The following is a 103,374-nucleotide window of genomic DNA, read 5'->3' on the forward strand; positions in this document are numbered from 1 at the left end:
AAGTACCCCACCCCCGAGGACCTGGCGGCGGCGAACCCGGAGGAGGTCGAGGAGATCCTCCGTCCCTGCGGTTTCTTCCGGGCCAAGACCAAGTCGGTCATGGGCCTGTCGAAGGCGCTCGTGGACGACCATCGCGGCGAGGTCCCGGGCCGGCTGGAAGACCTGGTCAAACTGCCCGGCGTCGGCCGCAAGACCGCCTTCGTCGTCCTCGGCAACGCCTTCGGACGCCCCGGCATCACCGTGGACACCCACTTCCAGCGGCTGGTGCGGCGCTGGCAGTGGACCGAGCAGACGGATCCGGACAAGATCGAGGCCGAGATCGCCGCGCTGTTCCCCAAGGGCGACTGGACGGACCTCTCCCACCATGTGATCTGGCACGGCCGCCGCATCTGCCACGCCCGCAAGCCGGCCTGCGGTGCCTGCCCCATAGCGCCGCTCTGTCCGGCGTACGGCGAGGGCGAGACGGACCCCGAGAAGGCGAGGAAGCTGCTCAAGTACGAGAAGGGCGGCTTCCCCGGTCAGCGGCTCAAGCCTCCGCAGTCGTACCTGGACGCGGGCGGCAGGCCGGCCCCGCCGCTGGGGGCCGGATGACGGGGCGGACCGGACGGGGCGGGGCGCCGTGGCACGCCCGTCCCGGTGAGGCGGAACGATCCAGGTCGCGTCAGGCGTTGGACTCGGCAGGACGACGGGGGTGGCGATGACGCGGGCGAGCGATACGCAGGACGGGCCGGTGGTGATCAGCAAGGAGGGACTGCCGGCCTGGCTGGACCCGATCGTGCGGGTGGTCGAGACCGTGGAGCCGGTGCAGCTGAGCCGCTTCCTGCCGCCGGAGAACGGCGCGGGACGGCAGTCGGCCGTACTGATCCTCTTCGGGGACGGGGAGCACGGACCCGAACTGCTGCTCATGGAGCGTGCCAGTTCCCTGCGCTCCCATGCCGGCCAGCCGTCCTTCCCGGGCGGCGCCCTCGACCCGGAGGACGGTGACCCCAGGGCCGACGGGCCGCTGCGGGCCGCGCTGCGCGAGGCCGAGGAGGAGACCGGGCTCGATCCGAGCGGCGTGCAGCTCTTCGGTGTGCTGCCCAAGCTGTACATCCCGGTCAGCGGCTTCGTCGTGACGCCCGTCCTGGGCTGGTGGCGCGAGCCCAGCCCGGTCGGCGTCGTCGATCCGAACGAGACGGCGCGGGTCTTCACCGTCCCCGTGGCGGATCTCACGAATCCGGACAACCGAGCCACCGCGGTGCACCCCAGCGGCCACCGAGGCCCGGCATTTACGGTCGAATCGGCCCTTGTCTGGGGCTTCACGGCCGGAATCATCGACCGTCTGCTCCATTTCTCGGGCTGGGAGCGGCCCTGGGACCGGGAGAAGCAGGTCCCGCTCGACTGGCGGTCATGACAGGGTGTCTGCCGTGCTGTGTTGTCCTGGCGTTCTCGCCCCGGCCCCGCGGCCGATGTGTGGTGACCGGAAAGTGATGAGGCGAGGCCTGAAGCAGTGAACGTCGTGGACATCCTGTTGCTGGTCGCCGCCGTGTGGTTCGCCGTCGTGGGCTATCGCCAGGGCTTCGTCGTCGGCATCCTGTCGGTGATCGGATTCCTCGGTGGCGGTCTCGTGGCCGTGTACATCCTCCCGGTCATCTGGGACGCGCTGACCGACAACGCGGAGGTGAGCACGACCGCCGCGATCGTCGCGGTCGTCATCGTCATCGTCTTCGCGTCCATCGGCCAGGCGCTGACCACCCACCTCGGCAACAAGCTGCGCCGGTACATCACCTGGTCACCCGCCCGCGCCCTGGACGCGACCGGCGGCGCCCTGGTCAACGTCGTCGCCATGCTCCTGGTGGCCTGGCTGATCGGCTCCGCCCTCGGCCAGACCACGCTGCCGGGCATGGGCAAGGAGGTCCGCAGCTCCAAGGTGCTGCTGGGCGTCTCCGAGGCGCTGCCCGACCAGGCCGACACCTGGTTCAAGGACTTCACCTCGGTCCTCGCGCAGAACGGCTTCCCCCAGGTCTTCAGCCCGTTCGCCAACGAGCCGATCAAGGAGGTCGCGCCTCCCGACCAGGCTCTCGCCAACAGCCCCGTGGCCACCCGGGCCAAGCGCTCCATCGTCAAGGTCATGGGCACGGCGCCGAGTTGCGGCAAGGTCCTGGAGGGCACCGGCTTCGTCTTCGCCGACCGCCGGGTCATGACCAACGCGCATGTCGTCGGCGGTGTTGACGAACCCACCGTCCAGATAGGCGGCGAGGGCAAGAAGTACGACGCGACGGTCGTCCTCTACGACTGGGAGCGCGACATCGCCGTGCTCGACGTGCCGGACCTGCGCGCGCCCGTGCTGCGGTTCACCTCCACCGACGCCGAGAGCGGTGACGGCGCGATCATCGCGGGCTTCCCGGAGAACGGGGCGTACGACGTGCGCGCCGCGCGCGTGCGCGGGCGCCTGCCGGCCAGCGGCCCGGACATCTACCGCCGCGGCACCGTGAGCCGTGACGTGTACTCGCTGTACGCGACCGTCCGCCAGGGCAACTCCGGCGGACCGCTGCTCACGCCCGAGGGCAAGGTGTACGGCGTGGTCTTCGCCAAGTCCCTCGACGACGCCGAGACCGGCTACGCGCTCACCGCGGACGAGATCCAGGAGGACATCGTCAAGGGCCGTACCGCCAACCAGCAGGTGGACACCGACAGCTGCGCGCTGTAGTGCGTGCCGAAGCGGTGAGACCGGTGGGGTGGGGTGGTCGAACCCCGCGGCGAAGGCCGTTGTCCCCGGCCGCGATCGGTGGCCGGGTCAGCCGCGCGGATGGCGCAGCCGCACCGAGACCCAGCGGGCCCGGCGGCGCAGGATGAGCGGAATGCCCACGCGGGGATCCGAGTCCGGCATCTGCGGGGCGCTGCCTCGCTGGTGGGAGCTCAGCGCAGTGGCCGAGCGGCGGTTGCGTGCTGCGTCACTGTAGTCGTGCGTCCAGCCCATACCCCGACGTCTGCCCCCGCCCCATGGTCGATAACCGCCTCTGGCGCCCTCAATTGGCCTATGCGCCGGGCAATTGGCTGTTCGTAGGACACCTGTTCAGTTCCGGATACCGGGCGCATCGGCGCGGTCACCGATCGGGTTCGGGATCCTTCAGCCAGTTGATCAGTTCGGTGGAGAAGGCGACCGGGTCCTCCTCGTGCGGGAAGTGGCCGAGCCCGTCGAACAGCCGCCATCGGTACGGTGCTTCGACGTACTCGCCCGAGCCGGCCGCGCTTCGCGTGCGCATCACCGGGTCGAGCGAGCCGTGCAGATGCAGTGTCGGTACCCGCACCGGCCGCTTCATGCGCCGGTTGAACTGGATGCCGTCGGGGCGGGCCAGCGAGCGCACCATCCAGCGGTAGGGCTCGATGGAGCAGTGCGCGGTGGACGGGATGCAGATCGCGCGGCGGTACATCTCCACCGCCTCGTCCTCCGGCAGCCGCGGGCCCGACCAGTCCCGGATCAGCCGGGCGACGAGCGCTCCGTCGTCGGCCGTCAGCTGCCGCTCCGGGATCCAGGGCCGCTGAAACCCCCAGATGTAGGAACTCGCACCGGTCTGCTTGACGTCCGAGAGCATCGCCGAGCGCCAGCGCCTTGGGTGCGGCATCGACGCGACCGCGAGCCGCCGTACGAGCTTGGGGCGCATCGCGGCCGCCGTCCACGCCAGATATCCGCCGAGGTCGTGGCCGACCAGCGCGGCGTCGGGCTCGCCCAGGGAGCGGATCACGCCGGTGACGTCGAGGGCGAGGTTGGCCGGGTCGTAGCCGCGCGGCGTACGGTCGCTGCCGCCGACGCCCCTGAGGTCCATCGCGACGGCCCGGAAGCCCGCGTCGGCGAGCGCGACGAGCTGGTGCCGCCAGGTCCACCAGAACTGGGGGAAGCCGTGCAGCAGCAGCACCAGCGGCCCGTCCCCCAGCTCGGCGATGTGGAAGCGCGCACCGTTGGCGGCCACGTCCCTGTGGGTCCAGGGACCGTCGAGTCGTACGACCGAGGCAGGTTGCGCCGAAGGGGTGGCGGGATCCGTCATGAGGACGAGCGTGCCACAGCCTCGATGGCCGCGGGCGCCCGGTCCTCCAGCTCCGGAACCGGGGCGGGGCGCGGGTGCGGCTTGGCCTTCTGCAGGACGCCCGCCGTCTCCTTCATCGAGGCGGCGACCTTCTGCGGGCCCTTGCTCTTCTTGGCCTTCTTCGCCGCGGCGACCCCGATGAGCGCGAGGACCAGGGCGATGAGCACGTTCGCCGCGAAGGAGAGCAGGAAGCAGATCGCGAGGTTCCAGTCGCTCCAGGTCCTAATGCCGTACGCCAGGGCGAAGTTCAGCATCGGCAGGGAGAACAGCAGCACCGCCCCTGCCACCGTGAACGCGCCGCCGCTCGTCGCGCCGCGCTTGACGTCCTGCTTGAGCTGCGCCTTCGCCAGCGCGATCTCGTCGTGCACCAGCGCGGACATCTCGGTCGTCGCCGAGGCGAACAGCTGGCCGATGCTGCGTTCGGCGCCGACCGGGCTGCCGTCGGGTGCGCTCATCGCGATCTCCCTCGTCGTTACGGTTCCGTGTTCTGACTGAGTGCGTACGGTTCCGTCTTTGTACCGTCCCGTCAGATCATGCCCGACGCTGGTCCTCCTCGCCTGCCCCGCCCGGCACTTCGGCAAGCGCGTGGCGAGCGGCGATCTTCTCCTCGGCGATACGGCGGTGCTCGGCGGCCTTGCGGTCGTAGAGGGCGGCCATCCGCAGGTGGTACTCGGGCTCGTCCTGCTCGTAGATGTCCGGGATGCCGCTGGCGTCCTCGTCACGCTCCTCGTCCTCGACCATCTTGCGGTACTTGGCGTTGCGCATCTTCAGCAGCACCGTCGCCACCGTGGCCGCGATGAGGGACCCCATGAGTACGGCGGCCTTGACCTCGTCGGTCAGTGCGGCGTCACCCTCGAACGCGAGCTCGCCGATGAGCAGCGAGACGGTGAAGCCGATGCCGGCGAGGGTCGCGACGGCGAAGACGTCGGCCCACTCCAGGTCGTCGCTCAGCGAGGCCCTGGTGAAACGTGCCGTCAGCCAGGTGCCGCCGAAGATGCCGACGGTCTTGCCGACGACCAGCCCGAGGACCACGCCGAGCGTCTCCGGCTGGGTGAACACCTCGCCGAGCGCGCCCCCGGAGACGGCCACGCCGGCACTGAACAGCGCGAACAACGGCACCGCCAGACCCGCCGACAGGGGGCGTACGACATGCTCGATGTGCTCGCCGGGGGAGTGCGCCTCCCCCTCGCGCCGGGTGCAGCGCAGCATCAGGCCCATCGCGACGCCCGCGATGGTGGCGTGGACGCCGCTGTTGTACATCAGCGCCCAGATGACGAGGGCGAGCGGGACGTACACGTACCACCCGCGCACGCCCTTCCTCAGCAGCAGCCAGAAGACGGCGAGGCTCGCCACGGCCCCGCCGAGCGCGGCGAAGTTGATGTGCGAGGTGAAGAAGACCGCGATGATCAGGATCGCGAAGAGGTCGTCGACGACGGCGAGTGTGAGCAGGAAGGCACGCAGGGCGCTCGGCAGCGAGGTACCGATCACGGCGAGCACGGCGAGCGCGAAGGCGATGTCGGTGGCGGTCGGGACGGCCCAGCCGTCCAGTGAGCCGCCGCCGGTGACGGATGTCAGCGTGTAGACGAGCGCGGGTACGGCCATCCCGCACAGCGCGGCGACGACCGGCAGGACGGCCCTGCTCGGGTCCTTGAGATCTCCGGCGACCAGCTCACGCTTGAGCTCGATCCCGGCGACGAAGAAGAAGATCGCGAGGAGGCCGTCGGCGGCCCAGTGCTCGACGGACAGGTTCAGGCCGAGTGCCTCGGGACCGAAGTGGAAATGGCCGACGCTTTCGTAACTGTCGTGCAGCGCGGGCACGTTCGCCCAGACCAGTGCCGTGATCGCGGCGACGAGCAGCAGCACACCACCGACGGTCTCGGTGCGCAGCGCCTCCGCGACGAAGTTCCGCTCCGGGAGGGACAGCCGTCCGAGGAGCTTGCGAGCGGTGTTGGGGGTGGGGGTGCGGGGCGCGGTCACGGGGGAGACCTCCGGTCGGTGGGCATGACGAAGCACATGCCGACCAGACTTCCCGGCGCACCTGAGGTTGCGATCTTTTTGGTTAGCTTACCTAAGGATGCGCCTCGGTGCATCCGTCGATGTCCACGGTACGTAGTCGAAGGGCACCCGGCGCGGGCTGCGCCGGATGCCCTTCGACGGCCGTGCTCAGTCCTCGCTGGGAGCGGCCGGGAGCTTCGCCTGGATGAGGTCCATGACGGTCGAGTCGGTGAGCGTCGTCACATCACCGAGCTGGCGGTTCTCGGCGACGTCGCGCAGCAGCCGGCGCATGATCTTGCCGGAGCGGGTCTTCGGCAGCTCGGCCACCGGCAGGATCCGCTTCGGCTTGGCGATCGGGCCGAGCGTGGCGCCGACGTGGTTCCGCAGCTCGGCGACCAGGTCCTCGGTCTCGGCCGCCGTACCGCGCAGGATCACGAAGGCGACGATGGCCTGCCCGGTGGTCTCGTCGGCGGCACCGACGACGGCCGCCTCGGCGACGGAGGGGTGGGAGACGAGGGCGGACTCGACCTCCGTGGTGGAGATGTTGTGGCCCGACACGAGCATGACGTCGTCCACGCGGCCGAGGAGCCAGATGTCCCCGTCGTCGTCCTTCTTGGCCCCGTCACCGGCGAAGTACTTGCCCTCGAACCGCGACCAGTACGTGTCGATGAACCGCTGGTCGTCGCCCCAGATGGTGCGCAGCATCGACGGCCACGGCTCGGTCAGCACCAGGTAGCCGCCCCCGCCGTTGGGCACCTCGTTGGCCTCGTCGTCGACGACGGTCGCCGAGATGCCGGGCAGCGCCCGCTGCGCCGACCCGGGCTTGGCCTCGGTGACGCCCGGCAGCGGGGAGATCATCATCGCCCCGGTCTCGGTCTGCCACCAGGTGTCGACCACCGGGGTGCGGTCGGCTCCGATGTTCTTGCGGTACCAGACCCATGCCTCGGGGTTGATCGGCTCGCCCACCGAACCCAGCACCCGCAGGCTGCCGAGGTCGAACTTCGCGGGGATGTCGTCGCCCCACTTCATGAACGTACGGATGGCGGTGGGCGCCGTGTAGAGGATGGTCACCCCGTACTTCTGCACGATCTCCCAGAAACGGCCCTGGTGCGGCGTGTCCGGGGTTCCCTCGTACATCACCTGCGTCGCGCCGTTCGCCAGCGGCCCGTACACGATGTACGAGTGGCCGGTGACCCAGCCGACGTCGGCGGTGCACCAGTAGACGTCGGTCTCCGGCTTGAGGTCGAAGACGGCGTGGTGGGTGTACGCGGCCTGGGTGAGATAGCCGCCGGAGGTGTGCAGGATGCCCTTCGGCTTACCCGTCGTACCGGACGTGTAGAGGATGAAGAGCGGCTGCTCGGCGTTGAACGCCTCGGGGGTGTGCTCGGCGGACTGCCGCTCGACGATCTCGTGCCACCAGACGTCACGGCTGTCGTCCCAGGCGACGTCCTGGCCGGTGCGCCGGACCACGAGCACGTGCTCGACGTTGTCCACCTTGCCGACAGCCTCGTCCACGGCCGGCTTGAGCGCGGACGGCTTGCCGCGCCGGTAGCCGCCGTCGGCGGTGATGACGACCTTGGCGTCCGCGTCCTGGATACGGGTGGCCAGCGCGTCCGCCGAGAAGCCGCCGAAGACGACGGAGTGGGCGGCGCCGATCCGGGCGCAGGCCAGCATCGCGACCGCCGTCTCCGGGATCATCGGCATGTAGACGGCGACCCGGTCGCCCTTCCGCACACCCAGTTCCAGCAGCGCGTTGGCCGCCTTGGAGACTTCGTCCTTGAGCTCGGCGTAGGTGACGGCGCGGCTGTCGCCGGGCTCGCCCTCGAAGTGGATGGCGACCCGGTCGCCGTGCCCGGCCTCGACATGCCGGTCGACGCAGTTGTACGCGACGTTCAGCTCGCCGTCCTGGAACCACTTGGCGAACGGCGGGTTCGACCAGTCCAGCGTCTGAGTCGGCTCCTTGGCCCAGGTCAGCCGACGGGCCTGCTCGGCCCAGAAGCCGAGCCTGTCAGCCTTGGCCTGTTCATACGCCTCCGCCGTGACGTTGGCGTTCGCGGCCAGGTCGGCGGGGGGTGCGAACCTGCGCTCTTCCTTCAGCAGGTTGGCCAGGCTTTCGTTGCTCACGACATCTCCCTTTCCCAGGGTGTCCGTTGTGTCCCAGGCCACAGCTCATCAGACCCGAGGGCCCGATGACAAGGGTCGACGGAAAATTGGTTTAGACCTGTGTGCGGGCGGGTTCCGGAGCCCCTTAGGGCACCCGGGGTCATCCGTTCCCACGGACGTGCAAGGGAGGAGGTTCACGTCTGTAATCCCTTTCACATCCGGGCTGAGGCGCAGCTGAGGCCGACGTCCCTCACCCGCGCCGTCCGAACCGCGGTGCGGCCCCGTGCCGAACGGGACCGCACCGCGCCCGCCCACCTCACGCCGACAGGTCGGCCACTCTCACGTCGTCGAACACTTCGCCACCCTGGTCCTCCATGAGCAGGTAGGCCTGAGCCTCACCCACGTGGAAGTACATGCCGTGCAGTTCCAGCTCACCGGCGCGCAGAGCCCTGGCCACCGACTCGTGGGCGCGCAGATGATCCAACTGCTGGACCACATTGGTCAGACAGAGCTGCTCGACTGCGTCGGCCGGTGCCCGACCGGCGAGTCTGGCCCACGGCCGGCTCTCGTCGGACACCCGCTCCAGGCTGGGTCGCCCGTGCCGCAGCCACCGCCTGAGCGGGGTCTGCGGATCGCCGGGCTCGGACGTGAGCAGCGCCTGCATGGCCCCGCACCCGGAGTGCCCGCACACCGTGATCGACCGCACCCGCAGCACGTCGACCGCGTACTCGATCGCGGCCGCCACCGAGTCGTCCCCGCTGTCCTCACCCGGCAGCGGAACGAGGTTGCCCACGTTGCGCACCACGAACAGGTCACCGGGACCACTGGAGGTGATCATCGAGGTGACCACCCGGGAGTCGGCACAGGTGAGGAACAGCTGGGAAGGCTGCTGGCCCTCACGCGCCAGCCGTGCCAGCTCGCCCCGCACCAGGGGGGCGGTGTTGCGCTGGAACGCGCTGATGCCACGGGCCAGTTGATGCGAGCTCGGGCGGCTGCCGTCGGATCCACCGGAGGCATCGGCTCTGCTCTCCCCCGGGCGGTCGGGGCGGCCCGGCCCGTCGTTCCCGTTCGGCCCGCCGGCCGCGCTCGCCGCACCGGTTCCGCCGAACCCGTCGGCCGTGCCGGACTCGGCCGGGGCGTCGGGAGAACCAGGGGAACCGGAGGCGCGGGAAGTCCCGGAACCGTCGAGATGACCCGCTCTCTGTCCTTGGGCCTGCCCGGAGAGACCCTCGGGCCTGTCGTGGGGCTGGATCGACTCCGGGATCTCGCACTGGTGGTTGCGCCAGGGCGTCCAGGGGTGACAACGGCAGTCCGCGGACCGGGCCACGGCCTTTGCGGGGTCGAGGTGGAGACCGATCGGAGTGGTGGGCTCACCGATCCGGACTCCGGACCTGCGGCCGACCAGCTCGACGGAGCCGCCGTGCGCGGTGTGCGTTTTCTGCCAGTCCTGCAGGGACTCGTACGCCGCGTGGTCCATGAACGACCCGTCCAACTCCACGACGGTGCGGGCGCCCTGCGGCACGAGATGCAGGGCCCGGCTGAGCCGCGGCACGGCGAGGAACGTCAACTGACCGCGTACGTGTACGTGATGGACTCCTTCCTTCTCGTCGTGCGTGATCCGGGTGCGGGTGAGGCGATGCAGGGCGACGGCCACGGCCATGGCGACCCCCAGCGCCACGCCCTCCAGGACGCCGAAGCACACCACGCCGAGGGTGGTGACCGCGTAGACCAGCACCTCACGGTGGCGGGTCACCGTGCGGATGTGGTTCAGGGACACCATCTGGATGCCGACGGCCATCACCAGGGCGGCGAGCGAGGCGAGCGGGATGAGCTCCAGGATCGGGACCATCAGCAGCGTGGCGATCACTACGAGAACGCCGTGCAGCATCGTGGAGTTCCGGCTGACGGCGCCGGATTGGACATTCGCCGAACTCCGCACGGCCACACCGGCGACGGGCAGTCCACCGAGCGTGCCGGAGACGATGTTGGCGGCGCCCTGGCCCAGCAGTTCCCGGTCCAGATCGCAGCGGCCGACGCGGGCGGGCAGCCCGGGACGCGCTGCCACCATCTTGTCCACGGCGACCGCGCCGAGCAGCGACTGCACACTGCACACCAGCGTGGTGGTCAGCACGGCGGCGATCACGCCGAGCACCGGGCCTTCCGGCATTCCGGCCAGGGCGTGACTGCGCCAGGACGGAAGGTCCACCTTGGGCAGGGTCAGGCCGGCGAGCGAGGCGGCCGAGGAAGCACCGGCGACGGCGACCAGGGCCGGTGGGATCTTGCGCAGAACGCGTCCCGCCGGCCCGGGAATCCGCGGCCAGAGCAGCAGTAGGGCCAGGGTCAGCGAGCTCACCGACACGGCGGCGGGTTGCAGCTCGGCCAACTGGGCGGGCAGCACGCGGAGGTTGTCGAGAACGGAGCTGTGGGGCGTGCCGCCGACGACGATGTGCAGCTGGGCGACGGCGATGGTGACGCCGATGCCGGCGAGCATGCCGTGCACGATCGCCGGGCTCACCGCGAGCGCGCCGCGCGCCACCCGCAGAGAGCCCAGGCCGAGCTGGGCGAGTCCGGCGAGGACGGTGATGGCGCAGGTCGTTCGCCAGCCGTACTGCTGGATGAGGTCGGCGGTGACCACGGTGAGACCGGCGGCGGGTCCGCTGACCTGGAGCGGGGCGCCACCGAGCCAGCCGGCGACCAGTCCTCCGACCGCGGCGGCGACCAGGCCGGCCTGCAGGGGGGCGCCGGTGGCGAGGGCGATGCCCAAGGACAAGGGCAGTGCGATCAGGAAGACCGCGATCGAGGCCGACACATCGGCGCCCGCGATGCCGTGGCGGCGGTGTCGGGGTGGCGGCGGGCTGGGGGGTTCGTGGGTGCGTTCCGCTCGACTCGGGTCGTCGGCGCGGGTGGGGACGCAGGCGGACATGTTTCCCGTCTCCTCCGGGGCAGCGCGGTCGCGGATCTGGTGGTCCCCCGCTCGGGGCGAGGGGTCGGGTCGCGGCCGTGTGGTCACGGCATGCAGCGGCGGGATGCATCAACAGTCAGTAAACGGATCGTAATGCAGAGTAAAGGGCTGGAATAGGTTTTCCGAGCAAATGGACTAATAAATCCCCCTGAAGAGTGAAGTGGCCGATTAGTCGGCTTGTCGTATTAATTCCTTCTCTGTCCCATGCGACCTTGGCGGCGCTGTCGCCACCCGAGAGAAGGAAGGTGGACGGAACATGGCCGCCACCCGCAGGATCACCGTCCCCAGCAGGACCACCGCGACGCACCGGACCACTGCGACGCACGGGGCCACTGCGACGCACGGGGCCACTGCGACGCGTAGGACCACCTCGACGCGCAGGATCGCCGCGGGCACCGCGATCGTCGCGGTCTGCGCCGCATCGCTCACCGGTTGCGCGACCGGCGCCGACCCTGCCGTACGGGGAGCCTCAGGACCGCAGAAGGCGAAGCCGGCGGCGCCCGCGCCCAGGAGTGCCGTCCGACTGATCGGCGACGGATCCACCGCCTACACCGGAGCGCAGCCCCACCTGCCGAGACCGGAGCGGTTGCGGCCCGGCCAGAAGCCCCCGCAGTTCGTGGTGTTCAGCTGGGACGGAGCCGGCGAGGACAGTCAGAAGCTGTTCTCTCACTTCCGTGAGGTCGCCAAGGCCAACAACGCGACCATGACGTACTTCCTCAGCGGCGTGTACATGCTGCCGGACCACAAACGTGACCTGTATCGCCCGCCGCAACACTCGCCGGGCCGCAGCGACATCGGCTTCAACGACGAGGAGGGCATCGCCGCCACCGTGAGGCAGCTGCGTCTGGCCTGGCTGGAGGGCAACGAGATCGGCACCCATTTCAACGGCCACTTCTGCGGCGGCGGTGGCGGTGTCGGGCAATGGTCGGTGGAGGAGTGGAAGGACGAGATCGTCCAGGCAAAGAAGTTCGTGAAGTCCTGGAAGACCAACACCGGCATGACCAAGGCGGCGCCGCTGCCCTTCGACTACGACAAGGAACTCATCGGGGCGCGCACGCCCTGCCTGGAAGGCCGCAAGAACTTCGTCAGGGCTGCCCGCCAGATGGGCTTTCGCTATGACTCGAGCGGCGTCAACAACCAGGTCTGGCCCGCCAAGAAGGGGGGCCTGTGGGACCTGTCGATGCAGTTGGTTCCCTTCCCCGGGCATTCCTACGAGCAACTCACCATGGACTACAACTTCATGGTCAACCAGTCGGGCACCACGAGCCAGGGCGACCCCGCCAAGCACGACTTCTGGGGTGACCAGATGCGTGACGGGCTGCTCATGGGATTCCGCCGGGCCTACCACGGCAACCGCGCACCCCTGATCATCGGCAACCACTTCGAGTCCTGGAACGGCGGCACCTACATGCGTGCCGTCGAGGAAGTCGTCGAGGCGGTCTGCAACAAGCCCGATGTGCGGTGCGTCTCTTTCCGGCAGCTCGCCGACTGGCTCGACGCACAGGACCCGCTGACCTTGCAGAAGCTGCGCACGCTGGGCGTCGGCGAGGCGCCCAAGCAGGGTTGGGCGTCCTTCCTGTCGGATCACCCGGCGCCGGCTCCGAAGGGGGTGCCGGGGGCGCCGGCGGTCAAGCAGTAGGTGTCAGAGGCGAGTTGTCCGCGGACAGTGCGGTGGCGCGCTCGCCGAGCACGAAACCGGGGTCGATCTGCTTCGCCAGGTCGGCCCCGGTCCGCTCGTTCCCCCAGGCGCGGGCGTTCTTCAGATGGAAGTGGGCCATCTGGCGCGTGTAGCGCTCCCAGTCCCGCAACTCGTACGTGGCGTCCACGGCCGTGTGCAGCCGGCGCAGCGCGAGCCGGTCGGCGTCCTCCAGGAGCTCGAACCGGGGCGGGCGGCCCTTCTCCATGGCGCGCACCCAGTCCGAGTGCCCGACGGTCACGAGCAGGTCGTCCCCCACCTCTGCGCGAAGGAAGTCCAGGTCGTCCTGCCCCTGCACCTTGTTTCCGACGACCTTCAGGACGACACCGAAGTCCTGGGCGTACTCCTTGTACTGGCGGTAGACGGAGACCCCCTTCCGGGTCGGCTCGGCGACGAGGAACGTGATGTCGAAACGGGTGAACATGCCGGAGGCGAAGGAGTCCGAACCCGCTGTCATGTCGACCACGACATACTCACCGGGGCCGTCCACCAGGTGGTTCAGGAACAGCTCCACCGCTCCCGTCTTGGAGTGGTAGCACGCGACCCCGAGGTCGGAGTCCGTGAATGAGCCGGTGACCATCAAACGGACGGTGCCGCCGTCGAGTTCCACCGGCCGTGCGCAGACGTCGTACACCGGGTTCTGCTCACACACCCGCAGCAGTCGCGAGCCCTCACCGGGCGGTGTGGTCTTGATCATTTCCTGGACGGAGGCGATCCGCGGGTTGGAGCCGCGCAGGTAATCCTTGATCGACGGCAACCGCTCGCCCATCGCGGGCAGCGCGGCGGCCTCCGCCTCGTCGAGACCGAGCGCGACCCCCAGATGCTGGTTGATGTCGGCGTCCACAGCGATTACCGGGGCGCCGGTCGCGGCGAGGTGGCGGACGAACAGCGAGGACAGCGTCGTCTTGCCGCTGCCGCCCTTCCCGACGAAAGCAATTTTCATGTTCACGAAGCGTAGTGCTTCGATCGCTGTATGTGGCAGCCGTGCGTGAAGAAGGCCACTCGATCGTGGGGTGGGAGCCCCGGGTGCGTAGTGTCGTACTCATGAGTACGACAGGTGCGACCGCGGATCCGCTCGCTGCCCTCGGTTCACTGCCCGGTGTGCCCGAGTCCGTGGAGTCCGTGCGCAAGGCCGTGGACCGGGTCTACGGGCACCGGATCATGCGGCGCCGCAGCAACGAGATCACCTCCGAGGCGGCCCTGCGCGGCGCTCGTGGCACCGCGGCGCTGTCGGGGGCCGACTGGGCGCTCGAAGAGGTCCGTCGGCGTACCGACTTCAGCGTGGACGACGAGTCACGCGTCATGGGAGCGGCCCTGCGGCTGACCGCCGAGGCGGGTCAACTGCTGTCCATCTGGCGGCAGTCACCGCTGCGGGTGCTGGCCCGGCTGCACCTGGTGGCGGCGGCCGACCAAGACGACAGGGTCGGACGCCCGCGCCAGGAGGGCGAGCCGGTCGACGAACCGCTGGTCGAGTCGGCGCCGCCGGGTGCGGCGGAGGTGCACGGGCGTCTGGAGGGCCTGGCCGAGCTGATCATCGCCGGCAGTTCGGCTCCCGCCCTGGTGACGGCCGCCGTCGTACACGGCGAGCTGCTCGCGCTGCGTCCCTTCACCTCGCACAACGGCCTGGTCGCGCGAGCGGCCGAGCGTATCGTCCTGGTCGGCAGCGGCCTCGACCCCAAGTCCGTCTGCCCGGCCGAGGTCGGCCACGCCGAACTGGGCCGCGCGGCCTATCTGGCTGCGCTCGACGGCTACGTCTCCGGCACTCCCGAGGGCATGGCCGCCTGGATCGCGCACTGCGGCAAGGCGATCGAACTGGGGGCGCGTGAGTCCACGGCGGTGTGCGAGGCGCTGCAGCGCGGGGCGGCGTGACACACGCGCGCGTGGGGCGCCGTACGGCGCGGACGCCCCGGGTGCGAAAAGAGCCCCGCGAGGGGCTCACATAAGTTGCGGCGGTACGAGGATTCGTACCGCCGCTGGCATGTTCACCGGGTTACCAAGCGTCCTCGATATGTTGCCCATCAGGTCGGGAACTTTGCCCGTCACCTGGTGCGGCTGGCCCGTAATCGACGGGTCGACGTCGCGTGGGTGCCCAATGTCCATGCTCGGTCCGTGGGGCCAAATGCGTATTAAAGGTGATCCTCTCGGATGTCCTTGGTCTCGCGGGCCGTTGAGTCATTTGTACTCCAGGAACCCAACCAAGTGGAAGGCCTGGCTGCACTTCTTTACTTTTGCTCTCAAAGACGCGTCAAACGGTCATCGATGTGTCGAACGAGACACGCGAGACCGGCGAGTACGGGCCACGGGGCCGCGCGAGTACAGGTCGTACGGCCCGCGGGAGTGCAGGTCGTACGGCCCACGGGAGTGCATGGCGTACGGCCCACGGGAGTGCATGGCGTACGGGACCGGCGAGTACGGATCAAGCGAGTGCCGCGCGGCGCCGGCTGGCGTACCAGACGAGACCCGCGGTGGCCGCCGCGGCCCCTATGGCCGCCGCCGCGACCAGGGCGGGGCGCGGCGGCACGGAGAAGGAGGGGATCCGCTGCTTGAGTCGGACCGGGCGGTGGAAGTCGAGAATCGGCCACCCGCGCGCGAGGGCCTCGCGGCGCAGCGGACGGTCGGGATTCACGGCATGCGGATGGCCGACGGACTGCAGCATCGGCAGGTCGGTGGCGGAATCGCTGTACGCGTAGCAGCGGTCGAGGTCGTAGCCCTCGGACTGGGCCAGTTCCCTGATCGCCTCGGCCTTGGTCGGACCGTAGGCGTAGTACTCCACCTCCCCTGTGAAGCAGCCGTCGTCGCCCACGACCATGCGCGTGGCCACCACGCGGTCCGCGCCGAGCAGCTCGCCGATCGGCTCGACCACCTCGGCTCCGGAGGTGGACACGATCACGACGTCACGGCCGGCGGCGTGGTGCTCCTCGATGAGGGAGGCGGCCTCGTCGTAGATGATCGGGTCGATCAGGTCGTGCAGCGTCTCGGCGACGAGCTCCTTGACCTGCTGGACGTTCCAGCCGCGGCACAGCGCGGACAAGTACTCGCGCATGCGCTCCATCTGGTCGTGGTCGGCGCCGCCGGCCAGGAAGACGAACTGGGCGTATGCGGTACGCAAGACGGCCCTGCGGTTGATCAGGCCGCCTTGGTAGAACGACTTGCTGAAGGTGAGCGTGCTCGACTTCGCAATGACCGTCTTGTCCAGGTCAAAGAAGGCGGCTGTGCGGGGCAAGGAGCGGTTTTCCACGCTGCAGAGCATAGGGGCAGCCCATTCGGCGTAAGGTGGGCGCGTGGGTTTGCCTGAGAGGGCTCTCGGGTACACCATGGAAGTCACGGATCGTTCGCGACCGTGCTAACCCGGTCCGACTCCTCCCCCCCCGAGTCGGCCGTGGAGACGACCCCCGCTCTCCCCCCCGGCGGGGGTCGTCGCATGTCCGGGTGGGTTTTCCTCTTCTGAGCGCGGCCGTAGGGCCGAGACCGGGCGACTTCGGTCGCCTCTTCGGCATGCATCCGCTTCGTGACTGTGCGTATCCGTCGCGCTGCTCTGCGGAAGTCGCACAGGGGTTGGTGTGCGGGTCACCGGTATGGGTGACGGCGATATTCACAGCGGTCGAGTTGTCCACAGTTATCGACCAAGATCCACACGATTTCCGGGATCGCTGCACCGTGATTCCAACGCGCTCCGCTCGGACCGACTTCATGGCCGGTTCTGCTTAGTCGGGCGTCTTTGGCCGGTTCCTATCGGCCGTTCATATGGAGACCGGTTGCCGGTTCTTCACATGTTTGGGAATCGCGGGGCCGCAGGGCCGCGCGAGTGATGCAGCGAAGGGGGACGGAAACCGTGACCGCAACCGTCACAGATGATCCGCCGCCCACCGCCTCCGGGCGGCCGGGCAAGCCGTTGATCGTCACGGAAGACGCCGAACTGCTCGACGACCTGCTGCGCCTGTGCGCGGCGGCCGGCGCCACACCCGAGGTCCATCACGGGGTGCCCGAGCCCAGGGGCAGGTGGGAGGCGGCGCCGCTCGTCCTGGTCGGCGACGACGCCGCACGCCGTGTGCGCGGGGCCGGACGCAGAGGCGCGGTGGTGCTGGTCGGCCGGGACCAGGACGACCCGGGGGTCTGGCGCCGCGCCGTCGAGATCGGCGCCGATCACGTCCTGATGCTGCCTGACGGGGAGCAGTGGCTGGTCGACCGCATCGCCGACGTCGCCGAGGGCGTCGGCAGGCCCGCCCTCACGGTCGGGGTGATCGGCGGGCGCGGCGGTGCGGGAGCCTCCACGCTCGCGTGTGCCCTCGCGGTCACCGCCGCGCGTGAAGGGCTGCGCACGCTGCTCGTGGACGCCGATCCACTGGGCGGAGGGCTCGATGTCCTCCTCGGCGGCGAGGCGGCAGACGGACTGCGCTGGCCCGCGTTCGCCGGCTCGCGCGGGCGGCTCGGCAGCGGCGCCCTGGAGGAGTCGCTGCCGGAACTGCATTCCCTGCGGGTGCTGAGTTGGGATCGCGGGGACTGCCTCGGCGTGCCCGCGCAGGCGATGCGGGCGGTGCTCGCCGCCGCCCGGCGCCGGGGTGGCGCGGTCGTCGTCGACCTGCCCCGCCGGATCGACGACGGCGTCGCCGAGGCACTCGTCCAACTCGACGTCGGGATCCTGGTGGTGCCCGCCGAACTGCGCGCCGTCGCCGCGGCCCGACAGATGGCCTCCGCGGTCCGGATGGTGCTGGGGGATCTGCGAGTGGCGGTACGCGGTCCGTACGCGCCGGGACTGGACGACGACGAGGTGGCCCGGTTGCTGGAACTGCCGCTCGTGGGCGAAGTGCCCGTGGAGTCGGGTCTGTTGCGGCCCCAGGAGGGCAAGGCGCCGCCGGGAGCCGCGGGGCGTGGACCGCTGGCGCGGTTCTGCCGCGAGTTCTGGGAGCGCGCTCTGCTGGAGGCGAGGACGGCATGAGCGGGGACGGCGTGAGTACGGCTGTGGGGCTCGACTGGGTGAGCGGGAGCACGGCGGGGTCGGTACGGGCAGCACCCGCGCGGTGGAGGTCGGGCGGGAAGACGGCAGGCAGGGCGCGTAGGGCCGCGCCGCGATGGGCGGTGGGCGACGACGTGGGCGGCGTGGCGAGCGAGGGCGCCGTGCGGGCGGTGCCGGCTCGGGGTGTGCCGGCTGCTGCGGGGCGCGTTTCGGAGGACCGGGGCCGTCCGTCCGCTGTTCGGTCGGGTCCGTCGGCATCGAGGTGGGCGTCGGACACGGAGACGACAAGGCCGCCACGGCCGACAGGGCCGACAGAGCAGGCCGGGGCGGGTATGGCGACCGGGTTGCTCGACGGGGTGCGGCAGTGGCTCGCCGAGAGCGGGGGAGAGCCGACGCCCTCGCGCGTGGCGCAGGCCCTGCGCGAACAGGGCAGGGTGCTCGGAGACGCCGAAATCCTGGGGGCGGCACAGCAGTTGCGATCCGAGCTGGTCGGGAGCGGCCCGCTGGAGCCGCTGCTCACCGACCCCTCGGTGACGGACGTGCTGGTCTCGGCGCCGGACCGGGTCTGGGTGGACCGAGGCGGCGGCCTGGAACTGACCTCCGTCTCCTTCCCGGACGAGGCTGCCGTACGCCGCCTCGCGCAACGTCTCGCCGCGGTCGCCGGGCGGCGGTTGGACGATGCGCGGCCCTGGGTGGACGCCCGGTTGCCCGACGGGACTCGCCTGCACGCCGTGCTGCCACCGGTCGCCGTCGGCTGTGCCTGCCTGTCGCTCAGAGTCGTGCGGCCCCGGGCGTTCAGGCTCGACGAGTTGGTCGCGGCGGGCACAGTGCCACCTGGCGGGGATCGGGTGCTGCGGGCGCTGGTCGACGCGCGGCTGTCCTTCCTGATCAGCGGCGGCACGGGGAGTGGTAAGACCACGCTGCTCAGCGCGTTGCTGGGACTGGTCGGCCCCGATGAGCGGATCGTGCTCGCCGAGGACTCGGCGGAACTCAGGCCGGACCATCCGCATGTCGTACGGCTGGAGAGCAGACCCGCCAACCAGGAAGGCGCCGGACTGGTCACGCTCCAGGACCTGGTGCGGCAGGCGCTGCGCATGCGGCCGGACCGGCTGGTCGTGGGCGAGGTGCGCGGACCCGAAGTGGTCCATCTGCTGGCGGCGCTGAACACGGGCCACGAGGGAGGCTGCGGGACCGTCCACGCGAACGCGGCCGCCGACGTACCGGCGCGCCTCGAGGCGCTCGGCACGGCGGCCGGACTGGACCGGGCCGCGCTGCACAGCCAACTGGCGGCCGCGCTGTCGGTCGTACTGCATCTCGTACGTGACCGGGATGGGCGGCGGCGGATCGCCGAGGTGCATGTGCTGGAGCGGGACCCGTCGGGACTGGTGCGAACCGTGCCGGCGCTGCGGTGGGGCGCGCAGGCTTTCGCGAGCGAGCGGGGGTGGGAGCGGCTGCGGGGATTGCTACGAGGCGTGGGCGATGAGGGGCGCCAGGGCGTGACGTGAGGGTTCGGCGATCGTGAGGGGGCCGGTGGGCCGTATGGGTGAGATGTCGTTGGGCGCGGCGGTGATGTGTCTCGGGGCGGTCGTCTGCCTGCTGGGCGGGCGGGACTCAGGGGCCCGGCGGGCGCGCTTGCTCCTGGCGGGCGGTGGGACGGTGGGCATCGGGCCGCCCGACTGGCGGCGGATGGTCCGGGATCTGGGGCAACTGCGCGGGCGGCTTGGGGCCGAGTGGTGGGCGGCGGTCGTCGGGCTGGCGCTGGGTGTGCTGGGGTCCTCGGTGCTGCCGGTCGTCGCGGGGGCGGTCGGAGTGCCGTTGCTGAGGAGAGCACGGCTGGTGAGGGAGGCGAGGCGGGCACGGGAGCGTCGAGGGGGCGCCGTGATCGACCTGTGCGGGGCGCTCGCCGGAGAGGTGCGGGCAGGGAGGCAACCGGGGGAGGCGTTGCTGCGGGCGGCGCGGGATTGCGAGGGGCTCGGGGAAGCGCAGGCCGCGGTGTTGGCGGCGGCGCGGTTCGGCGGAGATGTGCCGGGCGCGCTCGCCTGTGCGGCACGGCAACCGGGTGCCGAGGGGCTGTCGGGTCTGGCGGCGTGCTGGCGGGTCGCCGTGGACCAGGGCGCGGGACTCGCTGCCGGCCTCGACCGGCTGGAAGGGGCGTTGCGCGCCGAACGGGACCGACGCGCCGACCTGCGCACCCAGTTGGCGGGGGCGCGATCGACCGTGGCGATGCTCGCGGGACTGCCCGCCTTGGGGCTGCTTCTCGGTGCTGCCATGGGGGCCGATCCGCTGCGGGTGCTGTTCCACACCGGAGCCGGACTCGGCTGCCTCGTGGTCGGTGGGGCGCTGGAAGGGCTGGGGATGTGGTGGGCACTGCGGATCGTGCGTGGGGCGGAGGCGGCATGAGGAGTGGAGCCGCGCCGGAGTACCAGGGGGTTCGGCGGCGTGGATGCGGAAGTCGTCCACAGGTTGGGGGTGGTGGTGAACGTGGAGTTTGTCCACAGGCTGGGGGTAGCCGTATGCGTTGCCCTGGCCGTCTGGGGGTTGCTGCGGTGGCCCGTGGCCGCCCGTCATGAAAGAAGAGTCCGGCGGCGGCTGGCCGCGATGCTGACGAGCGCGGACGGGACGTCGAAACGCCGACGGCTCGACGTTCGACGGCGGGTGCGGCAGTGGCTGCCCATGGGTGCCGTCGTAAGCGCCGGCTGGGTGCTGTTCGGCGGTGCCGCCGGGCCGGCGGTGGGGCTGCTCGTCGCGGGCGGGCTGTGGCTGTGGCGGCGTCGACAGGAAGCCGCCGGAAGTGCCGAGGAGGCGCTCGACGCCGGTGAGGTGGCTCGACAACTGCCGCTCGCAGCGGATCTGTTGGGGGCCTGCATCGCGGCGGGTGCCGGGCCGGCGATCGCGGCGCAGGCCGTGGGCGAGGCCTTGGGCGGCCCTGTCGGGGACCGGTTGGCGAAGGGCGCTGCGGAGGTGCGGCTCGGCGGTGCACCGGCGGAGGCGTGGCAGCGGCTGGCTTCGCTGCCGGGGGCCGGGGCTTTGGCGCGGTTGCTGGAGCGGGCCGATGTGTCGGGGCTTCCGGCGGCCGGACCGGTCGCGCGGCTAGCCGCGGATGCTCGCGCCGACTGGGCGCGCAGTGCGACGGAACGGGCCAGGCGGGCGGCCGTGCTGGTCACGGCACCGGTCGGTCTGTGCTTCCTTCCGGCCTTCATCGCGGTCGGTGTGGCGCCGGTGGTGATCGGCCTGGCGGGCGGGGTGTTGGGAGAAGGCGGTGGATGACGAAGGGAGAGGCGGCAACGGCCGCGGATCAGGAGTGGGAGATCGGCGGCGGGCGTACAGCGACAGGTGTTCGTCGGCGTAAGGCGAACGGCAGACGTCCAGCAGCTGCTTTCAGGACAGCTGCGTTCAAGTGGAACCGGACCTCACGGGGGTTGAGATGTGCAAGGCGGTACGGGCGCGGATGCGCGCCCTGGCGTGCGGGATGCGGGCGGCGCGGAGGGACGAGGGGATGGTCACCTCCGAGTACGCGATGGGAATCGTCGCGGCCGTGGCGTTCGCCGTGGTGCTCTACAAGGTCGTGACGAGCGGGCAGGTCAGCGAGGAGTTGCAGGCCATCGTGAAGCAGGCGCTCGATGCGCGGATGTGAGCGGGACATCGAGGAGCGCAGGTCCCGAGCGGCGCCGGGTCGCGGGGTCGACGAGGGGTTCGTGACGGCCGAGTCGGCTGTTGTGCTGCCTGTGCTGGTGATGTTCGCGATGGCACTGGTGTGGGGTCTGCTCGTCGTGGCCGCGCAGATCCAGTGCGTGGACGCGGCCCGGACCGGTGCCCGCGCGGCGGCCCGGCAGGATCCGGCCGAGGCCGTCGTCGAGGTGGCGCGCGAGGCGGCACCGCGCGGTGCGACGGTCACCGTCGGCCGGGAGGGGGACGAGGTTCGGGTCACCGTCGTCGCGAGGCCGCCGTTGTTGCGCGGGCTTCCCTTCGAGGTGCGGGAGGAGGCCGTGGCGTCGGCGGAGGAGATGGTGGGGGCGGGGACGTGAGGAGAGACGTCGGTGACGGCCGCCGAGGGGCCCTCGCGGGGCGACGACCCTGGCGGGCGGTGGCACGGGGAGCGCGCCCCGACCGCGCTTCTGCCGTCGACCGGGTCGGAGACCGCAGCACGGACGGGAGTGCGGGCCTCCGCGCGGACAGTGATGCGGGCATCCGCAGGGCCGGGAGTGAGGGCAGCCGCGCGGACAGTGATGCGGGCATCCGCATGGCCGGGAGTGAGGGCAGCCGCACGGACGGGAGTGCTGGCCTCAGACTCAGCGCGGCCCCGCACCTCGATAGGGGCTCCGCCACGGTCTGGAGCGTGGGCGCCATCGCCGTCCTCTGCGTCCTCTTCGGCGTCCTGCTCGCCCTGGGCCAAGCCGTCGTGACCCGGCATCAGGCGGCCGGCGGTGCGGATCTCGCGGCCCTGGCGGCGGCCGACCACTGGGCGGAGGGACGTGCGGTGGCCTGCGCCCGGGCGGAGCGGGTGGCTCGGGCACAGGGCGTGCGGCTCGTGCGGTGCGCGGTGGTGGGCGAGGTCGCGGACGTGACTGCGGCGTCGGGTCGGGGGCCCTTCGCGGCGGAGGTCAGGGCGCGGGCGGGGCCTGCGGGCCCTGCTCTGCCGACGGAGCACTCCCGGGCGGAGCTTGCGGGGACGGGTCGGTCGCCTGGGCCTCCGTAGGCAGAGGTTGGGTCTGTGCGGACGGGTCGGTCGCCTGGGCTCCTGTAGGCCGAGGTTGGGTCTGTGCGGACGGACCGGTCGCCTGAGCCTCCGTAGACCGAGGCCGGTACTGCGCGGACCCGGACCCACCCTCGGGCGTCGGCGCCAAGGCCGGATCCTCCTTCGGCGCTCCCCGCAACAGCACCGTGAGCAGGCGCACCGCCCCCCGCTTGTGCAGCGGATCGTTCCCGTTGCCGCACTTGGGGGACTGGATGCAGGACGGGCAGCCGGCATCGCACTCACAGGAGGCGATGGCCTCGCGGGTGGCGGTGAGCCAGGCGCGGGCGGTGTGGAAGGCGCGCTCCGCGAAGCCCGCGCCGCCGGGGTGGCCGTCGTAGACGAAGACCGTGGGCAGGAGTGTGTCGGGATGCAGCGGGATCGAGACACCGCCGATGTCCCAGCGGTCGCAGGTCGCGAAGAGGGGCAGCAGGCCGATCGAGGCGTGCTCGGCGGCGTGCAGGGCACCGCCGAGGATCTCCGGGTTGATCCGGGCCTCGTCCAGCTGGTCCTCGGTGACCGTCCACCACACCGCGCGGGTGCGCAGCGTACGAGGAGGGAGGTCGAGTTTCGTCTCGCCCAGTACTTCACCCGTGATGAGACGACGACGCAGGAAGGAGACGACCTGGTTGGTGACCTCGACGGAGCCGTAGCACAGGCGGCCGTCACCCCACGGGATCTCGACGTCCGTCTCCAGGACGGAGATCGACGTCGTGTCCCGGGCGACCGTCGAATACGGCGGTGCGGCCTCCTCGACCAGGGCGACCGAGTCCTCCAGGTCGAGGGACCGGACGAGATAGGTGCGGCCCTGGTGCAGGTGGACGGCGCCCTCGTGCACCGTGCCGTGCGCGGCGCCCGCGTCGACCGTGCCGAGCAGCCGGCCCGTCCCGGTCTCCACCACCTGGACGGGGCGGCCGCCCTCACCGCGGATGTCCGTGAGGTCGGCGGCCCGTTCCCGGCGTGTCCAGTGCCAGGCCCTGGTGCGGCGGCGCAGCAGCTTCGCGGCCTCCAGCTGCGGCAGCAGCCCCTCGGTCTCCGGGCCGAACAGCTCCAGATCCTCGTCGGTCAGGGGGATCTCCGCGGCCGCCGCGCACAGGTGGGGGGCCAGGACGTACGGGTTGTCGGGGTCGAGGACCGTCGACTCCACCGGGCGGTCGAACAGGGCCTCGGGGTGGTGGACGAGATAGGTGTCCAGGGGGTCGTCCCGGGCCACCAGGACGGCCAGCGCCCCCTGGCCCGAGCGGCCTGCCCGGCCCGCCTGCTGCCACAGGGACGCGCGGGTGCCCGGGTAACCGGCGATCAGCACGGCGTCCAGGCCGGAGACGTCGATGCCGAGTTCCAGGGCGGTGGTGGCGGCCAGGCCGAGGAGTTCGCCGGAGTGCAGGGCCTGCTCGAGCGCACGGCGCTCCTCGGGGAGGTAGCCGCCGCGGTAGGCCGCGACACGCCGGGCGAGGGAGCGGTCCACCTCGGCGAGACGTTCCTGGGCGATGACCGAGATCAGCTCGGCGCCGCGCCGGGAGCGTACGAAGGCGACCGTTCGGGTGCCCTGGACGGCGAGGTCGGTCAGCAGGTCCGCCGTCTCGGCGGTGGCGGTACGGCGGACGGGGGCGCCCTTCTCGCCCTGCAGCTCGGTGAGCGGGGGTTCCCAGAGGGCGAAGACCAGTTCGCCGCGTGGCGAGGCGTCGTCGGCGACCTCGACGACCGGGAGGCCGGTGAGGCGGCGTGCGGCGACCGCGGGCTCGGCGGCGGTGGCGGAGGCCAGCAGGAAGACGGGGGAAGAGCCGTAGCGGGCGCAGAGGCGGCGCAGGCGGCGCAGGACCTGGGCGACATGGGAGCCGAACACACCGCGGTAGGTGTGGCACTCGTCGATGACGACGAACTGCAGGGCCTTCAGGAAGGAGGACCAGCGGGGGTGCGAGGGGAGTATGCCGCGATGCAGCATGTCGGGGTTGGTGAGGACGTAGTTGGCGTACTGCCGGATCCACTCTCGTTCCTCGAACGGAGTATCGCCGTCGTACACGGCGGGGCGTACGGAATTGCCCAGCGGATGTGAAAGTTCCTTCACCGAGCGGCACTGATCCGCCGCAAGTGCTTTGGTCGGGGCGAGGTACAACGCGGTCGCGCCGCGGCCGTTCGGGGCCTCCGAGCCGTCCAGAAGGGTGGACAGGACCGGCACGAGATAGGCCAGGGACTTGCCTGACGCCGTGCCCGTGGCGACCACCACGGAGTCGCCGTCCAGGGCGTGCTCGGCGGCCCGTGCCTGGTGGGCCCAGGGGTGTTCGACTCCCGCGTCCTGTACGGCCGCGACGACCTCCGCGCGGATCCGGTCGGGCCAGACGGCATGGCGACCCTCCCTTGGGGGCACATGCTCCGTATGAGTGATGCGCGAAGCCCGGCTCGGCCCCGAGGCGAGTCGGCCCAGCACCGTGCCCGGGTCCACCCGGGATACGGGCCCCGTCGGGGTTCGATCGGATCGGTGATTCTTGGCCATCGGCACCGAGTGTGTCACTGGCGTGACGGACAATGGGACCAAGGCGTCGTGCACGCCTGCCGGTAAGTGATTGAATGCCATCGCGGCTGGCGAACCGTCCTGGGGGCTGTAAGCCGAGGTGTCCCGAGGGACGACCGCTCGATAGCAAGGTGCTGGAGGATCCGTGGACCTGTCCCTGTCGACCCGTACCGTCGGCGATCGTACGGTCGTCGAGGTCGGTGGCGAAATCGACGTATATACCGCGCCCAAGCTGCGCGAGCAGTTGGTCGAGCTGGTGAACGACGGGAGTTTCCACCTCGTCGTCGACATGGAGGGCGTGGACTTCCTCGACTCCACCGGGCTCGGCGTGCTGGTCGGTGGCCTGAAGCGTGTGCGTGCCCATGAGGGCTCTCTGCGCCTGGTCTGCAACCAGGAGCGCATTCTCAAGATCTTCCGCATCACCGGCCTCACCAAGGTGTTCCCGATCCACACCTCGGTCGAGGAAGCGGTGGCGGCGACCGACTGATCACCGTATCGGGCCCGTCGTAGGGGTCCGGCACGGCAGAAGTGGAAAGTGACGGGGGACCGGGCTTTCGGCGGCCCGGTCCTCCGGACAGCACGCCCGTAGTTCGGAGGGGGATGCATGGCCACCGTTGAACTCCGCTTCAGCGCGCTGCCCGAGCACGTCAGGACCGCCCGACTGGTGGCGGCAGCGGTGGCGCGCAGGGCCGGAGTGGACGAGGCCGTACTCGACGAAGTGCGACTTGCCGTCGGCGAGGCCTGCAGCCGCGCCGTCGGACTGCATCAGAGCGTCGGCATCACGGCGCCTGTGAAGGTGGCGTTGATCGAGGAGGAGAAACAGTTCTCCATCGAGGTCGGCGACGAGGCGCCGCACGCCACTCCTGGCGACCGCGGTTCCGGTGCGGGCGGCGAGGGGGACGTGGAGACCGAGGAGGACGAGATGGGTCTCGCGGTCATCAGCGGCCTCGTCGACGACGTCGAGGTCTCCGCCGACGAGCACGGCGGGTTGATCCGCATGACCTGGCCGACCACGCCGCCGGCCGCGGTGCTCGCCTGATCCGACTCATCGCTCGACCCGTTGCTTCACGAAGGGGCCCTGCTCAGCAGGGCCCCTTCGTGTTTATCCCACCGGCCCGGCAGAATTCGTGAAGGAATTCACGATCAGCAGCCCATAATTTGATCAAGTGCAATACGGGCGTCAATGGTTTTGGGGCATTAGCACTTTCGGGTTCCGTGGCGCGACGTCGATCATTTGCTGAACGGCATGTGAAGGCCAATTCCGATTACCGCGCTCTGTTTTGATCAGGTTCCGGTACCTAGAATCCGTCCACATCTTGAGCTCAGCCCAAGCGTCAAGGAGGACGAATGGCGGGGCTTTCTACCCCTCATCAGCTTGACCACCCCACAACCCTCGCAGCCGCAGTGCTGACCGACGACAACCGGATCATCATCACGGTCATCGGGGTCGTCGCGTTGGCCGCGCTCGTGGTCGCCGGCGTCCTGGTGCGCCAGGTGCTCGCGGCCGGCGAGGGCACCGACAGCATGAAGAAGATCGCGGCAGCGGTCCAGGAAGGCGCCAACGCCTATCTGGCCCGCCAGTTGCGCACGCTCGGTGTATTCGCCGTCGTGGTGTTCTTCCTGCTCATGCTGCTACCCGCGGACGACTGGAATCAGCGCATCGGCCGATCCGTCTTCTTCTTGATCGGCGCCGCGTTCTCGGCGGCCACCGGCTATATCGGCATGTGGCTCGCCGTGCGCAGCAATGTGCGCGTCGCCGCGGCCGCACGGGAAGCGACCCCGGCGGAGGGAGAACCGGAAAAGGATCTCACTACCGTCTCGCACAAAGCCATGAAGATCGCTTTCCGTACGGGCGGCGTCGTCGGCATGTTCACGGTGGGGCTCGGCCTGCTGGGCGCCTCCTGTGTGGTGCTGGTGTACGCGGCCGACGCGCCGAAGGTGCTGGAGGGCTTCGGCCTCGGCGCCGCGCTGATCGCGATGTTCATGCGTGTCGGCGGCGGCATCTTCACCAAGGCCGCCGACGTCGGCGCCGACCTGGTCGGCAAGGTCGAGCAGGGCATTCCGGAGGACGACCCGCGCAATGCCGCGACCATCGCCGACAACGTGGGCGACAACGTCGGCGACTGCGCGGGCATGGCCGCCGACCTGTTCGAGTCGTACGCCGTGACCCTGGTCGCCGCGCTGATCCTCGGGTCGGCGGCCTTCGGCGACCTGGGACTGGCCTTCCCGCTGATCGTGCCCGCCATCGGCGTGATCACAGCGATGATCGGCATCTTCGCCGTGGCACCGCGTCGCAGCGACCGCAGCGGCATGACGGCGATCAACCGCGGGTTCTTCATCTCCGCGCTGATCTCGATCGTCCTGGTGGCGATCGCCGTGTTCGCGTACCTGCCGTCGTCGTACGCCGACCTCGACGGCGTCACCGACACCGCGATCGCCGGCAAGGAGGGCGACCCGCGGATCCTCGCGCTCGTCGCCGTGGGCATCGGCATCCTGCTGGCCGCCGTCATCCAGCAGCTGACCGGCTACTTCACCGAGACCAACCGTCGGCCGGTCCGGGACATCGGCAAGACCTCGCTCACGGGGCCCGCCACTGTCGTCCTCGCCGGTATCTCGGTCGGTCTGGAATCGGCCGTCTACACCGCCCTGCTGATCGGCCTGGGCGTGTACGGGGCGTTCCTGCTCGGCGGCACCTCGATCATGCTGGCGCTGTTCGCGGTGGCGCTGGCCGGCACCGGACTGCTCACCACGGTCGGTGTGATCGTCGCCATGGACACCTTCGGCCCGGTCTCCGACAACGCGCAGGGCATCGCCGAGATGTCCGGTGACGTCGAGGGCGCGGGCGCCCAGGTGCTCACCAACCTGGACGCGGTCGGCAACACCACCAAGGCCATCACCAAGGGCATCGCCATCGCCACGGCCGTCCTCGCGGCCGCCGCGCTCTTCGGGTCGTACCGCGACGCCATCACCACCGGCGCGCGTGACGTGGGCGAGAAGCTCAGCGGTGAGGGCGCGCCGATGAACCTGATGATGGACATCTCGCAGCCCAACAACCTCGTCGGTCTGATCGCGGGCGCGGCGGTCGTCTTCCTCTTCTCGGGACTCGCCATCAACGCCGTGTCGCGGTCGGCGGGTGCCGTGGTCTACGAGGTGCGGCGGCAGTTCCGTGAGAAGCCCGGGATCATGGACTACAGCGAGAAGCCGGAGTACGGCAAGGTCGTCGACATCTGCACGAAGGACGCGCTGCGGGAGCTGGCGACTCCCGGGCTGCTCGCCGTGATGGCGCCGATCTTCATCGGATTCACGCTCGGCGTCGGCGCCCTCGGTGCGTTCCTCGCGGGCGCGATCGGCGCCGGCACGCTGATGGCGGTGTTCCTCGCCAACTCCGGAGGCGCCTGGGACAACGCCAAGAAGCTCGTCGAGGACGGCCACCACGGGGGCAAGGGCAGCGAAGCCCACGCCGCCACGGTGATCGGCGACACGGTCGGCGACCCGTTCAAGGACACCGCCGGTCCGGCGATCAACCCGCTGCTGAAGGTGATGAACCTGGTGGCGCTGCTCATCGCGCCCGCGGTCATCCAGTTCAGCTACGGCGAGGACAAGAACGTCGGCGTTCGGGTCGTGATCGCCGTACTGTCGCTGGTCGTGATCGTCGGCTCGGTGTACGTCTCCAAGCGGCGCGGCATCGCCATGGGTGACGAAGGCAACGCCGACCGGGTGGCCAAGCCGGTCGACCCGGCGGTGGTCTCGTAGGCGGCCCGACGACGGCCCAGCTCAAGGGGCGGGCGGGCGGCGCGCGTTGACGTGCCGCCCGCCCGCCCCGTGCGTGTTCACCCCTTGCCGTGACCCTTCTCTCACATGGTGCAAAAAGTAATAAAACATGACGCAAGGGGTGCTCGGAGCCTGGTTCCTTCCGGCCCGCCGTGTAGATTCCGGTGGCCGAGAGCCATGGAAGGGACCAAACCGGTGAACAAGAAGCTCACGGCCGCACTGTCCGGCGGTGCGGCACTGGCACTGGCCTTGACGGGATGCACGGGCGACGAGGGCAACCCTGAGCTGGACGCCTGGGCCAAGAAGGTCTGCGACACGGCGCCGGCGCAGAACGCGAAGATCGCGGCCGCCGACGCCGCGATCACGAAGGCGGCCAAGGACAGCCCGCCCAAGGAGCTCCAGAAGGTCGACGCCCAGGCATTCCAGGACCTCTCCGACGGATTCAAGGCCCGTGCGACCCTGCTCCAGCAGGCCGGACCGCCTCCGGGCGTCGAGGGCGGTGCGAAGAAGCAGCGGGACGCCATCAAGAAGCTCACCGCCGTCTCCGTGAGCTACGCCGAGCTGAAGAAGCAGACGGACGAGCTGAACACCAAGGACCAGGCGAAGTTCGCGTCCGGGCTGCGCAAGGTCGGCGAAGAGATGAAGAGCATGGTGAGCCAGCGCAAGAGCGCGCTCGACGCGCTGAAGCAGCTGGAGTCGAGCGGCGACACCAAGAAGGCGCTGCTGGAGCAGGAGGGCTGCAAGCAGGTCGTCGCGTCCGAGTCCGCGGCGGCCACCGGCAGCTGAGTTTCCGACAGCTGAACCACCGACAGCTGAGCCACCGACAGGTGGACCGCCGTGGGCGGGCGGGGCCGGGCCCGGTCACAATGAGAGCGTGAGTGACTCCAGCCTGTCCGTCCTGCCCGCCTCCGACCGCCCCGAGGCCGCCGCCCGGCTGCGGGATGCCCTGCTCGGGGCCTCCTTCACCCCCGACGGACTCCTCGAACTGCTCGGTGCGCCCGCGTACGCGGCGCTCGCACGGAGCGAAATCGTGCCCGCGCTCCGCGCGACCCGCGGCGATACACCGCTGGAGGCGCTCGTACGGCTCTTCCTGCTGCAGCAGCCCGTGCCGCGGGCCCGCGTGGCGGACGTTCTTCCCGTCGACGCCTGCCTGGAGAGCGGTTGGCTGATTCGCGTCGGTGAGGGCTCGGGTGACGACCTCGCCGCGACCGTGGACGTACGGCCGTACGGCGGGCCCGGCGGCGAGGACTGGTTCATCGTGTCCGACCTGGGCTGCGCGGTCGGCGGGGCGGGCGGCATCGGCGGCACCGGCCGTCAGGCGGACGCAGCCGTCGTGCTCGGCGTCGGCGGCGCCTCCACCACCCTCGCCGGCATCACCGTGCGGGAGCCCGTCGCGTCCGCTCTCGACCTCGGCACCGGCTCCGGCATCCAGGCGCTGCACGCGGCACAGCACGCCACGCGCGTGACGGCGACCGACCTCAACCCGCGCGCGCTGCACATCACCGCCCTGACGCTCGCGCTCTCCGGTGCGCCGGTCGCGGACCTTCGGCAGGGCTCGCTGTTCGAGCCGCTCAAGAACGGTGAGACGTACGACCTGATCGTCTCGAACCCGCCCTTCGTGATCTCGCCGGGCGCCCGGCTGACGTATCGGGACGGTGGGATGGGCGGGGACGATCTGTGCCGGTCGATCGTTCAAGGGGCGGGGGAGCGACTGAACGAAGGCGGGTTCGCGCAGTTCCTCGCCAACTGGCAGCACGTGGAAGGGGAGGACTGGCAGGACCGGCTGCGGTCCTGGGTGCCGCGCGGGTGCGACGCCTGGATCGTGCAGCGCGAGGTCCAGGACGTCATGCAGTACGCCGAGCTGTGGCTCAGGGACGCCGGTGACCATCGGGGGGACGCGGCCGCGTACCAGGCGCGGTACGACGCGTGGCTCGACGAGTTCGAGGCGCGCAAGGTGAAGGGCGTGGGGTTCGGGTGGATCACCCTGCGCAGGACGTCGGCCGCCGTGCCCTCGATCACGGTCGAGGAATGGCCGCATCCGGTCGAGCAGCCGCTCGGAGACACGATCCGCGCGCACTTCGACCGCCTCGACTACCTGCGCTCCCATGACGACGCGGCCCTGCTGGAGGACCACTTCCGGCTCGTCTCCGAGGTCGTGCAGGAGCAGGTCGGGCTGCCCGGCGCCGAGGACCCGGAACACGTGGTGCTGCGCCAGAACCGCGGGATGCGCCGGGCCGCCCAGGTCGACACGGTCGGCGCGGGGTTCGCGGGCGTGTGCGACGGCTCGCTGAGCGCGGGGCGCATTCTCGACGCCATCGCCCAATTGATGGGCGAGGACCCCGTGTTGCTGCGGGACCGCACTCCCGCGCAGATCCGGCTGCTGGTGGAGCAGGGGTTCCTCGAACCGACGCGGTGACCTGGCCCGACCTGACCTGACCTGACCTGACCTGGCCTGAACCGACGCCATGTCTTGATACCGACGCGGTGCCTCCGGCCCGACGCGGTGCCTCCGGCCCGGCGCGGTGACTGGATCCGGCGCTCGCGTCAGCGCGGAGCGCGAGCATCGTTTTCCCGGGCGCCCGTCGGCGGGGTTTCCGACAACCCCGCCGAGCGGAGGGCAACAAATTCGAGTCGATCTCCGGGCGTCCCGCACGGCGTTCCCCGCGGAACCGGATCTGTTGCCGGTGAGGTTCATGAGGCCCAAGACTCGAACGAGTTCACTGGCACCAGTGAGGACAACGGGTCTTCTGAGCCTGAGGTGACCGCCGGTGCGATGGGCCCGCCGCGGTACCACGGCCGCGTCCGCCCTCCGTTCACCTGAGGTTCGCCTGTGCGCCCCACGCGCGTGACAGCCTCGCCGGGCCGAGCACGCGAAGACCGGAGAAAAGGGGCGAGCGGGACCATGGAAAGGGCATCGGCGATCTTCGCCGGGGTGGTTTTCGCCCTGTTCGGAGGGGGGCTGCTGTTGTGGACGGCGGTCCGGGTGCGACAGCACAGGCCCGTCGCCGAAGGTGTGAGCCCCGTCGCATCGGCGACGCTCGCCGGCGTTGTCTCGATGGTCGCGCTGATCTTCGGAACCTGGTGCTTCAGCCGCCTGTGAGAACGCCCTACGAGCTGGGCGGCGGATAATTGGGAGGGCCTCTTCCGGAAAGGCTCGAATAGGACTGCGGGCACTCCGGGCGGCAGGAATGGCGGAAGTCGGGTTACCGTTCGAGTGGCCGTTGCGGGCTTTTACCGTTTGACAACGGGGCGGGATGTACCGTCACACTCCGCAGCGTCACCACGACCCGACCCGGGATCTAGGCCTGGGGAGGCCCCAGCGTCGATCCGGAGAGAAGAGCGAAGTTGTCCCCGACCAGCGAGACCGCACAGGGCGGCCGCCGACTCGTCATCGTCGAGTCGCCTGCCAAGGCGAAGACGATCAAGGGCTACCTGGGCCCCGGCTACGTAGTCGAAGCGAGCGTCGGGCACATCCGCGACCTTCCCAACGGCGCTGCGGAGGTGCCGGAGAAGTACACCGGTGAGGTCCGCCGCCTCGGCGTCGACGTCGAGCACGACTTCGAGCCCATCTATGTCGTCAACGCCGACAAGAAGGCCCAGGTCAAGAAGCTCAAGGATCTGCTGAAGGAATCCGACGAGCTCTTCCTCGCCACCGATGAGGACCGCGAGGGCGAGGCCATCGCGTGGCACCTCCAGGAGGTGCTCAAGCCCAAGGTCCCGGTCAAGCGGATGGTCTTCCACGAGATCACCAAGGCCGCGATCCAGGCCGCCGTCGCCAATCCGCGCGAGCTGAACCAGAAGCTGGTCGACGCCCAGGAGACCCGCCGCATCCTCGACCGCCTCTACGGCTACGAGGTCTCGCCGGTCCTGTGGAAGAAGGTCATGCCGCGCCTGTCGGCGGGCCGTGTCCAGTCCGTCGCCACGCGTCTCGTGGTGGAGCGGGAACGCGAGCGCATCGCGTTTCGTTCTGCTGAGTACTGGGACCTGACGGGCACCTTCGCGACCGGCCGCGCGGGGGATCCGTCGGACCCGTCGTCGCTGGTCGCCCGCCTCCAGACCGTCGACGGCAGGCGGGTCGCGCAGGGCCGCGACTTCGACTCCCTGGGACAACTCAAGAGCGCGAACACCCTCCACCTCGACGAGGCGAACGCCCGCGCCCTCGCCGCCGCCCTGGAGCAGACGCGGTTCGCCGTCCGGTCCGTCGAGTCCAAGCCGTACCGCCGCTCGCCGTACGCCCCGTTCCGTACGACGACGCTGCAGCAGGAAGCGAGCCGCAAGCTCGGCTTCGGCGCGAAGGCCACGATGCAGATCGCGCAGAAGCTGTACGAGAACGGCTACATCACGTACATGCGTACGGACTCCACGACGCTGAGCGACACCGCTGTCGCGGCCGCCCGCGCTCAGGTCACGCAGCTGTACGGCGCCGACTACCTGCCGTCCGCGCCGCGGACGTACGCCGGCAAGGTCAAGAACGCCCAGGAGGCGCACGAGGCGATCCGCCCGTCCGGCGACCGCTTCCGCACCCCGGCCGAGACCGGGCTGACCGGCGACCAGTTCAAGCTCTACGAGCTGATCTGGAAGCGGACCGTCGCGTCCCAGATGAAGGACGCGACCGGCAACTCGGTCACCGTCAAGATCGGCGGCACCGCGGCCGACGGACGCGACGTCGAGTTCAGCGCCTCCGGCAAGACGATCACCTTCCACGGCTTCCTCAAGGCCTACGTCGAAGGCGCCGACGACCCGAACGCCGAGCTGGACGACCGCGAGCGCCGGCTGCCCCAGGTCTCCGAGGGCGACGCCCTGAGCGCCGAGGAGATCACGGTCGACGGACACGCCACCAAGCCCCCGGCCCGCTACACCGAGGCGTCGCTGGTCAAGGAGCTGGAGGAACGGGAGATCGGCCGCCCGTCGACGTACGCGTCGATCATCGGCACGATCCTCGACCGCGGCTATGTGTTCAAGAAGGGCACGGCCCTCGTCCCGTCCTTCCTGTCCTTCGCCGTGGTCAACCTCCTGGAGAAGCACTTCGGGCGGCTCGTCGACTACGACTTCACCGCGAAGATGGAGGACGACCTCGACCGCATCGCGCGCGGCGAGGCCCAGTCCGTGCCATGGCTGAAGCGTTTCTACTTCGGCGAGGGCACCAGCAACGGCGACGCGGCCGACGCCGGCAACGGCGACGGGGACCACCTCGGCGGCCTCAAGGAGCTGGTGACCGACCTGGGCGCCATCGACGCGCGCGAGGTGTCGTCGTTCCCCGTGGGCAACGGCATCGTGCTCCGGGTCGGGCGCTACGGCCCGTACATCGAGCGCGGGGAGAAGGACACCGAGCAGCACCAGCGCGCCGACATCCCGGACGACCTGGCGCCGGACGAGCTGTCCGTGGAGCTGGCCGAGGAACTGCTGGCCAAGCCCAGCGGCGACTTCGAGCTGGGCACCGACCCGGCCACCGGCCACGCGATCGTCGCCAAGGACGGCCGCTACGGCCCGTACGTCACCGAGGTGCTCCCCGAGGGCACGCCGAAGACCGGCAAGAACGCGGTCAAGCCGCGCACCGCCTCCCTCTTCAAGTCGATGTCGCTGGACACCGTGACGCTGGACGACGCGCTCAGGCTGATGTCGCTGCCGAGGGTCGTCGGAACCGACGCCGAGGGCCAGGAGATCACCGCGCAGAACGGCCGCTACGGCCCGTATCTGAAGAAGGGCACGGACTCGCGCTCCCTGCAGTCCGAGGAGCAGCTCTTCACGATCACCCTCGAAGAGGCGCTGCAGATCTACTCCCAGCCCAAGCAGCGTGGTCGTGCCGCCGCCAAGCCGCCGCTGAAGGAGCTGGGCACCGACCCGGTGAGCGAGAAGCCGGTCGTCGTCAAGGACGGTCGCTTCGGGCCGTACGTCACCGACGGGGAGACCAACGCGACCCTGCGCTCCGGCGACAGCGTCGAGACGATCACCCCGGAGCGCGGCTTCGAGCTGCTCGCCGAGAAGCGGGCGAAGGCGCCCGCGAAGAAGACGGCGAAGAAGGCCGCCGCGAAGAAGACCGCCAAGAAGGCCGCCCCGGCCAAGAAGACGGCCGCCAAGAAGACGGCGGCCAAGAAGACGACCACGACCGCGAAGAAGACGGCGGCGAAGAAGACGACCGCGAAGAAGGCGACGGCTTCCAAGACGGCGACGGAGGACTGAGCCGCTCGAACCTCGCGTCCAACCGGGCCCTGACCGGGCCCGGTTGGCGGTGCGGTTCTTCACTCCAGGTTCGCAAAACGAACGCCTCGGCATCAGTTTGGTGTCGGGGCGGGCGTACGTTCGGGCGGGCTCGCCAGGCTGTCAGTGCGTCCCGATAGGCTGAACGCATGACGCGAGCCGAGCAGCCAACGGCCCCCAGCACCGCCCCCGACGACGCCCTCGCGGCGGACTCCCGTGAGCGCGCCATCCGCGCGCTGCTGCGCCGACCCCAGCTCAAGCGGTTGTGGAGCGCGCAGTTGGTGGGCGGTGTCGGCGACATGCTCGCCCTCTTGGTGCTGGTCCTGCTGGCCCTTCAGACGGCGATCGCCGAGACGGCGTTCGGCGGCGGGTACCGGGGCGTGGCGTTCGCAGTGGCGACCGTCTTCGGGGTGCGCATCCTGGCGACGCTGCTCTTCGGCGCCGTGCTCCTCGGCCCGTTGACGTCCCTCACCTCCCACGACGGCCCGCTCGACCGGCGCTGGACGATGGTCGCCGCGGACGGTCTGCGGGCGGCCCTGCTGATCGTGGCGCCCCTGTGGATCGACTGGACGCCGGACAACGCGCTCGCCATGCTCCTGGTCACCGTCTTCGTGACCGGTGTCGCCGAGCGGTTCTGGACGGTGTGCCGGGAGAGCGCGGCGCCCGCCCTGCTGCCGCCCCCGCCGCCGGAGGGCGCGACCGTACGGCCCCTGCCGGACCACATGGACGCCCTGCGCCGTCTGTCGCTGCGCACCGGCTTCGTGGCGATCCCTCTGGCAGCCGCCGTACTCGTGGTCGCGGCGCTGCTCAACAACCTGCTCGGTGCCGGGATCGACTGGTTCGACCAGCACCAGGCGGCACTCGCCTCGTACGTGGCGGCCGGCCTGTTCGCCGCGTCCCTGTCCGTGCTGACCTTCCTGGAACTGCCCGGCACCCGCACCCCCCGCGCGCGGTCCCCGCTGGAGGGGCTGCGCCGGCCCAAGACCGGCACGGGCGTGGACAAGGGCCGCACCGGCGCGATCCCGCTGCTGGTGACGGCGTGCGCGGCCGTCGCCGGGGCGGTGTCCGCCGCGGTCGCCGTGGCCGTGCTGCACGCCAAGGACCTGGGCGGCGGGCCGGTCCTGTACGGCCTGCTGGTGCTCGCGCTGGCCGGGGGAGTGGTCGTCGGCATCCGTACGGCGCCCTCCGTGCTGCCCGCACTGTCGCGGCGCCGGCTGCTGGCGCTGGCGATCGCCCTCACCGGCATCGCGCTGCTGGCCGCGGGACTCGTCCCGGACGTCACCACCGTGCTGCTGATCCTGGCGCTCGCCGGGACCGGCGCGGGCATGGCCGCGAACACCGGCCACACCCTCCTCGACCAGGAGGCCGAGGAGTTCAGGCGGCCCCGGACGACGGAGCACCTGCACGCGGTCGCACGGGTGTGTGTCGCGCTCGGCGCGGTGATCGCGCCGCTGGTGGCCGCGCTCATCGGGCCGCACAGGCTGGAGAGCGGCAGGTTCACCTTCGCGCACGGCGGGGCGGCGTTCACGCTGATGCTGGTCGGCGCGCTGCTGCTGCCGGTGGCCGCGCTGGTGCTCGCCAAGGTCGACGACCGCTCCGGGGTGCCGCTGCGGCAGGACCTGCGGGACGCGCTGCTCGGGGGGGACGACCCGGAGCAGGTACCTGCGGCGTCCGGTTTCTTCATCGCGCTGGAGGGCGGTGACGGCGCCGGGAAGTCCACCCAGGCCGAGGCGCTCGCCGAGTGGATCCGGGCCAAGGGCCACGAGGTCGTCGTCACCCGCGAGCCGGGGGCGACGCCGGTCGGCAAGCGGCTGCGGTCGATCCTGCTGGACGTGTCGAGCGCGGGGCTGTCGCACCGGGCGGAGGCCCTGCTGTACGCCGCGGACCGTGCGGAGCACGTCGACACGGTGGTCCGGCCCGCGCTGGAGCGCGGCGCCGTCGTGATCTCGGACCGCTACATCGACTCCTCGGTCGCCTACCAGGGGGCCGGCCGTGACCTGTCCCCGACGGAGATCGCCCGGATCAACCGGTGGGCGACCCACGGCCTCGCACCGCATCTGACGGTTCTGCTGGACGTCGCTCCGGAAGTCGCCCGCGAGCGGTTCACCGAGGCGCCGGACCGGCTGGAGTCGGAGCCGGCCGAGTTCCATGCGCGCGTGCGGTCCGGTTTTCTGACGCTCGCCGCGGCCGACCCCGGGCGGTACCTGGTGGTGGACGCGGGGCAGGAGGCCGAGGCGGTCACGACCGTCATCCGGCACCGGCTCGACCAGATGCTTCCGCTGTCCGAGGCCGAGATCCGGGCCCAGGAGGAAGCGCGCCGCAAGGCCGAGGAGGAGGCCCGCCGCAAGGCCGAGGAAGAGGCCGCCCGCAAGGCCGAGGAGGAGCGCCTGGAGCGTGAGCGCCAGGAGCAGCTGGCCCGACTGCGTGCCGAGGAGGAGGAGCGCAAGCGGCGCGAGCTGGAGGAGGCGCAGCGGCGCGAGGCCGAACGTCAGGCGGAGGAGGCCCGGCAGCGGGCCGAGGAGGCGCGCCGCAAGGCCGAGGAGGAGCGGCAGCGGCTGCTGGCGGAGGAGAAGGCGCGCGCCGAGGAGGAAGCGCGTCGCAAGGCGGACGAGGAGCGGCGCCGCAAGCAGGCCGAGGAGGAGGCCCGCATCCACGCCGAGGCCGAGGCGCGGCGCCTGGAGAAGCAGCGCAAGGCCGAGGAGGCTCTGCTGCGGGCCGAGGAGGCGCGCCGGCTGGCCGAGCAGGCGACGGCGCAGGCCCAGGCCGGGCCGCGACCGGCGGGGCCCGGAGCCGGGGTTGCCCAGGGGGACGCGGCGACCGTGCCCACGCCGGTGGTGACGCCGGGTAAGGCGCCGGGCGGGGCGTCCGACGAGACGACGGTGCTGCGGCCGGTGCGGGACGAGCGGCGGGAGCCGGACGCCGAGCGGCCCTCCGGTGACCGTGCCGCCGGGGGCTCCGACTCCGAGGTGACGACGCAGCTGCCGCAGCCGCCGGCGCCTGCGGGGGCGGCGGACGAGACGGCGGTGCTGCCTCCGGTGGTGCCTGGCGCCGGCGACGAGACGGCTGTACTGCCGCCCGTGGTGCCGGGCGCGGCCGACGAGACTGCGGTGCTTCCGCCGGTTCCTCCGGGGGCGGCGGACGAGACGGCGGTGCTGCCTCCGGTGTCGGGGCGGGGTCCCGCGGACCGGGTTCCGCCGGACTACTTCCGCGACGAGCGGGCGGCCCAGCCGGACGGGTCCCAGGACCGGACGCGGGAGATGCCGCAGGTCGACGAGTCGGGGACGCCCACGCGCAGGGCCCGGTCCGACTGGGCCGAGGAGACGCCGCTGGACGATCTGCCGACGCTGGCGGACGAGCTGCTCGGACCGCATGAGGACGAGCGCGACGACGAGGGCGGCCGCGGGCGGGGTCGGCGGCGCTGAGGCCGGGTGGCCTTCGGGGCGATCCGTCGGGTTGGGCAGTGACCTGAGCCTGGCTCGGTGGCCCGGCGGCGGCCCGGTGGTTCGGTGGGCCCGGGTGGTGCCCGTGCCGGTACGGGCGTACCGGCGGGTGTTCGTCCCCACGTACCGTCGGGTGTTCGTCGGCAGGTACGGCGGATGTTCGTCGGCAGTGTCACCCGGGTGCCGCTCGTCGGGCATCGGTGCCACCCAGCGGCATCGGCAGTGCTCGTGCAGCCCGCTCGCTCGGGTCCCGTTGTCAGTCCCGCCCCGCACAATGGATCCGGCGACGCGAAGTGTGAGGAAAGGCGGGCGTGACCCATGACCGTGTGGGACGACCTGGTGGGCCAGGAGCGGGTGAGCGAGCAGTTGGGCGCCGCCGCTCGGGACGCCGACGCTTTCGTGACCGCCGCAGCTGCCGGCGCGCCGCCGCCCGAGGCGTCCAAGATGACCCACGCCTGGTTGTTCACGGGACCCCCTGGGGCGGGCCGGAATCAGGCGGCACGGGCCTTCGCCGCCGCATTGCAGTGCGTCAGCCCCGACCGGGCGCTCGGCGGATCCCCCGGCTGCGGCTTCTGCGACGGCTGCCATACGGCGCTCGTCGGCACACACGCCGACGTCACCACCGTCGCCGCCGTCGGCACCCAGATCCTCGCCGACGACATGCGGGACACCGTCCGCAAGTCGTTCACCTCACCGGCGAACGGCCGCTGGCAGATCATCCTCGTCGAGGACGCCGAACGGCTCAACGAGAAATCGGCCAACGCCGTTCTGAAGGCCGTGGAGGAGCCCGCCCCCCGCACGGTCTGGATGCTCTGCGCCCCCTCCATCGAGGACGTCCTGCCCACCATCCGCTCCCGGTGCCGCCACCTGAACCTGAGCACCCCGTCGGTCGACGCCGTCGCCGACATGCTGGTACGCCGGGAAGGCATCGAGCCCGACGTCGCCGCGGCGGTGGCCCGTGCCACGCAGGGGCACGTCGACCGGGCCCGCCGCCTGGCCACGGACCCGGCCGCCCGGGAACGCAGGGCCGCCGTTCTGAAGCTGCCCCTGCGGCTGGGGGATATCGGCGGCTGCCTCAAGGCCGCCCAGGAGCTCGTCGACGCCGCCGCCGAGGACGCCAAGCAGCTCGCCGAGGAGATCGACGGCAAGGAGACCGAGGAGCTGAAGGCGGCGATGGGCGCGGCCCAGGGGGGCCGGATGCCGCGCGGCACGGCGGGTGTGATGAAGGATTTGGAGGACAAGCAGAAGCGGCGCCGTACGCGCACACAGCGCGACAGCCTCGACCTCGCCCTGACCGACCTCACCGCCTTCTACCGCGACGTCCTCGCCCTGCAGCTCGGCTCCCGCGTCGCCCTCGCCAACACCGACGCCGAGGACGCCCTGGAGCGCATCGCTCGCGACAGCGCCCCGGAGTCCACGCTTCGCCGTATCGAGGCGATCGCCGCCTGCCGCGACGCCCTCGACCGGAACGTCGCCCCGCTGCTGGCGGTGGAGGCGATGACCATGGCGCTCAGAGCGGGCTGACAGGACGTTCAGCCCGGCTGCACAGGCCATGAGCGGGCGGGCCCGGCCGCTCGTTCTCCGCGCGGAGGGGTCGTTCCTCGCCGCGGGAGATTGACCATGTAACTCGTACGAGCCACATCGTGCACGCAGCGCATTCAATCCACTGCGCAGAGTTACGCTCGCCTGATGCACACCAGGCGCAGTTCCGCACCCAGCCCCGACCCGAGCCCACGCGCTCGGGGCTCACGCCCCCGCGGCTCGACCCCTCGCCGAGCCGGCGCTGTCGGCACCTTCCTGGCCGTCGCCGCGCTGCTCGTCTCCGCCTGCACCTCGGGTGAGCCGACCAGGTCGACGAAGCCGGGGAACCCGGCGGCCGGGGCGGCGTTGGCCGCGTTGCCGCGGGCCACGCCGGCCGCGCTCGCGCCGTACTACGCCCAGAAGCTGAGGTGGCGGGGCTGCGGTGCGCCCGGCTTCCAGTGCGCCACCATGCGGGCGCCCCTGGACTACGCGAAGCCGGAGGCCGGGAGCATCAAGCTCGCCCTGGCCCGCAAGAAGGCGACGGGCCCGGGCGAGCGGCTCGGCTCACTGCTCCTGAACCCGGGCGGTCCCGGAGGCTCGGCGATCGGCTACCTCCAGCAGTACGCGGGTATCGGCTATCCGGCCGATGTACGTGCGCGCTACGACATGGTGGCCGTGGACCCGCGCGGAGTCGCCCGCAGCGAACCCGTCGAATGCCTCGACGGACGCGCGATGGACCGGTACACGCAGACGGACTTCACGCCCGATGACGAGAAGGAGACCGACCGGCTCGTCGCCGCGTTCAAGAGGTTCGCGGAAGGCTGCGGAGCGGACGCGCCCGGCCTGCTCCGCCATGTCTCCACCGCCGAGGCGGCCCGGGACATGGACATCGCGCGGGCGGCGCTCGGGGACGAGAGGCTGACGTACGTGGGGGCGTCGTACGGAACGTTCCTCGGAGCGACGTACGCCGGACTGTTCCCGGACCGGGTGGGCCGGCTGGTCCTGGACGGGGCGATGGACCCCTCCCTGCCCGCCCGCAGGATGAACCTGGACCAGACGGCGGGCTTTGAGACGGCGTTCCGGGCGTTCGCGCGCGACTGCGTGCGGCAGCCGGACTGCCCGCTGGGCACGAAGGCCGCGGACGTCGGAAAGAACCTGAAGGCGTTCTTCCGCGAGCTCGACGCACGGCCCGTCCCGACCGGTGACGCGGACGGCCGCAAGCTCAGCGAGTCCCTCGCCACCACGGGCGTGATCGCCGCGATGTACGACGAGGGGGCCTGGGCGCAGCTGCGCGACGCCCTGTCCGAGGCGATGCGGGAGAACGACGGCGCGGGCCTGCTCGCCCTCTCCGACAGCTACTACGAGCGCGACGCCGACGGCAGCTACGCGAATCTGATGTTCGCCAACGCGGCCGTGAACTGCCTCGACCTACCGGCCGCCTTCGCCACCCCGGACGACGTCCGCGAGGCGCTGCCCGCCTTCGAGAAGGCGTCGCCGGTGTTCGGCGAGGGCCTGGCCTGGGCCACCCTGAACTGCGCGTACTGGCCGGTGGCCCCGACCGGTGAGCCGCGCCGCATCGTGGCGAAGGGCGCGTCCCCGATCGTCGTGGTCGGCACCACTCGCGACCCGGCGACCCCGTACCGCTGGGCTCGCGCCCTGACCCACCAGCTCTCCTCGGCCCGCCTGCTCACCTACGAGGGTGACGGCCACACGGCCTACGGGCGGGGCAGTGCGTGCGTGGACGACACGATCAACGCGTATCTCCTCCGCGGGACCCCGCCGACGGACGGAAAGCGCTGCTCATCGCGTTGATCGCGGCCCGGGAGGGGGTTGGTACGGAGCGCCTCGGAAACTGTGTAGACTTACCGACGTTGCCGATCGCACCATAGTGCGGACGGCGCGCCGCCTTAGCTCAGATGGCCAGAGCAACGCACTCGTAATGCGTAGGTCTCGGGTTCGAATCCCGAAGGCGGCTCCACTCGAACCCCAGGCCGGTTTAGCTCCGGCCTGGGGTTTTGTCGTTCAGCGGACGCGGCGACGACGCCGGGCGCGCGCCGCACGGGTATCGGCGGTCTCAGTTCTGGTCTCAGTCGGGCCGGGAATCGGGGTCGAGGGCGCGGGTACGGGGAGCTCACCCATGCGCCGCATGGCGTCCTTCGACAGGTGAGATCGGCCCTTCACAGACCGGCGGGTCCGGCTGATCTGGGTGTGCCGCAGGATCTCCGTGATCGTGGCCTCGACCTCCGAAGCGGACCGTGACCCGGTGGAGCGCATGGACGACGTCATCCACGTGAGTACCTTCTGTGTTGCCGGGGAGCGTGGGGCGTAACGCCTCGGGCGTGTGGGAGACGTCCGCAGCAGACGCGTACCGGTCGGCGGAGAGCTTGCGCCGGTCGGAGCTCGTGCTGATCGAGGTGGGCCCCGGCTGCCGCCGCGATCGCCCCGCTGCGATGATGCTCGCCACTGGTGACCGCCGCAGATCGTGCGTAGGAGAGAAGCCTTGCCCCTCACCGAACCCGAGACGTCAGCGTCGCGGGCTGAAGAGCCCGCCGTGGAGACAGTCCGCCAACCGCCTCCGTCGAGACTGTCGGTCGCTGATGTGCTGACGCTCGGCAACGCGGTCTGCGGTTTCTCCTCCGTCTACTTCATCACGACCGCCGTCCTGGTCCCCTACCTCACCGAGGGCCGTGGCGACGGCTCGGTGAGGCAGGGGGCGGCCGCCGCCGTGATGCTGATCCTGGCGGCCTCGCTCTTCGACCTGTGCGACGGGCTGGTGGCGCGGAGGTTCCGCAGCTCCGGGATGGGGGCCGAACTCGACAACCTCTCGGACCTCGTGAGCTTCGGTCTCGCACCCGCGTACTTCGTGCTGGTGTGGGGGCTGGTGAGCCACGACGCCCAGTTGGGGCTCGTCGTCGTGGCAGCCGTCGCCGTGCTGCTGGGCGGCGTGCTGCGCCTGGCGCGTTTCTCCGTCACCACGATGCAGGACGGCATGTTCCAGGGGATGCCGATCCCGTTCGCCGCGCTCACCGTCGTCTCTGTCGTCCTGCTCGAACTGCCCTTCGTGGTCACGCTGGGCGCGGTCCTCGGCGTCGCCTGGCTCATGGTGAGCCGGGTGGAGTACCCCAAGCCCACGGGCGTGATGGCGGCTGCCACGGTCGGGTGGGCGGCGGTCAACATCGGCTGCCTGGTCGCCTGGGCCGGCGATGTCCCCGGGTCCGAGACCCTTCTGGTGACCGGCTGCACGCTCCAGGTCACCCTTGCGGCAGTGCTGCCCCTGTTCGCCGCGGTGCGCCGCATCAACGCGGCACGCAACGGGGCACGCAACGCGCGCTCGGGCGGGGCGCCCTGATCCGGGGCCGGTTCGAACGAAGGCACCCCGGCACGGCGTCGGGTGATCACGGGGATCACATGTCGTGGCGAGTGGCGAGTGGCGAGTGGCGAGTGGCGAGTGGCGAGTGACGAGTGGCGCGTGGCGAGGGGCGAGTGGCCAGGGGCGCGTGGCGCGTGGACGAGTGGACGAGTGAAGGGGTGGGGGATTCGTGAGCGAGTTCGTGCCGGTCGGAGAGGACTTCACGGAGCTGGGGCCCGAACGTGGCGGTGAACTCGCTGCCCGCTGGTGGCAGTGGGCGCTGTCCGCGCCCGAGGACCGCAGCCCCGTCAGGGACCGGACCGGGGAGTTCGCGAACTGGCGCCAGCCCGACGACGTGTGGTTCCTGGCCGGCACCTACGGCGGTCGCGTGGTGCGGCGCTGCTCGATGCCCTCGGGGCGGCCGGTCTTCTTCCCGGTGTTCAACACGCAGCGGTCGCAGACGCTGTCCTCCCGCGAGCCGATGGTGATGGCGGTCGCGCAGGCCGAGGTGTTCCTCAACGGAGTTCCGCTGCCGATGCGGGAGTTCACGTCGAAGCCCTTCCGGGCGGCCCAGCGGCGGCGTATCGCCTGGGGGCTGTGGTGTGCGCTGGATCCGTTGCCCGCCGGCCACTACGTGATCGAGATCAAGGCGCGCACCACCGGCGGGTTCTGGGTGGACACGACGTACCACCTCGCCGTCGTCGACCGCTGAGCGGGCAGCCGAGCGCGGACACCGCGACCGAGCCGGCCCGCTGCCGGGCGTCGCTGAGCCGGCTCGGTGCGCCGGTCGTCCGTACGGTCAGCCCTCGCAGAACCCCAGGCCCTTCAGCGCCTCGTTGATCTGCTTGCCCTGCGCCTCGGTGGTGGTGACGTCCTCGTACGTGAAGCGCTGCGCGGCCGACCGGTCGAGTTTGCGGCCGCCGCCGTTGATCGCCGAGCACTGGTTGCGCGCGGCGTCGACGGCCTCGTCCTCGTGCTTGACGATGTCCTGGTTGGCCGCGGCGAGGGCGCGGAGCAATCCGGCGCGGGCGGCACCGGTGGGCTCGGGCGGGATGCCGGTGACGGCAGAGGCGTAGCCGGTGCCAGGTGTGCGGGCACCGGTGTCCGGGGCGCCGGAGGTGCCGGGCGCGTGGGACGTGGTCTGTGCCGACGGCTTGTCGGCGGTCGTCGCGTCCTCGCTGTTGCAGCCGGCGAGAGCGACGGCTGAGGCGGCGGCAAGAACGGCGACGGTGATGCGGGTGCGCATGGTCCTCCTGGGACGTCGACGCTGAGGGGCCATCAGGCCATCAGGCCATCAGGTCATCGGGCCATCAGGTCATCGGGCCATCGGGCCATCGGGCCATCGGGCCATCGGGCCATCGGGCCATCGGGCCATCGGGCCATCGGGCCATCATGCACCGCCTGATCCGTGCGCCGGTGATCTCCCGGTCGGCGGGCTCTCCGTCCGAGCCGCCATCGCGCTCATACGCCGTTGTGCCCCCTGGCACCGCCACCGTCTCCATCCCCCGACCGCCCCCGACCGCAGTCCCACCGCAATACCCATCCAGTCGTGGCCGTTGACCCACTCCATGCGCACCAGCACAATGAGCGCGAATTGAGAGCGCTCTCAAAACCCGGCGAGGGAGACCCATGAACGGCATGACCCGCAGGACGGACAGACAGAGCGCGGCGCTCAGCCGTCGCACCCTCATCGGTGCCGGCCTCGGCGCCGCCCTGCTCACCGGGGCAGGCACGGGCACCGCACTGGCCGGGACGCGTACATACTCCGGCGGGCCCTCCGCCCCGCGCCGCGGCCAGGTCTTCCTCGCCGCCGCGATGGACGCCTACCCCGACCACGGCCCCATCCGCCTCGCCCAGAGCTACGCCGACCAGGCCGGCCTGTTCAGCACCGCCTTCACCTACGACAACGCCCTGGCGATCCTCGCCCTCCTCGCCACCCGCACCACCGACGGACGGTCCCGTGCCGTCGCACTGGGGGACGCCCTGCTGTACGCCCAGCGGCACGACCCGGTCCACGACGACGGCCGGCTGCGGCAGGCGTACAACGTGGGGCCGTACACCTTCTACGACGGCTCCCGGCAGCCCGACGGGTTCGTGCGGGCGGACGGCACGGCCAACGTGGGGACGCAGTTCGGGTTCACGGGGACGGCCGTCGGGGACATGGCCTGGGCCGGGATCGCGCTCAGCGCGCTCGCGCGGCGGACGGGCAAGGGGCGGTTCCTCGCAGGCGCCGTGCGGATCGGGGAGTGGATCGAGCGGAACGGCCGTACCGACGAGCCTCTCGGCGGGTACAAGTTCGGCGTCGACGGGGCCGGCGCGAAGCTGCCCTTCACCTCCACCGAGCACAACACCGACCTCGTCTGTCTCTTCGGGCGGCTGGCCCGGCTCACCGGGGACCGGGTGTGGTTGGAGCGGCGGGCCCGGGCCCGGGCGTTCCTGGCGAAGATGTGGAACGCGGACGGCGGCTTCTTCCACACCGGCACCAACGACGGGGTCACCGTCAACACCTCGCCGATTCCCGAGGACACCCAGACCTGGACGTACCTCGCCCTCGACTCCGGCGCCCACGCCCGGTCGCTGGACTGGGCCGCGCGCGAGCTGGCCGTCCTCGACCACGCCGGCCGGCGCAACAGCACGGTGCCGGAGGGACAGTCGTACGAGGGGGTCACCTTCAGCTCCGCCAGTCTCCTGGCGAACGAGGACGCCCCGATCGCCGAGGGCCAGCCCCGGCCCGACCGCAACGGCGTCTGGTTCGAGGGGACCGCTCATCTCGCGCTCTGTCTGCGGGAGCGGAACCGGCCGGGCGACGAGGGGCGGGCACGGCGGCTGATGGACTCCCTCGAGCGGGCTCAGGACCTGCTCGGTACCGGCCAGACCGTCGGCGGACGGGCGCTGCCCGAGCGGTCCGGCGTCGTGTCGGCCAGCAGCCCGCTCGACACCGGATTCGGGTTCGGCTACTACCCGTACCGGCATCTGGGGGCGACCGCCTGGTACGTGATGGCGGCGGTCCGCCACAACCCGTTGCGGGTCTGAACCCGCCGTCAGGGTCGCGGCGTCGGGGGAGGACCGATCGGGCCGGAGGTTCGCACGGTGCCGAGTGAACGGTGCGAACCGCCGCCCGGGACGCTCGCACGGTGCCGAGTGAACCGTGCGAACCACCGCCCGTGACGGCCGACTCGCCCTGCGGTTCGGCGTACTGGAGACGTCCTCATCGTGAACGGCTAGCATCCGCCGGTAGTTGCAGCCGGGACGAAGTGAGGGACGGGCATGGCGGAACCGAGGATCGCCGTCGCCGTGGTGACGATGGGCAACCGCCCCGACGACGTCGACGCGCTGCTTCGGTCCGTTGCCGCGCAGGACCTCGCCCCGGTCCGGATCGTCGTCGTCGGCAACGGCTGCCCGCTGCCCGAGTTCGCCGAACGGCTGGGGCTGCCCGGCGAGGTCACCCCGATCGAGCTGGACGAGAACCTGGGCTGCCCGGGTGGACGCAACGCCGCCCTCGCCCGACTGCGGGAGTTCGGGGACGTCGACGTCGTGGTCGAGCTGGACGACGACGGGCTCCTCGTCGACGTCGACGTACTGCGCCGGGTCCGTGATCTGTACGCCGCCGACGACCGGCTCGGCATCGTCGGCTTCCGCATCGCCGACGAGCACGGCGAGACACAGCAGCGGCACGTGCCGAGGATCGGCGGCTCCGATCCGCTGCGGGGCGGGTACGTCACCGGCTTCCTCGGCGGCGGCCACGCGCTGCGGATGTCGATGCTGGCCGAGACCGGGGACTGGCCCGGCGAGTTCTTCTTCGCCCACGAGGAGACGGACCTCGCCTGGCGGGCCGCCGACGCGGGTTGGCGGATCCTCTACGCTCCCCAACTGCTGCTCCAGCACCCGAGGACATCGCCCGCCCGGCACGCCATCTACTACCGCGTGAACGCCCGCAACCGGGTCTGGCTGACCCGCCGCCGACTGCCGCTCGCGCTGATCCCCGTGCATCTCGGGGTGTGGGTGCTCCTGACCGTCGTACGCAATCGCTCGTCGCCCGCGGGTCTGCGCGCCTGGTTCGGGGGCTTCCTGGAGGGCCTGCGGGAGCCGGCCGGTGAGCGGCGGCCCATGCGCTGGCGCACGGTGTGGCGGCTGTGCCGACTGGGGCGGCCGCCGGTCATCTGACCGCCGGGGCGCAAGGAGGGACGCGGGCCCCGGTCGTTCACCTCCGCCGACCGGGGCCCACATGCGTCCCCGGACCCGGCCGCGGCGGCGACACTCCCCCGAGCTGCGCGTTCTACGCGCGCACCGTCGGGCCAGATCCGATGCAGTGATCACATCAGGCCACACCAACGGATCGCTAACATGTGGCCAACGGTGTTCCGCTTCGGCTGCGTTCAGTTGGCGCGAAGTCGACGGACGGTACCGGAGAAGTCCCCGGGAGGGAACGTTTTCCGCCCGACGAGCATCAGAGAAAGGTGGCGGGAAACCGTCGGGCAGGGGCGGATCTCCGCCACGTACGGTGGTTCTCGTCCGCCGGTCGTGGGGGGCGTACAAAGTCGTACGAGCATTCCGCCGGGGAGCTAAGGCGCGGGCGTGGGCCCGCCGCGTGGGAAGGCAGTGGGCGGCGTGAAGCGGTGCGGGCTGCGGTTCGGACTGCTGGGGCCGCCGGTTCTCTACGAGGTCCGTTCCGAAGGGGGCGGCCGGACGGACCGGATTGACCGGGCGGAGCGGACGGACCGTGCGGACCGGATGGACCGTGCGGACCGGATGGACCGTACGGACCGGATGGACCGTGCGGACCGGGCGACGCGGACCGTTGAGCCGGTCCGGGCCGCCGGTAGCGGTTCCCACGACGGCCGGAATCCCCGACCCGACTACGCCGACGTGTCCGAGTACGCCGACGTGTCCGACCACGCCGACGTCTCCGACCACGTCGACGTGTCCGACTGCACCGTCCGGACCATCAGCAGCCCCAAGGTGCGGGCCCTGCTCGCCGCGCTGCTGCTCGAAGGCGGCCGGGTCGTCTCCGTGGAGTCGCTCACGGACGTGCTGTGGGGCGGGGCGCCACCCGCGTCCGCGCGTGCCTCGCTGCACAACCACGTGGCCCGGCTGCGCCGGTTGCTCGACGACCCCGAGCGGCTGCGGGCGGTGCCGCCCGGCTATGTGCTGCGCGTCGACGATGGCGAGCTGGACGTCGACGTCTTCGTGAGCCGTGTCGTCGCCGCCCGTGCCGCGCACGCGGCCCGGGACTGGGAGCGCACGGCGAGCGAGTGCACGGCGGCGCTCGCACTGTGGAGGGGTACGCCCCTGTCCGGCCTGCCCGCCGAGGTGGGCGGTTACGCGCTCGTCCAGCGGCTGGCGGAGGCACGGCTGCAGCTCCTGGAGTGGCTGCATGACGCCGGGCTCGGTGTGGGGGGACCGCGCCTCGACGCCCTCGTGCCGGAACTGGCGGAGCTGGCCGCCGAGCACCCCTTGCGTGAGTCCTTCCACCGCCAGCTGATGCTCGCCCTGCACCGAACCGGCCGCCGCGCGGAGGCCCTGGCCGTCCACCGTGATCTGCGCACCCGCCTGATCGAGGAACTCGGCGTGGAGCCGGGGGCGGGGGTGCGGGAAGCGCATGTGGAGGTGTTGCGAGGGGCGTCGGAGAGTACGGCCGGCGGGGAGGGCGACGGGGTCCGTGACGCCGTCGCCGTCACCGCCGACCGCGAAGGCGTCTTGATCCGCGGTGCCGGGGACGGCGAGGCCACGCGCGATGAGAAGGCCGTCCGCGAGGAAGAAGCCCGCCAGGAGGGGGACGCTCCGGCCGGCCCCGCTGACCGTGGGACGGCCATGTCGGCGGTGCCGCCCCCGACGGAACCGGGCGCGCCCGCCACCCCGCCCCTCGCCGAGCCCGCCGCACTGCCCCAGGGCCCCGTCCCCCGGCCACCCCGGCCGGCCCAGCTGCCTCCGCCGCCCGCCCACTTCACCGGCCGTGCCGCCGTACTCCAGGACCTGCGCCGCCGGCTTGCCCCCGCCTCCGCGCGGCGGCCCACCGTCGCCGTGATCAGCGGTATGGCCGGTGTCGGCAAGAGCGCGCTCGCGCTGCAGGTCGCACACGGGCTGGCGAATCGTTTCTCTGACGGCCAGCTCTACGTCAACCTGCACGGGGCCACCCCCGGCATGCCCCCGCTCACCCCGGGCCAGGCCCTGACCGCACTCCTCCGTGACCTCGGCGCCGACCCCCGCTCCATCCCCGAACACCCGGACGCGGCGGCCGCGTTGCTGCGTTCGTTGCTCGCGCCGACCCGCACGCTCATGGTCCTGGACGACGCCGCGAACGCCGCCCAGGTACGGCCGCTGCTCCCGGCCGGCCCCGGCTGCGCGGTGATCGTCACCAGCCGCTCCCCGCTCACGGCCCTGGACGGCGTCCACCGCTTCCTGCTCACCCCCCTGACCGCCGAGGAGAGCGCGGCCCTGCTGTGCGCGGCTTCCGGGCGGGGCGGCGGTGACCGTGCCCACGGCGACGACCCCGTGGCCGCCCCCGCCGGTGGCTGCTTCGACGCCGTCCACCCCCTCGTCGGACTCACCGGCGGCCTCCCGCTCGCCCTCCGCGTCGTCGCCGCACGCCTGGCCGCCCGCAGTGCCCTCACCCCGGAGGTACTCGCCCGGCAACTGGCCGACGCCGAGAGCAGGTTGCACCACCTGGAGTACGACGACCTGAGCGTCCGCCGCTCCCTCGCCGTCGCCCACGACGCCCTCGCCGCATCCGAGCGCGAGGCCGACCGGGACGCGGCGCTCGCCCTGCGCCGCATCGGCGCCGTCGACCTGCCCGCGTACGGGGCACCCCTGCTGGCCCGACTCACCGGCACCGACGAACGCCGCGCCGAGGCCGCCCTCGACCGCCTCGTCGATGTGGCCCTCCTCGAAGAGACGGCGTACGGCCGCTACACACCCCACGGCCTCGTCCGTGACTTCGCCCGGGAACTGGCCGCGCGGGACGGTGACTTCACCGACACCGCCCTGCGCTGGTACGCGGCCGTGGCCGAGCGCGCCCTCACCGCTATCGTCGAGCCCGGCCTCGACCAGGACGACCGCCGCCGCCCGACCGCCGGCCAATCACCGGACCACGCCGCGGCCGTCGCCACGGTGCCCCCCTTCCCCGACGCCGAACGCGCCTTCGCCTGGGGCGATACGGAGCTGGAGAACATCCTCGCCCTGGCGGAGCGGTACGGCGATGCCGACGGCAGCGAGCACGACGGTGACAGCGAGAACGGCGGTGACAGCGAGAACGGCGGTGACAGCGAGAACGGCGGCGGAGGCGATGCCGACAGCAGCGAGAACGGCGACGGCAGCAGCAGGGACGGCGACGGCGACGACAGTGCCCGCGCCGACGGCGTCACAGGCGTCGCGCACGTCATGGCGGTCGCAGGTGCCGGCAACGGCGCAGGCCTCCCCGACGACAGCGAGGGCACCCGAAGAGCCGCCCTCCTCGCCACCCTCATCCGCCTGTTCTTCCCCTACCTCCAACGCAGCGGCCGCGTCGCCGAGATGGAGGTGCTCGGCCGGACCGCGCTCCGACTCGCGCGGCGGCTCGGGGACGCGGCGGCCGAGGCGTACGCGCTGGGCGACCTCGCCGGCCTGCACTTCCTGACCGGTCGGCAGACCGAGGCCCTCCACCTCAACGACCGGGCACTGACGATCTGGCGGCGGCTCGGCGTGGTCTCCTGGATGCGCCGCTGCCTCAACAACAGGGGCCTGCTGCTCGAAGGGCTCGGCCGGTATGCCGAGTCGGGTCGGGCGCTGCGCCTGAGCCTGGAGTACTCACGGCAGTTGAGCGACCCGTACGGCGAGGCCGTGACCTACAGCCACCTCGGCAACCTGTACGAGCACACCGACCCCCGGGCCGCCATCGAGCAGCACCGCCGCTCCCTCGCCATCGGCGACGAGATCGGCAACGTCATCGTGCAGCACTCCGCCCACTGCAACATCGGCTACGCCCACCTCAGCCTCGGCGAACCGGTGGCGGCGGCCACGCACTTCGAGGAGAGCCTGCGCATCCTCGGTGGCCACGGCGACTGGCACGGCGAGTCCCAGACCCGCCTCGGCCTGGTCCGCGCGCTGCGCCTGCTGGGGGAGACCGAGCGTGCCACCCGGGAGTGCGCCGAACTCCTGGCCCGCGCCGACGGCCGTGCCGACCGCTTCATGGGGGGACTGGCCCGGCACCAGCACGGTCTGCTGCTGCGGGAAGCCGGCCGGGCGCGGGACGCCGAAGCCGCATGGCGTACCGCTCTCGACGCGCTGGACGGTACGGACGAGAGGGCGGTCGTCGAGGAGCTCAGGCAGCTGCTGGACGCGACCGGACCGGGCTGATCACTTCGCGTCGGCGTAGCACTCCACCACCGCCGTGGTGAACGGGAACCGCACCGGCGTCTCCCCGAACGTCAGCCGTCCGGCCAGGTCGGCGGCCTCGCGGATCGCGGTCACGACCGCCTCGGCCTCCTCCTCGGGACAGTGCACGATCACCTCGTCGTGCTGGAAGAAGACCAGTTCCGCCGCCATGTCCGCGCAGGCGCGCCGCAACGCGGCGAGCACCAGCAGGGCCCAGTCGGCGGCGCTGCCCTGGACGACGAAGTTGCGCGCGAAGCGGCCCCGGGCGCGGGCGTTGGTGGAGGCGTACCCGGGCACCCACTCCTGTGGTCCGCCGCTCTCGGCGGGCTCGCTCGGGGTGTCCGCCATGGGGATCCCGGCCTCCTCGGCGGCGTCTTCCGTCGCCCCCGCCGCCGGCGGGCACGTCCGCCCCAGCCACGTCCGCACGAGCCGGCCCTCCTCCCCGGCCCGCGCCGCCTCGTCGACGTACGCCACCGCCCTGGGGAAGCGGCGTCTGAGTGCGGCGAGGTTCTTCAGGCCGTCGCCGGAGGTCTGTCCGTAGACGGCACCGAGCACGGCGATCTTGGCCTGGTCGCGGTCGCCGGAGAAGGCGCGGTCGGAGACGGACTGGTAGAGGTCGCTCTCCCGGCCGGCCACCTCCATCAGCCCCGGGTCGCGGGAGATCGCGGCGAGCACCCGCGGCTCCATCTGGTCGGCGTCGGCCACGACGAGCCGCCAGCCGGGGTCGGCGACCACGGCACGCCGGATGACCTTCGGGATCTGCAGCGCGCCCCCGCCGTTGGTCACCCACCGGCCGGTGACCGTGCCACCGGCGAGGAACTCCGGCCGGAACCGTCCGTCGCGCACCCAGTCCTGCAGCCAGGACCAGCCGTGCGCCACCCAGATCCGGTACAGCTTCTTGTACTCGACCAGTGGCTTCACGGCCGGATGGTCGAGGGACTCGATCTCCCAGCGGCGGGTGGATCTGATCCTGATCCCGGCCTGCGCGAAGGCCTTGATCACGTCGGCCGGCAGATCGGGCCGTACCCGGCGCCCGAACGCGGCGGACACCTCGTCCGCCAGCTCGGCCAGCCGGCGCGGCTCCCCGCCGCCCGCATACCGCTCGCCGAGCAGTTCGTGCAGCACCCGGCGGTGCACCTCGGCGCTCCACGGCAGCCCGGCCCGGTTCATCTCGGCGGCGACCAGCATGCCCGCCGACTCGGCCGCCGTCAGCAGCCGCATGCGCTCCGGATGCGCGGTCGTGTCGTGCCGCCGCTGCTGGTCGGCGTAGACCTCGACGAGGTCGGCGAGCGGCACATGGACCGCCTGCGGCTCGAAGAGCGAGGACTGTGAGCCGGGTTCGGCCGAGCGCTGGGGCGGATCGGGCGGCACGGGGCCGCCGCGCAGCCGGGCGAGGGCCGCGGCGGCCGATCTGGGTTCGCCGTACCGCCCCTCGTGACCCAGCAGGAGGGTCTCGGCGGCCTCGATGTCGTAGCACCGCTCCACTCGCACCCCCGCGGCGAGCAGGCGCGGACCCACCTCGGCGGTGGACCGCCACACCCACCGCGCCACCTCCGGCCGCCCCCGCACGGCCTGCGCCAGATCCGGCTCTTGCCGCACCGGTCCGGCGAGCAGCCCGTCCGGGCCGAGGGGGGCGGTCTCGACGCCGCCTTCCTCGGCCGGAGCGAGTGCCCACCGGTCGGTCATGCCGCGAGTGTGGCACCCGGGTCTGACAACGCCCTCAGCCTTGCGCCTCGCCCGGCTCGCCGGCCGCCTCCTGCCCGGCTTGCTCACGGTCCGTGAGGAACTGGGCGAGTGCCTCGACGACGTACGCCTCCACCGCTTCCTTGGTGAGTCCGAGGCCGGACAGGACGCCCTGGCCGTTCTCGAACTCCAGCAGGGCCAGCAGGATGTGCTCGGTGCCGATGTAGTTGTGGCCGAGGCGCAGGGCTTCGCGGAAGGTGAGTTCCAGGGCCTTCTTGGCGTCGGAGCCGTAGGGGATGAGTTCGGGGACCTCGTCGGAGGCGGGCGGGAGTGCCGCGGTGGCCGCCTGGCGTACGGCGTCCAGGGGGAGGCCCCGGGCCGTGATCGCCTTGGCGGCGAGGGCGTCGGGCTCGGCGAGGAGGCCGAGGACCAGGTGCTCGGGGCGGCCCTCGGGGTTGCGGGCCGCGATGGCCTCGTTGTGGGCGGCCATCACGGCGCTGCGGGCACGCGGCGTGAAGCGGCCGAAGCCCTCCTGCGGGTCGAGGTCGACCGACTCCTTCGGCACGAAGCGCTTCTGCGCGGCCTGCCGGGTGACCCCCATGCTCCTGCCGATGTCGGTCCAGGAGGCGCCCGAGCGCCGGGCCTGGTCCACGAAGTGGCCGATCAGGTGGTCGGCCACCTCGCCGAGGTGATCGGCGGCGATCACCGCGTCCTGAAGCTGTTCGAGGGGCTCGTCGTGGACCTTCTTGATGGCGGCGATGAGTTCGTCGAGGCGTACGGATGACGTGATGCTCGGGTTCGTCGACATGTGTCAACCGTAGGTTGACGCCCTAAGAGTGTCAACTCATGGTTGACATTGCTTCCGGAGCGCCCCGGCGCAGCAGCGGCTGTCGCGAGAGTCGCGGTACGAGCCGAAGTCGGCCTACGGCTCGTACCGCGGCTCGGCCCGGAGCGACCGTGGCCTGCGGCAAGGCGGGTTGCGCCCGTCTCCCGCACCACCCGGAGCCGTCCGGCCTCCGCCCGTGCGCCGTCCTCCCGCGCCCGCAGCACGCGGCGCGGCGGGCGGGCCCCACGCGCGTGGCCTGCCGCAACGCTGGTTGCGCCCGCCTCCGGCACCCTCGGAGCCGTCCGGCCCGCCCGTGCGCCGTCCTCCCGCGCCCTCCGGCCCCCCCCGGCCCCGCCCTCCCGCCGCGCCCTTCGGCGCCGTCCCCCGGCCCAGCCCTCCCGCCGCGCCCCCCGGCCCCGCCCTCCGGCCCCACCCTCTCGTCCCGCCCCCGCCCCGGCCGACCCCGTCGGATCCGCCCCGCTTCGAGCCCCGCAGCTCCGCACTCCACGACCGCCGAAGCCGGGTGCGCTCCTCCGTCTCCCGCGACGGAACTACCATCCCTTGGTGAGCACGCCCAGCACCGTCGAGCGCGCCTTCGAGGCCGCCCTCTACGACACCGAGCACACCACGCTCGACACCGGCGCCTCCCTCCTGGCCGCCGATGCCGGGGCGGACGCCGAACTCGCCCGGCGCGGCGAGGAGTTCCTCGCGGCGGCCTGGCGGCGCGGCTGGCAGCCGGCCGACGTCGTACGGCTAGCGCGCCGGGACCTGGACGACGTGCACGTGCGACTGCTCGCGGCCCTGATCCGCGCACAGCGGCCGCACGACCGCCCCCGTGGCCGCCGCTGGAACGCCCAGCTGGAAGACCTGCCGACCGGAGCACCGCCCCGCGCCGACCGCTTCTCCCACGCGACCGCCGTCCTGGAGCTGTACCGCCTCCTGCTGCGCCTGCCCGCGCTGGAGCCCTTGGACGACCCCGCGGCGTCGCCCGCCGGGCACGCCGGGCCCGAGTCCCGCATGCTCACCCGCATCCGCGCGCTGCTGGCGAAGGCGGAGGCGACCGGATTCCCCGAGGAGGCGGAGGCGCTCAGCGCCAAGGCGCAGGAGCTGATGGCCCGGCACAGCGTCGACGAGGCCCTGCTCGCGGCCCGCGACCACCTGCGCAAGGACGCCCCCGGCGCCTGCCGGATCGGTGTGGAGCCGCCGTACGAGCAGGCGAAGGCCGTCCTGCTGGACGCGGTGGCCACCGCCAACCACTGCCGTGCCGTGTGGAACGAACCGTTCGGGTTCTCCACCGTCGTCGGCTTCGAGAGCGACCTGGACGCGGTCGAGCTGCTCTACACCTCGATACTCGTGCAGGCCCAGACCGCGATGGCCAAGGCGGAGGCCGCCCAGCGCGCGGGCGGCCGGAAGCGGACCAAGACCTTCCGGCAGTCGTTCCTGGCGGCGTACGCCCACCGCGTCGGCACCCGTCTGGCCACGGCGGCACGCACGCCGGTGACGCAGGACCTGCTCCCGGTCCTCGCCTCGCGCGAGGTGGCGGTGACCGACCGCATGGAGCGCATGTTCCCCGAGACGACCACGACCCGCCTGCGCGGCGTCAGCGACGAGGCGGGCTGGGTCGAGGGTTCCGAGGCGGCCGACCGGGCCCAGGTGGACCCCCGCCGCCCGCTGGGCAGCTGAGCCGCGTCAGTCGCCGCTGCGCTGGAACCCGCTCACCGAGGCGTCCGGGGTCTTCCCGTCGCTCTTCAGGGCGACGGCGCCGTACGACCACCTGAAGTCGTGCGTCTCGGCGGACCCGGGCAGGCGGATCACCGCCGTCTCGGCGGCGAGGCTCTTGCCGCCGGCCTCCTCACCGCGGACGTAGGTGAGGGTGAAGGAGGTGGTGGCCCCCTTGGCGAGGGCCGTCTTCCTCGGCACGGCGCCCTCGTCGGGCTTGAGGGCGGTCGAGCTGTCGCCCGCCCGCAGGTCCACGCCGGGCAGCCCGTCCAGGGTGCAGGCGGAGTCGCCGCGGTTGGTGAGGGTGACGGGCACGTTGCCGGTGTCCCCGGCGGCGGGGGCGGCGTTGGCCGGGCCCACCTGCAGGGCCACCTCGCCCACCTGGCAGGCGGAACGGGCCTTGGCGTCCTGGCTGCCGCCGCCGTTCCCACCGCCCCCGTCGCTGTCGCAGGCGGTCAGCAGGAGGGCCGCGGCGAGGGCGGGGACGGCGAGGGACGTGGCGCGCATGGGGACCTCGGAAGTGGTGTCAGCGAACGGGCGGTGTGCACCGGTGACCGGGCGGGGTGCACCGATCCGGCATCACGATCCCAGACCGGCCGTCGGGAGTCCCGTCGGGAGCTTGCCGCCCTCCGACCGGGTGAACGTCTCCTGACCGAGGCCGTTCTCCCAGGTGACCTTCAGCTGCGTCTTCCCTACGGAGTCGACCGTGCCGACCGTCCGGTCCTTGCCGCCGCCGGAGCACTTGAGGCGGATCGTCCGCGTCCCGTCCTCCTCACCGGCGGTCCCGCTGCACACGGTCCCGCCGGTCGCGAACAGCCCGGCCTCCTTGCCGTTGACCATGAGCACCACGGCCTTGCCGCCGGTCGTGGCGAGCCAGCTGCCCCCCAGACCGCCGGCCGCCGGCGCCGGACTCCCGCTGCCGCCGCCGGTGCCGGCACCGCCGGTCGCGGAGGCGCCGGGCGTGGAGGCGCTGGGCGCGGGCTCGTCGCCGGAGCCGGAGTCGCCGCTGCACGCGGTCAGCGCGAGCGCCCCCGCGAAGGACGCGGCGACGGCCGCGACCCGCAGCCGACGGCTCCGAAAGCTGCGCGTGGACGAGGAGTTCACCGAGGTCACTGGAGGCTCCCAAGCTGTAGCGGTCGGCATGCGGCCGAGCCGGCCCACCGGGCCGGAGCGACCGCAGCAAGTTACCAGGCAGTCGGAGCCGGGACCCGGGTCCGTCCACCCTGTGCCGGACGGAGCCGGGACCCGGCCCCGCCCACCCTGTGCCGGACCTACCAGGAGCTCTTGCGCACCCCCGGCAGATGTCCGGCGTGCGCCTGCTCCCGCAGGCTCACCCGGGACAGCCCGAAGGTACGGAAGTAGCCGCGCGGGCGCCCGTCCACCTGGTCGCGGTTGCGTACGCGCGTGGCGCTCGCGTCGCGCGGCTGCCGCCGCAGTTCCCGCTGGGCGGCCAGTCGCTCGGCCTCGGTCGTGGCGGGCCGCCGGATGATCTCCTTCAGCTCGGCCCGCCGCTCGGCGTACCGGGCGACGACCTCCCGTCGCTGCCGGTCCTTGGCGATCTTGCTCTTCTTGGCCATCAGACCTTCACCCCCCGGGCGCGGATACGGGCGACGGCGGCCTCGACACCGATGACGTCGACCGTCTTGATCCCCTTGGCGCTCAGCCGCAGCCGGACGTACCGGCCCTCGCCGGGCAGCCAGTAGCGCTTGGTCTGGATGTTGGGGTCGAAGCGGCGGGAGGTCCGCCGATGGGAGTGGGAAATCGTGTTGCCGAAGCCGGGCCGGGCGCCGGTCAGCATGCAGTGGGCGGACACGGGTGACGTACCTCTCCTCCGTCGCGACTGTAAATGGAATTCATTTTCAGTAAGGTACCAGCATGGCACGCAACGAACTCCGTCCGGTCATCAAGCTCCGGTCCACCGCCGGCACCGGCTACACCTATGTGACCCGGAAGAACCGCCGCAACGACCCGGACCGCATGACCCTGCGCAAGTACGACCCGGTCGTCGGCCGCCACGTCGACTTCCGAGAGGAGCGCTGAAGCACCGATGCGCAAGGACATCCACCCGGCCTACGGTCCCGTGGTCTTCCGCGACCGGGCCGCCGACCACGCGTTCCTCACCCGCTCGACGCTCGCCGCCGTACCCACGGACAAGACGATCGAGTGGGAGGACGGCAACACCTACCCGGTCGTCGACGTCGAGATCTCCTACGTCAGCCACCCCTTCTACACCGGCACCGCCCGCGTCCTGGACACCGCCGGCCGCGTCGAGCGCTTCGAGCGCCGGTACGGGAAGCAGGGCTGACACCATGGCCGTGAAGTCAGGGCTCTGCGTCGTGATCGTCGGCGGCCTGCACGCCGAGGCCCGCAGGGCGACGGTCGACCAGCTGCTCGCGGACGTCCCCGACAGCGTCGTACTCCACCACGACCTGGCGACGGCCACCGCCGGCACGGTCGTGCGCACGATCCGCGACGCCGGCGGGCTCGTCAGCGCCGACGAGACGCCCCTCGTCAACGACTGCGCCTGCTGCGCCCTGCGCGAGGACCTGGTGCCGGAACTGATCCGCGTCCGGGACACCGGCGGCGTGCGGATGGCGATCGTCGAGCTGTGGGACTCGGTCGAGCCGAAGGCCATGGCCGAGGTGGTCACGGCGGGCGGGCTCACGGTCACCGGCGTGATCACCGCGGTCGATCCGGCACTGGTCCTGCCGTACCTGGGCAACGGCGACGACCTGGCCGACCGGGGCCTCGCCGCCGCGGCGACGGACCAGCGCACGGTCGCGGACACGTTCGCACGCCAGCTGGAGTACGCCCCCGTCCTCGCCGTGACCGACTCCCCGGAGGCCGACGAGGAGGACCGCGAGCTGCTCGCCCAGCTCCACCCGACGGCCCGTCAGGTCCCGCTCGGCCACGGCGACCCGGCGGGCGCACCGCCCTCCACCGCGACCGTCCCGGGCGACCTGACGGTGCCGCCCTCGCGCCGGCGCCCCCCGACCCCCCTCGCGCGGGCCGCCCTGGCCGGCTTCGACGTCGAGGCGGCGGACGCGGCCCAGCACCCGGCCTGCGCCCTGCTCCCCGCCGAGGCGGACGCGCACGGCGTCTCCACCCTGGTCTGGCACCACCGCCGCCCCTTCCACCCCGAGCGGCTCTACGCGGCCCTGGAGGACCTGACCTGCGCGGCGGCCCGCAGCCGGGGCCGCTTCTGGCTGGCCGACAAGCCGGACGTCCTGCTGCACTGGGATGCGGCCGGCGGCGCCCTGTGCGTGGAGAGCGTGGGCCCCTGGCTCGCCTCCCTCCCCGACGCCGCCTGGGACATGGTCCCGCCGGTCCGCCGAGCCGCCGCCGCCCTGGACTGGCACCCCGAGCACGGCGACCGCTGCCAGCACCTGGTCTTCACGTCGCCCGGCCTCGACCGCGACGGCCTCGCGCAGCTCCTTGAGTCCTGCCTGCTCACCGATGCCGAGTACGCCGCCGGCCGCGACGCCTGGAAACAACTCCCGCCCGCCTTCGACACCCTCCTGGAGGTCTGACCCCGTGCCCCGCAAGCCCGACCGCAAGCCCGCCAAGAACCGCCCCAACCCCCTGGACCAGGCGGGCATCACCTACATCGACTACAAGGACGTCGACCTGCTCCGTAAGTTCATCTCCGACCGCGGCAAGATCCGCAGCCGCCGGGTCACCCGGGTGACGGTCCAGCAGCAGCGCCGGCTGGCCACGGCCATCAAGAACGCCCGCGAGATGGCACTGCTCCCGTACGGGAACCGCTGACCCGGGACCGCGCACGCCGGTCGGGTGGGACTGCCCGGCTGGCGTCCGTGCGCAAGTCTCCTGGTGCCGCCGTGCGCCGGTGGAACAAGAAGGCCGCGGAACGCGTCTCTTGGAGTACGCGAGGGATTCGGCAGCATGCGACCCGATGCCCCGGGGCGAGCGGTGGAACGCATGCAGGACCGCGTACGTCACACGAGTAACCGCAGGACCACCCCGCGTGCACGTGCATCTGCTCACGCAGATGCACGTGAATCAGAGCTATGATCCGGGACAGTTGACCGGTGCACCACCACTGCACCATCTCTGGCATCAATGGCCTCGAAGCCACCGCACCACCGGGGAGCGACCTGTGGACCACGACGTGTACAACGGCATGGCAGCCACGGATCTGAACGGGGTGGCATGGCAGAAGAGCAGGCACAGCAACTCCCAGGGATCGTGCGTGGAGTTCGCCCGGCTGCCCGGTGGGGACGTGGCGGTACGCAACTCCCGCTTCCCCGACGGCCCGGCCCTCGTCTACACCCGCGCCGAGATAGAGGCGATGCTCCTCGGCATCAAGGACGGCGAGTTCGACCACCTGATCGCGAGCTGACCGGACCGTCTTCTCGCCGGCAAAGGGCCACCGCGACGGCACTTCCGTACCGCACAGGACGGCACGCCCGGCGTGACGCGCGTAGAGTCAGGGCCTGAGCGAACCCCGCGGCGCATCACTCCGCCGACGCCGACGCCGCAACGGCCGCCGGTGAGGGCTGCAACCGGAACAGCGCCCACACCACCTTGCCGCTCAGCGTCCCCGCCATCGGATGCCAGCCCCAGCCGTCACTGAAGGAGTCCACCAGGAACAGGCCGCGTCCGGACTCGGCCGAGAAGTCCTCGGAATCGCGCGCGACCGGGCTGTCATGGCTGGGATCGCGTACCGCGCACACCAGCCGCTCGGTCCAGCGCATCAGATGCAACCGCACCGGCGGCGTCTGCTCCGGAGTCCGCTGCGCACCCGCCGGCAGGGCGTGCCGCAGTGCGTTGGTCACCAACTCCGAGACGACGAGGCACACGTCGTCGAAGCGATCGCCCAACTCCCACTGGTCCAGGGTGCGCCGCGTGAACTTCCGCGCCTCGCGCACCGCTTCGTAGCGCGCGGGCAGCGCGCAGGAGGCGGCGTTGGAGACGTCTGCGGGATCCAGCGGCGGAAGGCCCTGCCGTAACGGCTTGAGCATGGTCGATCCATTCGTCCCCATGCGAGGCACTCCCGGGAGTTCGCGGTCGTTGCGATGCAGCGGTTGCGCGGGACCATGGTTTCGGATGCGCACAGCAGATGCAAGGGCAGATGCACGTGCACGTGACCGAATTGGACGTTCCCGTACCGCTTGTTGGCCATTTTTTCCGCCAACTTCACGCCCTCTCCGTGCCTTACGTTGTCTCCTTCCTGAGTGGAATCCTTGGCTTCTTTCCGTCTCTGTAATCGGACGAGTACTGCTCGAAGTGATTTAGTGGCAGACTGCGGGCCCTGAAGACGGTTGGGGAGGCTGGCGAACGTGAGCGCGGGAGAGCCCGGATCGGTGGTGCGGCGCATGCTGCTCGGCTCGCAACTGAGGCGACTTCGGGAAGCGCGCGGGATCACGCGCGAGGCGGCGGGTTACTCGATCCGCGCCTCCGAGTCGAAGATCAGCCGGATGGAGCTGGGCCGGGTGAGCTTCAAAACACGTGACGTCGAAGACCTGTTGACCCTGTACGGCATCACGGACGAGGTGGAGCGCAACTCCCTGCTCTCCCTCGCGCGCGAGGCCAACGTCGCGGGCTGGTGGCACAGTTACTCCGACGTGCTGCCGAGCTGGTTCCCCACTTACGTCGGCCTGGAGGGCGCCGCCAGCCTCATCCGCGCCTACGAGGTGCAGTTCGTGCACGGGCTGCTGCAGACGGAGCAGTACGCGCGCGCGGTCGTGCGGCGCGGCATGAAGGGCGCCAGCGAGGCGGACGTGGAGCGGCGCGTGGCCCTGCGCCTGGAGCGCCAGAAGTACCTCGTCTCCGAGAACGCCCCCGAGTTCCACATCGTCCTCGACGAGGCCGCCCTGCGCCGCCCCTACGGCGACCGCGAGGTCATGCGCGGGCAGCTCCAGCACCTGATCGAGATCTCCGAGCGCCCGAACGTCCGCCTCCAGGTGATGCCGTTCAGCTTCGGCGGCCACTCCGGGGAGTCCGGCGCCTTCACCATCCTCAGCTTCCCCGAGTCCGACCTGTCTGACGTGGTCTACCTGGAGCAGCTCACCAGCGCCCTGTACCTGGACAAGCGCGAGGACGTCACCCAGTACGAGTCGGCGCTGAAGGAACTCCAGCACGACAGTCCGGGCCCGGACGAGAGCCGGGATGTTCTCCGAGGTCTCCTCCAACTCTCTTGAAACACAAGTACGATGACGTGTGATCAGACCGCGAGGACGATCAAGGGTGATCGAGCCGATCGAGGCTTCCGCGATCAGTCGACCGGGTCTCCGCTAGGGATTGAGGGATCACATGTCGTCGTACTTCACCGACCTGGCTCAGCAGTACATCGACGGTGAGTGGCGTTCGGGCACCGGCTCCTGGGACATCATCGACTTCAACCCGTACGACGGTGAGAAGCTGGCGTCGATCACGATAGCCACGGTCGACGAGGTGGACCAGGCGTACCGGGCGGCGGCCCGCGCCCAGAAGCAGTGGGGCGCCACCAACCCCTACGCCCGCCGCGCGGTCTTCGAGAAGGCGCTGCGGCTGATCGAGGACCGTGAGCAGGAGATCTCCGAGGTGATCATCGCCGAGCTCGGCGGCACCCGGCTGAAGGCGGCCTTCGAACTGCACCTCGCCAAGGAGTTCCTGCGCGAGGCGATCCATCTGGCACTGCGCCCCGAGGGCAAGATCATCCCGTCGCCGACGGACGGCAAGGAGAACCGCGTCTACCGTGTGCCGGTCGGCGTGGTGGGCGTCATCAGCCCCTTCAACTTCCCCTTCCTCCTCTCCGTCAAGTCGGTCGCCCCGGCCCTCGCGCTCGGCAACGGCGTGGTCCTCAAGCCCCACCAGAACACCCCGATCTGCGGCGGCTCCCTGGTCGCGAAGATCTTCGAGGACGCGGGCCTGCCCGCCGGGCTCCTCAACGTCGTCATCACCGACATCGCGGAGATAGGCGACGCCTTCATCGAGCACCCCGTCCCGAAGGTCATCTCCTTCACCGGCTCCGACAAGGTCGGCCGGCACGTCGCCACCGTCTGCGCCTCGCAGTTCAAGCGCTCGGTCCTCGAACTCGGCGGCAACAGCGCGCTGGTGGTCCTCGACGACGCCGACGTCGACTACGCGGTCGACGCCGCGGTCTTCAGCCGGTACGTCCACCAGGGCCAGGTCTGCATGGCCGCGAACCGGGTGCTCGTCGACCGCTCGGTCGTGGCGGAGTTCACCGAGAAGTTCGTGGCCAAGGTGAAGTCGCTGAAAACCGGTGACCCGCGCGACCCGGAGACGGTCATCGGCCCGGTCATCAACTCCTCGCAGGCGGACGCGCTCTCGGCCGTCGTCGAGCAGGCGATCGCCGAGGGCGCGACGGCCCTGGTGCGCGGTACGACGACGGACAACCTGGTGGAGCCGTCGGTCCTCACGGACGTTCCCGCCGACTCCGCCCTGCTCCGGCAGGAGGTCTTCGGCCCGGTCGCCTTCCTCGTCCCGTTCGACGGCGAGGAGGAGGCCGTACGCCTGGTCAACGACACCCCGTACGGCCTCAGCGGCGCCGTCCACACGGGCGACGTCGAGCGGGGCGTCGCCTTCGCCAAGCGGATCGACACGGGCATGTTCCATGTGAACGACGGCACCGTCCACGACGAGCCGATCGTCCCCTTCGGCGGCGAGAAGCACTCCGGCCTCGGCCGCCTCAACGGCGAGACGATGCTGGACGCCTTCACGACGGTCAAGTGGATCTCGGTCCAGCACGGCAGGAGCGGGTTCCCGTTCTGACCGGGGCTGCGGGGCGGGGCTGCCCGGTGCGCCCAGGCGGCCCGGCCCTACTCTGGGCACCATGTCAGCGATCCGTCTCCTGGTGCTCGGCGCGGTCCGTCAGCACGGGCGGGCCCATGGGTACCAGGTGCGCAACGACCTGGAGTACTGGGGCGCGCACGAGTGGTCCAACGCCAAGCCCGGCTCGATCTACCACGCCCTGAAGCAGATGGCGAAGCAGGGGCTGCTGCTCTCGCACGAGGTCGCCCCGTCCACGGTCGGCGGGCCGCCCCGCACGGAGTACGAGATCACCGAGCAGGGCGTCACCGAGTACCTCGGCCTGGTGCGTGAGTACCTCACGGCGTACGACCAGCGTCCCGACGTGCTCACGGCGGCGCTCGGCTTCATGGTCGACCTGGACCGTGAGGAGGTCCTCGCCCTCCTGGAGGAGCGGGTGCGCCGTATCGAGGAGTGGCGCAAGGGTGTCACCGAGTACTACACGCCCGAGGACGGTCCGGGCCAGCTCGGCCACATCGGCGAGATCATGAACTTCTGGGTGCACTCCGCCGACACCGGTGCCGAGTGGACCCGCGGCCTCATCGACCGCATCCGGGGCGGCGCCTACACCTTCTCCGGTGAGGGCGAACCGTTCGTCGGCATCCTCGCCGAGGATCAGGAGAACCCGTACGCGACGGGGGAGCGGCATCCCGAGGATCCTCATTAATCAAGTTTGACTAATGCGGGTCCAGGGTATTAGCTTCGAGCTGTAGTCAAGTTTGACTAGCGAAGGAGTGTCAGTGGCCGACCCCGCGATCATCGTCGAAGGGGCACGCAAGAAGTACGGCGGCAAGAACGGCAGGCACGCACTGGACGGGCTCGACCTCCGGGTCGCCCGCGGCACGGTGCACGCAGTGCTCGGCCCGAACGGCGCGGGCAAGACGACGCTGGTCCGCGTCCTGTCCACGCTGCTGCGGCCGGACAGCGGCCGTGTCGAGGTGGCCGGGCACGACGTGCTCCGCCAGGCGTACGAGGTCCGCCTGCGCATCGGCCTCCTCGGTCAGCACACGGCGCTGGACGAGGAACTGGACGGTCACCAGAACCTGGAGATGTTCGGCCGCCTCTCCCATCTGGGCGCCCGCCGCGCGCGCGTGCGGGCAGGCGAGCTCCTGGAGCGCTTCGGCCTCGCCGACACCGGGCGCAAGCCGGTCAAGCGGTACAGCGGCGGCATGCGCCGGCGTCTGGACCTCGCGACCTCGCTCATCACCGAGCCGCAGGTGCTCTTCCTCGACGAACCCACCACCGGCCTCGACCCGCGCGGTCGTGCGGAGGTCTGGTCCGCCGTCCGCTCGCTGGTCGGCGGCGGCACGACGGTCCTGCTCACCACCCAGTACCTGGAGGAGGCCGACCAACTCGCCGACCGCATCTGTGTCGTCGACGCCGGCCGCGTCATCGCCGACGGCACCGCGGACCAGCTCAAGGCGCTGACCGGCGGTGACCGCATCGATGTCGTCCTGCGTGACGCCGGTCAGCTGGGCGCGGCCGTGGCCGTGCTGCCCGTACCGAAGGACGACGTGCGCGTCGACGCCGACCGCCGCCTGCTCAGCGCCGCGGTCAGCGACCGGATGGCGGCGCTCTCCGGCGTCGTACGGGCCCTGGAGCGGGCCGGAATCGAGGCGGAGGACATCGCACTGCGCCGGCCGACGCTGGACGAGGTGTTCCTGCACCTCACGGGAGACGACCGCCGAGTGAAGGAGCCCGCATGAGCATGAGCGCCCACGCCCTGACCGACTCCTGGACCATGACCCGCCGTGAACTCGCCCACTGGGCGCGGCAGCCCGTGCAGGTCGTGGTCAACCTGGTGTTCCCCGTGATGCTGCTGCTGATGTTCGGCTACCTCATCGGCGGTGGCCGGGGCGTCCAGGGCTCCTACATCGACTACCTGCTGCCCGGCATGCTCGCGCTCACCATGGCCTTCGGCCTCGAAGGCACGATGATCGCGGTCACCCAGGACCTCGACAAGGGCGTCGTCGACCGCTTCCGGTCGATGCCGATGGCCAACGGCGCGGTCCTGGTGGGCCGTTCGACGGCCGACATGCTCCAGTCGGCGCTCGCCGTGTTCGTCCTGATGGGCATCGGCCATGCGCTCGGCTGGCGTCCGGACGGCGGCCCGGGCGCCTTCCTGGGCGCGGTCGGACTGCTGCTGTTGTTCCGATTCGCCATGCTGTGGATCGGTATCCACCTCGCCCTGGTCGCAGGGAAGCCGGAGATGGTGCAGGCGGTGCAGATCCTGGTCTGGCCGATCGGCTTCCTGTCCAACGCCCTCGCCCTGCCCCGGACCATGCCGGACTGGCTGGGAACCGTCGTCGAGTGGAACCCGATGTCCCACACGGCGACGGCCGTACGCGACCTGTTCCGCGGTGCGGGCACCGACCACGTCCCAGCGGCGATCGTGTGGCCGCTGCTGCTCCTGGCGGTGTTCTTCCCGCTCGCGGTACGGCGGTACGCGCGCCTGAGCCGTTAGGGCCGCGGTCGGACCAGGCGCTAGTGGTGGAAGCCGGTGGCCGCGTCCTTGTCCCGGGTCAGGGGCCGCGGCTGCCGGCGCAGCTCCGGCAGCAGCCGGCCCAGGTCCTCCGCGAACAGCTCGGCGAGGTCCTCGGAGAACCCGTTGCGGCAGACGACCCTGAGGACGGACAGGTCCTCCCGGTTCGGCGGGAAGGTGTACGCGGGGACCAGCCAGCCCTTCTCCCGCAGCCGCCGGGAGACGTCGAAGACGTCGTACGCCCGCACCTGAGGCGCCGTCGTGAAGGCGAAGACCGGCAACTCGTCGCCCCTGGTCAGCAGCCGGAAGTCGTCCAACCGGTCCACCGCCCGGGCGACCTTCCGGGCCACGTCCCTGGCCGCCTGCTGCACGGCCCGGTACCCCTCCCGGCCCAGCCGCAGGAACGAGTAGTACTGCGCGACGACCTGCGCGCCCGGGCGGGAGAAGTTCAGCGCGAAGGTCGGCATGTCACCGCCCAGGTAGTTGACGCGGAACACCAGCTCCTCGGGCAGGGCCTCCTGGTCCCGCCACAGCGCCCAGCCGACACCGGGGTAGACCAGCCCGTACTTGTGGCCCGAGGTGTTGATGGAGGCGACTCTCGGCAACCGGAAGTCCCACACCAGCTCTTCGTCGAGGAAGGGCGCGACCATGGCGCCCGACGCCCCGTCCACATGCACCGGGACGTCGAGCCCGGTCCGCTCCTGCAGGGCGTCGAGGGCCGCGCACAGCTCCTCGACGGGCTCGTAGGACCCGTCGAAGGTGGAGCCGAGGATCCCGACCACCCCGATGGTGTTCTCGTCGCACAGCTCGGCCGCCGCCTGCGGATCGAGATGGAACCGCTCGCCCTCCATGGGCACCTGCCGCGCCTCCACCTCCCAGAAGGTGCAGAACTTCTCCCAGCAGACCTGGACGTTGACGCCCATCACGAGGTTGGGGCGGGCACCCGGATACCGGTCGGCGTTGCGCCGCGCCCAGCGCCGCTTGAGCGCCATCCCGGCGAGCATGCACGCCTCGCTGGAACCGGTGGTGGAGCAGCCCACGGCGGCCGAGGGGTCGGGCGCGTGCCACAGGTCGGCGAGCATCGCCACACAGCGCCGTTCCAGCTCGGCGGTGCGCGGGTACTCGTCCTTGTCGATCATGTTCTTGTCCCGGCACTCCGCCATCAGCACCCCGGCCTGCGGCTCCATCCAGGTCGTGACGAAGGTGGCCAGGTTGAGCCGGGAGTTGCCGTCCAGCATCAGTTCGTCGTGGACCAGCTGGTACGCCGTCGACGGCGGCAGGGGAGAGCGCGGCAGCCGGTGCCGGGGCGGGGCCTCGGTCATGGCGACGACCGGGTTCGCCTCACCGTAGAAGGGATTGACGGCGAGTCTGCCCCGGCCGCCCTCCTCGTCCGGTCCCTCGCTGTCCCCACGATGCAGTGGCATGCATACGACGGTAGGTCCGTACCGTCGGGCTTGCACCTCACGCCACGTGAGGGCCCACCGTGGAGTGCGTACCGAGAAGGGAGCGGAAGTGAGCTACTCCGTGGGACAGGTGGCGGGCTTCGCCGGAGTGACCGTGCGCACGCTGCACCACTACGACGCCATCGGCCTGCTCGCGCCCAGCGAGCGCAGCCACGCGGGACACCGGCGCTACAGCGACGGCGACCTCGACCGGCTGCAGCAGATCCTGTTCTACCGCGAGCTCGGCTTCCCGCTCGAAGAGGTCGCCGCCCTGCTCGACGACCCGGACGCGGACCCGCGCGAACACCTGCGCCGGCAGCACGAGCTGCTGACCGCCCGGATCGAGAAGCTGCAGAAGATGGCGGAGGCCGTGGAGCACGCCATGGAGGCACGCACGATGGGGATCAACCTCACACCGCAGGAGAAGTTCGAGGTGTTCGGGGACTTCGACCCCGAACAGTACGAGGAGGAGGTGCAGCAGCGCTGGGGCGACACCGACGCCTACCGGCAGTCCCAGCAGCGCGCCGCCTCCTACACCAAGGAGGACTGGCTGCGCATCCAGCGCGAGGCCGAGGAGCTCACCCGGCGTTTCGTCGCGCTGATGGAGGCCGGTGAGCCGGCGGACTGTGAGGCGGCCATGGACGCCGCCGAGGAGCACCGCCGTGGAATCTCCCGCAACCACTACGACTGCGGGTACGAGATACACACCTGCCTCGGTGAGATGTACGTGGCGGACGAGCGGTTCACGCGCAACATCGACGCGGCCAAGCCGGGCCTCGCGGCCTACATGAAGGACGCCATCCTGGCCAACGCGGCCCGCCACACCTCCTGATCCCTGGCCCGGGACCCCGTACGGGTCACTCCCGGGCCAGGACCACCGCGGTCCCGTAGGCACACACCTCGGTGCCCACGTCGGCGGCCTCGGTCACGTCGAAGCGGAACGCCAGGACGCCGTTGGCGCCCCGCGCGCGTGCCTGCTCCACGAGCCGTTCCATGGCCTGGTTGCGGGTCTCCACGAGCGTCTTGGTGAGCCCTTTGAGTTCACCGCCGACCAGCGACTTCAGCCCGGCGCCGATCTGGCTGCCGACATGCCGGGAGCGCACGGTCAGTCCGAAGACCTCGCCGAGGACCTCGGTGACGCGATGGCCGGGGACGTCGTTCGTGGTCACTACAAGGACGTCGGGCCGGGGTCCCTGCCCGCCGCCGTACTCTTCGATACCCATACAGCACAGCTTTGTCCCAGCGGGGGCACAGTGCATCCTGAGGGGGTCCATGGAACCTGGGCACCCGGTGCGGCGTTGATAATTGAGCAGCCAGCTGCACCCCGCCCGCCCCCACTCAGCAGGAGCCACATCCCGTGACCACGCTTGCGCTCGGCCCCGAGTGGCTCGACCCGCATTATCTGATCGAGACCTTCAGCCTCCCGGGCATCCTGCTGATCGTCTTCGCCGAGTCGGGCCTCTTCGCGTTCCTGCCCGGCGACTCGCTGCTGTTCACGGCGGGCCTCTTCGTGGCGCAGGGTGAGTACATCAGCCAGCCCCTGTGGCTGGTCTGCACGCTCATCGTGCTGGCCGCCGTCATCGGTGACCAGGTCGGTTACATGATCGGCAAGTTCCTCGGACCGAAGCTCTTCAACCGCCCGAACTCCAGGCTCTTCAAACAGGAGAATCTGGACAAAGCCCACGAGTTCATGGAGAAGTACGGCCCCAAGGCGATCGTCCTGGCCCGCTTCGTGCCGATCGTGCGCACCTTCGCCCCCATCGTGGCGGGCGCCGGCCGTATGCAGTACCGCACGTTCCTGACGTACAACGTCATCGGCGGCATCGCCTGGGGCGTCGGCGTCACCGTCGCGGGCTACTGGCTCGGGCAGATCGACTTCATCAACAAGAACGTCGAGGCGATCCTCGTCCTGATCGTCTTCGTCTCCGTGGTCCCGATCATCATCGAGTACCTGCGGGAGCGTGCGAAGAAGAAGCGCGCGGCGGCCGAGGCCCCGGCCGCACAGCCCCAGCAGGCCCCCCGGATGGACGACGCGACGACCCAGCTCCGCCGCATCCCGTCCGACGACCAGCCCCAGCAGCACTACGGCGACCAGGGCGGCCGGCCGTACGGCTACGACGAGCAGTACCACGACCAGCAGCCCCAGCAGCAGCCGTACGCCCAGCAGTACCCGCAGGGCTACGGAAACCAGCAGCCGTACGGCAGCCAGCAGCCGTACGGCAGCCAGCAGCCGTACGGCAACCAGCACAACCAGCAGTACCCGCCCGGACAGGGCTACTGAGACGCCGGTGAGGGGCGCGGGGCCCAGGCGCTACGGCGTCAGAAGCCCCGCGTCCGCTTGGCTGCCTTGCGCCCGGAATCCGCTCCACCCGGAATCCGCAGGAACATCCGCGAGATCTCCGACCCGAGGTTCACCCCGATCGCGATGGCCATGGCCAGGGAAGCCGCCGTGGCCAGCGACACCAGCCCGGCGTCGACCTTGTTCTGCGCGATCGACAGCAGCCCGAAGTACGTGGCGGATCCGGGCAGCAGCGGACCGATCGCGGCAGTCGTGTACGGCAGCGCCGAGGCGAACCGGTACCGAGCCATCAGCTGCCCGAACAACCCGACCACACCGGCCGCCACAGCCGTCGACGCGACCGGTGACAGCTCACCGGCATAGTGCATCGCGCCGTACACCACCCACGCGACACCCCCGTTGAGCGTCACGGCGAGCACGGTGGATCGTTCCTGCTGAAGCAGCACCGCGAACGTCAGCGACAGCAGCATCGACGCGCCGATCTGCCAGTACGGCCGCTCGGAGATGTGCAGCGCCGCGTCCGGGTTGAGCTTGGCGCCCAGGTTCACGCCGAAGTACAGGATCACCAGCACGCCGACGACGATGCCGACGAAGAAGTACATGACCTCCAGCAGGCGCGCGGAGGCGGTGATGTAGAACCCGGTCAGCCCGTCCTGCACCCCCGCCACCAGCGCCCGCCCCGGCAGCAGCGCGAACAGCCCACCGGTGATCACCGCGGACGCCTTCACATCGACGTGCGCGAGCGTCAGCGCGACCCCTATCGCGGCCGGCGGCATCGCGGCCACGGTGAACTGGTAGAACTCCGGCAGCCCGCGCCCCGCGCACAGCCACGCCAGCCGGTCCCCGAGCATCGCGCCCACCATGGCGGCGACGAAGACGACCAGATCACCGCCGACCAGCACGGACGCCGCTCCCGCCAGCAGCCCGCTCGCCCCGGTCAGCACCCAGGTGGGATACGGGTGCCGGTTGCGCCGGATCTCCGCGAGCCGCCGGTAGGCCTCCTCCAGGGAGAAGTGGGTCTCGGGGTCGCTGAGTTCGTCCACGAGCCGGTACACGGCCGCCAGCCGGGTGTAGTCGGTGCCGCGGCGGCGTACCGTACGCGACGCCGACACCGGGTCGTCCACCAGCGACGGCTGGTACGAGATCGACAGCAGGGTGAAGGTGACGTTCGGCTCGCAGCGGTCCAGGCCGTAGGACCGGCAGACCGCGAACATCGCCGCCTCCACGTCCTCCGCGCCCTCGCCGCCCGCCAGCAGCAGCTCGCCGATACGCAGCGTCAGGTCGAGCACGCGCGGGACGGCCGGGCCCTCGTCCTCCTCCGCCTTCGGCATCCGCTCCGGCGCCGGCCGCTCGGCCACCGGCATACGCAGCATCGTGCGCATCCGGTCCTGCCAGGGCAGGTCCTTGGTCAGGCTGACCCGTGGGATGCCGGTGGCGGGGGTGAACGCCGGCGGTGCGTCCTCGACGCTGTAGACCCTCGGTGTGCTGAACGCCGACCTCTCCGGCTCCTGGACCGGCGTCTGCGGGACCCCGAGCCCCTTGGGAAGGGCGAACTCGGAGGTGGTCTCCGACTCGCTGTCCCCCACCTCGACGCCGGCCGGTGGCCTGAAGGCCATCCTCGCCTCGTCCGACTGCGGTTTGCGGTCCTCCACGTCCGTCACGTGCGTAGCGCTCCTCGTACGACACCTCCTGCCGCACTCAGTATGCGCACAGACACACGAACGGGCCGCACGCGCATGCGCGTGCGGCCCGTTCAATATGTCCGAAAGCGGGGGTGCTCAGTGGCCGCCCTGCTCCTTGAACCGCTTGTACGAGCGCTCGATCTCGATCTCGGCGTCGACACGGCCCACCCAGTTGGCGCCCTCGACGGACTTGCCGGGCTCCAGGTCCTTGTAGACCTCGAAGAAGTGCTGGATCTCCAGGCGGTCGAACTCGGACACGTGGTGGATGTCACGCAGGTGCTCCACACGCGGGTCCGTCGCCGGCACGCACAGCAGCTTGTCGTCGCCGCCCGCCTCGTCCGTCATACGGAACATGCCGATCGCGCGGCACTTGATGAGGCAGCCCGGGAACGTCGGCTCGTCCAGGATGACCAGCGCGTCCAGCGGGTCGCCGTCCTCGCCGAGGGTGTTCTCGACGAAGCCGTAGTCGGTCGGGTAGGCGGTCGAAGTGAAGAGTCGACGGTCCAGGCGGATCCGACCGGTCTCGTGGTCCACCTCGTACTTGTTCCGCGAACCCTTCGGAATCTCGATCGTGACGTCGAACTCCACCGGTGGCTCCTCCATGATCAACACATAGTTCTGGTGGTTAAGTGTCCCTCACGCAGGTGTGTGATCGCGAAAGGGGCTGGTGGTCGTGCCCAAGCTGAGGCCTTGGCGGGCCGCGGGGCCGCGGGTGACGCGGGTCGCGAGCGCCGTACGACCGCGTCTGGCACAAGCCGCGGACGCCGTACGCCCCCGTCTCGCACGCGCCGCGACGGCCGCGAAACCGCGGTTCGCACGGATCACGCGAGCCGTCACCCCGCAGGTCACGCGGTCACGAGGGCCGAAGACCTGGCAGTACACCGCGGGCGCCGCCACCGCCGGACTGGCCCTGGCCGCCGGAGTGGTGACCACCGTCGGCCCCTGGGACTCCACCGGTCAGCGTACGGCCGAGCGGGACTGGGCGGCCGCCCGGGAGCGCACGGGTGGCGCAGATCACGGTCGTCCCGAGACGTCCGGCACGACCGCCGAGGGGCCCCGCCCCGCCCCCAGCGCGCCCGCCGTCCTCACCGGCCTGGGCGGCGGCGTCGACACCGTGAAGTCGGCGCCGGACGGCCGAGCCCTCGCCGACGTCCTCGACCCGCTGCTGGACGTGCCCGAACTCGGCACCCGCGCCGCCGCCGCGATCGTGGACGTGGCCACCGGCAAGCGCCTCTACGGCGCGGGAGCCACCGCCTCCCTCACCCCCGCCTCGACGACGAAGATCGCCACCGCCGCGGCGGCGCTGGCCGCGCTGGGCCCCGACCACCGCCTCACCACCCGCACCGCCCTGGAACCCGACACCGGGGAACTGGTCCTCGTCGGCGGCGGCGACCCCACCCTGACGGCCCGCAAGCAGACCAAGGGCTGGGCGAGCCTGCGCGACCTGGCCGACGCGACGGCACGCGCGCTGAAGAAGCGCGACCTGCGCGAGGTCACCCTCTCGTACGACACCACGCTGTACGAGGGCCCCGCACTGCACCCCATCGGAGTGAACGACAACCTCGCCCCGATCACCGCCCTCATGGCCGACGAGGCCCGCACCGACGACTCCACGAGGGGCCCGGCACCACGGGTGGCCGACCCGGCGAAGGACGCGGCGGACAGGTTCGCCTCCTTCCTCGCCGACCACGGCATCAGGACGACGTCCCCCGGCCCGTCCAAGGCGACCGACCGCGCCGAGGCCCTCGCCGAGGTGTCCTCGCCCCCGCTCTCCGCCCTGGTCGAGCGCATGCTCACCAACAGCGACAACGACATCGGCGAGGCCCTGGCCCGCCAGACGGCCGTGGCCGGCGGCGAACGCGCCGACTACGCCGGCGCCGGAGCGGCGATCGAGGCCCAGCTGAAGAAGCTGGGCCTGCCGATGTCCGGCGTCGACGTCAAGGACGGCAGCGGCCTGGACCGCGCCGACAAACTCACCCCGGGCCTCCTGGCGACCCTCCTGGCCAAGGCCGCCGACCCGACCCACCCCGAACTGCGCCCCACCCTCACGGGCCTGCCCGTCGCCGGCTTCACCGGCACCCTGACCAGCCGCTACACGGACGGCCCCGCAGGCGTCGTACGAGCCAAGACCGGCACCCTGACAGGGGTGAACGCCCTGGCCGGCACGGTGGTCGACCAGGACGGCAGGCTGCTGTCCTTCGCCCTCCTGGCCACCAACACGACCGACCCGGCGGCAGCGCAGTCGGCCCTGGACAAGGCCGTGACGGCACTGGCGTCCTGCGGGTGCCGCTGACCGCGGCGCCCCGCCACCGCCACCCCCGACGGCGCGCGCCCTCGGAGGGCACCGCGGCCCCGCCGCCCCGCGTGGCCTGCCCCCAGCGGGAACGCTCACGTACGGTTGACACATGACGAGCATCGGTGGTGCCGAGATGGTCGACTGGAATCTCGCGGTGGCGACCGCGACCCGGCTCGTACGGCCGGGCCCCGAGGTGAGCCGCGACGAGGCCCGGGCCGTCGTCGCCGAGCTGCGCCGACATGCCAAAGCCTCGGAGGAACACGTCCGGGGCTTCACTCGTATGGGCACGGAGGACGTTCACGACACCCCCGTCCTGGTCGTCGACCGGCCCGGCTGGGTGCGGGCGAACGTCGCCGGGTTCCGCGAGATCCTCAAGCCCCTGCTGGAGAAGATGCAGGAGCGGCGCGGCGGCAGCACCGGCGGCGCCGTCCTCGGTGCCGTCGGCGGCAAGGTCACCGGCGTCGAACTCGGCATGCTGCTGTCCTTCCTCGCCTCCCGCGTCCTCGGCCAGTACGAGACCTTCGCCCCCGCCACCCGCGAACTCCCCGCGGGCGAGAACGGCGGCGGCCGACTCCTCCTCGTCGCCCCGAACATCGTGCACGTGGAGCGCGAACTCGACGTGCACCCGCACGACTTCCGCCTGTGGGTCTGCCTGCACGAGGAGACCCACCGCACGCAGTTCAGCGCGGTGCCGTGGCTGCGCGACCACCTGGAGGGCGAAATCCAGTCTTTCTTGGGGGAGACCGACGTCGACCCCATGACCGTCCTCGAACGCATCCGCGAGGCAGCCCAGTCCCTCGCGGGCAGCCGGCCGGAGGCCGAGGAGGACGACGGCGGACGGTCCTTCGTCGAACTGGTGCAGACCCCGGCGCAGCGCGAGATCCTCGGCCGCCTCACCGCCGTGATGTCGCTGCTCGAAGGCCACGCCGACTTCGTGATGGACGGCGTAGGCCCCCAGGTCGTGCCGTCCGTCGCGGAGATCCGCGAGAAATTCCAGCAGCGGCGCGCCAAGGGCGCCTCCCGTCTGGACCTCGCCCTGCGCAAGCTGCTCGGACTGGACGCCAAACTCCGGCAGTACCGCGACGGCGAACGCTTCGTGCGGGCTGTCGTGGACCAGGTCGGCATGGACGGCTTCAACCGCGTGTGGACCTCCCCGAACACCCTCCCGACCAAGGCGGAGATCTCCAAACCGGCGGACTGGATCGCGCGGGTGCACCGCAAGGCCGAGTCGTGAAACCCGCAGGGAGTTGTGCATCTCATACGAAGGTCGTGAACCGGATCCCGCCGTCGGCAGGCGAACGCCCCTTCAATCACCCGTCCGAGGGACCGTGAGCCATGGGTAGGCGTGCAATGCTCGGGGAACGGCCCGGTTCTGTCACCATCTACACACTCTGAGTGACCGAGCTCGGGCTCACCCCCCGACAATTTCATGAAGGGAACCGGACATGGGTCCCCATCCTGCGGTCGCGGCGATACGCCTGGCGGTCCGCCGCGTCCTCCACGACATCCTCGACGAACACAGCCGCATCACCGACACCACCCCGCCCGGCAGTCCGCGCGCGGCGGTCTCGTACGCCACGCCGGCCGGCACCCCGACCGCCCCGGCCGCGTCCGACCTCACACGCGCCGCTGCCACGGACGACACCACGGCGCGCGAGCCGTCGCACGAGCTCCCCCGCGTCACCTCGGCGGAACCCCCGAGCACCGCACCGCACGAGCGACCCCCCTCCCCGCTCGTGCTCGTCGCGTGCTCCGGCGGCGCCGACTCCATGGCCCTCGCCTCCGCGCTCGCCTTCGAAGCCCCCAAGCTCGGCATCCGCGCCGGTGGCGTCACCATCGACCACGGCCTGCAGCCCGGCTCCGACCTGCGCGCCGAGGAAGTGGTCCTGCGTCTGCGCGAACTCGGCCTCGACCCGGTCGAGTCCATCGCCGTCACCGTCGGCCGCGCGGGCGGACCCGAGGCCGCCGCCCGCGACGCCCGCTACGCCGCCCTCGACGAGGCGGCCGTACGCCATGACGCCCGCGCCGTTCTCCTCGGCCACACCCGCGACGACCAGGCCGAGACCGTCCTGCTCGGTCTCGCCCGCGGCTCCGGCATCCGCTCCCTGTCCGGAATGGCCGCGGTCTCGGGGGCCGGCGGCCGTTACCGCCGCCCCTTCCTCGGACTCGACCGGCAGACCGCCCGTAAGGCGTGCATGGTCCAGTCCCTGCCCGTCTGGGACGACCCCCACAACGCGGACCCCGCCTACACCCGCTCCCGCCTGCGCCACGAGGGCCTGCCCGCCCTGGAGAAGGCGCTCGGCAAGGGCGTCGTCGAGGCCCTCGCGCGCACCGCCCAGCTCTCCCGCGACGACGCCGACGCCCTCGACGCCTGGGCCGGCCAGGCCGAGGCCGCCGTACGCGACGCGGCCGGGCTCCTGGAGTGCGCCAAGTTGTACGCGCTGCCGCCCGCCGTCCGCCGCCGCATCCTGCGCCGTGCCGCCATCGAGGCCGGTGCGCCCGCCGGTGCCCTCTTCGCCCGTCACATCGAGGAAGTGGACCGCCTCATCACCGGCTGGCGCGGCCAGGGAGCCATCAATCTCCCCGGCAAAGTCGTCGCCCAGCGCCAGGGTGGCAGACTGGTGATTCGGCAAGGCTGAATCCCGACCCCTCCGCACACCGGACGGAGGGGCGGGGAAGCCGGTGGGACGACCGACCGAAAGTGATGCGGGTGGACGCGAAAGACATGGGTGCCGACCTCAAGCAGGTACTCATCACCAAGGAAGAGATCGACGCGAAGCTGGCCGAGCTGGCCGCGAAGATCGACGCGGAGTACGAGGGCAAGGACCTGCTCATCGTCGGTGTCCTCAAGGGCGCGGTGATGGTCATGGCCGACCTCGCCCGGGCGCTGTCCACCCCTGTCACCATGGACTGGATGGCCGTGTCGTCGTACGGCGCGGGCACCCAGTCCTCCGGGGTCGTGCGGATCCTCAAGGACCTCGACACCGACATCAAGGGCAAGCACGTCCTGATCGTCGAGGACATCATCGACTCCGGCCTGACGCTGTCCTGGCTGCTGTCCAACCTCGGCTCCCGCGAGCCCGAGTCGCTCAAGGTGTGCACCCTGCTGCGCAAGCCGGACGCCGCCAAGGTCGCCATCGACGTCGAGTGGGTCGGCTTCGACATCCCCAACGAGTTCGTCGTCGGCTACGGCCTCGACTACGCCGAGAAGTACCGCAACCTCCCGTTCGTCGGTACGCTCGCGCCCCACGTGTACGGCGGCTGAGTCCGGCGGTCCGGGGAAGCCGGACCCGAAGGGCCCAAGCGCCCACGAAGATCGGGAACCCCGGCGGGCCGCGCCGCGTTGGAGCATGCAGACGGGCTTGCCAGCCGTCCGTGCGGCTATGGGCGCCGAAGCTGGGGTACCGTCAGAAGAACTGTCTTATCAAACTCACTATGGCAGGAGGGACGGGGCGATACCGCTCCGTATGGATGGACGTGAAGCGATACTTCCGTGGGCCGGTCATGTGGATCGTGCTGGCCGTCCTTGCCGTGGTCGTGTTGATGCAGGTCGTCGGCTCGTCCGGCGGCTACAAGACGGTGGACACCGGCCAGGTCGTCCAGGCGATCAATGAGAACAAGGTCGAGTCGGCCAAGCTGACCACTGGCGACGAGAACACCATCAAGGTCCAGCTCAAGGACGGCGTCAAGATCGAGGACGCCACCAAGATCCAGGCCAGCTACATCGGCGACCAGGGCGTGACCATCGCCAGCTCGCTGCAGAACAAGTACCAGGAAAAGCAGATCCCGGACGGCTACACGGTCTCGCCGTCCAAGCAGAACCCGTTCGTCGGCATCCTGCTCTCGCTGCTTCCCTTCGTCCTCATCGTGGTCGTCTTCCTGTTCCTGATGAATCAGATGCAGGGCGGCGGCTCCCGGGTCATGAACTTCGGCAAGTCCAAGGCCAAGCTCATCACCAAGGACACCCCCAAGACGACGTTCGCCGACGTCGCCGGCTCGGACGAGGCCGTCGAGGAGCTCCACGAGATCAAGGAGTTCCTCCAGGAGCCGGCCAAGTTCCAGGCCGTCGGGGCGAAGATCCCCAAGGGCGTACTGCTGTACGGCCCGCCCGGAACCGGTAAGACCCTGCTCGCGCGCGCCGTCGCCGGCGAGGCGGGCGTCCCCTTCTACTCGATCTCCGGTTCCGACTTCGTCGAGATGTTCGTCGGTGTCGGTGCCTCCCGAGTCCGTGACCTGTTCGAGCAGGCCAAGGCGAACGCCCCGGCGATCGTCTTCGTCGACGAGATCGACGCGGTCGGCCGCCACCGCGGCGCCGGCCTCGGCGGTGGTCACGACGAGCGCGAGCAGACCCTGAACCAGCTGCTCGTCGAGATGGACGGCTTCGACGTCAAGGGCGGCGTGATCCTCATCGCCGCGACGAACCGGCCCGACATCCTCGACCCGGCCCTCCTGCGCCCCGGCCGCTTCGACCGCCAGATCGCGGTCGACCGCCCGGACATGCAGGGCCGTCTGGAGATCCTCAAGGTCCACCAGAAGGGCAAGCCGGTCGCCCCCGACGTCGACCTGTCGGCGGTCGCCCGCCGCACCCCCGGCTTCACCGGCGCGGACCTGAGCAACGTCCTCAACGAGGCGGCCCTGCTCACGGCCCGCTCGGACAAGAAGCTGATCGACAACCACATGCTGGACGAGGCCATCGACCGCGTCGTGGCGGGCCCGCAGAAGCGGACCCGGATCATGTCGGACAAGGAGAAGAAGATCACCGCGTACCACGAGGGCGGACACGCCCTGGTCGCGGCGGCCTCACCGAACTCCGACCCGGTCCACAAGATCACGATCCTGTCGAGAGGCCGGGCCCTCGGCTACACGATGGTCCTGCCGGACGAGGACAAGTACTCCACCACGCGCAACGAGATGCTGGACCAGCTGGCCTACATGCTGGGCGGGCGCGCGGCCGAGGAGCTCGTCTTCCACGACCCGACCACGGGCGCGGCGAACGACATCGAAAAGGCCACGGCCACGGCTCGCGCGATGGTCACGCAGTACGGCATGACCGAGCGTCTGGGCGCGATCAAGTTCGGTGGCGACAACACCGAGCCGTTCCTCGGACGTGAGATGGCTCACCAGCGCGACTACTCGGAAGAGGTCGCCGCGCTGGTGGACGAGGAAGTCAAGAAGCTCATCGAGAACGCGCACAACGAAGCCTGGGAGATCCTGGTCGAGAACCGCGACGTGCTCGACAACCTCGTCCTGGCCCTCCTGGAGAAGGAGACCCTGGGCAAGGAGGAGATCGCCGAGATCTTCGCGCCGATCGTCAAGCGCCCGCCGCGGCCCGCCTGGACCGGTTCCTCCCGCCGCACGCCGTCCACCCGTCCGCCGGTGCTCTCCCCCAAGGAGCTCGCACTGACGAACGGAGCGAACGGCGCGACGCCGGCGATCTCCACCGCCAAGTCGACGGTGACGGAGCCCGCCCCGGCGGTCGAGCCTGCTCCTGAGGAGCGCCCGGAGAGCTGATGTCCCGGAGCCGGTGACCCCACCGCCCGGAATGGATGCCGCGCCCCCCTGGTTCTAGCCTGGGGGGCGCGGCATTTTCCGTATGCCCGCAGTTCAGACGCGTGACCCACACGCGCCACCCGCAGAGGAACGAGGCACCACATGACCGACCCCGTGACGCTGGACGGCGAGGGCCGCATCGGTGAGTTCGACGAGAAGCGCGCCGAGAACGCCGTACGCGAACTGCTGATCGCGGTCGGCGAGGACCCTGACCGCGAGGGGCTGAAGGAGACGCCGGCCCGGGTGGCGAGGGCCTACAGGGAGATCTTCGCGGGATTGTGGCAGAAGCCCGAGGACGTGCTGACGACGACGTTCGACATCGGGCACGACGAGATGGTCCTCGTGAAGGACATCGAGGTGTACAGCACCTGTGAGCACCATCTGGTCCCGTTCCGGGGCGTCGCTCACGTCGGGTACATCCCGGCCACGTCGGGCAAGATCACCGGGTTGTCCAAGCTGGCTCGTCTGGTGGACGTGTACGCGCGCCGGCCGCAGGTGCAGGAACGTCTCACCACTCAGATCGCGGACTCCCTGATGGAGATTCTCGAGCCACGTGGCGTGATCGTCGTCATCGAGTGCGAGCACATGTGCATGTCGATGCGCGGCATCCGCAAGCCGGGCGCGCAGACCATAACGTCGGCGGTGCGCGGTCAGCTCCGGGACGCGGCGACGCGCAACGAGGCGATGAGCCTCATCATGGCCCACTGAGACACCGCGCACCGAGCCGCAGCTCGCCCGGGCGGGACGCGCGCTACACCGTCGGCGCCGTCCCCGCCCCGTTGTGTTCGTCGTCCTCCGGGAGTTTGCAGACGCGCTCCAGGAAGATGGCCGCCGCTATGACGGCGATGCCCGCCAGGACCGAGAAACCGGCGTAGATGGCCTGGTCGCGGCGGGCGGGGACCTCCAGGGACTCCAGCAGGAAGACACCCGTGCCGCCGTACATGCCGCAGACCAGGGCGGCCACCAGGGCGCTGGCGTGGCCGAAGACCACCGCCCGGGCGGCCATCAGGGGGTCGACCCCCTTGGCCTCGGGGCGGCGCTCGCGCTGGGCCTTGAGGCGGGCGCGGATCGAGATCGCCGTGGCGAGCAGGACCACGGCGATCAGGGCGAGCACGATGGGGGCGGCCAGGGGGACGCTGGGCAGGGTCCCGACGGAGTTCCACAGGCGGGCGCCCGCCCAGGACAGGACTCCGGCGACGACGAACACGCCGACCAGCATCCTGATGCGCAGCTCTCTCACGGTGTCCCTTCAGCTCCCCGGGTCCTGACGGACGGTGTCGTCTTGACCTTAACGACTATTCGGGCAGCCGGAGTTCCAGGTCCTCGCGCGGCACGACACCCTCGCGCGTGACGGTGCCGAGCAGGTCGGCGACCGCACCGCGACCCGGCAGCCGGGCTTCGGGGTCCAGGTCGTGCCAGGGGGCGAGGACGAAGGCGCGCTCGTGGGCGCGCGGGTGGGGGAGGGTGAGCTGCGGGTCGTCGGAGACGAGGTCGGCGTAGGAAACGATGTCGACGTCGAGGGTGCGCGCGCCCCAGCGCTCGTCCCGTACGCGGTGGAAGGCCTCCTCGACCGCTTGTGCCCGCTCCAGCAGGGAGGACGGGGGGAGGGTGGTCTTCAGGACCACGACCGCGTTGAAGTAGGAGGGCTGGCTGCCCGGCTCGACTCCCCACGGCTCCGTCTCGTAGACGGGGGAGACCCCCTTGATGCGCAGGCCGGGGGTGTCCGCCAGGGCGTCGACGGCGCCCTGGAGGGTCTCCAGGCGGTTGCCCAGGTTGGAGCCGAGGGAGAGCACGGCCCGTTTGGGGTTGTGCAGGGTGGTGTCGGCGGCGTCGACCTTCTCGACGACGGAGGCGGGTACCGGCTGTACGGTCGGGTCGCTGGGGCCCTTGATGAACGGTGCGGTCATACTCGGCTCCGGGTGATGGTGACGGTCACGTCGTCGAAGGGGACCGTGATCGGCGCGTTCGGTTTGTGGACGGTGACCTCGACCTCCTGGACCCCTTCGTGCTTCAGACAGGCCTGGGCGATGCGCGCGGCGAGCGTTTCGATGAGGTCGACCGGCTCGCCTTGCACGACGGCCACGACCTCCTCCGCCACGATGCCGTAGTGCACGGTCTTCGCCAGGTCGTCGTCGGCGGCGGCCGGTCGGGTGTCCAGGCCCAGGACGAGGTCGACGACGAAGGTCTGGCCCTCCTCGCGTTCCTTGGGGAACACCCCGTGGTGCCCGCGGGCCTTGAGGCCGCGCAGCGCGACACGATCCACGCGAATCACTCCTGCAATCGTCGGTGACGGCCGGTCCGTGCCACGTGCGGGCGGCACACCGGCCTCGAACGAATCTACCTGCGGGCACTGACGGGGCCGGGCGACGGGGTGGTGCCCGCACTGTGCCGGAACAGGGTTCGCCGGACGTTTCCCCGCGATGGGCTCGGCATACACCCGCCGTCGACCGAGGTACCCCGCGCAAGCGTCCCGGGGGCAGGGGAGCCGCCACCGTCGCGGTGCGACGTGGGCCGCTCGTACCCGTCCGGGCCGCTGCCTGCTGCTGCGCCGCCCCGCAGGTCCTGCTGGGTGCGGTCGCGCCGGTCGGGGCGGTGGGGGCGGTGGGGGCGGTGGAGGAGGCAGCGCGCTCGCTCAGGCGGGTGTGTCGCCCTCTTCCTCGTCGTTCTCGGCCAGGACCGGGGAGGCGTGGTGGGACCACATCTTCCAGCCGTCGGGTGTGCGCCGGAACACGTTCGTGGCGACCACCAGCTGGCCCACGAGGGGGCCCAGCTCGTCGTCGCCCTCGGGGGCGGGACCGCCGCTGAGGATGTTCTCGGTGCAGGTCACCACCGCGGTGTCGCCGGTCACGGAGACATGCACGTCGGTGAGGAAGAACTGGATGTAGTCGGTGTTCGCCATGATCAGGGCGTACGACCTCAGCACCTCGCCGCGACCGGTGAGCACCGGCCAGCCGGGGTGCACGCAGGAGACCACGCCGGCGTCGGCCGGGTCGTGGTAGGTCTCGTCGATGCCCAGGTCGGACGGGGTGAGCCAGAACGAGGAGAGCTCTTCGAAGTCGCCGCGTTCCATCGCCTCGTAGAAGGCCGTGTTGGCGGCTTCCACTTGCTCGACGTCGGTGTGTGGGGCGCTCACCGGGTTTCCTCGGAGCCGTTCACGCCGCCGCGCCCGGGACCCGCGCCTGGCGCGTGTCCTGCGTCGCGCGCCTCCTCGACAGCGCGTGCGACGCGTACGGCGTCCGCGGTCGCGCGCACCTCGTGCACGCGTACCGCCCACGCCCCGGCGTGTGCCGCGAGCGCCGAGACGGCGGCCGTGGCGGCGTCGCGCTCCCGGGCGGGCGGCGGCGCCGCCTGCGGCCCGGCGAGGACACGGCCCAGGAACCGCTTGCGGGAGGCGGCGACGAGCAGGGGCCGGCCGAGGGCGAGCAGGCGGTCGAGGTGGGCGAGCAGGACGAGGTCGTGCTCGGCGTCCTTGGAGAAGCCGAGGCCCGGGTCGACGACGACGCGGTCGGGGGCGATGCCGCCCTCCAGAACGGCCTCCACGCGCGCGTGGAGCTCCTCGACGACTTCGGCGACGACATCGGCGTAGACGCCCTTGACGTTGCCGCCCTGGAGGAAGCCGCGCCAGTGCATGACGACGAAGGGGGCGCCGGCGTCCGCGACCACCGGGATCATCGCGGGGTCGGCGAGGCCGCCGCTGACGTCGTTGACGAGGGCGGCCCCGGCGGCGAGGGCCTGTTCGGCCACGGAGGCGCGCATGGTGTCGACGGAGACCGCGACGCCCTCGGCGGCCAGGCCGCGGACGACGGGGATGACACGGCGCAGTTCCTCGTCCTCGTCGACCCGGGTGGCGCCGGGCCGGGTGGACTCGCCGCCGACGTCCACGAGGTCGGCGCCCTCCTCCACCAGGGCCAGCCCGTGCTTCACGGCGGACGTGGTGTCGAACCAGCGGCCGCCGTCGGAGAAGGAGTCGGGGGTCACGTTGACGACTCCCATGACCGCGCAGCGGTCCCACTCAGGAAGGCCCGCGACGCGCCCGCGTCCGCTCTGCTTGCTCATACGTTCAGCCTAGGGCCTGTGGTTTGGATCAGGTCGGCCGAGACGATCGGTTCCCCTCGGCCGACCCGAGCGGGGTCAGTGTGGTGTGCCGGGGCCCGCGACGCCGGCACGATCCCGACGACAGGCGCACGGCAGTGCGGTGACGGCCGTGGCCCGAGCGGGAGCCCTGGGGCAGGGGGCGGTGGGGCTCCCGCTCGGGCCGGTACGGGGGTCGCGGTCAGGCGGCGCGCACGTCGCGCTCGGCCACCGTGTGCGGGCAGGGGCGCGGGGCGGTCGAACGGCGGCGCAGGAAGCGCGGCAGCGGCAGGGCCAGGTTCACGAAGCCCTCCGCCTGCATGGCGGCGAAGCCGAGGCGGGGCAGGTCGGCGGAGGCCCGGTAGACCACGAAGCGGGGCTCCCAGCGGGGCTGGAACTTGGCGTTGAACTTGTACAGCGACTCGATCTGGAACCAGCGGGAGAGGAACACCAGCAGGCCGCGCCAGGCGCGCAGCACCGGGCCCGCGCCGATCTTCTCGCCCCGGGCCAGCGCCGAGCGGAACATGGCGAAGTTGAGCGACACGCGCGCGATGCCGAACCTCGGGGCGGCCTGGAGGGCGGCCACGATGAGCAGCTCGTTCATGCCGGGGTCCGCCGAGCGGTCGCGGCGCATCAGGTCCAGGGAGACACCGTCCGTGCCCCACGGCACGAAGTGGAGGATCGCCTTGAGGTCGCCGTACTGCCCCGGCTCCTCGTCGGCCCTGTGGGCGGTGGCGATGAGGCAGTCACCGTCGGCCGGGTCACCGACGCGGCCGAGCGCCATGGAGAAGCCGCGCTCGGTGTCGGTGCCGCGCCAGTCGTCGGCGGCGCGACGGATGCGCTCCAGCTCGGCCTCGCCGAGGTCACGGACACGACGTACCCGGGTCTCGTAACCGGCGCGCTCGATGCGCTTGACCATCTGGCGCACGTTGCGCATCGCGCGGCCGGCGAGCGAGAAATCCGGGACGTCCACCACCGCCTCGTCGCCCAGTTCGAGGGCGTCGAGCCCGGTCTCACGGGTCCACACCTCGGCGCCGGTCTCGGAGCAGCCCATGACGGCCGGGGTCCAGGAGTGGGCCTTGGCCTCGTCCATGAAGCGCTCGATGGCGCCCGGCCAGGCCTCGACGTCGCCGATCGGGTCGCCGCTGGCGAGCATCACGCCGGAGACGACACGGTAGGTCACAGCGGCCTTGCCGCTGGGGGAGAAGACGACGGCCTTGTCGCGGCGCAGCGCGAAGTGGCCGAGGGAGTCACGGCCGCCGTGCTTGTCGAGCAGGGCGCGCAGACGTGCCTCGTCGTCCTCGGTCAGGCGGGCGGCGGGGTGCTCGGGGCGGAACGCGAGGTAGATCGTGGTGACCGCGGTGATCCAGCCGAGGGCGCCCAGGGAGAAGGCGACCGTCCAGGAGGTGTTGCCCTGGTAGTCGACCGGGCCCTCGAAGCCGAACAGGCCGTAGATGACGTGCGCGATGCGGTCGGCCAGGCTCGGGTCGCCGACCAGGGTGCCCGGGTGGGCGCTGACGATGACCAGCCCGAGGGCGAGCGAACCGGCGCCCATGAGGACGAAGTTGGCCAGCGCGCGCCACCTGCTGCGCGGGTCGGGCAGGGCCGCGAACTGGTCGCGGTGGCGCAGCAGCGCCCAGAGCAGGGCGAGCGAGATGATGACGCCCACCACGGAGTGGCGGTACGTGAACTGCGCCACCGCTCCCGCCGGGAGCAGGACGACCGCCGCGCGCCAGGCCCGCCGCTTGCACCGCTTGAGGCCGTGCGCGAGCAGCAGCAACAGCACGCCGGCGCTGAGCGACAACGCGGCCGCGAACGGGCCGAACGCGCCGGGCAGCACCTCGGCGATGGCGTGCATACGGCTGTGCCGGAAGCGCGGGAAGACGCCCGCGGCGATGTTCAGCAGGCCGACCAGGGCGCAGGCGCGGCCGACGAGGACGGGCACGGCCTCGGGGCGCGGGCCCCGGAGCAGGTGCCGCACCCGGCCCGACAGATGCCGTATCCGGCTCACTCGTTGCGGAACCCCGCCCGACATTTCCACATCTGTCCTGACAGACATCGCATCCCATTAGTTCTGCGAGAGACCTTGGATCCGGTGCCGATTCGGGCATCCGGCGACATTGCGCCCTCTAGGACGGTGTCTTGCGGGGAGAGGTTCACTCGGCTTCCCAAAACCGTTTCAAAGGCCAAGGAAAGTCCGGGGCAAGCCCTTGCGAAGCAGTGAGGGAGGCAGCGCGGGGGCGACGTGTCCGCGTGGCCCGGACGGAGAGCGTGGACAGGTAACCATCGATGGGTCTCACGAGCGACAAGGTGCTGGTGGCGGCGGTTCTGACCGCCACAGGGCTGTTCGTCGGCACGGTGTGGCTGTGGCCGCGGCTGGCGCGGCCCGGTTGGCGAGCGGTGAGCGGACGTGTCGGCCTGCTGCTCTCCACGCAGTTGATGCTGTTCGCGGCGGTCGGCCTCGCCGCCAACCAGGCCTTCGGCTTCTACGCCGGCTGGGCCGACCTGTTCGGGCAGGAGAAGGAGCAGGGCGTCGTCGTCGACCACACGCCGAAGGGTGGTCCGCTGCGGGTGGTGGACACCCGGCGGGTGCCGGGGGCGGCGAGCGGCAGCCCTCAGGTGGGCGGTCAGATCCAGAAGGTCGACATCGTGGGCCGTACGTCACGCATCGCGACACCCGCGTTCGTCTACCTGCCGCCCGAATACTTTCAGCCGGAACACCGCAAGCGCACCTTCCCGGCATCCGTCGTCCTGACCGGCTATCCGGGTACGGCTCAGGCGCTGGTCGACAAGCTGAACTACCCCCGGACCGCCGCGAGACTCGCCGCCGACGGCCGCATGGAGCCGATGATCCTGGTGATGATGCGGCCGACCGTGGCGCCGCCGCGGGACACCGAGTGCGTGGACGTTCCCGGCGGCCCGCAGACCGAGACGTTCTTCGCCAAGGACCTGCCCGACGCCGTGAGCGGTCACTACAGGGTGGCGGCTGATCCGGGCGGTTGGGGGATCATCGGCAATTCGACGGGCGGCTACTGCGCGCTGAAGCTCGCCATGCACCACCCCGAGGTGTACGCCGCGGGGGCCGGTCTCTCCGCGTACTACAACGCCCCCATCGACGCCACGACGGGCGATCTCTTCCAGGGCGACGAGGAACTGCGCAATGCCGCGAACCTGGGGTGGTACCTCGACCACAAGCCGGCGCCGGACACCTCACTGCTTGTCAGCAGCAGCAAAGTTGGAGAATCCAACTACAAGGCCACGTTGAAGTTCATCGAGCGCGTCAAGGCCACGAAGCTGACCCGGATCTCGTCGATCATCCTCGAAAGCGGAGGGCACAACTTCAACACCTGGCGGCGGGAGATTCCGGGGACGCTGGAGTGGATGAGCGGGCGCCTGACCGGCGGATGACGTGACCGGCCGATGTTTGTGATCCTGGTTCTCGGTCAATTCGGTGCGTGTGTGATTCCTGATGCCGTGTGAACGACTCGGGATGGCTGTGTTTTTACGGGGCGGGGCACCAAGATTCGCCTACGCGCGGTAAGTTTCTGGCCATGCCACGTGGACGTCACCGTCATTCCCCGCCCTTGCACAGGCTGCTGCCCCCGTCGGCGATCGCAGGCGTCTCCGTCGTCTGTGCCCTTGCCCCTTGGGTGTTCACCGAGCCCATGGTGCTGCGCGGCCTCGCGGCGGTCGCCGCCGCGACGGCGGTGGTCGGCGCGGTCGTCCTGCGCCGCTGGGACACCCAGGCGGGCAAGCGGGTCGCCGACCTCACGCGCGCGCGTGCGAGCGACGAGTGGCGGTACGAGGAGCGGGTCGCCGAACTGGAGACCGACCTGGAGGAGTCGCGCGAGCTGCGCGTCAAGCTGGAGCAGCGGCTGCGGGCCAAGCGCGCGGAACTCGCGGGACTGCGCAACGAGCACGCGGCGCTGCTGCGCCGGTACGCCACGGCGGAGGCCGACCGGGCCACCGTCCTGGAGGAACGCCGGGTGCTGGAGATAGAGGCGACCACGCCCACGCGTGCGCTGCCGCCGGCCGCTTCCGCGGAGGAGGCGGGGGCTGTGGCTGCCCCTGTCGACGCCGAGGGCGCGAAGTCCGACGTCGAGTCCGAGGGGGCCGGGGCCGAGTCCGCCGATGAGGCGCCGGTCGCTCCGGGGGTGTTCTCGCCCGAGGGGTCCCGGCTGTTCCTGCGGGCCCGGGCGGCGTTGGCGCGGTTCGACGCTGAGGCGGGCGCCGGGGTGTCGGAGACGGACGGGTCGGCGGAGGCCGCGGCCGGTTCGGCGGAGGCCGGGGCCGAGGCCGAGGCCGAGGCCGAGATCGAGCCCGGGGAGGTGGACGGCGCGACGGAGGGCGGCGAGTCCCCGAAAGGCGACTTGGGCATGAACGTCTCTGCTGAGCACGGCTCTCGGACGCACGACCCCCTGACGAGTGGCCCCCTGACGAGTGGCCCCCTGAACGACGACACCGCGAAAGCCGACATCGCGGCAGCCGAAACAGCGGAAGCCGACATCGAGGCAGTCGAAACCGCGAAAACCGCAACCGCGAAGACCGACTCCCCCACGGACGAGCCCCCGAAGAACCTGCCCCCCAGGGGTCACGGCCCCGCCAAGGGCGAGGCCGTGAAGGCCGGTTCGGCCGGCACCGACGGCAACGCCGGTGAGGCCGCGGCCGGCGAGTCGCGGGTCGCGGAGGCGTCCGTCACGGGGACGGAAGCCACCGGCGCCGCCAGGACGGAGCCCGCGCAGGAGGACGAGGCGCAGGGGCAGCCCGAGGCGGTCGACGGGCACGAGCACGCGGCCGCCACCACCAGGGCGGGCGCGCTCGCCGAGGCGGCGCACGCGCTGCCTCCGGCCCAGCAGCCCGCGGGGCACTTCATCGCGCCGACCGCCGTGGCCGTCGTACCGGCGACTCCCGTCCGGCGCCCGGCGGTCCAGGGCGGCTTCGACTTCTTCGGCACGAAGAACGGCGCGGAGCCCTCCTCGATCGAGTCCGTGCAGAACGAGGACCTCGCCGACGTCGTCGGCCAGGAGGCCCTCGCGCTTCACAAGGCCGAGTCCGAGGCCGAGTTCAAGCCGGCGGACGAGGAGTCCCGCGGGATCGGTCAGGTCATCGACCTGACGGCGCACGACGAGACCGAGCAGATCGACGTGCAGGGGCTGCGCAGCGCGGTCTCCTGACGGAGCTCTGGGGGCCTGCGCGATCGCCGCGGGCCCTCGGCGAACGGCCTCAGGCCATCCACCGGTCCGGCCGCGCGTCCCTGCGCCCCGTACGTGACCTCTCCGCCTGCGCCCGCAGCAGCTCCGCCGCCTCCCCGGCGTCCCGCAGGCGGGCCGTCACCGTCTTGTCGGCCCCGGTGTCCACGTGCACGTCGGCGACGCCCCACAGCCGCTCCCACGGCCCCTGGGCCAGCCGTACGCTCTGCACCTTCGCATGAGGTACGAGCGCGAGGCTGCGCCGGAGCAGGCCGGTGCGGGCGGCGAACACCGCGTCCGTGACGGCCAGCCCGTAGCCACGCCACCACAGCGGCACGCATCGGCCCGCCCGCCGCGGGGGACGGGACTGGGCGGTGGGCGAGGGCACGGTCACACCGGGCAGCACGCGCGCGACGACCGATTCGGCGACCTCGCGCGGAGCGACCGGCAGCAGAACCGAGTTGGAGGAGCCGGCCACGTCCAGCTCCACCCGGACCCAGCCGCGCCGCCGCCACAGCAGCGGCTCCACGATCCGCACGGTCTGCACCTGCTCGCGCCCGCGGCGCCGAACAGCGGTACCGCCGCGGCGAGGACCGTCCACGCGCTCTCCGTGACCAGCCACAGGACCGTCGGGACCACGACAGCGGCGGCGAGCGTGGCCCAGGTGGCGCCGGTCAGGACGAGGGAGACGGCCAGGACGCCCGGTGGCACGCGCAGCAGCTGCCGCGAGGGCGCCTCACCCACCTCGTGCGCCGTCTCGGGCGCGAATCCGGCGGCGCGGGCGAGGAGTTCCGCGCGGAGCGTGCGCGCCTCGTCCGCGCCCAGGAAGGCGAGTTCGTCCTTCTTGTCCGCGCCTATGACGTCGAGTTTGAGCTTCGCCACGCCCGCCACGCGCGCGAGCAGCGGCTGGGTCACGTCGATGGCCTGGATGCGCTCCAGCCGGATGTGCGCGGTGCGCCGGAACAGCAGGCCGGTACGGATGCGCAGTTCGCTGTCGGTCACCGCGAAGTGGGTGAACCACCAGGTGAGGAAGCCGTACAGGGCGGCTGCGGGGATGATCACGGCGAGCGCGAGCAGCAGGGTCATGGTGGTCAGCCGGGTCAGCTGGCGCTGCGCCTGGTCCGGGTCGTGCACCGCCCACCCGATGAGCACGGCGACCGGAGCCCACGCGCGCCTGAGCGGCGTCACCGGGTGCAGCCGCCGCTCGGACACGGGTCGCCGCTCGGGTACGGCGTCCTCGACGCCGGGCGCCGTCACAGTCCCGCCGATCGGGCCTCGCCCAGCTCGGTGAGCCGGTCGCGCAGCCGTTCCGCCTCGGCCGGGTCGAGGCCGGGGATCGTGGCGTCGGTCGCGGCGGCGGCGGTGTGCAGTTGCACGCTGGCCAGGCCGAAGTGCCGTTCGACCGGCCCCGAGGTGACCTCGACGAGCTGCATCCGGCCGTACGGCACCACCGTCTCCTCACGCCACAGCACACCCCGGCTGATCAGCAGGTCGTCGGCGCGCTCGGCGTAGCGCCAGGAACGCCAGTTTCGGCCGAGCATCACCCAGCCCCAGGCCGTCAGCGCCAGCGGCAACAGCGCGAAGGCGGCCCAGCCGGGCCCGGCCAGCAGGCCGAGCAGCAGGCCGAGGCCGACCGCCAGCAGCCCCAGCCACACCACCAGCAGCAGTCGGCGCATGCGCAGCAGCCCGGGAGGCAGACCCGTCCACGCGGGTTCGGTCCCCGCCGGTTCGGTCCCTGCGGGTTCGCTCCCCGCCCGCTCCGCCTCCCCAGCCGCTGCCTCGGCCCCCGTCCGCTCGTCTCCCGCAGTCCCCGTGTTCTCCGGGCTCCCCGTCTCCATGGGGCCAGCGTACGTAGGAGAGACTGTGTCCATGACTCCTACGACGGAGACCATGGTCGGTATCGGCGGCGCCGCGGAGAGCACCGACATGGTGCTCAACATCGGGCCCCAGCACCCGTCCACCCACGGGGTGCTGCGGCTCAAGCTGGTCCTCGACGGCGAGCGCATCACGAGCGCGGAGCCGGTGATCGGCTATATGCACCGCGGCGCGGAGAAGCTGTTCGAGGCCCGCGACTACCGCCAGATCGTCATGCTCGCCAACCGCCACGACTGGCTGTCGGCCTTCTCCAACGAGCTGGGCGTCGTCCTCGCCGTGGAGCGCATGCTCGGCATGGAGGTACCCGAGCGGGCGGTGTGGACCCGGACGCTCCTCGCCGAGCTCAACCGGGTGCTGAACCACCTGATGTTCCTGGGCTCCTACCCCCTGGAGCTGGGCGGGATCACGCCGATCTTCTACGCCTTCACCGAGCGTGAGGAACTCCAGCACGTCATGGAGGAGGTCTCCGGTGGGCGTATGCACTACATGTTCAACCGGGTGGGAGGCCTGAAGGAGGACCTTCCGGCCGGCTGGGCCACCCGCGCGCGTGCCGCCGTCGCCGACGTGCGCTCGCGCATGGACCGATTCGACGACCTGGTGCTCGGCAACGAGATCTTCCGGGGGCGCACGCGGGGCGTGGGCGTTCTGGCACCGGGAACCGTGCACGCGTACGGCGTGAGCGGGCCGATCGCCCGTGGCTCGGGCGTGGACTTCGATCTGCGCCGGGACGAGCCGTATCTCGCGTACGGCGAGCTGGGGGACGTCCTGAAGGTGGTGACCCGCGAGGAGGGCGACTGCCTCGCCCGGTTCGAGTGCCTGCTGGAGCAGACCCACAACTCCCTGGACCTCGCCGACGCCTGCCTCGACCGTCTCGCGGAGCTGCCGCCCGGGCCGATCAACCAACGGCTGCCGAAGGTGCTCAAGGCCCCCGAGGGCCACACGTACGCGTGGACCGAGAACCCCCTCGGCATCAACGGCTACTACCTGGTCAGCAAGGGCGAGAAGACCCCGTACCGGTTGAAGCTGCGGTCCGCCTCGTACAACAACATCCAGGTGCTGGTCGAGCTGCTGCCGGGCACGCTGGTCGCGGACATGGTGGCGATCCTCGGGTCGATGTTCTTCGTGGTGGGGGACATCGACAAGTAGGGCGGGGCGCCGAGGAGCCCGGCCGCTCAGCTCAGCTCGGTTCGGTCATTCGGTTCGGTTCGGTTCGGTCCGGCGAGTGGGTTGGGAATTCCAACCGGCTGGGTCAGCCATCCGAAGTCCCCGAGTCCACCCGTCGCCGTCAGCTCGGCGGCCTCGCCCGCGCTCGCGAGGGCTCGCACGTAGGCGGCCGGCTGGGTGGAGGCCAGTGCGAGCGGGGGGCGTGCGCCCGTCAGGCCCAGGGCGTGCAGAGCGTCGCGTTGCGACAGCAGCCGCGTGCCGGGCAGCGGGCACGCCGCCGCGCACGCGTCCAGCGCGACATGCGCGGTGATGTCGCACGTACCGTCCGGCACGGGCGTGGTCTCGCGGCCTTCGCGAAAGCCGGTGAGCGTCCCGAACGGCGGCCGGGCCCCCGCGGTGTGCGCGTAGTCCACGGCGACCGCGAGACCCCGCTCCAGCGTCGCGACGGCGGCGGCCCAGGCCTCGTCCCGGGGCAGCCCGATCTCGGCCCGCAGACCCGCCGCCTGCGCGCCCCCGGACGGCCACCACCGCGCCAGCCACCGCGCCTGCGCGCCGGTGACCCGCTCCCCGAGGCGCTCGCTCCCGTCACGTCGTACGAGGACCCGGCGCGGTACGCCCGCGGAGTCCACCTCGGCGACCTCCACGGGCACGTTGTCCAGCCACTCGTTGGCGAACAGCAGGCCCGTGATCGGCCGCGGCGGCTCGGGCAGCCACTCGATCAGGTGACTCAGGGTCGCCGGCCGGTCGGCCTTCTCCACGGCGCACGCGCGCGTGCGGGCCGCCACCTCGGCCGGGAGCGCGGCCAGGACACCGGTGACCAACTCGCCCCGTCCCGCGGCCATGTCGACGAAGTGAAGCGTCCTCGGCCGGCCCAGGGCCTCGTCGACCCGGCACAGCAGCCGGGCCACCGCGTCGGCGAAGAGCGGGGACGCGTGGACGGACGTGCGGAAGTGGCCGACCGGCCCCTCGGGCCGGTGGTAGAAGCCGTCCGGCCCGTAGAGGGCGGCCTCCGCCGCCGCCCGCCAACCGCGCCACTCGCCCGTCGCCTCCGCTGTCACCGGCCCAGGCTAAGTGCACAGGGGAACGCAGCCTCCACCTTGGGGAGTACGCGCACGTGGCGGGGATCGGCCCTCCGGTTGACCCCTGCACGCATCCGGCTTCCCTACGCTGGGTTATGTGCAGCGCCTCTATGACTTCCTCCGCAGGCACCCGACATGGGTCGACGGCTTCTGGGCCGTCCTCCTCTTCGGGATCTCCGTGGTGGGCACGGCCGTCCGCGGGGAGGCCGGTCAGGATCTCCCGGGTACCGAGTCGGTGGCGCTGGTCATCCCGATCGTCCTGCTGCTGTGCCTGGTGATCGCGCTGCGCCGGCGCATGCCGGAGAAGATGCTGCTGCTGGCCATCGGCCTGGGTGTGGCGCAGCTGGTGCTGGACGTCTCGACGACGCCCGCCAACTTCGCCTTCCTGGTGATCACCTACACCGTCGCCGCGACCGGCGCCCGCTGGGCCTCCCGGCTCGCGCTGGCCATGGGGCTGGGGGCGGCCCCGCTGGCGCAGCTGCGCTGGCCCGAGCAGGACTCCAGCGTGCTGGGCACCCTGGCCCTGATGGTCTTCATGACGGTGCCCTTCGCGCTCGCCTGGGTGCTCGGCGACTCGATCCGCACCCGGCGCGCCTACTACGAGCAGCTGGAGGAGCGCGCGACCCGGCTGGAGAAAGAGCGCGAGGCGCAGGCCAAGGTCGCGGTCGCCGCCGAGCGCGCCCGGATCGCGCGCGAGCTGCACGACGTCGTCGCGCACAACGTCTCCGTGATGGTGGTGCAGGCCGACGGCGCGGCCTACGTCCTCGACGCAGCGCCCGACCAGGCCAAGAAGGCCCTGGAGACCATCTCCTCCACCGGCCGCCAGGCGCTCGCCGAGATGCGCCGGCTGCTCGGGGTGCTGCGCACCGGAGAGCACCAGGAGGGCGGCGAGTACGTCCCGCAGCCCGACGTGGAGCAGATCGAGGACCTGGTCGAGCAGTGCCGTGGCTCCGGGCTGCCCGTCGACTTCAAGATCGAGGGCACCCCGCGTCCGCTGCCCAGTGGTGTCGAGCTGACCGCCTACCGCATCGTGCAGGAGGCGCTCACCAACACCCGCAAGCACGGGGGCCCCAACGCGGGAGCGAGCGTGCGCCTGGTCTACTTCGACGACGGGCTCGGCCTGCTCGTCGAGGACGACGGCAAGGGCGCGCCGCACGAGCTGTACGAGGAGGGCGGTGCCGACGGCCGGGGGCACGGTCTGATCGGCATGCGCGAACGGGTGGGCATGGTCGGCGGCACCCTGGACGCGGGGCCGCGCCCGGGCGGAGGATTCCGGATCAGTGCGCTGCTGCCGCTCAAACCCGCACACTGAGGCCGGCCCAGCCCATGGTTGACCCCTGTCACAGCCCTGTAGACGGATACGGAAGACACGGAAGAGGACCTCGATGACGATCCGCGTGATGCTCGTCGACGACCAGGTGCTGCTGCGCACCGGGTTCCGGATGGTGCTCGCCGCCCAGCCGGACATGGAGGTCGTCGCGGAGGCGGGCGACGGCGTCGAGGCCCTCCAGGTGCTGCGCTCGACCCCCGTCGACGTGGTGCTGATGGATGTGCGCATGCCGAAGTTGGACGGTGTGGAGACCACGCGCCGCATCTGCTCGGATCCCGAGCCGCCCAAGGTGCTGATCCTGACCACCTTCGACCTCGACGAGTACGCCTTCTCCGGCCTGAAGGCGGGCGCCTCCGGCTTCATGCTGAAGGACGTGCCGCCCGGCGAACTCCTCGCCGCCATCCGCGCCGTGCACAGCGGCGACGCGGTCGTGGCCCCCTCGACGACCCGGCGCCTGCTGGACCGGTTCGCGCCCATGCTGCCCTCCTCCGGCAAGGAGCCCCAGCACAAGGAGCTGGAACGGCTCACCGACCGCGAGCGCGAGGTCATGGTGCTGGTCGCGCAGGGCCTGTCCAACGGCGAGATCGCGGCCCGGCTGGTGCTGTCCGAGGCCACGGTGAAGACCCACGTCGGCCGCATCCTGACCAAGCTCGGGCTGCGGGACCGGGTGCAGGTCGTGGTCCTGGCCTACGAGACCGGACTGGTCCGGGCGGGCGGGCACGGCTGAGGCCCCGCGAACCGGCGCTCACCGCAGGAGCGCTTCGAGGAAGTCGCTGCCGAGCCGCGCCACCGCGGTGACGTCCAGCTGATGCAGCACGTACCGCCCCCTGCGCCGGGTGGTGATCAGGCCCGCCTTCTTCAGGACGCCGAGGTGCCGGGATATCTCCGGCGCGGTCATGCGGTGGATCTGCACCAGCTCGCTCGTGGTGTACGTGCTGCGGGCGAGGTTGCGGCACAGCTGCATCCGCACCGGGTGGGACAACGCGGTCATCCGCAGCGTCAGTTGGTCGACCGAGGGCGGCGCGACCGGCCCGGACGAGCCGACCGGGTAGTGCAGCACCGGCTGCCAGCCGTGCCGGTGCAACACCATCAGATGCGGCCAGCCCAGGCTCGTCGGCACGAGCAGCAGGCTGCTGTCCCTGATGACGGTGTGGCCCTGGCGCAGCTTGTCGACGGTGATCCTTCCGGCGGTCTCGTCGACGCTCACCGCCGGGGACACCGCGGCCATCGCCTCGGTCAGCCCCTTGTGGCGCAGCAGGTCGGTCTTGTGGCGGGCGTCCGCCGCGAGCTGGTGACTCAGCCGGGACCAGACGTCCGCGAAGAACGTCTCCTCGCAGTCCTCCAGGAACTGCCGCAGCCAGGCCCGGATGCGCGGCGGCTCCGCCAGCAGCCGTCGGCTGAACCGCAGTTGCTGCGGCCCGCGCGCGGCGGCCAGCTCCAGCGCGCGGCGGCGCAGCCCCTCGTCGGCCAGGACGTCGGGTGCCTGCGTGGCGTACGGCAGCGCACAGGTGAATTCCAGTGCCGCGTTCACGAACTGCTCGTCCGAGAGCTTGTCCAGCAGGTCCAGTTCCTCGGCGAGCGTCGCGCCGGGCAGGGCGCCGCCCGGGATGCCCGCGTACGGCAGGAACAGGTCCGAGAACGTCGTCCGCCACAGGAAGTCGGCCTCGCACATCCGGTCGGCCAGGTGCGGGTCCAGACGGGCCGTCACACCCGTCACCCAGCCCTGCACGCCCGGGTGGTGCCCCGGCTCCGACAGCGCGTGCAGCGCCATGCCGAGCTCGGCCAGGGGGGAGGGCACGACGGCCAGCCTCTCCGGCCGAAGCCCCGCGATGTCGATGCTGACGCTCATGGCCTCATGGTGCACCCCGCCACTGACAACGCGGTCGTCGATTGACAGCGGCCGTCAATCGACGCGACGCGACCGCCGCCCCCGACGCAGCCTGGGGCCACCGGGGCAGCCGCGCGGCCCCGCCCGCCCGTCGCTCCACGTCCCGAGAAGGCCGTACGTCATGAGCATCACCCAGCACCACCTCCTCGACGCCTACCGGGCCCGTCTGCTCGGCGAGCCCGCCCCGCCGGTCCCGGGCGTCCACGAGCTGCGGCTCGTGCGCGACCGGCGCGACCGGCGGCGGTTCGCGGCCGCCGTCGCCGGACGGCCCGCCCGCGGGTGGATGCGGCGGGCCCTGCGGCGGTGGCCGTGTGCGAGAGCCGGTTCTAGCCGCTGACCTGCCGGGGCAGCCGGGCCGCGAACTCCGCGGCAGCCGTCCTCACGTCGTCCGCCGTCCATTGCAGAGCAGGGGCCCGTACCGGGACTTCCGTGAACGACAGGCCCGGGCCCTTCGACTCCCAGCCGTAGGCGAAGAGCATGGTCTGCGTCTCCTCGGCCGTCCGTACCGCCGCCTCCGTGACCGCCTCGGCGTCGTACGGCAACCAGACCTGGAAGTCGTGGGTGTGCGGCACCTCGGGGTACACGCGTGCCCAGGGCACGCCGGCCGACGCGAAGCCCTCGCGCAGTGCGGCGGCCACCAGGCGCGCGTGGGCCACGTACTCGGGCAGCCGGGGCAGCTCCTGCTCCAGTCCGACGAGGGCCGACAGCGCCGTGGGGAACTGCTGGTACACCTGACCGCCGTACCGGTGCCGCCAGACCGCCGCCTCCTCGATGAGGGTCTTCGGGCCCACCAGGGCCGCGCCCCCGAAACCGTCGAGCGACTTGTAGAACGACACGTACACGCTGTCCGCCAGGGCCGCGATCTCCGTCAGCGGGCGCCCGAAATGAACGGTGGACTCCCACAGGCGCGCGCCGTCGAAGTGCACCACCGCGTCACGCTCGCGCGCCGCCTCCACCACCTCGGTGAGCTCCTCCCAGGTGGGCAGCAGGAAACCGGCGTCTCTGAGGGGGAGTTCGAGCATCAGCGTCCCGAAGGGTTCCTCGAAGTCGCGTACCTCGGCCGCGGTCGGCAGCCTGGGTTCGCTCGTCACCCGCACCGGGCGCAGCCCGCTGACCTGGCTGAGCGCGTGTCGTTCGTGCACCTCGGGGTGGGCCAGCCCGTGCAGGGCGACGGCCGGGTCGCCGGTGCGGCCCGCCCAGCAGCGCAGGGCCACCTGCTGGGCCATCGTGCCCGTCGGGAAGAACGCGGCGGCCTCCAGGCCGAGCAGCGCGGCCACCTTCTCCTCCAGGGCCGCGACGACGCCGCTGCCGTAGAGATCCGACGGTTCGTCCAGGTCGTACACGTCCTTCGCCGCGTCCAGCACGGCCAGGCGCTCCCTGAGGGTCCTCTGGAAACCGGAGCGCGCGAGCACCCGCCGCGCGCTCCGCTGGGCGGCTATGCGCCGCTCGCGCAGCTGCTTGCGCCGTTCCTCGTCGGATGTCCGGTCCTGCGGCTGTCCGCTCGTGCGCGTCGTCTCGCTCATCGCCGGATCATGCCCCCGCCGACCCGCGCGGGGCGCGCGATTTTTCCGTGCGCCGTCCCACGCCCGCACGCGTCGGACAACCCACAGCCTGTGGACAACCGAACGCCCGTCGAACCGATCGCGTTAACATGACGAGAAATCGTCCGGTACCCAGAGCGGACTGGAACGGGAAGGCCACCGTCGAGTGAGTACAAGCCAACAGCCAGATCCGAAGGACCGCCCCGCACGGCTCGCCGTCGGCGTCGTCGGCGCCGGCCGGGTGGGCCCCGCGCTCGCCGCGTCGCTCCAGCTCGCCGGACACCGCCCGGTGGCCGTCTCCGCGGTCTCCGACGCCTCCCGGCGCCGGGCCGCGCAGCTCCTTGCCGAGGTGCCGGTCGTGCCGCCCGCCGAGGTCCTCCGGCGTGCCGAGCTGGTGCTGCTGACCGTCCCGGACGACGCGCTGCCCAAACTGGTCGAGGGCCTCGCCGACACCGGGGCGGTACGACCGGGGCAGCTGCTGGTCCACACCTCGGGGCGGTACGGCACGAAGGTCCTGGACCCCGCCCTGCGCGCGGGCGCGCTGCCGCTGGCCCTGCACCCGGCGATGACCTTCACCGGCACATCCGTGGACGTCCAGCGCCTGGCCGGCTGCTCCTTCGGCGTCACCGCGCCCGAGGAGCTGCGGCTGGCCGCCGAGGCCCTCGTCATCGAGATGGGCGGCGAACCCGAGTGGATCGCCGAGGAGATGCGCCCGCTCTACCACGCGGCGCTCGCGCTGGGCGCCAACCACCTGGTGACGCTGGTCGCCCAGTCCATGGAGCTGCTGCGCGAGGCAGGCGTGGCCGCCCCCGACCGCATGCTGGGCCCGCTGCTCGGCGCCGCGCTCGACAACGCCCTGCGCTCCGGTGACGCGGCCCTGACCGGCCCCGTCGCGCGTGGGGACGCCGGCACCGTGGCCGCGCACGTCACCGAGCTGCGCCGGCACGCCCCGCAGACCGTCGCCGGCTATCTGGCGATGGCCCGCGCGACCGCCGACCGGGCGCTCGCCCACGGACTGCTCAGGGCGGAGCTCGCCGAGGACCTCCTCGGGGTACTCGCCAACGGGACCGACGGCGCCGAGGGAGACGCTCGATGACCACCACCCTGCTGCGCACCGCCGACGAGCTGCACGCGCGCGTTCGCCGAGGCCGCCGCGCCGTCGTGATGACCATGGGCGCCCTGCACGAGGGCCACGCCACCCTCGTCCGCACCGCCCGCGGGATCGCCGGACCGGACGGCGAGGTCGTCGTCACCGTCTTCGTGAACCCCCTCCAGTTCGGCAAGGGCGAGGACCTCGACCGCTATCCGCGCACCCTGGAGGCCGACCTCAAGCTCGCCGAACAGGCGGGCGCGGACGTCGTGTTCGCCCCCGCCGTGGACGAGGTCTACCCGGGCGGCGAGCCCCAGGTCCGCATCAGCGCCGGTCCCATGGGCGAACGCCTGGAGGGCGCCTCCCGCCCCGGCCACTTCGACGGCATGCTCACCGTCGTCGCCAAGCTGCTGCACCTCACCCGCCCCGACATCGCCCTGTACGGCCAGAAGGACGCCCAGCAGCTCGCCCTGATCCGCCGCATGGTGCGCGACCTGAACTTCGGCGTCGAGATCGTCGGCGTCCCGACCGTGCGCGAGGAGGACGGCCTGGCGCTGTCCAGCCGCAACCGCTACCTCTCACCCAAGGAACGGCGCACCGCGCTCGCGCTCTCCCAGGCCCTGTTCGCCGGCCGCGACCGGCACGCGGCCCAGGAGGCGCTTCGCGCTCGGGCACGCGAAGTGCCCGCCACGCGTGCGCGTGCCGAGGCGCTCAGCGCCATCGGGGAGTCCCGCGCGGCGGCCGACGCGCACGCCGTCGCCAAGGCCGTCCCCGGCGCCGTGGCGGCCGTCCGCGCCGCCGCCCGCCTGGTCCTCGACGAGGCCGCCCGTCTCGACCCGCCGCTCGAACTGGACTACCTGGCGCTCGTCGACCCCTCGGACTTCACGGAGATCACCGAACCGGGGGACGACTTCACCGGCGAGGCCGTCCTCGCCGTCGCCGCCCGGGTCGGGACGACCCGGCTGATCGACAACCTCCCCCTCACCTTCGGAGCCGCCTCGTGACCAGCACAGGCATACGACTGCACGCGCCCGCGCCCGGGTGGTCCATCGCCGCGGACGTCGTGGTCGTCGGCTCCGGTGTCGCCGGCCTCACCGCCGCCCTGCGCTGCGATGCCGCCGGCCTGCGGACGGTCGTGGTCACCAAGGCCCGCCTCGACGACGGCTCGACCCGCTGGGCCCAGGGCGGCATCGCCGCGGCCCTCGGCGAGGGCGACACCCCGGAACAGCACCTCGACGACACCCTGGTCGCGGGCGCGGGCCTGTGCGACGAGCAGGCGGTCCGCATCCTCGTCACCGAGGGCCCCGACGCGGTGCGGCGGCTCATCGAGACGGGCGCGCACTTCGACGAGTCCGAGGAAGGCGGCCTGGAACTCACCCGCGAGGGCGGACACCACCGCCGCCGCATCGCCCACGCCGGTGGCGACGCGACCGGCGCGGAGATCTCCCGAGCCCTCGTGGAGGCAGTACGCGCGCGTGGCCTGCGCACGATCGAGAACGCGCTCGTGCTGGACCTCCTGACGGACGCCGAGCACCGGACGGCCGGCGTCACCCTGCACGTCATGGGTGAAGGCCAGCACGACGGCGTGGGAGCCGTCCACGCCCCCGCGGTGGTCCTCGCGACCGGCGGCATGGGGCAGGTCTACTCGGCGACGACGAACCCCTCGGTGTCGACGGGCGACGGTGTCGCCCTCGCCCTGCGCGCGGGCGCCGAGGTGAGCGACCTGGAGTTCGTCCAGTTCCACCCGACCGTCCTGTTCCGCGGCTCGGACGCGGAGGGCCAGCAGCCCCTGGTCTCCGAGGCCGTACGCGGCGAGGGCGCCCACCTGGTCGACGCCGACGGCGTGCGCTTCATGGTCGGCCGGCACGAGCTCGCCGAACTGGCGCCCCGGGACATCGTCGCCAAGGGGATCATGCGGCGCATGCAGGAACAGGACGCCGAGCACATGTTCCTCGACGCCCGTCACTTCGGCGCCGAGATGTGGCAGCACCGCTTCCCGACGATCCTGGCCGCCTGCCGTGCCAACGGCATCGACCCGGTCACCACCCCCATCCCCATCGCCCCTGCCGCCCACTACGCCTCCGGCGGCGTACGCACCGACTCCCACGGCCGTACGACCGTCCCCGGCCTGTACGCGTGCGGCGAGGTGGCCTGCACGGGCGTGCACGGCGCCAACCGCCTGGCCTCCAACTCCCTCCTGGAGGGCCTGGTCTACGCCGAGCGCATCGCGGCCGACATCGCGGCGGCCCGGACGGCGAACGGCCTCCACGCGCGCGTGCCGCACCCGGTGCCGTACCCCGAGACACCCGAGCACCCCCTGCTCGAACCCGGGGCCCGTTTCGCGATCCAGCGGGTGATGACGGACGGCGCCGGTGTCCTGCGCTCCGCCGACTCCCTCGCCAAGGCCGCCGAGCAGCTCCAGCGGCTGCACACCGACGCCCGCGACGCCCTCGCCGAGAACGGCAAGACGGCCGAGCCCGGCGTCGACACCTGGGAGGCCACCAACCTCCTGTGCGTGGCCCGCGTCCTCGTGGCCGCGGCGGAGATCCGCGACGAGACGCGCGGCTGCCACTGGCGCGAGGACCGCCCCGACCGCGACGACACGACCTGGCGCCGCCACATCGTCGTACGCCTGAACCCCGACCGCACACTGGCCGTGCACACCACCGACACCACGGACTTCCCCCCGACCCGGCCCCAGGAGCAGTGACAGAAGTGACCACCCCCGACCTTCCCCTCGCCCCGACCGGAGGCTGCGGCGACGGCTGCGGCTGCGGCGCGGACCCCGACGGCGAGGCGTACCTGGAGTGCGGGCTGGACCCCGCGCTCGCGCAGCTCCTGGCCGACGCGGGACTCGACCCCGTCGAGGTCGAGGACATCGCCAACGTCGCCGTCCAGGAGGACCTGGCACACGGAGTGGACGTGACGACGGTCGCGACCATCCCCGAAGAAGCAGTGGCCACCGCCGACTTCGTCGCCCGCGAGGCCGGCGTCGTGGCGGGCCTCCGGATCGCCGAAGCGGTCGTCTCTCTCGTCTGCGAGGACGAGTTCGAGGTCGAGCGGCACGTGGAGGACGGCGACCGCGTGTCGGAGGGCCAGAAGCTGCTCTCCATCACCACCCGCACCCGGGACCTCCTGACGGCCGAGCGCAGCGCGCTGAACATCCTGTGCCGCCTGTCGGGCATCGCGACGGCCACGCGCGCGTGGGCGGACGTACTGGACGGCACGACGGCGAAGGTCCGCGACACCCGCAAGACGACGCCGGGCCTGCGCGCGCTGGAGAAGTACGCGGTGCGCTGCGGCGGCGGAGTGAACCACCGCATGTCCCTCTCGGACGCGGCCCTGGTCAAGGACAACCACGTGGTCGCCGCGGGCGGCGTCGCGCAGGCCTTCGAGGCGGTCCGCACGACCTTCCCCGACGTCCCGATCGAGGTCGAGGTGGACACCCTCCACCAACTCCGCGAAGTGGTGGACGCGGGCGCGGACCTGATCCTCCTGGACAACTTCACGCCCGGCGAGTGCGAGGAGGCGGTGGCGCTCGTGGCCGGCCGAGCGACCCTCGAAGCCTCCGGCCGACTCACCCTGGCCAACGCCAAGGCCTACGCCGACACGGGCGTCGACTACCTGGCGGTCGGAGCCCTCACCCACTCCTCGCCGATCCTGGACATCGGCCTGGACCTGCGAGCGGCGGAGTAGGAACGGGCATGCTCCTCACGATCGACGTAGGCAACACGCACACCGTCCTCGGCCTGTTCGACGGCGAGGACATCGTCGAGCACTGGCGCATCTCGACGGACGCCCGCCGCACCGCCGACGAACTCGCGGTCCTCCTCCAGGGCCTGATGGGCATGCACCCGCTCCTCGGCGACGAACTGGGCGACGGCATCGACGGCATCGCCATCTGCGCGACGGTCCCCTCGGTCCTGCACGAACTGCGCGAGGTGACCCGCCGCTACTACGGCGACGTCCCCGCGGTCCTGGTCGAACCGGGCGTGAAGACGGGCGTACCGATCCTCACGGACAACCCCAAGGAGGTCGGCGCCGACCGCATCATCAACGCGGTGGCGGCGGTCGACCTCTACGGCGGCCCGGCCGTCGTCGTCGACTTCGGTACGGCGACGACGTTCGACGCGGTGAGCGCGCGCGGCGAGTACGTCGGAGGTGTCATCGCCCCCGGCATCGAGATCTCGGTCGAGGCCCTGGGCGTACGCGGCGCCCAGCTCCGCAAGATCGAGGTGGCCCGCCCCCGCAGCGTGATCGGCAAGAACACCGTCGAGGCCATGCAGTCCGGCATCATCTACGGCTTCGCCGGCCAGGTCGACGGCGTGGTCAACCGGATGGCCCGCGAACTCGCGGACGACCCCGAGGACGTCACCGTCATCGCGACGGGCGGCCTGGCCCCCATGGTCCTGGGCGAGTCCTCGGTCATCGACGAACACGAACCGTGGCTGACGCTGATCGGCCTCCGCCTGGTGTACGAACGCAACGTCTCCCGCATGTGACGACAGCCGGACCCCACCGGCCCGCGCCCGCCGACGGCGGCAAGGGGCCGTGCCGGGGGGGGGCCCGCCCGCAGTGGCCGGCGTCAAGAAGCAGCACTTCTTGACCCCACCGGCCGCCGGCCCGAGGACGGACACCCCCCGGCCCGGGGGGGGGGGGGCCCCCCCCCCCCCCCCCCCCGCCGCCGCCCGCCCCCCCCCCCCCCCCCCCCCCCCCCCCCGCCCGCCCCCCCCGCCGCGCGCCCCGCCCGCCCCC

General features: G+C 71.6%; 88 protein-coding genes, 1 tRNA gene and 2 pseudogenes (1 of these 91 only partly in view). 58 read left to right on the forward strand and 33 right to left on the reverse strand.

All coding sequences use genetic code 11. The features are described 5' to 3' along the window. From nth to ACFYNL_RS18645, 3 genes are all read left to right on the forward strand, one after another. Positions 1-591, forward strand: partial view of an endonuclease III gene (gene nth, locus ACFYNL_RS18635; protein WP_388804226.1) — the 3' portion only. Its footprint begins 516 nt before the window's first position; the window shows 591 of its 1,107 coding nt (coding positions 517-1,107); its start codon lies beyond the left edge, outside the window; the stop codon is at positions 589-591. A gap of 106 nt (positions 592-697) precedes the next feature. Continuing rightward, the gene (locus ACFYNL_RS18640) at positions 698-1,393 is read left to right on the forward strand and encodes an NUDIX hydrolase (RefSeq protein WP_388804610.1); all 696 of its coding nucleotides are present in this window, start codon (positions 698-700) and stop codon (positions 1,391-1,393) included. Between the two features lie 96 nt (positions 1,394-1,489). Next, the gene (locus ACFYNL_RS18645) at positions 1,490-2,689 is read left to right on the forward strand and encodes a MarP family serine protease (protein ID WP_388804229.1); all 1,200 of its coding nucleotides are present in this window, start codon (positions 1,490-1,492) and stop codon (positions 2,687-2,689) included. A gap of 87 nt (positions 2,690-2,776) precedes the next feature. On the opposite strand, the gene ACFYNL_RS18650 is transcribed toward ACFYNL_RS18645, so the two are convergent. From ACFYNL_RS18650 to ACFYNL_RS18675, 6 genes are all read right to left on the reverse strand, one after another. Further along, positions 2,777-2,959 (reverse strand): hypothetical protein, encoded by a 183-nt coding sequence (locus ACFYNL_RS18650; RefSeq protein WP_388804232.1) that lies wholly within the window; start codon positions 2,957-2,959, stop codon positions 2,777-2,779. 127 nt (positions 2,960-3,086) lie between these two features. Further along, positions 3,087-4,025 carry an alpha/beta fold hydrolase gene (locus tag ACFYNL_RS18655; RefSeq protein ID WP_388804235.1) on the reverse strand — a complete coding sequence of 313 codons (939 nt, stop codon included), beginning with the start codon at positions 4,023-4,025 and terminating at the stop codon, positions 3,087-3,089. Then, on the reverse strand, positions 4,022-4,519 hold the full coding sequence (locus ACFYNL_RS18660; RefSeq protein ID WP_388804238.1) for a phage holin family protein: 498 nt from the start codon (positions 4,517-4,519) through the stop codon (positions 4,022-4,024). The genes ACFYNL_RS18655 and ACFYNL_RS18660 overlap by 4 nt, the downstream gene beginning before the upstream one ends. Positions 4,520-4,595: 76 nt before the next feature. Continuing rightward, positions 4,596-6,041, reverse strand: coding sequence for a Na+/H+ antiporter NhaA (gene nhaA, locus ACFYNL_RS18665; protein WP_388804241.1), 1,446 nt, complete (start codon positions 6,039-6,041; stop codon positions 4,596-4,598). A gap of 186 nt (positions 6,042-6,227) precedes the next feature. Then, a complete protein-coding gene (acs, locus tag ACFYNL_RS18670) occupies positions 6,228-8,183 on the reverse strand; it encodes an acetate--CoA ligase (RefSeq protein ID WP_388804244.1) in 1,956 nt (651 codons plus the stop codon). Positions 8,184-8,478: 295 nt separating this feature from the next. After that, complete coding sequence (locus ACFYNL_RS18675) at positions 8,479-11,085, reverse strand: SulP family inorganic anion transporter (RefSeq protein ID WP_388804247.1); 2,607 nt, start codon at positions 11,083-11,085, stop codon at positions 8,479-8,481. 295 nt (positions 11,086-11,380) lie between these two features. Between ACFYNL_RS18675 and ACFYNL_RS18680 the strand changes: the two genes are divergently transcribed. Next, positions 11,381-12,763 carry a hypothetical protein gene (locus ACFYNL_RS18680; protein WP_388804250.1) on the forward strand — a complete coding sequence of 461 codons (1,383 nt, stop codon included), beginning with the start codon at positions 11,381-11,383 and terminating at the stop codon, positions 12,761-12,763. Here ACFYNL_RS18680 and ACFYNL_RS18685 read toward each other — a convergent pair. Then, positions 12,753-13,763, reverse strand: a complete 1,011-nt coding sequence (locus tag ACFYNL_RS18685; protein ID WP_388804253.1) for an ATP-binding protein — start codon at positions 13,761-13,763, stop codon at positions 12,753-12,755. The two genes, ACFYNL_RS18680 and ACFYNL_RS18685, sit on opposite strands and share 11 nt — an antisense overlap. A 101-nt stretch (positions 13,764-13,864) precedes the next feature. Here ACFYNL_RS18685 and ACFYNL_RS18690 point away from each other — a divergent pair, with 101 nt between their 5' ends. Then, positions 13,865-14,689 carry a Fic family protein gene (locus tag ACFYNL_RS18690; protein ID WP_388804256.1) on the forward strand — a complete coding sequence of 275 codons (825 nt, stop codon included), beginning with the start codon at positions 13,865-13,867 and terminating at the stop codon, positions 14,687-14,689. A gap of 547 nt (positions 14,690-15,236) precedes the next feature. Here the strand turns inward: ACFYNL_RS18690 and ACFYNL_RS18695 are convergent. Next, positions 15,237-16,070 (reverse strand): HAD family hydrolase, encoded by an 834-nt coding sequence (locus ACFYNL_RS18695; protein ID WP_388804259.1) that lies wholly within the window; start codon positions 16,068-16,070, stop codon positions 15,237-15,239. Positions 16,071-16,628: 558 nt separating this feature from the next. Between ACFYNL_RS18695 and ssd the strand changes: the two genes are divergently transcribed. The 7 genes from ssd (at position 16,629) to ACFYNL_RS18730 (ending at position 22,470) form a co-directional block, all read left to right on the forward strand. Further along, complete coding sequence (ssd, locus tag ACFYNL_RS18700) at positions 16,629-17,756, forward strand: septum site-determining protein Ssd (RefSeq protein ID WP_388804613.1); 1,128 nt, start codon at positions 16,629-16,631, stop codon at positions 17,754-17,756. A gap of 350 nt (positions 17,757-18,106) precedes the next feature. Continuing rightward, on the forward strand, positions 18,107-19,279 hold the full coding sequence (locus tag ACFYNL_RS18705; RefSeq protein ID WP_388804262.1) for a TadA family conjugal transfer-associated ATPase: 1,173 nt from the start codon (positions 18,107-18,109) through the stop codon (positions 19,277-19,279). 34 nt (positions 19,280-19,313) lie between these two features. Continuing rightward, positions 19,314-20,174 (forward strand): type II secretion system F family protein, encoded by an 861-nt coding sequence (locus ACFYNL_RS18710; protein WP_388804264.1) that lies wholly within the window; start codon positions 19,314-19,316, stop codon positions 20,172-20,174. Between the two features lie 75 nt (positions 20,175-20,249). Next, positions 20,250-21,041 carry a type II secretion system F family protein gene (locus tag ACFYNL_RS18715; RefSeq protein WP_388804616.1) on the forward strand — a complete coding sequence of 264 codons (792 nt, stop codon included), beginning with the start codon at positions 20,250-20,252 and terminating at the stop codon, positions 21,039-21,041. A 157-nt stretch (positions 21,042-21,198) separates the two neighbouring features. After that, complete coding sequence (locus ACFYNL_RS18720; RefSeq protein ID WP_388804267.1) at positions 21,199-21,408, forward strand: DUF4244 domain-containing protein; 210 nt, start codon at positions 21,199-21,201, stop codon at positions 21,406-21,408. Next, the gene (locus ACFYNL_RS18725; protein WP_388804270.1) at positions 21,395-21,799 is read left to right on the forward strand and encodes a TadE family type IV pilus minor pilin; all 405 of its coding nucleotides are present in this window, start codon (positions 21,395-21,397) and stop codon (positions 21,797-21,799) included. Before ACFYNL_RS18720 ends, ACFYNL_RS18725 begins: the two co-directional genes overlap by 14 nt. Positions 21,800-22,014: 215 nt before the next feature. Beyond that, complete coding sequence (locus ACFYNL_RS18730) at positions 22,015-22,470, forward strand: Rv3654c family TadE-like protein (RefSeq protein WP_388804273.1); 456 nt, start codon at positions 22,015-22,017, stop codon at positions 22,468-22,470. Here ACFYNL_RS18730 and ACFYNL_RS18735 read toward each other — a convergent pair. Then, positions 22,376-25,078 (reverse strand): DEAD/DEAH box helicase, encoded by a 2,703-nt coding sequence (locus ACFYNL_RS18735; protein ID WP_388804276.1) that lies wholly within the window; start codon positions 25,076-25,078, stop codon positions 22,376-22,378. The two genes, ACFYNL_RS18730 and ACFYNL_RS18735, sit on opposite strands and share 95 nt — an antisense overlap. Before the next feature lie 82 nt (positions 25,079-25,160). Here ACFYNL_RS18735 and bldG point away from each other — a divergent pair, with 82 nt between their 5' ends. The 11 genes from bldG (at position 25,161) to ACFYNL_RS18790 (ending at position 41,923) form a co-directional block, all read left to right on the forward strand. Beyond that, the gene (gene bldG / locus ACFYNL_RS18740) at positions 25,161-25,502 is read left to right on the forward strand and encodes an anti-sigma factor antagonist BldG (RefSeq protein WP_003975386.1); all 342 of its coding nucleotides are present in this window, start codon (positions 25,161-25,163) and stop codon (positions 25,500-25,502) included. A 117-nt stretch (positions 25,503-25,619) separates the two neighbouring features. After that, positions 25,620-26,054 carry an ATP-binding protein gene (locus tag ACFYNL_RS18745; protein ID WP_388804279.1) on the forward strand — a complete coding sequence of 145 codons (435 nt, stop codon included), beginning with the start codon at positions 25,620-25,622 and terminating at the stop codon, positions 26,052-26,054. A gap of 308 nt (positions 26,055-26,362) precedes the next feature. After that, positions 26,363-28,768, forward strand: coding sequence for a sodium-translocating pyrophosphatase (locus ACFYNL_RS18750; RefSeq protein WP_388804282.1), 2,406 nt, complete (start codon positions 26,363-26,365; stop codon positions 28,766-28,768). Between the two features lie 195 nt (positions 28,769-28,963). Beyond that, positions 28,964-29,572 carry a small secreted protein gene (locus ACFYNL_RS18755; protein ID WP_388804284.1) on the forward strand — a complete coding sequence of 203 codons (609 nt, stop codon included), beginning with the start codon at positions 28,964-28,966 and terminating at the stop codon, positions 29,570-29,572. Positions 29,573-29,660: 88 nt separating this feature from the next. Beyond that, positions 29,661-31,202, forward strand: coding sequence for a methyltransferase (locus ACFYNL_RS18760; RefSeq protein ID WP_388804287.1), 1,542 nt, complete (start codon positions 29,661-29,663; stop codon positions 31,200-31,202). A 486-nt stretch (positions 31,203-31,688) separates the two neighbouring features. Continuing rightward, positions 31,689-31,886 carry a hypothetical protein gene (locus ACFYNL_RS18765; RefSeq protein WP_388804290.1) on the forward strand — a complete coding sequence of 66 codons (198 nt, stop codon included), beginning with the start codon at positions 31,689-31,691 and terminating at the stop codon, positions 31,884-31,886. 245 nt (positions 31,887-32,131) lie between these two features. After that, positions 32,132-34,966: a type I DNA topoisomerase gene (gene topA, locus ACFYNL_RS18770; RefSeq protein ID WP_388804293.1), complete on the forward strand. Its 2,835-nt coding sequence runs from the start codon at positions 32,132-32,134 to the stop codon at positions 34,964-34,966. A 167-nt stretch (positions 34,967-35,133) separates the two neighbouring features. Beyond that, complete coding sequence (gene tmk / locus ACFYNL_RS18775; protein WP_388804296.1) at positions 35,134-38,406, forward strand: dTMP kinase; 3,273 nt, start codon at positions 35,134-35,136, stop codon at positions 38,404-38,406. A 336-nt stretch (positions 38,407-38,742) separates the two neighbouring features. Continuing rightward, entirely contained in the window at positions 38,743-39,948 is a 1,206-nt protein-coding gene (locus ACFYNL_RS18780) for a DNA polymerase III subunit delta' (RefSeq protein WP_388804299.1), read from the forward strand. 165 nt (positions 39,949-40,113) lie between these two features. Beyond that, positions 40,114-41,757 (forward strand): alpha/beta hydrolase, encoded by a 1,644-nt coding sequence (locus tag ACFYNL_RS18785; protein ID WP_388804302.1) that lies wholly within the window; start codon positions 40,114-40,116, stop codon positions 41,755-41,757. Between the two features lie 89 nt (positions 41,758-41,846). Continuing rightward, positions 41,847-41,923 (forward strand) — tRNA-Thr (locus ACFYNL_RS18790). A gap of 44 nt (positions 41,924-41,967) precedes the next feature. Here the strand turns inward: ACFYNL_RS18790 and ACFYNL_RS18795 are convergent. Then, positions 41,968-42,177: pseudogene (locus ACFYNL_RS18795) on the reverse strand (integrase); the annotation flags it as partial. A gap of 319 nt (positions 42,178-42,496) precedes the next feature. Between ACFYNL_RS18795 and pssA the strand changes: the two are divergent. Both pssA and ACFYNL_RS18805 read left to right on the forward strand, forming a co-directional pair. Continuing rightward, positions 42,497-43,294, forward strand: a complete 798-nt coding sequence (gene pssA, locus ACFYNL_RS18800) for a CDP-diacylglycerol--serine O-phosphatidyltransferase (protein ID WP_388804305.1) — start codon at positions 42,497-42,499, stop codon at positions 43,292-43,294. Between the two features lie 190 nt (positions 43,295-43,484). Continuing rightward, the gene (locus tag ACFYNL_RS18805) at positions 43,485-44,006 is read left to right on the forward strand and encodes a hypothetical protein (protein ID WP_388804308.1); all 522 of its coding nucleotides are present in this window, start codon (positions 43,485-43,487) and stop codon (positions 44,004-44,006) included. A gap of 87 nt (positions 44,007-44,093) precedes the next feature. On the opposite strand, the gene ACFYNL_RS18810 is transcribed toward ACFYNL_RS18805, so the two are convergent. After that, a complete protein-coding gene (locus tag ACFYNL_RS18810) occupies positions 44,094-44,540 on the reverse strand; it encodes a hypothetical protein (protein WP_388804311.1) in 447 nt (148 codons plus the stop codon). Positions 44,541-44,923: 383 nt separating this feature from the next. Here ACFYNL_RS18810 and ACFYNL_RS18815 point away from each other — a divergent pair, with 383 nt between their 5' ends. From ACFYNL_RS18815 to ACFYNL_RS18825, 3 genes are all read left to right on the forward strand, one after another. Continuing rightward, on the forward strand, positions 44,924-46,327 hold the full coding sequence (locus ACFYNL_RS18815) for a Tat pathway signal sequence domain protein (RefSeq protein ID WP_388804314.1): 1,404 nt from the start codon (positions 44,924-44,926) through the stop codon (positions 46,325-46,327). Between the two features lie 234 nt (positions 46,328-46,561). Then, the gene (locus ACFYNL_RS18820; RefSeq protein WP_388804316.1) at positions 46,562-47,458 is read left to right on the forward strand and encodes a glycosyltransferase family 2 protein; all 897 of its coding nucleotides are present in this window, start codon (positions 46,562-46,564) and stop codon (positions 47,456-47,458) included. A 567-nt stretch (positions 47,459-48,025) separates the two neighbouring features. Next, complete coding sequence (locus ACFYNL_RS18825; RefSeq protein WP_388804319.1) at positions 48,026-51,625, forward strand: BTAD domain-containing putative transcriptional regulator; 3,600 nt, start codon at positions 48,026-48,028, stop codon at positions 51,623-51,625. Here ACFYNL_RS18825 and ACFYNL_RS18830 read toward each other — a convergent pair whose 3' ends face one another. Together ACFYNL_RS18830 and ACFYNL_RS18835 are read right to left on the reverse strand one after the other, a co-directional pair. After that, positions 51,626-53,329, reverse strand: coding sequence for a bifunctional 3'-5' exonuclease/DNA polymerase (locus ACFYNL_RS18830; protein ID WP_388804322.1), 1,704 nt, complete (start codon positions 53,327-53,329; stop codon positions 51,626-51,628). Between the two features lie 34 nt (positions 53,330-53,363). Next, complete coding sequence (locus tag ACFYNL_RS18835; RefSeq protein WP_388804325.1) at positions 53,364-54,134, reverse strand: Clp protease N-terminal domain-containing protein; 771 nt, start codon at positions 54,132-54,134, stop codon at positions 53,364-53,366. Between the two features lie 582 nt (positions 54,135-54,716). On the opposite strand from ACFYNL_RS18835, the gene ACFYNL_RS18840 reads away from it, so the two are divergent. Continuing rightward, positions 54,717-55,835 (forward strand): DUF2786 domain-containing protein, encoded by a 1,119-nt coding sequence (locus ACFYNL_RS18840; RefSeq protein WP_388804328.1) that lies wholly within the window; start codon positions 54,717-54,719, stop codon positions 55,833-55,835. A gap of 6 nt (positions 55,836-55,841) precedes the next feature. On the opposite strand, the gene ACFYNL_RS18845 is transcribed toward ACFYNL_RS18840, so the two are convergent. The 4 genes from ACFYNL_RS18845 to rpmB form a co-directional block, all read right to left on the reverse strand. Beyond that, on the reverse strand, positions 55,842-56,378 hold the full coding sequence (locus ACFYNL_RS18845; protein ID WP_388804331.1) for a DUF4232 domain-containing protein: 537 nt from the start codon (positions 56,376-56,378) through the stop codon (positions 55,842-55,844). A gap of 72 nt (positions 56,379-56,450) precedes the next feature. Then, positions 56,451-56,984, reverse strand: coding sequence for a hypothetical protein (locus ACFYNL_RS18850; RefSeq protein WP_388804334.1), 534 nt, complete (start codon positions 56,982-56,984; stop codon positions 56,451-56,453). A gap of 158 nt (positions 56,985-57,142) precedes the next feature. Continuing rightward, the gene (gene rpsN, locus ACFYNL_RS18855) at positions 57,143-57,448 is read right to left on the reverse strand and encodes a 30S ribosomal protein S14 (RefSeq protein ID WP_388804337.1); all 306 of its coding nucleotides are present in this window, start codon (positions 57,446-57,448) and stop codon (positions 57,143-57,145) included. Then, positions 57,448-57,684 carry a 50S ribosomal protein L28 gene (rpmB, locus tag ACFYNL_RS18860; protein WP_019753827.1) on the reverse strand — a complete coding sequence of 79 codons (237 nt, stop codon included), beginning with the start codon at positions 57,682-57,684 and terminating at the stop codon, positions 57,448-57,450. The genes rpsN and rpmB overlap by 1 nt, the downstream gene beginning before the upstream one ends. Before the next feature lie 62 nt (positions 57,685-57,746). On the opposite strand from rpmB, the gene rpmG reads away from it, so the two are divergent. From rpmG to ACFYNL_RS18885, 5 genes are all read left to right on the forward strand, one after another. Then, positions 57,747-57,911, forward strand: coding sequence for a 50S ribosomal protein L33 (rpmG, locus tag ACFYNL_RS18865; protein ID WP_003999141.1), 165 nt, complete (start codon positions 57,747-57,749; stop codon positions 57,909-57,911). A 7-nt stretch (positions 57,912-57,918) separates the two neighbouring features. Continuing rightward, on the forward strand, positions 57,919-58,176 hold the full coding sequence (locus ACFYNL_RS18870) for a type B 50S ribosomal protein L31 (protein WP_388804341.1): 258 nt from the start codon (positions 57,919-57,921) through the stop codon (positions 58,174-58,176). 4 nt (positions 58,177-58,180) lie between these two features. After that, entirely contained in the window at positions 58,181-59,401 is a 1,221-nt protein-coding gene (locus ACFYNL_RS18875; RefSeq protein ID WP_388804344.1) for a CobW family GTP-binding protein, read from the forward strand. 4 nt (positions 59,402-59,405) lie between these two features. After that, a complete protein-coding gene (gene rpsR / locus ACFYNL_RS18880) occupies positions 59,406-59,639 on the forward strand; it encodes a 30S ribosomal protein S18 (protein ID WP_388804346.1) in 234 nt (77 codons plus the stop codon). A 373-nt stretch (positions 59,640-60,012) separates the two neighbouring features. Next, a complete protein-coding gene (locus ACFYNL_RS18885; protein WP_388804619.1) occupies positions 60,013-60,231 on the forward strand; it encodes a DUF397 domain-containing protein in 219 nt (72 codons plus the stop codon). A 115-nt stretch (positions 60,232-60,346) separates the two neighbouring features. On the opposite strand, the gene ACFYNL_RS18890 is transcribed toward ACFYNL_RS18885, so the two are convergent. After that, a complete protein-coding gene (locus ACFYNL_RS18890; RefSeq protein ID WP_388804349.1) occupies positions 60,347-60,874 on the reverse strand; it encodes an ATP-binding protein in 528 nt (175 codons plus the stop codon). A 333-nt stretch (positions 60,875-61,207) separates the two neighbouring features. On the opposite strand from ACFYNL_RS18890, the gene ACFYNL_RS18895 reads away from it, so the two are divergent. From ACFYNL_RS18895 to ACFYNL_RS18915, 5 genes are all read left to right on the forward strand, one after another. Beyond that, the gene (locus ACFYNL_RS18895) at positions 61,208-62,032 is read left to right on the forward strand and encodes a helix-turn-helix domain-containing protein (RefSeq protein ID WP_388804622.1); all 825 of its coding nucleotides are present in this window, start codon (positions 61,208-61,210) and stop codon (positions 62,030-62,032) included. Positions 62,033-62,144: 112 nt separating this feature from the next. Next, complete coding sequence (locus tag ACFYNL_RS18900; RefSeq protein WP_388804352.1) at positions 62,145-63,605, forward strand: aldehyde dehydrogenase family protein; 1,461 nt, start codon at positions 62,145-62,147, stop codon at positions 63,603-63,605. Positions 63,606-63,666: 61 nt separating this feature from the next. Further along, the gene (locus ACFYNL_RS18905) at positions 63,667-64,308 is read left to right on the forward strand and encodes a PadR family transcriptional regulator (RefSeq protein ID WP_388804355.1); all 642 of its coding nucleotides are present in this window, start codon (positions 63,667-63,669) and stop codon (positions 64,306-64,308) included. Positions 64,309-64,381: 73 nt separating this feature from the next. Next, positions 64,382-65,347, forward strand: a complete 966-nt coding sequence (locus ACFYNL_RS18910; RefSeq protein ID WP_388804358.1) for an ATP-binding cassette domain-containing protein — start codon at positions 64,382-64,384, stop codon at positions 65,345-65,347. A 2-nt stretch (positions 65,348-65,349) separates the two neighbouring features. Continuing rightward, entirely contained in the window at positions 65,350-66,105 is a 756-nt protein-coding gene (locus ACFYNL_RS18915; protein WP_388804624.1) for an ABC transporter permease, read from the forward strand. Between the two features lie 20 nt (positions 66,106-66,125). Here ACFYNL_RS18915 and ACFYNL_RS18920 read toward each other — a convergent pair whose 3' ends face one another. After that, on the reverse strand, positions 66,126-67,547 hold the full coding sequence (locus tag ACFYNL_RS18920; protein WP_388804361.1) for a glutamate decarboxylase: 1,422 nt from the start codon (positions 67,545-67,547) through the stop codon (positions 66,126-66,128). Positions 67,548-67,635: 88 nt separating this feature from the next. Between ACFYNL_RS18920 and ACFYNL_RS18925 the strand changes: the two genes are divergently transcribed. Beyond that, the gene (locus ACFYNL_RS18925) at positions 67,636-68,397 is read left to right on the forward strand and encodes a MerR family transcriptional regulator (RefSeq protein WP_388804363.1); all 762 of its coding nucleotides are present in this window, start codon (positions 67,636-67,638) and stop codon (positions 68,395-68,397) included. 25 nt (positions 68,398-68,422) lie between these two features. On the opposite strand, the gene ACFYNL_RS18930 is transcribed toward ACFYNL_RS18925, so the two are convergent. Further along, positions 68,423-68,788, reverse strand: coding sequence for a heavy metal-binding domain-containing protein (locus ACFYNL_RS18930; RefSeq protein ID WP_019753737.1), 366 nt, complete (start codon positions 68,786-68,788; stop codon positions 68,423-68,425). Between the two features lie 134 nt (positions 68,789-68,922). Here ACFYNL_RS18930 and ACFYNL_RS18935 point away from each other — a divergent pair, with 134 nt between their 5' ends. Then, positions 68,923-69,846 carry a DedA family protein gene (locus ACFYNL_RS18935; protein WP_388804366.1) on the forward strand — a complete coding sequence of 308 codons (924 nt, stop codon included), beginning with the start codon at positions 68,923-68,925 and terminating at the stop codon, positions 69,844-69,846. Positions 69,847-69,884: 38 nt separating this feature from the next. Here the strand turns inward: ACFYNL_RS18935 and ACFYNL_RS18940 are convergent, their stop codons facing one another. Together ACFYNL_RS18940 and ACFYNL_RS18945 are read right to left on the reverse strand one after the other, a co-directional pair. Next, on the reverse strand, positions 69,885-71,525 hold the full coding sequence (locus ACFYNL_RS18940; protein ID WP_388804369.1) for a threonine/serine exporter ThrE family protein: 1,641 nt from the start codon (positions 71,523-71,525) through the stop codon (positions 69,885-69,887). A 117-nt stretch (positions 71,526-71,642) separates the two neighbouring features. Continuing rightward, positions 71,643-72,134 carry an inorganic diphosphatase gene (locus tag ACFYNL_RS18945; protein WP_019753733.1) on the reverse strand — a complete coding sequence of 164 codons (492 nt, stop codon included), beginning with the start codon at positions 72,132-72,134 and terminating at the stop codon, positions 71,643-71,645. A 79-nt stretch (positions 72,135-72,213) separates the two neighbouring features. Here ACFYNL_RS18945 and dacB point away from each other — a divergent pair, with 79 nt between their 5' ends. From dacB to folE, 6 genes are all read left to right on the forward strand, one after another. Next, the gene (gene dacB, locus ACFYNL_RS18950; RefSeq protein WP_388804372.1) at positions 72,214-73,839 is read left to right on the forward strand and encodes a D-alanyl-D-alanine carboxypeptidase/D-alanyl-D-alanine-endopeptidase; all 1,626 of its coding nucleotides are present in this window, start codon (positions 72,214-72,216) and stop codon (positions 73,837-73,839) included. Positions 73,840-73,951: 112 nt separating this feature from the next. Then, complete coding sequence (locus ACFYNL_RS18955; RefSeq protein WP_388804375.1) at positions 73,952-75,076, forward strand: zinc-dependent metalloprotease; 1,125 nt, start codon at positions 73,952-73,954, stop codon at positions 75,074-75,076. A 211-nt stretch (positions 75,077-75,287) separates the two neighbouring features. After that, positions 75,288-76,481 (forward strand): tRNA lysidine(34) synthetase TilS, encoded by a 1,194-nt coding sequence (gene tilS / locus ACFYNL_RS18960; protein ID WP_388804378.1) that lies wholly within the window; start codon positions 75,288-75,290, stop codon positions 76,479-76,481. Positions 76,482-76,546: 65 nt separating this feature from the next. Continuing rightward, positions 76,547-77,107: a hypoxanthine phosphoribosyltransferase gene (gene hpt / locus ACFYNL_RS18965; RefSeq protein WP_031487462.1), complete on the forward strand. Its 561-nt coding sequence runs from the start codon at positions 76,547-76,549 to the stop codon at positions 77,105-77,107. Positions 77,108-77,313: 206 nt separating this feature from the next. Then, on the forward strand, positions 77,314-79,353 hold the full coding sequence (ftsH, locus tag ACFYNL_RS18970) for an ATP-dependent zinc metalloprotease FtsH (protein WP_388804382.1): 2,040 nt from the start codon (positions 77,314-77,316) through the stop codon (positions 79,351-79,353). A 141-nt stretch (positions 79,354-79,494) separates the two neighbouring features. Further along, positions 79,495-80,100, forward strand: a complete 606-nt coding sequence (gene folE, locus ACFYNL_RS18975) for a GTP cyclohydrolase I FolE (RefSeq protein WP_388804385.1) — start codon at positions 79,495-79,497, stop codon at positions 80,098-80,100. A 43-nt stretch (positions 80,101-80,143) separates the two neighbouring features. On the opposite strand, the gene ACFYNL_RS18980 is transcribed toward folE, so the two are convergent. The 6 genes from ACFYNL_RS18980 to ACFYNL_RS19005 form a co-directional block, all read right to left on the reverse strand. Beyond that, on the reverse strand, positions 80,144-80,632 hold the full coding sequence (locus ACFYNL_RS18980; protein WP_388804388.1) for a DUF3180 domain-containing protein: 489 nt from the start codon (positions 80,630-80,632) through the stop codon (positions 80,144-80,146). A 55-nt stretch (positions 80,633-80,687) separates the two neighbouring features. After that, positions 80,688-81,299, reverse strand: coding sequence for a 2-amino-4-hydroxy-6-hydroxymethyldihydropteridine diphosphokinase (gene folK / locus ACFYNL_RS18985; protein ID WP_388804391.1), 612 nt, complete (start codon positions 81,297-81,299; stop codon positions 80,688-80,690). Next, positions 81,296-81,655, reverse strand: a complete 360-nt coding sequence (gene folB, locus ACFYNL_RS18990) for a dihydroneopterin aldolase (RefSeq protein ID WP_388804394.1) — start codon at positions 81,653-81,655, stop codon at positions 81,296-81,298. The genes folK and folB overlap by 4 nt, the downstream gene beginning before the upstream one ends. Before the next feature lie 369 nt (positions 81,656-82,024). Next, positions 82,025-82,525, reverse strand: coding sequence for a nuclear transport factor 2 family protein (locus ACFYNL_RS18995; protein ID WP_388804397.1), 501 nt, complete (start codon positions 82,523-82,525; stop codon positions 82,025-82,027). Then, positions 82,522-83,448: a dihydropteroate synthase gene (gene folP / locus ACFYNL_RS19000; protein WP_388804400.1), complete on the reverse strand. Its 927-nt coding sequence runs from the start codon at positions 83,446-83,448 to the stop codon at positions 82,522-82,524. Before folP ends, ACFYNL_RS18995 begins: the two co-directional genes overlap by 4 nt. Before the next feature lie 217 nt (positions 83,449-83,665). Continuing rightward, positions 83,666-85,498: a phosphatidylglycerol lysyltransferase domain-containing protein gene (locus ACFYNL_RS19005; protein ID WP_388804629.1), complete on the reverse strand. Its 1,833-nt coding sequence runs from the start codon at positions 85,496-85,498 to the stop codon at positions 83,666-83,668. 254 nt (positions 85,499-85,752) lie between these two features. Here ACFYNL_RS19005 and ACFYNL_RS19010 point away from each other — a divergent pair, with 254 nt between their 5' ends. After that, on the forward strand, positions 85,753-86,871 hold the full coding sequence (locus tag ACFYNL_RS19010) for an alpha/beta hydrolase (protein ID WP_388804403.1): 1,119 nt from the start codon (positions 85,753-85,755) through the stop codon (positions 86,869-86,871). A 143-nt stretch (positions 86,872-87,014) separates the two neighbouring features. Continuing rightward, positions 87,015-88,637: a hypothetical protein gene (locus tag ACFYNL_RS19015; protein WP_388804406.1), complete on the forward strand. Its 1,623-nt coding sequence runs from the start codon at positions 87,015-87,017 to the stop codon at positions 88,635-88,637. A 49-nt stretch (positions 88,638-88,686) separates the two neighbouring features. On the opposite strand, the pseudogene ACFYNL_RS19020 reads toward ACFYNL_RS19015, so the two are convergent. Together ACFYNL_RS19020 and ACFYNL_RS19025 are read right to left on the reverse strand one after the other, a co-directional pair. After that, positions 88,687-89,909 (reverse strand): annotated as a pseudogene (locus ACFYNL_RS19020) (PH domain-containing protein). After that, a complete protein-coding gene (locus ACFYNL_RS19025; protein ID WP_388804409.1) occupies positions 89,906-90,490 on the reverse strand; it encodes a PH domain-containing protein in 585 nt (194 codons plus the stop codon). Before ACFYNL_RS19025 ends, ACFYNL_RS19020 begins: the two are co-directional and overlap by 4 nt. A gap of 31 nt (positions 90,491-90,521) precedes the next feature. Between ACFYNL_RS19025 and ACFYNL_RS19030 the strand changes: the two genes are divergently transcribed. Continuing rightward, the gene (locus ACFYNL_RS19030) at positions 90,522-91,673 is read left to right on the forward strand and encodes an NADH-quinone oxidoreductase subunit D (protein WP_388804412.1); all 1,152 of its coding nucleotides are present in this window, start codon (positions 90,522-90,524) and stop codon (positions 91,671-91,673) included. 26 nt (positions 91,674-91,699) lie between these two features. Here ACFYNL_RS19030 and ACFYNL_RS19035 read toward each other — a convergent pair whose 3' ends face one another. After that, positions 91,700-92,749, reverse strand: a complete 1,050-nt coding sequence (locus ACFYNL_RS19035; protein ID WP_388804414.1) for an SAM-dependent methyltransferase — start codon at positions 92,747-92,749, stop codon at positions 91,700-91,702. Between the two features lie 118 nt (positions 92,750-92,867). Here ACFYNL_RS19035 and ACFYNL_RS19040 point away from each other — a divergent pair, with 118 nt between their 5' ends. Further along, entirely contained in the window at positions 92,868-94,082 is a 1,215-nt protein-coding gene (locus ACFYNL_RS19040; protein WP_388804417.1) for a histidine kinase, read from the forward strand. A gap of 73 nt (positions 94,083-94,155) precedes the next feature. Beyond that, complete coding sequence (locus ACFYNL_RS19045) at positions 94,156-94,827, forward strand: response regulator (protein WP_388804420.1); 672 nt, start codon at positions 94,156-94,158, stop codon at positions 94,825-94,827. An 18-nt stretch (positions 94,828-94,845) separates the two neighbouring features. Here ACFYNL_RS19045 and ACFYNL_RS19050 read toward each other — a convergent pair whose 3' ends face one another. Beyond that, a complete protein-coding gene (locus ACFYNL_RS19050) occupies positions 94,846-95,949 on the reverse strand; it encodes a DUF5937 family protein (RefSeq protein ID WP_388804423.1) in 1,104 nt (367 codons plus the stop codon). 160 nt (positions 95,950-96,109) lie between these two features. On the opposite strand from ACFYNL_RS19050, the gene ACFYNL_RS19055 reads away from it, so the two are divergent. Continuing rightward, the gene (locus ACFYNL_RS19055; protein ID WP_388804425.1) at positions 96,110-96,325 is read left to right on the forward strand and encodes a hypothetical protein; all 216 of its coding nucleotides are present in this window, start codon (positions 96,110-96,112) and stop codon (positions 96,323-96,325) included. Here ACFYNL_RS19055 and ACFYNL_RS19060 read toward each other — a convergent pair. Then, positions 96,315-97,511 (reverse strand): threonine aldolase family protein, encoded by a 1,197-nt coding sequence (locus tag ACFYNL_RS19060; RefSeq protein ID WP_388804428.1) that lies wholly within the window; start codon positions 97,509-97,511, stop codon positions 96,315-96,317. The genes ACFYNL_RS19055 and ACFYNL_RS19060 overlap by 11 nt on opposite strands. Positions 97,512-97,695: 184 nt before the next feature. Here ACFYNL_RS19060 and ACFYNL_RS19065 point away from each other — a divergent pair, with 184 nt between their 5' ends. The 5 genes from ACFYNL_RS19065 to ACFYNL_RS19085 are packed head-to-tail and all read left to right on the forward strand — an operon-like array spanning position 97,696 to position 103,121. Further along, positions 97,696-98,625 (forward strand): Rossmann-like and DUF2520 domain-containing protein, encoded by a 930-nt coding sequence (locus tag ACFYNL_RS19065; protein WP_388804431.1) that lies wholly within the window; start codon positions 97,696-97,698, stop codon positions 98,623-98,625. Continuing rightward, a complete protein-coding gene (panC, locus tag ACFYNL_RS19070; protein ID WP_388804434.1) occupies positions 98,622-99,623 on the forward strand; it encodes a pantoate--beta-alanine ligase in 1,002 nt (333 codons plus the stop codon). The genes ACFYNL_RS19065 and panC overlap by 4 nt, the downstream gene beginning before the upstream one ends. Further along, a complete protein-coding gene (locus tag ACFYNL_RS19075; RefSeq protein ID WP_388804437.1) occupies positions 99,620-101,329 on the forward strand; it encodes an L-aspartate oxidase in 1,710 nt (569 codons plus the stop codon). Before panC ends, ACFYNL_RS19075 begins: the two co-directional genes overlap by 4 nt. A gap of 5 nt (positions 101,330-101,334) precedes the next feature. After that, the gene (gene nadC, locus ACFYNL_RS19080) at positions 101,335-102,315 is read left to right on the forward strand and encodes a carboxylating nicotinate-nucleotide diphosphorylase (protein ID WP_388804440.1); all 981 of its coding nucleotides are present in this window, start codon (positions 101,335-101,337) and stop codon (positions 102,313-102,315) included. Between the two features lie 8 nt (positions 102,316-102,323). After that, positions 102,324-103,121 (forward strand): type III pantothenate kinase, encoded by a 798-nt coding sequence (locus ACFYNL_RS19085; RefSeq protein WP_388804442.1) that lies wholly within the window; start codon positions 102,324-102,326, stop codon positions 103,119-103,121. The last annotated feature ends 253 nt before the right edge of the window (positions 103,122-103,374 follow it).

This window comes from Streptomyces sp. NPDC007808, from assembly GCF_042868655.1.
Lineage (GTDB): Bacteria > Actinomycetota > Actinomycetes > Streptomycetales > Streptomycetaceae > Streptomyces.

Excerpts from the sequence above, each read along its gene's own strand:
- ACFYNL_RS18640 (WP_388804610.1), top strand. The coding sequence starts at position 698 with ATGACGCGGGCGAGCGATACGCAGGACGGGCCGGTGGTGATCAGCAAG.
- ACFYNL_RS18650 (WP_388804232.1), bottom strand. The coding sequence starts at position 2,959 with ATGGGCTGGACGCACGACTACAGTGACGCAGCACGCAACCGCCGCTCG.
- ACFYNL_RS18655 (WP_388804235.1), bottom strand. The coding sequence starts at position 4,025 with ATGACGGATCCCGCCACCCCTTCGGCGCAACCTGCCTCGGTCGTACGA.
- ACFYNL_RS18660 (WP_388804238.1), bottom strand. The coding sequence starts at position 4,519 with ATGAGCGCACCCGACGGCAGCCCGGTCGGCGCCGAACGCAGCATCGGC.
- ACFYNL_RS18675 (WP_388804247.1), bottom strand. The coding sequence starts at position 11,085 with ATGTCCGCCTGCGTCCCCACCCGCGCCGACGACCCGAGTCGAGCGGAA.
- ACFYNL_RS18680 (WP_388804250.1), top strand. The coding sequence starts at position 11,381 with ATGGCCGCCACCCGCAGGATCACCGTCCCCAGCAGGACCACCGCGACG.
- ACFYNL_RS18685 (WP_388804253.1), bottom strand. The coding sequence starts at position 13,763 with ATGAAAATTGCTTTCGTCGGGAAGGGCGGCAGCGGCAAGACGACGCTG.
- ACFYNL_RS18690 (WP_388804256.1), top strand. The coding sequence starts at position 13,865 with ATGAGTACGACAGGTGCGACCGCGGATCCGCTCGCTGCCCTCGGTTCA.
- ACFYNL_RS18695 (WP_388804259.1), bottom strand. The coding sequence starts at position 16,070 with ATGCTCTGCAGCGTGGAAAACCGCTCCTTGCCCCGCACAGCCGCCTTC.
- ssd (WP_388804613.1), top strand. The coding sequence starts at position 16,629 with ATGCAGCGAAGGGGGACGGAAACCGTGACCGCAACCGTCACAGATGAT.
- ACFYNL_RS18705 (WP_388804262.1), top strand. The coding sequence starts at position 18,107 with ATGGCGACCGGGTTGCTCGACGGGGTGCGGCAGTGGCTCGCCGAGAGC.
- ACFYNL_RS18710 (WP_388804264.1), top strand. The coding sequence starts at position 19,314 with ATGGGTGAGATGTCGTTGGGCGCGGCGGTGATGTGTCTCGGGGCGGTC.
- ACFYNL_RS18720 (WP_388804267.1), top strand. The coding sequence starts at position 21,199 with ATGTGCAAGGCGGTACGGGCGCGGATGCGCGCCCTGGCGTGCGGGATG.
- ACFYNL_RS18725 (WP_388804270.1), top strand. The coding sequence starts at position 21,395 with ATGCGCGGATGTGAGCGGGACATCGAGGAGCGCAGGTCCCGAGCGGCG.
- ACFYNL_RS18730 (WP_388804273.1), top strand. The coding sequence starts at position 22,015 with ATGGCCGGGAGTGAGGGCAGCCGCACGGACGGGAGTGCTGGCCTCAGA.
- ACFYNL_RS18735 (WP_388804276.1), bottom strand. The coding sequence starts at position 25,078 with ATGGCATTCAATCACTTACCGGCAGGCGTGCACGACGCCTTGGTCCCA.
- ACFYNL_RS18745 (WP_388804279.1), top strand. The coding sequence starts at position 25,620 with ATGGCCACCGTTGAACTCCGCTTCAGCGCGCTGCCCGAGCACGTCAGG.
- ACFYNL_RS18750 (WP_388804282.1), top strand. The coding sequence starts at position 26,363 with ATGGCGGGGCTTTCTACCCCTCATCAGCTTGACCACCCCACAACCCTC.
- ACFYNL_RS18755 (WP_388804284.1), top strand. The coding sequence starts at position 28,964 with ATGGAAGGGACCAAACCGGTGAACAAGAAGCTCACGGCCGCACTGTCC.
- ACFYNL_RS18765 (WP_388804290.1), top strand. The coding sequence starts at position 31,689 with ATGGAAAGGGCATCGGCGATCTTCGCCGGGGTGGTTTTCGCCCTGTTC.
- tmk (WP_388804296.1), top strand. The coding sequence starts at position 35,134 with ATGACGCGAGCCGAGCAGCCAACGGCCCCCAGCACCGCCCCCGACGAC.
- ACFYNL_RS18780 (WP_388804299.1), top strand. The coding sequence starts at position 38,743 with ATGACCGTGTGGGACGACCTGGTGGGCCAGGAGCGGGTGAGCGAGCAG.
- ACFYNL_RS18785 (WP_388804302.1), top strand. The coding sequence starts at position 40,114 with ATGCACACCAGGCGCAGTTCCGCACCCAGCCCCGACCCGAGCCCACGC.
- ACFYNL_RS18810 (WP_388804311.1), bottom strand. The coding sequence starts at position 44,540 with ATGCGCACCCGCATCACCGTCGCCGTTCTTGCCGCCGCCTCAGCCGTC.
- ACFYNL_RS18815 (WP_388804314.1), top strand. The coding sequence starts at position 44,924 with ATGAACGGCATGACCCGCAGGACGGACAGACAGAGCGCGGCGCTCAGC.
- ACFYNL_RS18820 (WP_388804316.1), top strand. The coding sequence starts at position 46,562 with ATGGCGGAACCGAGGATCGCCGTCGCCGTGGTGACGATGGGCAACCGC.
- ACFYNL_RS18825 (WP_388804319.1), top strand. The coding sequence starts at position 48,026 with ATGGACCGTGCGGACCGGATGGACCGTACGGACCGGATGGACCGTGCG.
- ACFYNL_RS18830 (WP_388804322.1), bottom strand. The coding sequence starts at position 53,329 with ATGACCGACCGGTGGGCACTCGCTCCGGCCGAGGAAGGCGGCGTCGAG.
- ACFYNL_RS18835 (WP_388804325.1), bottom strand. The coding sequence starts at position 54,134 with ATGTCGACGAACCCGAGCATCACGTCATCCGTACGCCTCGACGAACTC.
- ACFYNL_RS18845 (WP_388804331.1), bottom strand. The coding sequence starts at position 56,378 with ATGCGCGCCACGTCCCTCGCCGTCCCCGCCCTCGCCGCGGCCCTCCTG.
- rpsN (WP_388804337.1), bottom strand. The coding sequence starts at position 57,448 with ATGGCCAAGAAGAGCAAGATCGCCAAGGACCGGCAGCGACGGGAGGTC.
- rpmG (WP_003999141.1), top strand. The coding sequence starts at position 57,747 with ATGGCACGCAACGAACTCCGTCCGGTCATCAAGCTCCGGTCCACCGCC.
- ACFYNL_RS18870 (WP_388804341.1), top strand. The coding sequence starts at position 57,919 with ATGCGCAAGGACATCCACCCGGCCTACGGTCCCGTGGTCTTCCGCGAC.
- ACFYNL_RS18875 (WP_388804344.1), top strand. The coding sequence starts at position 58,181 with ATGGCCGTGAAGTCAGGGCTCTGCGTCGTGATCGTCGGCGGCCTGCAC.
- ACFYNL_RS18885 (WP_388804619.1), top strand. The coding sequence starts at position 60,013 with ATGGCAGCCACGGATCTGAACGGGGTGGCATGGCAGAAGAGCAGGCAC.
- ACFYNL_RS18890 (WP_388804349.1), bottom strand. The coding sequence starts at position 60,874 with ATGGGGACGAATGGATCGACCATGCTCAAGCCGTTACGGCAGGGCCTT.
- ACFYNL_RS18895 (WP_388804622.1), top strand. The coding sequence starts at position 61,208 with ATGCTGCTCGGCTCGCAACTGAGGCGACTTCGGGAAGCGCGCGGGATC.
- ACFYNL_RS18900 (WP_388804352.1), top strand. The coding sequence starts at position 62,145 with ATGTCGTCGTACTTCACCGACCTGGCTCAGCAGTACATCGACGGTGAG.
- ACFYNL_RS18905 (WP_388804355.1), top strand. The coding sequence starts at position 63,667 with ATGTCAGCGATCCGTCTCCTGGTGCTCGGCGCGGTCCGTCAGCACGGG.
- ACFYNL_RS18915 (WP_388804624.1), top strand. The coding sequence starts at position 65,350 with ATGAGCGCCCACGCCCTGACCGACTCCTGGACCATGACCCGCCGTGAA.
- ACFYNL_RS18920 (WP_388804361.1), bottom strand. The coding sequence starts at position 67,547 with ATGCCACTGCATCGTGGGGACAGCGAGGGACCGGACGAGGAGGGCGGC.
- ACFYNL_RS18930 (WP_019753737.1), bottom strand. The coding sequence starts at position 68,788 with ATGGGTATCGAAGAGTACGGCGGCGGGCAGGGACCCCGGCCCGACGTC.
- ACFYNL_RS18955 (WP_388804375.1), top strand. The coding sequence starts at position 73,952 with ATGACGAGCATCGGTGGTGCCGAGATGGTCGACTGGAATCTCGCGGTG.
- tilS (WP_388804378.1), top strand. The coding sequence starts at position 75,288 with ATGGGTCCCCATCCTGCGGTCGCGGCGATACGCCTGGCGGTCCGCCGC.
- hpt (WP_031487462.1), top strand. The coding sequence starts at position 76,547 with ATGCGGGTGGACGCGAAAGACATGGGTGCCGACCTCAAGCAGGTACTC.
- ftsH (WP_388804382.1), top strand. The coding sequence starts at position 77,314 with ATGGACGTGAAGCGATACTTCCGTGGGCCGGTCATGTGGATCGTGCTG.
- folE (WP_388804385.1), top strand. The coding sequence starts at position 79,495 with ATGACCGACCCCGTGACGCTGGACGGCGAGGGCCGCATCGGTGAGTTC.
- folK (WP_388804391.1), bottom strand. The coding sequence starts at position 81,299 with ATGACCGCACCGTTCATCAAGGGCCCCAGCGACCCGACCGTACAGCCG.
- folP (WP_388804400.1), bottom strand. The coding sequence starts at position 83,448 with ATGAGCAAGCAGAGCGGACGCGGGCGCGTCGCGGGCCTTCCTGAGTGG.
- ACFYNL_RS19005 (WP_388804629.1), bottom strand. The coding sequence starts at position 85,498 with ATGTCGGGCGGGGTTCCGCAACGAGTGAGCCGGATACGGCATCTGTCG.
- ACFYNL_RS19010 (WP_388804403.1), top strand. The coding sequence starts at position 85,753 with ATGGGTCTCACGAGCGACAAGGTGCTGGTGGCGGCGGTTCTGACCGCC.
- ACFYNL_RS19015 (WP_388804406.1), top strand. The coding sequence starts at position 87,015 with ATGCCACGTGGACGTCACCGTCATTCCCCGCCCTTGCACAGGCTGCTG.
- ACFYNL_RS19025 (WP_388804409.1), bottom strand. The coding sequence starts at position 90,490 with ATGGAGACGGGGAGCCCGGAGAACACGGGGACTGCGGGAGACGAGCGG.
- ACFYNL_RS19030 (WP_388804412.1), top strand. The coding sequence starts at position 90,522 with ATGACTCCTACGACGGAGACCATGGTCGGTATCGGCGGCGCCGCGGAG.
- ACFYNL_RS19045 (WP_388804420.1), top strand. The coding sequence starts at position 94,156 with ATGACGATCCGCGTGATGCTCGTCGACGACCAGGTGCTGCTGCGCACC.
- ACFYNL_RS19050 (WP_388804423.1), bottom strand. The coding sequence starts at position 95,949 with ATGAGCGTCAGCATCGACATCGCGGGGCTTCGGCCGGAGAGGCTGGCC.
- ACFYNL_RS19055 (WP_388804425.1), top strand. The coding sequence starts at position 96,110 with ATGAGCATCACCCAGCACCACCTCCTCGACGCCTACCGGGCCCGTCTG.
- ACFYNL_RS19060 (WP_388804428.1), bottom strand. The coding sequence starts at position 97,511 with ATGAGCGAGACGACGCGCACGAGCGGACAGCCGCAGGACCGGACATCC.
- panC (WP_388804434.1), top strand. The coding sequence starts at position 98,622 with ATGACCACCACCCTGCTGCGCACCGCCGACGAGCTGCACGCGCGCGTT.
- ACFYNL_RS19085 (WP_388804442.1), top strand. The coding sequence starts at position 102,324 with ATGCTCCTCACGATCGACGTAGGCAACACGCACACCGTCCTCGGCCTG.